Below are 97,524 nucleotides of genomic sequence, written 5' to 3'. Positions count from 1 at the left end.
GCAGTAACGGGGTAGAACCCCTGACCCGGTCAAACTCGCCAGCCATGGGATCAGTCATCAACAAGTACGCAAGGCGATAGAACAAGCTAACCAGGAAACCGGGGGAGCAGTGCTGACGCTGGGCGAAGCGGAGTTCATGGTGCGCTCCAGTGGCTACCTTCAGTCACTCGAGGATTTCCGAAAAATCCCACTAAAACTGGTTGATGGAGTGCCAGTACAGCTTGGAGATGTGGCGCAGATTCGCCTTGGTCCGGAGATGCGGCGTGGTATTGCCGAGCTGGACGGTGAAGGGGAAGTCGTCGGCGGGGTCGTCATTCTGCGTTCAGGCAAGAACGCCCGCGCCGTGCTATCTGCCGTGCATGAGCGACTTGAGACACTGCGGGAAAGCTTGCCGGAAGGGGTTGAGATCGTCACCACCTATGATCGAAGTGAGCTGATTGATCGAGCGGTAACAAACCTCAGTTACAAATTGATTGAAGAGTTCATTGTAGTTGCACTGGTGTGCGTATTGTTTCTTGGCCATTTGCGTTCGTCACTGGTGGCCATCATTTCCCTACCGCTGGGAATCCTTGCTGCCTTTATTGTGATGCGTTACCAGGGTATCAATGCCAATATCATGTCGCTTGGCGGCATTGCTATCGCTATCGGCGCTATGGTGGATGCAGCAGTGGTGTTAATCGAAAACGCTCACAAGAAAATTGAGATTTGGCATCGGGATAACCCAGGGCAATCTCTGACTGGTAATGCGCATTGGCGAGTCATAGAGCAAGCAGCTGTCGAAGTGGGGCCAGCGCTGTTCTTCTCGTTGCTAATTATTACCTTGTCGTTTATTCCTGTCTTTACCTTGGAAGCACAGGAAGGGCGGCTATTTGGCCCACTGGCATTTACCAAAACCTGGGCTATGGCGGCGGCAGCCGGCCTATCGGTGACATTGGTTCCACTGTTAATGGGGTACTGGATTCGGGGAAAGATACCTTCCGAGGAAAGTAATCCAATCAGTCGCTTTTTGATTAGTTGTTATCAACCCGTACTAGAGCGAGTCTTGGCGTGGCCGAAAACCACCTTGCTGGTTGCCGGTTTAGTTTTTGTTACCGCCTTTTGGCCGCTAAGTCAGCTTGGTGGTGAATTTTTGCCACCGCTGGATGAGGGCGATTTGCTGTATATGCCAAGTGCCTTACCAGGCTTGTCAGCACAAAAAGCTACCGAGCTTCTACAGCAGACCGATCGGTTGATCAAAACGGTGCCTGAGGTGGAGCAGGTATTCGGCAAGGCGGGGCGTGCGCGGACAGCGACTGACCCTGCACCATTGACGATGTTTGAAACCACCATCCGTTTCAAACCCAAGGACCAATGGCGTGAAGGCATGACAACGGAGAAGCTTGTCGAAGAGCTGGACCGTATTGTACGCGTGCCTGGACTGGCAAATATCTGGATTCCTCCGATACGCAATCGTATCGACATGCTTGCCACTGGCATCAAGAGCCCAATTGGCATCAAAGTAGCGGGTAATGACCTAGAGATCATTGACCAGGTGAGCCGTCAAATCGAACAGGTAGCCAAACAAGTACCCGGTGTCTCCTCAGCATTGGCTGAACGGTTGACTGGTGGTCGTTATGTGGATATCGATATTCGGCGTGGCATTGCGGCTCAGTATGGCCTCAACATCGCGGATATTCAGTCGGTGGTCAGTGGTTTGATTGGTGGTGAAAACATCGGTGAGACAGTGGAAGGGCTGGAGCGTTACCCGATCAGCCTTCGATATCCTCGCGAGTGGCGCGACACGGTGCATCGCTTACGCGATTTGCCCATAGTCACTCCCGAAGGAAAACAAATTACCCTCGGAACCGTGGCGGATATCAAGATTACCGATGGGCCGCCGATGTTAAAAAGTGAGAATGGCCGACTGTCTGGGTGGGTGTATATCGATGTTCGGGGGCGTGACCTGGCCTCGGTAGTGGATGATCTACGTGCCTCAGTGAATGATGGAGTCAGGTTGCCAGAGGGGGTCAGCTTGTCCTTTGCCGGTCAGTTCGAGTTCCTGGAGCGGGCCAATGCGAGGCTAAAAGTGGTGGTACCGGCGACCTTACTGATTATTTTCGTACTGTTATTCCTGACCTTTCGCCGTGTCGGTGAAGCCTTGCTGATTATGGCGACGCTACCGTTCGCGGTGACCGGTGGTATCTGGTTCTTGTATCTGCTGGACTACAACCTGTCAGTGGCTACTGGTGTCGGCTTCATCGCCCTGGCGGGTGTCGCTGCGGAGTTTGGCGTGATCATGTTGCTGTACCTAAAGCAGGCGTGGCAGGAGAGACAGGAGCAGGGTCAAAAGGGTGAAGCTGCCTTGATGGGTGCTATCCGTGATGGCGCGGTATTACGTGTTCGACCTAAGGCGATGACTGTAGCTGTTATTATTGCCGGCCTTCTTCCGATTTTCTGGGGGGGAGGCACAGGTAGCGAGATCATGAGCCGCATTGCTGCACCCATGGTAGGAGGGATGGTAACAGCACCTTTGTTATCACTTTTCGTGCTGCCCGCAGCCTATCTGCTGATGCAACGACGTGATAGGAATCCGGATTGACCAAGCGTAAAGCTTGGGTGGTAATCTCCTAGTCTTGGCGCTGGATCAGCTGCTGATCCGGCACTGATAATTGGGGGGGGGGCTGCGATACCCCCCCGAAACGAATAGTCATGTCCAGATGCCCTATGGATGGCTGGTTGTGGTAGAGAGTCACAGGGGCAATAACTTATTTCTCTATAGAACAATAGGTTACGATGTTTTTGGGGGATTTTGCACGTTTGTCTGCCAACCCTCAAGATGGCACCATTTACCTCCGGGCTGAACGGCGGACCAAAACTAAACAGGTATGTCGTAGTATTTGCAGCTAAAAAAACACTGCATGCTTAGCCCTCAAGAACTGTGCTGCATCATGGCTGATTTTACACATCACAAACGGTGAGGATCCATTTAAGATATAAAGATACGCCTTGGTGCACTAAGCCAAGCGGCGGCCTGATTCTTATCGCCATCAAATCCTCTAAAGCCGAAATAAGGGCGAGTAATCGCGGCCGCCAAACTCCAACTCGGCCGGGCTAAATCCATTAACGTGCACCAGACATTATTTACTTGCCCGTATTTGAGCGGGTGAAGCTGAGAACCAACGATTACAGGCCCGAGTAAGTGAAGAGTGCTCTGAAAATCCTAGCAAACTAGCTATTTGCTTCAGTGGGAGATCGGAATCACGCAAAAAACGCAAAGCAGCAGCTTTGTAAACATCCTCTCGAATAATCTCGAAATTTTCACCTTCACCGTGGAGGTGGCGCTGGAGTGTCCGAGGATGCATTTTTAGAATGCTTGCAATCTCTGCTTTAGTGCCTTTGCCTGTTCCCATTGTCAGTAGCAGTGTCTGGCGAACACGTTCACTCAGCCCCGATGCGACTGGTGCGATATTTTTATCGATGTAATCGAGGGCTAGACGGTGAATGACTGAGTTACTGGATTTGAGTTCAGCTTGAAGTTCGCTGTGTTCGGCATGAATGCCAGCAAACGCTTGAGAAAAATAGACAGGGACACCGAAATACCGACGGTAGACTCTTTTCTCGGAAATGGGAGCATGCGGAAAAGAAACTCCGCGAATTCGTATATTTCGGTTGGCAAAAGCCTGAGCCATCCGAAATATACGCCCGATACTTTGTTCTAATCCCTGCGCTTGGGGGATATTCAATGGTAGATGCATGTCAAAGCGAAGCGATGAACTGCCCGGCAGCAATCACATCCTGCCTTACCAGTGGTAGGACCCGACCGATTCACTCTTTGGGTTTTCAGCCAGACTTGAGCTGCCATGCATTAGAACAGAGGGCAGGAGAAGAAGCCCCAGAGCAGTGTGACGACTTTAGGGCTTTACGTGGATGTTACGACGACTTTAGGCCTTCAGTTGTAAGTTTAGCCCTTGTCTTGAAATAGTTTAGATCTTTAGTTGGTCGGCCAAGAGTCTTGAGACGCTGATGTAGCGACAAAGATTTAATTTAACATAATATACATTATGCGCAGTCATTGGGATTCCACCACAAGACAAGGTACACACCTGCATATTCATATTGCACATTCCCTCCGCTTCAACCGACTTACCGGCAAAGCCTGTAAACATTAACGATTCGGGTTTGCATCTATTGCCCATGACCCGTTTAATCGCTGCTACTACGGGGTTTTTACTTTCTGCATGAATTGCTGACGGAGTTCTGATGTTGCTGCGTGCCTTGCGCTCGACCTGGCTGGTGACAGGCTTGTTGCCTTGTTTTGTTTTGGCGGCTGATCCTGTGCCGGTATCCGTGGCTCCAGTCGAAATGCAGCAGCCGGTGCGCGAATTGCTCATCAACGGTACGCTGGCTGCTGATCAGGCGTCTCGACTTTCTCCCTCTGTATCCGGCCTCGTGAGTCGTCTTCATGTGGATATTGGCTCCCGTGTGGAATCCGGCGACGTGCTACTGGAGCTGGATCCGGAACTGAATCGTCTGGCGCTGCAACAGGCACGAGCGACCTTCAAACAGCAGCAGACAACGCTGGCAGATCTGGAACGTCAGCTTGCTGAGGCCAGCAGCCTGATTGCCAAGCGCAGTATTGCTGCCAGTGAGGTGCGTAGTCTGGAAGCCCAGGTTGAGGCCGGCAAGGCGGCTCTGGCGGCCAGCCAGGCGGACGTGGGCCGGCAACAGGCATTATTGGCACGCCACACGCTGAAAGCGCCTTTTTCCGGGGTGATCAGCGGAAAACTCACTGAAGTTGGCGAATGGGTCACCCCCGGCACTCCGGTACTCGATCTGGTCGGCACCGGCCAGTTACACGCGGATTTTGCGGTTCCACAGCGCTATTACAGCCAGATTTCTTCTAAAACCGCCCTCACCGTTCGCCAGGAAAACGCCCTCTCCGGCCTCTCGGATGACGCGGATGGGATTGTGGCCAGCATTGCAGCCATTGTGCCGGTAAGTGACCCGTCTGCGCGTACCTTTACCTTGCGCGCCAGTGTAGACGCCGAGGGGCTGACGCCAGGGATGGCGGTGTTCGGCACTCTGGCGATTCAATCGCAACAGGCAGAACCTGTGGTACCGCGTGATGCCCTGCTTCGTGATGTACAGGGCAATGTGTCCGTATGGTTGGCGGTTGAGGATGAGGAGCACGGTTTGGTCGCGCAGCGCCGGGCCATCAAGGTGAGGCCGGGCCAATCCGATCCGGTGATCGTGACCGACGGCTTGCGCCAGGGGGATCAGGTGGTGATACGCGGCAATGAAAGCTTGCGCGAAGGCGATGCCGTGCTGGTGGCCCAATAATGTTCGAGAAAATTGTACGCAATGGCACCCTGATGACGGTGATCGTATTGATCATCACCCTGCTCGGCGTGCTTGCCGCCCTGCGCATTCCCGTGCAGATGATTCCTGATCTTGAGGTGCGAACGATTTCGGTGCTGACGCGCTGGTCTGGCGCCACGCCCCAGGATGTGGAAAAGGAAATTCTGATTGAGCAGGAAGAATACCTTCGTAACCTGCCCAACTTGCGCCGCCTCACCGCTACGGCCTACAGCGGCGAAGCCGAGATCGAGCTGGAATTCCCTTTCGGGGTGGATATTACTGATGCACTGATCCGCGTAAATAATGCGTTAAGCCAGGTGCCAGCCTACCCGGATACCGTCGATCAGCCCCGCATTCTGTCGTCATCATTCTCCAGCAATTCGTTCATGTATTTCAGCGTCTATCCCCGGCCTGGCAATCCCCGTGGTCTGGATATGGATATGATGCGCGACTTTATTGATGACGAAGTACGCGCCCGCATGGAAAGCGTTCAGGGTGTGTCCATGGTGGAAATGCGCGGTGGCGCGGAGCGGCAGATTCAGGTGCTGCTTGATGCCCAGGCGCTGGCCCAGTTCGGCCTCACGGTGGTCAACGTGCGTGACGCCTTGCGCACCCGCAACCGGGATGTATCCGGTGGCGAAGTAGACAGCGGCAAGCGCCGCTATCTGCTGCGCACCGTGGGGCGCTTTGATTCACTGGAAGATCTGAACAATCTGATCCTGCAACGCCAGGGCGATTCCGTGGTTCGACTGGACGATGTGGCGACCGTGGTGATGGACCACTACCCGGTGCGCCAGATATCCCGTTTCAACGGTAACGCCGTGATCATGTTGGCGGTGCGACGGGAAACCGGCTCCAACGTGATTGATATCAAGCAGGACATGCTTGAGGAAGTCGCACTGATTCGCCAGGAAGTGCTGGAGCCCGCTGGCATGGACATGACACTGATGTCCGATGACGTGCGCTACGTGGAAGCCTCGGTGGCCAATGTGTGGACCAATCTGGGCATCGGCGCGGTCTTTGCGACCCTGGTGATGTTCCTGTTCCTGCGCTCGGTACGCATCACCGCGGTGGGCGTGATCGGGATTCCCATCTGTACTATTGCGGCTTTTCTTGGCCTGCTGTTGGCTGGCCGTACCATTAATGTGATTTCCATGGCGGGTATTGCCTTTGCCATTGGGATGACACTGGACAATTCCATCGTGGTGCTGGAGAGCATCGAGATGGAACGACGCCGGGGGCTGGACCGGTTCAAGGCAGCCGTAAGCGGCATCCAGAAAGTCTGGCCAGCGGTGTTCGCATCGACCATGACCACGGTGTTGGTGTTCCTGCCGGTGGTCTTTATTCAGGAAGAAGCAGGCCAGCTGTACTCGGATATCGCCATTGCCGTCTCGGCCTCGATTCTGGTCTCCATGCTGGTGGCGATGACCGTCATCCCCACCCTGTCTGCCCGGCTCGACTTTTCTGCCGTGATGAACCATGACGGCCAGCACAGCCGCTGGATGCGAACCATCCAGGGCTGGGCAGCAGCACTGTCTGCCACCCGTCCGCGGCAACTGGCCACGGTGGGCGTGACGATTCTGGCGGCAACGGCCATCGTGGTGTTGCTGACACCGCCGGCGGAGTATCTGCCGGAGGGAGAAGAACCCAAGACCTTCGCGGCCATGAGCGCCCCACCCGGCTATAACCTGGACACCATGATTGCCATCGCTGATGAAGTGGAGGCACAAATTCTGCCCATGGTGGGGGCAGATCCGGCCGATTTTGATAACGGCACCCTGCCCATGCCGCCGCTGAAGTACATGAATATGGGGGTCGCCGCCGACGGCCTGCGTATCATCGCCGAGCCCATGGATCCCGCCCACATGGAGCCCATGATGGATGCGATTACCCGGGTGTATCGTCAATACCCGGGTATGCGTGCCTTTGCCGCACGCGGGTCGATCATCTCCAGTAACGATGGCGGTACCCGCAGCGTGACGCTGGATGTGGCCGGTGCGGATCTGGCGGAAATCTATGAGGTGGCACGCACCCTTTATCGCGAGGCGGAAACCGTTTTCGAGAACCCGCGCATCCAGTCACAACCCGCCAGCCTGTCACTGGCCCAGCCGCTTATCGAGGTGCGTCCCAACTGGTCGCGGGCAGCCGAAGTCCGGTTTACCACCCAGGATCTGGGCTATACCGTGGCGGCGCTCACCGATGGGGCCTTTCTGGACGAGTTCTTCCTCGGCGATGACAAGATTGATATTTATGCCTACAGCCAGCGCACCGGTACCACTCCCTCGCTGACCACCCTGCCCGGCCTGCCGGTGCACACCCCGATTGGCGCCACCGTGCCCCTGTCGTCGCTAGCCGACCTGCAGGAAACCGTGGACACCAGCGTGGTGCGGCGTGTGAATGGCCGCCGGACGGTGACACTCAACATCATTCCGCCACGCAGTGTGCCGCTGGAAACCGGCGTGGACGAAGTCCGCGCCATGGTGCAGCGCCTGCGAGACGACGGCATCATTCCGGATACGATCAGCATCAGCCTGTCAGGGGCAAGCGATCAGCTGCAGGCCACCCAGGAGTCACTCAGCGGTAACTATGTGGTCGCTCTGCTGCTGGTGTATTTGTTGTTGGTGGCAATCTTCAAGCACTGGGGTTACCCGCTGCTGATCATGACGACCATTCCACTGGGGATCGCCAGCGGCTTGCTGGGGCTTGCACTGATGAATGCGGCGGGAATCAGCCAGCCCTTCGACATGATCACCATGCTGGGTTTCCTGATTCTCATGGGGACGGTGGTGAACAACCCGATCCTGATCGTCCATGAAGCCACGGTCAATTTACGCAATGGACTGTCTGCTGCCCAGTCCGTGAGTGATGCCGTGGCCACCCGACTGCGGCCGATCGCCATGACCACGATCACCACTGTCTGCGGTCTGGCACCGCTGGTACTGATACCGGGCGAAGGCACGGAATTGTACCGGGGGGTCGGGGCCATCGTGCTGTTCGGGCTGTTAGGTAGCGCGATAGTTACCGTCTCTTTCCTGGCAGCGCTGACAGCGCTGATACTGGCCATCAGATCCCCAAAAAAACCACCCGGATAACTCCCTGGCCACTTCTCTGCCCCTGCCATGCGGGGGCGTCTTCACGTCCAGCCATCCGCTTTAAGGCTGCGTGCCTGTTGTTCCGTCACAACTTTGCGACTGGGTCGCATTGCCGGGTTGACCTTTGTTTATAAATTGACCACAAAGAGTGTGCGGCCAAGTTCCGTGACGGGCAAAGATCAATGGGTGGCATGGACAATTTGTCCACACAGATGCCGCCGAGTGGGCCTCGCCTTAACGCTTAGAACCAAATAGTATAGCTATATGCCCGGATGACTTGTAAGGGTACTGCTCTGCCCGGATCAAATAGTTCAAAGCCTGAGCAGTCGTCACCGCGGCTTGATCTACATCAAAAAGGGACGCGTTCACGCCTGCTAGATTTGCCAGCGCACAAACCGGAAGGAAACGCACATGGAAAACGCCGTTGCTTCGCCGCCCTACAACTATAAAGTTGTACAGCAATTCACCATCATGTCAGTCGTTTGGGGCATTGTGGGCATGCTGGTGGGGGTCATCATCGCCGCGCAGCTTGCCTGGCCGGCACTCAACTTCAACATCCCCTGGCTGAGTTTTGGCCGTCTTCGCCCATTGCACACCAACGCCGTGATTTTTGCCTTTGGGGGCTCAGCCCTGATTGGCACCTCATACTATGTGGTACAGCGGACCTGTAACGCTGTGTTGGCCTTCCCCAAACTTGCCGCCTTTACCTTCTGGGGCTGGCAGGTAGTGATTGTCGCCGCCGCAATCACCCTGCCGCTGGGTTACACCAGTGCGAAGGAGTATGCCGAACTGGAATGGCCTATCGATATCCTGATTACGCTGGTCTGGGTGTCCTATGCCATTGTCTTCTTCGGCACTATTGCGAAACGCAAGCAGGCTCATATCTACGTAGCCAACTGGTTCTATGGCGCCTTTATCATTGCGATCGCCCTGTTACACGTGGTCAACAACCTTGAGATCCCGGTCTCCGCCTGGAAATCCTATTCGGTCTACGCGGGCACCATCGATGCCATGGTGCAGTGGTGGTATGGCCACAATGCGGTGGGCTTTTTCCTGACTGCAGGCTTCCTGGGCATGATGTACTACTACATTCCAGTGCAGGCACAGCGTCCCGTTTATTCCTATCGCCTCTCCATCGTCCACTTTTGGGCCCTGATTGCGGTGTACATGTGGGCAGGGCCTCATCATCTGCACTACTCTTCACTACCCGATTGGGCGCAGTCTGTGGGCATGGTGTTTTCCATCGTGCTGCTGGCGCCCAGCTGGGGGGGCATGATCAACGGCATGATGACCCTCTCTGGTGCCTGGCACAAACTGCGTACCGACCCGATCATCCGCTTCATGATTGTCGCGCTGTCGTTCTACGGCATGAGCACTTTTGAAGGGCCAATGATGTCCATCAAAACGGTCAATGCACTCAGCCATAACACCGACTGGACCATTGGTCACGTGCATTCCGGCGCACTGGGATGGGTTGCCATGATCACCATTGGAGCAACCTACGTGATGGTGCCCCGGCTCTTTGGTCGTAAGCAGATGTATTCGATTGCCTGGATTAATGCCCATTTCTGGTTAAGCACCATTGGTACTGTGCTTTACATCGCGTCGATGTGGGTCTCCGGGATTATGCAGGGACTGATGTGGCGAGCGGTGAACACCGACGGCACCCTGACGTTCAACTTTGTTCAAGAGCTGGTAGAGCGTCAGCCTTTCTACGTGATTCGCCTTCTTGGCGGTGTCATCTTCCTGGCGGGCATGATCCTGATGGCCGTCAACGTCTACAAAACCCTGCGCGGCGAACGTGACACCCACGGCGCCGACAATGTCTTGCAGACCGCCTGAGGAGAGCCGTCATGTCCAATGCACATGAAGTAGTAGAAAAGAATGTTGGCCTGATGATCGTGCTCACCCTGATTGCCGTGAGTTTCGGTGGGCTGGCAGAAATTGTTCCTCTGTTTTGGCAGAAAGCAACGACTGAGCCGTTGGAAACGCTGGAGCCCTACACCGCACTGGAAATGGAAGGTCGTGATATTTATATCCGTGAAGGTTGCCACGTATGCCATACCCAGATGGTACGGCCGTTGCGGGCTGAAACTGAGCGATTTGGACCCTACTCCGTGGCCGGGGAAGACGTTTGGGAGCACCCCTTCCTGTGGGGTTCCAAGCGCACCGGGCCCGATCTTGCCCGGGTCGGCATCCGGCCGATTACAGAGCAGTGGCATCGTGAGCATTTGCGCGATCCTCGGCAGGTCGTCCCGGAATCCAATATGCCGGCCTACCCCTGGCTGGAAACCACTCCCGTGGACTGGCGCCATACTGAGCGCAAGTTGCGGCTGTTCAAAGATACCTTTGGGGTTCCCTATACCGATGAAGGTATTGCAGAGCAGGTAGAAAAGTTCCAGAACGGCGAATGGTCCGAGGCAAGTGAGGAAGATGCGCTTGTGGCCTATTTGCTCTCCCTTGGTCGCGAGCGCAAGGAGATCAATCCATGAGCTATCACGCCTTGTTTACGCTGGTCTTCTTTGTGGCCTTCATGGCAATGACCTTCTGGGTCTATCGCCCCAGCCGCAAACAGGATTACGAAAAGCTCGCTCATATTGCGCTCGATGCAGAGCGTCAACGGAAGGGGGATGACCAATGAGCAATTTTTGGAGCTGGTTCATTATTGTCATTGTTGCCATCAACCTGCTGGGGTGTGCGGGGTTGTTGCTCTGGAACAACTCGATTTCTGCAGAAGAAGCGGCAAAGGAAACCACCGGGCATTCCTTTGATGGCATTGTAGAGCGGAACTCCCCCCTGCCACGCTGGTGGCTGGGACTGTTCATCGGCACGCTGATCTTTGCGTGTGTGTACCTTGCCCTGTACCCGGGGCTGGGTAAGTTTGAAGGGATGCTGGGTTGGACCAGTGCCAGCCAGTACGATAGCGAAGTGGCATTGGTTGAACGCCAGACTGGCCCCTTGTTCGAACAGTACGCGCAGGTTCCGATTGAAGAACTGATCAACTACCCCGAGGCACTTGCTGTGGGGGGGCGTCTGTTTGCCAACAATTGTGCCATCTGTCATGGATCGGATGCTCGGGGCGCCAAAGGTTACCCGAACCTGGCAGACGATGTGTGGCTTTATGGTGGCTCAGCAGAGCAGATTGTTACCACAATTACGGCTGGACGTCAGGGCATGATGCCACCGATGGCCGCCGCCATCGGCAATACCGATGACGCAGTTCGAGACATGGCAATCTATGTTCAGAGCCTTAGTCGACCCGATGTCGCAAACAAGGGTAGCAACGCTGCCGCTATTGAACGGGCAAAGCCGAAGTTCGTGATGTGTGCAGCCTGCCACGGCCCGGATGGCTCCGGCAACCAGATGCTGGGTGCGCCCAACCTGACCGATGCCAGCTGGCTTTATGGACCTCGCCTCGAAGATATTGAGTACACAATCAGGAATGGCCGTAGCGGGAATATGCCAGCTCATGAAAACCTGCTGACCAAAGAGCGCATTCATGTGATCAGTGCCTACGTTTATAGCCTTTCTCATAAGCCGGACACGAAAGGCCTCCCCTCGCCGTGATGTAAGGCCCTTGGGTCTCTACTTGGACAATCTGTCGCAGTGCCAGCGTCGCTGGGCTGCGTCAGAATGGAATTCACACAGCCACATCTCCATGGGTGGAGGTCAGCCATGTCCGATCCGCAACGTATTCCGATTCACGACGCCAATAGTGACGGGGCTGTGAGCCTGTACAGCAAACGCGAGCGTATTCAGGTAAAAGCCACCAAGGGACGTTTCCAGGCTATTCGCAATGCCACTATTCTTGGCACCATGGGCCTGTATCTGTTCCTGCCCTGGGTGCGCTGGGATGGCCAGCAAGCAGTGTTGTTTGATCTGCCGGGGCGCCAGTTCAGGATTTTTGGCTGGACGTTCTGGCCACAGGATTTTCTGTTCCTTTCGTGGACGTTGATTATTGCCGCATTTGCCCTGTTCTTTTTTACCGTCCTGGCGGGCCGGGTGTATTGCGGTTACGTGTGTCCACAAACGACCTGGACCCGGTTTTTCCAATGGATCGAACACTGGTGTGAAGGCGACCGGCATAGCCGGATAAAAATGGACCATGCCCCGTGGACGATCAGCAAGATCGTCCGTCGAACAAGCAAGCATATTCTTTGGCTGATTCTGGCATTCCTGACCGGCTTGACGTTTGTAGGGTACTTTTCGCCGATCACAGACCTTTCCCTGCGCATTCTTTCTCTGGGATGGGGGGGCTGGGAGCTGTTCTGGGTGGCGTTCTTCACGGTAGCGACCTATGGCAATGCTGGCTTCATGCGTGAGCAGGTGTGTCTCTACATGTGTCCCTATGCGCGCTTCCAGAGTGTGATGTTCGACGACGACACATTGATCGTTTCTTACGATGAGGGGAGAGGCGAGCCTCGAGGACGCGGGGCCAAAAAGAAGCAATCGGAGAATCCCGATGCTCCCGGTGATTGCATTGATTGCGGAATGTGTGTGCAGGTCTGCCCCACTGGAATCGACATTCGTGACGGTCTGCAATATGAGTGCATTACATGTGCGGCCTGCATTGATGCCTGCGACGATGTGATGGACCACATTCGCAAGCCTCGTGGTCTCATCCGGTACACCACAGATAATGCCCTTAATGGCAAGCCCTCTCATATTCTGCGCCCTCGCCTGCTGGCATACGGGGCTGCCCTGCTGGTGATGTCGACGTTGTTTATGGTCAGTCTTTACAACCGGGTCCCCTTGCAAGTCGATGTGTTACGCGACCGTAATCAACTTTATCGAACCACCAGCTCAGGGATGATCGAGAATATTTACCGCATGGAAATTCTCAACAAGAGCCAGACCCCCCAGCGTTATGAACTGGAGCTTGAAGGTCCAGCGGGTTTAAGCATGGAGAATCGTACTGAATTTACCCTGCAGGGCGGCCAGACTCTGACCCTCCCGGTGACCGTCAGCTATGATCCCTATGAAGTTGAAATGACCTCTTCCACGATCTGGTTCACCGTCAGATCGCTGGATGACCCGGATGTGGAGAACCGTCATGAGTCACGATTCATTGCCCCACGGCGATGAGAAGCCCTGGTACCGCCATCCCTATCTTTGGCTTGCCATGTTGTTGCCGGCCTCTGCGGTGGTGGCGGGTCTGGTAACTCTTTATATCGCCATTGTGAATGCCGACTCCCCGGTAGTGGACGAATGGTACAAGGAAGGTAGAGGTATCAATCGCTCGATGGAGCAGGAACAACTTGCTGCCCGCCTTGGTATTGGCCTGGAGCTATCCCAGGTGGGAGCAGGCATTCAGGCGCGCCTTCTCAGCCGCACAGCGATCCCCTTGCCCGAAACCATTACCGTAACCCTGCGCCATCCGACTCTCGCAGAAAGGGACGTGACCATAGAGCTGTTCCAGCTTGACAGTCACCATTACCGTGCGGATGGAACCTTGCCGGTGGATGGCCGACGCAAAGTGACTGTCACCGCAGCGGGAGGTCACTGGCGGCTTTACCAAACCGTGATGACTGGTGATGGGGATCTACAGCTGGGGCACGTGCCCGCTACATGAGCAACACGACTTGTTGGCACTGCAGCAACCCTGCAGTCGGTACCGTGACGGCGCGAACGCCGGAGGGCCCCCGACCGGTTTGCTGCCCTGGCTGCGCCGCTGCCGTTGAAACCATTTACGGCCTGGGGCTAGAGGATTACTACAACGTCCGGGAAAGTGCTGCTCCGATTCCTGATGACAGTCGTATGGCACTTAACCTCGCGCTGTTTTCTGTCCCCGAGCTGGTGGCCCCCCATCTCAGAAGTACCCCGACTGGACAGCAAATACGGTTGCAATTGTCGGGCCTGACTTGTGCGGCCTGTAGCTGGTTGATTGAAAAAACACTGGGTGATCAAACGGGGGTTCACAATGCCAGCGTTAATCTGGCAGGTATGACCCTGAGTGTGGACTATGAGGGAGAAGCCCGGGTTGAGGACACAGCCAGACGAATAATGAGGTTGGGCTATGGGGTGTCGTTGTTGAACGCCCCCCATGAAAAAGCCGCGCAGCAGCAGGAGCAACGAAAACTTGTCGGACGACTGGCTCTGGCGGGACTGGGAGCCATGCAAGCCATGATGTATTCGACTGCACTTTATATTGGTGTATTCGATGGCAGTGATGCGATCTACGAAATCCTTTTTCGTATCGCCAGCCTGATCGTGGCCACACCCGTGGTTTTTTATGCCGGATGGCCATTCTTCCAAGGGGCGATTTCCGGGCTGCGTGACGGACGTCTGACAATGGATGTTCCCATTGCCCTCGCCCTTCTGCTTGCGTGGGCAGGCAGTCTTGTCGTCATGGCCATGGGGGGAAGCCATGTCTATTTCGACTCAGCGGCCATGTTTGTTTTCTTCCTGCTTGCCAGTCGCTGGTTGGAGCTGCGACAACGACAGGCTGTTCACCGTGCATGGCACACATTGGAGGAAACCCTGCCCCTTGCTGTCAGGCAATACGATGAGGGGAACGATAACCCCTGGATCAGTACTCGACAGATTGTCGCCGGCATGTCGTTGGTGCTTTATCAGGGCGAGACCGTTCCCTGCGATGGAGTGATAAAACAGGGCCATGGTGCTTTTGATGAAGCCGCCATTACTGGTGAGTCTCTGCCCCGAGACGGAGTTGCAGGTGATACCGTCCGAGCCGCCAGCAGGCTGGTAGAAGGAAATGTGGTTCTGGAAGCGCTCGGGCCTCCCGCTTCCAGCCTGGTAGCCAAAATCGGTGATCAGGTAGAACGGGCACAACTGGAACGTCTCAGTGTGGTCCGGGACTGGCAACGAGTCGCACCGCTTTTCACCTTGTCTGTGCTCTGTCTGTCGCTCTTTACGTTTATCTGGCACTGGTCCTCCGGACCAGCACAGGCATTCGAATATACACTGGCAGTGCTTGTGGTAACTTGCCCATGTGCCCTTGCTCTGGCGGTTCCGTTGACCGTAACGGCCACTTTGGGCAGTGCCTTGCAGCAAGGTGTCCTGATCGCATCGCCACGTCAGTTTCTCTCTCTGCCAGAGATTGGCGGGGTTATTTTCGACAAAACCGGCACCTTAACCGCCGGGGAATTCCAGTTCATTTCCAGCAAATGTGTTACGGATGACTTCAGCGAGCCGCAACTCATGGCGATTGCTTCTGCCCTGGAGTGGCAAAACCCTCACCCCCTGGCTGCGCCGTTTCAACAACGCTATCGAGACCCTGAGGTTATCGAGATTGAGGCGGATCAATGCGGTGTCACTGGCTTCCGGGGAGAGAGTCGGTGGCGAATCACCGGCTTGCCTGAACAGGCAAGGGATGGCGCCACTTGTCTCGGACTTTACCAGGACGATGAGCTGCGCATGGTGCTATCTCTGGCTGATAACCTGCGCAGCGAGGCCGAAGGCGTCCTTCAGGATCTTGTAGCGCAAGGTATGGTGGTGCGAATGGCGACCGGCGATAACGCCGTTGCCGCAGGAAAGGTTGCCGCCCACCTTCCGTTACAGGAATGGCGTGCAGATCAAACCCCGCAGAGCAAACAGGAATGGATAGCCTTGTTGGAGCAAAACCAGCGCCAATTAATGGTGGGTGATGGTATCAATGATGCCGGAGCCATGCTGGCTGCGAGCGTGTCTGTGGCAACCGGAAATGCCACCAGCCTGGCTCAGCGGGCTGCTGGTATTTTTCTGCTGAACGATTCATTGCGAGCACTTCCCCGCCTTGCACCACTTGCATCGGCCTGCCGGCATCGGATTTGGCAAAACCTGGGCTGGGCTTTTCTTTATAACTTGCTTGCGGTTCCCTTTGCTGTAGCAGGCTGGATTCCACCGTGGGCGGCAGCGATTGGTATGTCTGCCAGCTCGCTGCTGGTGACGTTGAATGCAACAAGGATGGCACGATGGAAATTGTGATTTTGCTGATTCCCCTCGCCCTGCTTTTCCTGGCGGGCGCTATTGCGGCCTTGTTCTGGGCGCTTCGCAAGGATCAATTTGAGGATCTGGATAACGCTTCCTGGCGCGTGGTGTTCGACGATCGTGCCCAGCGTAAAACTTCCCGCCACGATCGCGGAAAGGAATCGAACGCCAATGATCAATGAAACCTTACCCGGACTCATCCTCGCGTCAATATTGATTGGTGCAGGAGGCGCTGGCCACTGTGTGGGCATGTGCGGGGGAATCAGTGGCGCGCTGACCTTTGCGGTGCCAGAACAACGTCGTACCGGGCTAAGGCTTTGGGGTTGGCAGTTGCTGTTCGGCCTTGGGCGACTCGCGACCTATGTTTTATTAGGCGCGACCGCAGGAGCACTGGGTGGCGAATTGCTGGACGCGTTACCGGCTCCGGCCATGACGGTGGGATTGGCGCTGGCCGGTGTATTGATGCTGTTTCTTGCCTTGCATCTTGCGGGCAAGGGAGGGTTGCTGATGGGGCTGGAGCAAGCGGGGAAGTCTCTTTGGCGCCGCATTCAGCCTGTGACAAGGATCTTTATGCCCATCGACCGGATTCACAAGGCCTGGCTGTTGGGGATGGTGTGGGGTTTGTTACCTTGCGGGCTTGTTTACGCCGCATTAGCACTGGCCGCCACCTCTGGAACCGCCACCAGCGGGGGGCTGGTGATGGCGGCATTTGGCTCTGTCACTGTTGTTCCCGTGGCGGCAACTGGCATTGTGGCATCCCGGTTGACCCTGTTGAGAGGGCCCCGTGCGCGGAAAGTGTCGATAGCAATGGCGCTATTGCTCTCTGGCTCCTTCTTCCTGATGGCATGGTGGATGAGTTCCAGCGGGCATGATCATGCACATCACCACTTGGATTCTCCTCATCACGGGCATGTCGCCCCCTCCTCGTTACCAGACACTCATCGACATTGACCCAGATCAAGATTGGCTGGCCCCTGTCCCGGGATAATAGGGACAGATTTCAGGGAGTCAGCCGATATGCAAGATTGGAACGAAGCGTTAATAGGTCGCTACGGAGGGCCCGGGCCGCGCTATACGTCGTACCCTACGGCTCCCCTGTTTCATGAGGATCTTCCTGTTGATGCCTTTGTTGAGGCCATGGAGGAAGGCAACAAGGCACGCCGCCCTCTATCGCTCTATGCCCATGTCCCGTTTTGCCACCACGTATGCTACTACTGTGCCTGCAACCGCATAATTACTGCGGATCGCAGCCTCGCCGAGCGTTACCTGCAACACCTCAAGAAGGAAATTGTCAGGGTCGCGCAGCATGTAGATTCCCGCCGTCAGGTAACACAGCTGCATTGGGGCGGAGGCACCCCTACCTATCTGACAGATGCACAGATCACTGAGCTGGTGTATCACCTGGCCCGGCATTTCAACCTGCGTGAAGATGACCGTGGTGACTATGCGATCGAAATCGACCCTCGTACTGTGAATAGAGCCCGTCTGGGGCTGTTGAGAGGTCTTGGATTCAATCGCCTTAGCATTGGGGTCCAAGACCTGAATCCCTTGGTGCAACAGGCGGTCAACCGCATACAGTCCTATGAAATGATTAGCGATACCTTGGGCTGGGCGCGGGACTTTGGTTTCAAATCGATTAACGTTGACCTGATTTCCGGCCTTCCGTGGCAAACCGAAATGACTATGGCCCGTACCCTTGAGCAATTGATCAATCTCAAGCCGGAGCGTATCTCGTTATATGGTTATGCGCATTTGCCCGATCGATTCAAGATTCAGCGTCAGATAGACGACGCGGCTCTCCCCTCTCCTACCGAAAAGATACGCATGAACGTACGCGCAGGTCGAATGCTGCAGCAATCCGGATATCGCTTCATCGGGATGGATCACTTTGCACTGGAATCCGACGAAATGGCAGTGGCTCAGCGCAATGGGCTGCTACACCGCAATTTCCAGGGTTACACCCTGCATGGCGACGCAGACTTGCTCGGAATGGGGGTCAGTGCGATCAGCCAGGTGGGCAATTTGTACGTTCAGAATCACAAAGTGTTGAGTGACTGGCAGGCAGCGATTGGCCAGGATCAGTTGCCTCACCATAAGGGCTACCTGCTGGACAAGGCTGATCTCATCCGGCGGGACATCATTATGAAGCTACTGTGTGATTTGCGCCTTGATATCCCGGCGTTTGAGCAGCAATGGGAGATTTGTTTCCGGACGCACTTTGCTGATGCCATGGTCCAGTGGCGGGATTTTGCCGAGCAGGGGCTGGTGGTATTCAATGACGATACACTGATCATAACCGAGCAGGGCCGTTTGGTTAGCCGGGCCCTGGTGCAGCCGTTCGATGCGTACCTGGGAAACAGGCAAACCAAAGGGTTTAGTCGTATAATCTGAACCAGAGTCAGCCATGTATTGCGCGCTGAAACGCGCATGAATTCGTCTGTCGCAAAACCAAGGATGTGACCGTGTCCCAACACGTTTCCTGTAATGATTGTAGCTTGAGCCCTGTTTGCCTGCCGCTGGCTGTCGCGCCCGCGCAAATGGACCAACTCGACAATATTATTCGCCGTGGCCGTCCGCTCAAACGTGGGGAGCACCTGTACCGTGCATCCGATAATTTCGAATCGGTATTTGCTGTTCGATCCGGGGCGATCAAGACCTACGTGGTTAGCCCGGACGGCGAAGAACAGGTGACCGGTTTCTATATGCCCGGCGAGGTATTGGGAATGGATGGAATCAGTACCGCTCACCATGTTTCCAATGCCAAGGCACTGGAAACTGCAACCGTGTGCGAGATTCCTTTCAGCCAACTTGAGAACCTGTCACAGCAGATCCCCACCCTTCAGCACCATTTTTTCAGCCTGATGAGTGATGAAATACGCGCGGATCGTGAGCTGCATATGCTTCTCAGCAAGAAGAGCGCGGATGACCGGGTCGCCTCACTGCTGCTTTCCATGTCGGCAAGACACCAGCGCCGAGGCCTGAGCAGCCACAGTTTCCGCCTGCCCATGTCTCGTTATGACATCGCCAACTACCTGGGGCTGGCAGTAGAAACTGTGAGCCGCATTTTTACCCGTTTCCAGCAAAAGGGGTGGCTGGAGGTGTCCGGTCGTGACATTGAGATTCTTGATCGCGCCAGTTTGTGCGGCAATGCACCGGATACCGGCACCGTGGAGATACAGCTGTGAGCCAAAACCTACTGATTGTTCTGGACCCTGATCTTAAAGCGCCGCAGCCCGCGCTTTCCAAGGCTCTGTTGCTGGCCAGAGAAGAAGACCTGGAGATTACCGTTTTTGTTAACGCCTATTCCGGCCCCATGGTGCGTGCGGTAGGACTGGATGAAGAGCGTTTCAATGCAGCAAAAAAACAGATAACCCATGCCTGGGAGCAGAGAATTTACTCCCTGGCGGGCGCGCACCCTGTTTCGCTGGCCCTCGTATGGGCGAGGCGCGAAATGGATGCGCTTCGCACCGAGATTCTGCGCCTATTGCCTGATCTGCTGGTAGTACATACCAGCCGGGAACAAGGGCTAAGGCGACATCTTTTCACCCCACGTGACTGGCAATTAATTCGTAAAGCCCCTTGCCCTGTGCTGTGTGTACACAGCGAATCATGGGAGCAACCTCCTCGATGGCTGGTAGCACTGGATCCTGGTGAACAGGATGATGATGCTGCGCCTCTGGCGAACACATTGCTCAGTCATGCCCGCACCCTCACCCAATCATTGAATGGCAAACTGCAAGCGTGCCATGTGATGGATGGTGTGGATGACAGCCTGGTGATGTTAGTAGCTGAGGGGGTGCCTGACTACGCAGCAACCCTTGAGTCCCTTAAGGCACACCATAAGCAACAATTTCTGGAATATGCCCGTTCTCAGGGGCTCGACAGCGAGTCTGTTGATCTGTTGGAGGGCCCTGTGGCCGATGCCCTTGCCCGACACTGTGAAGAGAATCAGATCGATGTATTGGTGGTGGGGACGGTGCGCCGCAATCTGGCCGAGCGAATGCTACTGGGGTCAACGGCAGAAACCGTGATCACCCGAGCCAGAAGCGATGTGCTGGTCATCAAACCTGACCGGTTCGAATCCCCCTGGGTGGAATAACCGGTGCCATGCAGGCATGCCACCGGGGACAGGGACTACTGTTCTGCCCTGCGGAATACCGGTTTGTCTGCGGTTGAGTCTGCCTCGCTGTAGCGATAGCCTGCCACATCGAAATTGACCAGCTTGCCCGGGTCCTTGATGCCCTTCTTGAGGATCCAGGCGGCCATCATGCCGCGCGCTTTTTTCGCGTAAAAGCTGATGACCTTGTATTTTCCGTTCTTCTCATCCTGAAAGACCGGCTCCACGATTCGCCCGTTCAACGCTTTCTTGTTGACCGATTTGAAGTACTCGTTGGATGCCAGGTTGACCAGCACATCAGTTTTCTGGGCTTTCATGTCACGGTTTAGCTGATCGGTAATAATATCGCCCCAGAATGCGTAGAGATCTTTGCCGCGGGCGTTGTCCAGACGTGTTCCCATCTCCAGACGATAGGGCTGCATCAGATCCAGGGGGCGAAGCACGCCGTAGAGACCAGACAGCATCCGAAACGAATCCTGGGCGCGTTCCAGCTGCTTGTCGGTAAAGGTTTCAATCTCAAGCCCCGTGTAGACATCGCCCTTGAAGGCAAATGCCGCCGGGCGGGCATTCTTCTTGTTGAACGGACGTTGCCATTGGGCGAAGCGCTCCACATTGAGATGAGCGATTTTGTCACTGACCTTCATCAGGCTTCCCACATCCGCCGGAGAAAGCGCTCTGGCGCGTTCAATCAGCACTTCACTGTCGTCCAGCAAGCGCGGCTGGGTCGTCTTGAGTGCCGGCAACGGACTTTCGTAATCCAGGGTTTTTGCCGGGGAAACCACAATCAGCATGACCTTCTCCTTTACATGTCGCTGTGGGAATTATATGAATCACAGGAACTCAGGTCTGCATTCTGGAGGATAAATGCGCCTATTACTGCTATTTGCCGTGGTTATCGCTGTGATTGTACTGCTTTGGGGCAGCTGGCAATGGGGCCGGCGAGCCTTCTTGATCACTGTGGTAGCAGTGGTTACCGGTTTGAGTGCCCTGCTTTACGGCATGTTCCAGGAAAGCGCCAACGACCAGGTGCTGCTGGCCCCGGAGGGGCTTGAGTTGGCAGTCAGTGATATTCGTGAGTCCGAATCTGGCGTACGACTGAGTGGTAGCTTGACCAACGCCGGTGAACTGGACCTCGCGGCCGTGGATGTGCAGATACAGGCCCTGGCTTGTCCGACCGCGGGTGAGTGCCGGGTGGTGTATCAGGAACAGCAACGTCTGCAGATGTACGTTCCTGCAGGTCGGCAGTACCCGTTTGCAGTGGTCAGCCGGCATCCACCTGACCAGGAAACCGTTGATCGCTGGCAGTTACGGCCAGTTGCACGGCTGGTTTATCCGTCTTCGCGCTGAGCAATACTGGCAAGATGGTGTGAGAATCGTCACAATTCGCGTTCCTGACACCCTGGAGTCTGTATGGCCTCTCTGATCCCGGGCAATCCCACCCCTCTCGGTGAACATACCTGGCGCGTATTGGGCCGTAACCCCGGCATGATGACCGGGCCCGGCACCAACAGCTACCTGTATGGGCGTGATGCGCTCACGGTGATTGATCCCGGCCCCGTGGATCAGGAACACCTGAAGGCCTTGCTGGCAGCGGCCCGTGAATTGGGCAAACCCATCAACCAGGTCATCGTGACCCATACCCACCGGGATCATTCCCCCGGTGCCCTCGCCATCGTCGCCGCCACCGGGGCGCGTTGCCTTGGCCCTTTTGTCCCCGATGACGGGCTGCAAGACGAGACCTGGCAAGCTGATCAGGTTTTACGCGAAGGGGATGTGGTCGATTGCGGCGGTGTGGGTTTATCGGTGATAGAGACCCCGGGACACGTGAACAACCATCTGTGCTATCTCACCGATGAAGGGCTATTGTTCACTGGTGATCACCTGATTCAGGGGTCCACCGTGGTCATCGCCCCGCCTTCCGGCTCCATGCAGGCGTATTTTGCGTCTTTGAAAAAACTCATGGGCCGGGGCATCACCCTGATGGCTCCAGGGCACGGCGATGTTATCGCCAACCCGGATGAGTCTTTGGCACAGACCCTGGCTCATCGCCAGAAGCGCGAAGACAAAGTGTACGACAAGCTCCCCCCCGCCCCGTCTCCACTGGCAGAACTGGTCAAAGCCGTCTACGACGACGTACCGGTCTTTCTCCACGGCGTCGCCCAATTCTCCCTCCACGCCCACCTGATCAAACTGGCCGAAGACGGCAAGGCCCGTGAAACAGAATCCGGCTGGCAAAGAAGCGAGTAACGAGGAAAGAGAGACAAAGCCCCCACAGACATGAGGAGTTCTCGCATTGAGTCGAAGTCAGTAACGATTCAATCAGCCGACAGGCCGCCAGCTCATGGCCCACAAGGGTGGCTCCCCTACCGTAAAACACCCCCCTGCCGCAGCTGAAACCTTCCATCCCGACCCGCGACGCAATGTTTCCCGCTATTCACTGTTCACTGTTAACTATTCACTGCTCTTCACAGCCACCCCTTCCGCTTGAAATACCAATAAGGCGCCATCCCCGAGAGAATCATCAGCCCGATCGCCATGGGATAACCGAAATCGAGCGCGAGCTCGGGCATCACCTGGAAATTCATGCCGTAGATGCTGGCAATCATCGTCGGCGGCAGAAACACCACTGCGGCAATGGAAAAGATCTTGATGATCTGGTTCTGCTGAATGTTGATAAAGCCCTGGGCGGCATCCATCAGGAAGTTGATCTTGTCGAACAGGAAGGTGGTGTGCGACATCAGGGTATCGAGATCATGCTGGATCTCGGCGCAGGTGCGTCGACTCTGCTTGTCGGCACGGACATAACGTTGGATGAATGAAATCGAACGTTGGGTATCCATCAGGCACAAACGGATTTTCCCGTTGGTATCCTCCAGCCGTGCCAGTCGCTCGATATCCTGATCCAGCTCGCCGTTTTCTTCCTCCAGCACACTGTAGCCAACCTGTTCCAGATCCCGGTGCACGTCTTCAATGGCATCGGCAAGGTTCTCCACCTTTTGGTCGAGGATGCTCAGCAGGATATCCATCGGCTGTTTGACCTTGACCCAGCCCCGGCGAATGCGCAGCCGCAGCAGCCGAAAATCTGCCAGCTTGGTATCCCGAAACGAAAGCAGACGTTCAGCCTGAACGACGAAGGCGACGGTGGAAGTGCGCACCCTCCCCTCGGACTGGAAAAGAAACAGCGAGTGGACATGCAGACCCTGCTCGTCACTGAAATAGCGTGCCGATGACTCGATTTCTTCCATGTCGTCAGAGTCTGGCATTTCATCCTTGAAGAACTGCTGAACCTGGTCCCGCTCGGCCTCATCAGGCTCTTCAAGGTCAATCCAGCTGGCTTCTTCGGCCAGCACGGGCAGCATGTCGTCGGTGGCTTTCTCGCGCAGCACACCGTTCTCAATGCGATAAATTTGCAGCATGATGTCTCCCTGATCATCATCACTGGCAAGACGCCAGCAGCGATATCTAAGATACCATGCGCACCCCTGTCAACGATGCCGATATCAACGTCGAGCCCTATCATCTGGACGAACACGCCCCCTTGTGGCTGTGGCGTGATGCCCTTCAACCCGGGCTCCTCGACGGATTGCTCGAACGGCTGTGTGAACAACTGCCCTGGCGACAACCCACGGTGACGGTTTACGGCAAACGTCACCTGACGCCCAGACTGACAAGCTGGCAGGGCGCTGCCGGAATCCGGTATCGGTATTCGGGGGTTGAAGAAGAAGCCCAGGGCTGGCCGGATTGCCTGGAACCCGTCCTGCGGCAGGTGGAACACCTGACCCGGCATGACTACAACAGTGTGTTATGTAACTGGTACCGTGACGGACAAGACACCATGGGCTATCACAGTGATGACGAACCCGAGCTGGGGCCTGAGCCCTGGATTGCGTCACTGAGTCTCGGCGAGCCCCGAGACTTTGTGTTTCGGCCAAAACCCGCCGGCCGCCAGTGCCTGTCGCTGACTCTGCCCCACAATTCCCTATTGCTGATGAGCCCGGCGGTGCAACACCGTTATCACCACGCCCTGCCTCGCCGCGCACACGCCAACGGCTCGCGGATTAACCTGACATTCAGGTGGATTACCCCCAGAACGCATAGCTGATAAGGATAGCGGCCAGCAGGCCTGCTGCATCGGCAAACAACCCACACCAGAGTGCGTAACGGAAATCCCGGATTCCCACGCTGCCGAAATACACGGCAAGGACATAAAACGTGGTTTCGGTGGAGCCCTGCATCACCGCCGCCATTCTGCCCGCCAGAGAATCAACGCCGTGGGTTTGCATGACATCAATCATGGCCGCTCTGGCACCGGAGCCACTCAACGGCTTCAACAAGGCCACGGGCAAGGCATCCACAAAGCGGGTATCCAGTCCGAGTGCGCCCACCCCGAAACGGATGCCATTGAACAGCAGTTCAAGCACACCACCGGCACGCAGCATGGCAATAGCGGCCAACATGGCCACCAGGTAGGGAATCAGTCGGACCGCCGTGGTGAAGCCATCTTTCGCCCCTTCCACAAACACATCGTAGCTATCCACACGGGTACGCCAGGCGGCGACAAAAAAGCCCAGCAGCACCAACAGTAATATGCCGTTACCCAGCAGGCTTGATAATGTATTGGCCAGTTCCGGCGGAGACTGCCAGACCACCAGACCAAGCAAGGCCAACAGGCCGATCCAGACGCCTGCAACCCCGAGTAATACCGGATCTCTCAGCGGAATGCGCTGAAGTCTTGCAGTCAGCCAGACACCGGCAAAGGTGGAAATGGTGGTCGCCATTAGCAAGGGAAGGTACACCGCAGCAGGGTCCGCTGCCCCTTGCTGCGCCCTGAACAGCAGCACCGTCACCGGTACCAGCGTGACCGAAGAGGTGTTCAGTACCAGGAACATGATCATGCTGTCACTGGCCACCGCAGGTTGCAGATTGGTCTTTTGGAGTTGCTCCATGGCCTTCAGGCCAAGAGGTGTCGCGGCGTTATCCAGGCCCAGCATGTTAGCGGCGAGATTCATGGAGACCGGTGCGGACGCGGCAGGGTTATGCTCAATCTCTGGCATGAGACGGCGAAATACCGGACTGATTCGGCTGGAAATGTGATCAGCCATTCGGCTCGCCTCCGCCAGACGAAACAAGCCACTCCACAGGGCCAGCACCCCGATCAAACCGAGTGACACATCCACGGCCAGATCTGCCGCCTGCCACAGGGCATTGACAAGGCGCCCCGGCGCCTCCATATCTCCTGAAATGAGCTGAATCACCGCCCCGGCGATACCCGTTAGGAAAAACAGGCTAAAGAGTCTGTGCAAACCTTCCCCCGTGCGCTAGGGTCTGTGTATAAATGTATGAAAATTAGTGTGTTGGCGACTTTTTATACATCGAAGTCTGGTATCGTCAAGGTCCGGCTCCGCAGTACAGCAACGGTCTGTTGCGGAAAAGTCATCAAACCACGGATTCACCGTTGAGAAAACGCATGGTTCAATTCCGCAAGCTGTTCCCCCTCGCACTGGCCGTTTTGTTACTGGGTGGTGCGCTTCAATCGGTAGGCGCTCTACGCAACGACCCCGCACCGGTCGAGGGTAAGTTGAAGCCCACCGATGAGCAGATTGATGCTGCCGAAGAAATCGCCGACAAACTCAAATACCATTACCGGCGTCTCGACTTCAATGATGCCCTATCCAGCAAGGTATTTGATCAATATCTAAAGGATCTCGACCCGAATCGGCTGTACTTGATTCAATCGGATATCGACGAATTCGAGAAATACCGAAGTGACCTCGACGATCAGCTTCGTAAAGGCGAACTGGAAGCCGGGTATACCATTTTCAACCGCTTTCAGAGTCGCCTCGAATCCCGCCTTGAAGGGATGTTGGCGATGGTCGACAACGACCTTGATGGTCTGGATTTTGACGGCAAGGACGAAGTGCGGGTAAGCCGTGAAGATGCACCTTGGGCCAAAGATATGGCAGCCCTGGATGATATCTGGCTGCGACAGTTCAAGAATGCCGTGCTTTCCATGCGCCTTAACGAAGCAGAAGACGAGGACATCAAGACTCGCCTGACCCGTCGCTATGAAAGCCAGCTCAAGCGTATTCGTCAGAACACGCCGGAAGATGTCTTCCAGGTCTACATGAATGCACTGACCCAGACCTTTGATCCCCATACTACGTATTTCACCCCGCATAACTCAGAGAACTTCGATATCAGCATGAGCCGCTCCCTCGAGGGCATTGGTGCCGTGCTGCAATACGAAGATGGCTATACCAAGGTGGTTCGTCTGGTGCCGGCCGGCCCTGCCGCCAAGAGTGGCCAGCTCAAGCCTGCCGACCGCATTGTGGGTGTGGGCCAGGAAGACGAAGAGCCCACCCCCGTGATTGGCCTGCGCCTGGATGAAGTGGTCGATCAGATTCGTGGTCCCAAGGGCACCAAGGTCAATCTGGAAATTATCCCGGCGGGCAGTGCCAGCGAGCACGATACCCGCGTCATCAGCATTGTCCGCAACAAGGTGGTGTTGGAAGAGCAAGCAGCCAAGAAGGACATCATCACCATTGAACGTGATGGCGAAGCGCACAAACTCGGTGTGATCGAAATACCGGCGTTCTACCTGGATTTTGCGGCCTTCCACCGTGGTGACCCGGATTACACCAGTACCACCAGTGACGTGGCCAAACTGCTGGTCGAGCTGCGCAAGGAAAACATCGATGGACTGGTGATCGACCTGCGCAACAACGGTGGCGGCTCGCTGCTGGAAGTCAACAAACTGGTAAGCTTGTTCATCAACCGTGGACCGACCGTGCAGGTGCGTGAATCCAGTGGTCGTGTCAGCGTCGAAGCCGATAAATTCCCGGGGGTATTGTACGCCGGCCCCATGGCGGTCATGGTCAATCGCTACAGTGCCTCAGCCTCGGAAATTTTCGCTGGTGCCATGCAGGATTACGGTCGTGCCCTGATTGTCGGTGATCAGACCTATGGCAAGGGCACGGTACAAACGCTGCTGGACCTGAATCACGGCAAGCTCAAGATGACCAATGCCAAGTTCTACCGGGTGTCCGGTTCCAGCAACCAGAACCTGGGCATCGTGCCGGATGTGGATATGCCGTCGCTGGTCGACAAGAAAGAGGTCGGCGAGAGCTCCCTGCCAAATGCCCTGCCCTGGGATGAAATCAGCTCTGCCAAATACCAGCGTGTCAGTGACATGGTGCCCTACCTGCCGATGTTGCGTGAGCGTCATGTCGAGCGTACCGAACAGGATCCCGAGTTCGTTTATGTGTTGTCCCTGCGGGCATTGCTGGACAAGAACCGCAACCGCGAGACCCTGTCACTGAACATGGAACAGCGGACCAGCCAGCAACACGCCTTTGACGCTGAGCGACTGGCCATCGAAAACCGTCGCAGGGATTCCCGTGGCGAAGATCCGCTGGATAGCATCAAGGCCCTGCGTGACCTCGAAGAACAGCGAGCACTGGACCCGGAGAGCCACGATGAAGCCATCGATGATGACCCCTACGTCCGTGAAACCGGTGAAATTCTTGTCGACTTGATGGACTTGATTCGTGACAAACAGGTCGCTCGCAAAGGGTGACTCAGGCGCTTGCCGACCACCTGTAGCAATAAAAAAAGCGGCTTATAGCCGCTTTTTTTATTGCTGTTTCAACCCATCAACTCAAGCAAGCGCCTTAAAGCCCCAACGAGCGGGATTGCCACCCAGTCCTGCCTGCAGGGTACGACGGCCCAGGGTGTGATTAAAGCCTTCCACTGCCCGTTTTGCCGGGTCTGGCAGCATGCGCATACCAAAACTGGCTGCCCGAATCGCCGTTTTCACCACACGTACCGCTGTGCCTGCGGAAACCGAGCTGTAAATGTTCAGGTCATCGGCGACCTTGTCTCCAATCAGGTAACGACTGAATGCCAGCAACACATCATAGGACAGATTGAACGGTGCCTTGTTGGACATGTCTTTCAGCAAGGCCTTAGCCAGTGATTCACTATCCGGTGTCGGATCGTAAAGGTGAGAGGTCAGCTGCAGCGCCATGATCTCTTGCTCCTCCAGCGTAGTAGTGAGCAAGGACTCATCGACACCAAGCAAATAACCGGCGTAGCGCCAGAAGTAATGCATGGATTCATGCTCGCGACGGCTGATATTGACACCCAGTCGCTTCAGGCCCCGAACCACCATGAAATCGAACTCAAGGATGGTGCCCGCCATGTCTTCCTGGTTGATGGGCATGTCGTACTTTTCCACATCCCAACGGGGGTTATTGCGGAGAAACTGCCGAACCGCCGCGTGCAGCAGACGCACTTCCATCAGGGTCCGGTGCCCCAGTCCACCGGGGCGCAGCCCGTCATCCCCGACAATATTGTGCAGCATCTGGCCCGTCTCATAGATGCGACGCGATACGTCTTTCTGCAGTCGTCCGGTTGCAACCAGGACTTGAGAGGGTTTGTTATGCGCATAGCCTTCTACCAGGCTTGAACACATCAGTACCAGTCCCTGGAGCGCGCCGTTGCGGCGGTACATGCGCCGACCGAGCTCCATCTCCTCGAAATCTACCCAGTGGGGCACCGCATGGCAGTGGTCCAGAAACGCCTGAAAATCGCCCCCTTCGCTGGCAGCACGCCGCTCCACTTCCTCCAGAAGCCCGGAGGGCCGGGTAAACTTGATCTGGGCGGCACAACGATCCGCTAAAGGATCCTGTATCTGACGCCAGCGATCCAGATTCTTGTGGGAATACCGGTCCCACCACACACGTTCCTGGGGATTCTGCGGGCCGCGCTGGAAGCGGGCCAATTCCTGAGGCGTAGCCATGGATACCTCTCGTCTTTATTGTTTTGAGAACTCATGAGTTCTGACTCTACGGTAAAATGGCTAGCCCAGACGGTCAATACACTAATTGCGCGTTTCTGTTACCCCAGCCAGAAGCGTATTGATCAACCATTGTGGCGCATCAAGAGGCAAATCGTGACCGGCTTGAGGGTGAGCACGCAGGGGTAACTGCCAGGCCTCCGCCATCCGCCGAGAACAGCTCGGGTGCACCAGCCTGTCACCTTCCCCGCTTATCAGGATGACTGGGACAGTGTCTGGCAAGGCAGCGGGTGCCTGAAAACGCATAGCGGCCAGTAACTGGCGTAAGCTGTTACGCAATGAGACAGGCTGCAGCCTCGCATACTCCGCCCAACGCTCCGCCAGCTGGTGTAACCATGCCGTGTCTCTAAGGTTTGAGGTGATTTCCAAAATAGCCTTTTCTTTTCGCACCCGGTTTCGGCTGATGATGCCTTCACGGATCAGTCGGGCGTAATTTCCCGGACGCAGACGTCGCCAAAAGGGACTGAAACGGCTGGAAGAGGTATTAATCAAGGCCGCAAAAGCCACTTCGTGGGGTGCCTGACTTAGCCATTGGACGGCGGTCATCGCCCCCAGCGACAGTGCGACCAGGTAGAAAGGGCCGCTTTCACCCTGGTTCGCCAGCTGCTCTCGTGCATGGGCAACCATGGCAGCAATTCTTGTCGGGCTATCTTCACGATAGAACACGCCGTTACCGGGCAAATCCACACAAATCACCCGGTCACTCGGCACTGCTGCCTGAAATTGGGCCGGAAAATCCTCCCAATGCCTTTGCTCCCTGACTAATCCCCTCAGCAAAACCCAGGTTCTCGCCATAATGCTGCTTTCCTTACACTCAATGTTTTGCACCGGTATCCGCTGTCATGTGCCCTACCCGCGCGGAGGTTACTCAATGGAACCATTTCCTTTTCCGGATCAACGGTTTGGACAATGACCCGTGTCAGATTACCCGCTAGAATGCCACCGGCAAGCAGGATGGCAAATGGAGTTTCCCAGTCGATGACACGTAAAACAGTAAAACGGGTAAAAACAGGCTCTGTAGAGCGGCGCTTTTCCATGGCAAAGGCCGGCTTCATGGCGGGTGCCAAATATGCAACGGCCAGTGCCGGCACCTTTTTTACCAGCAAGGACAAGCGTGAAGAACGTCGCAAGGAGATTCTGTCTGCCCGTGCCCAGGAACTGGTAGAGGAATTGGGGAAGCTCAAGGGGTCAGTGGTCAAGATTGGGCAAATGATGGCCCTGTTCGGCGAGCACTTTCTCCCTGAAGAAGTCACCACCGCCCTGCACACGCTTGAAAACCAGACCACGGCGCTGGAATGGTCGGCCATTGAAAAGCACCTCCAGCGACAGCTCGGGGAGGTCAAGCTGGCAGAACTGGAGGTCGACACCACCCCGCTTGGTGCCGCCTCCCTAGCCCAGGTACACAAGGCTATCCGAAAGTCTGACGGCAAGGAGCTGGTCCTCAAGATCCAGTATCCCGGTGTTGCCGATGCCATTGATTCCGACATGCGTGCGTTGGTCCGTCTGCTGAAAATGAGCCGACTTGTTCCTATCACGGAACAGTTCAACATGTGGCTCAATGAGGTAAAGGAAATGCTGCGCCGTGAGGTCGACTACGATCTTGAGGCCCACACCACCCGCCATTTCCGCCAGGCCCTTGCCGATGATACCCGTTTTGTGGTTCCGGAAATTGTCCCGGAATATTCCAGCCACAACATCATGTGCATGACCTTCGAGCACGGTATCGGCGTGAATGATCCTGCAGTACTGGAGTTATCCCAGACACGGCGAAACTTTATCGGCCGGGCCATCATGGAGCTGTGCTGCCGGGAGGTGTTCGAATGGAACAAAATGCAAACGGACCCGAATTTCGGCAACTATTTACTACGGATCGGTGAGGCCCCGGAAAAAGACCAGATTGTACTTCTGGATTTCGGTGCCATCCGGGATTTCGATAATGACGTCCTTGGTCCAGGTCGTGAGATGATCCGTGCCTCCTACTACCACGATACCGAAAGGCTTATCCGTGCGCTGAGTGCGCTGGATTTTCTTGCCAGAGGTACGCCACGCCGCATTCTCGACGATTTCGCGGCCATGTGTTTCGAGGCCATTGAAGTACTTCAGGACCCGGAAAAATTCCCTCCGCCTGCGGATCTACTCAACGAGAATCTCGAGTACCGCTGGGGGGAAAGCAACTTGCCCGGGCGCATAATGAACAAGGCCGGACGTAACGCCCTATCCGTCCATTTTGATGTTCCACCCAAAGAATTCATCTTTCTTTTCAGAAAGTTACTAGGTGCCTACACCTTTTTGCATGTCATCAATGCTGAAGTCCGCGGCAACACCATCCTTGAGCCTTTCATTCATATGCAGGAAGACAGCGACCTGCTCCTGGTTGATCAAAAAACCATCACTCCAGGAGATTGAGAAGCGAATGTTGTTGCCCCGGGGGATGGCCCGCGGTAACTAACCCTTTCAATCACTTATTGGTGCGATAACCATTTGTCATTTGCCAAGCTGGTAGACGCACAATAAGGTTAGCACCCTGCTGAGGGCCTGTGTCCGGCGCGAGTACCCTGTGCTCGAACCCGCCAGCCCTCATTTTACGCGGCTTTCAGGGGATTGGGTTGCCACCTTCTCTATCCTGATTTGCCGATTATTTGCGAACCACAGACGGGGGTAACGCAGGTGATTATCGGTGTTCCCAAAGAAATCTGCCCTGGCGAGCAGCGCGTAGCCATTACGCCTGCCAATGTCAGCGCTTTGCTGAAGAAACAAGGTGTCGAGATCATCATTGAGCGCGGCGCCGGCGAACTCGCCGGCTATCCGGATAGTGCTTTTGAAACTGCCGGAGCCAAACTGGTTGATCGCGACGAGGTATTCAGTGCTTCCCAGGTTGTTCTGCAAGTGCAGACACCTGGTAGCAACACTCAGAACGGTGCAGAAGACCTCAATAAGTTGAAGGAAGGCCAGACCCTGATCGGGATGACTGATCCGCTGGCTAACCCGCAATTCGCGCAGTCTCTGGCCGAGAAAAAAATCTCAGGCCTGGCGCTGGAGCTGGTACCGCGGATTACCCGCGCCCAGGCCATGGACGTACTCTCCTCCATGGCCATGGTTGCCGGCTACAAGTGTGTACTGCTGGCTGCCACCGAATCCCAGCGTATGTTCCCCATGAACATGACCGCGGCAGGCACGCTTAACGCCTCGCGCGTGTTTGTGATGGGTGCCGGGGTTGCGGGCCTGCAAGCCTGTGCGACGGCAAAGCGTCTTGGCGCCATTGTGGAAGCCTACGACGTTCGCCCCGCTGCCCGTGAGCAGATTCTCTCCGTTGGCGCCAAGCCGGTGGAGCTTGATCTCGATACCGGCGAAGCAGAAGGGACCGGCGGCTACGCCAAAGCCCAGGGTGAAGACTTCCTCAAGCGTCAGCGTGAGCTGATGACTGAAGTCATCAAGGAAATGGACGTGGTGATCACCACTGCCGCGGTACCTGGCGCCAAGAGCCCGATCCTGGTGACCGAGGACATGGTGAAGGCCATGAAGCCGGGCGCCATCATCGTCGATCTGGCTGCCGAGCGTGGTGGTAACTGTGAAGTGACCGAGTCTGGCAAGACCGTGGTTAAACACGGTGTGACCATTGTCGGCCCTGAAAATGTGCCCTCCTCTGTGGCTTTCCATGCCAGCCAGATGTTTGGCAAGAACATGGAAAACCTCCTCAACCTGCTGCTCGACGACAATGGCGACCTGCAGCTGGACTTCGAAGACGAGATCGTTGTCGAAACCGTGATCAGTCACGATGGCGACGTGCCCCAGGCCCGTCTGCGTGACCTGCTCGGCCTGCCTTCGCTGGCCAAGCCGGAAGCCCCGGCTGAAGAAGCCGCCGCAGACAGCAAGGAGGAAAAATAATGGATTTCGTAGCTCAACTGACTCTGTTCGTGCTGGCGATCTTCCTCGGTGTGGAGCTGATCACCAAGGTTCCGCCTACCCTGCACACTCCGCTGATGTCTGGCTCCAACGCCATTTCCGGCATCACTGTGGTGGGTGCATTGATCGCTGCTGGTTCTGATGCCGGCATGCTCATCAATGTACTGGGGTTTGCTGCGGTGGTACTGGCTACCATCAACGTGATTGGCGGCTTTATGGTCACCAATCGAATGCTGGCGATGTTCAAGAGGAAGTAATTCATGCACGTTTCCCAGAACTGGATTGATATCGCCTACTTGATCGCCGCCTGCCTGTTTGTGGTGGGTATCAAGGGGCTGACCAAGCCGAAAACTGCCGTGCGTGGCAACCTGCTGGCTGCAGCCGGCATGGGTGTTGCTGCCGTGGTTACCCTGCTCAATGAGCACATTGTTACTTACGAAATCATCATTGCCGGTGTCGTTGTTGGTGGCCTGATTGGTGCCGTTATGGCCAAGAAAGTACAGATGACGTCCATGCCGCAGATGATCGCCCTGCTTAACGGCTTTGGTGGCGGCGCGTCTTTCGCGGTGGCGTCTGCGGAGTTCTTCCGTGGCTCTGCGGATAGCACGGTCTCTATCATCGCCACGGGTGCCGCTGTACTGATCGGTGCCGTGACACTGACCGGTTCTCTGGTGGCATTTGCCAAGCTTCAGGAACTGATCGATGGCAAGCCCATGGGCTTCCCGGGCATGAAACTGGTCAATGGCCTGCTGTTTATCGGCTCTGTTGTGGCCGTAGGCTACCTGGTCGTCAACCCGGGCAACGAGGCTGTTTTCTGGGGTCTTGTGGCTGCCGCTGCGGTGCTTGGTCTGTTCCTGGTGCTGCCGATCGGTGGTGCTGACATGCCCGTGGTTATCGCGCTGCTGAACTCCTACTCCGGTGTTGCTGCCTCTGCGGCCGGTTTCGTAATGGGCAACAGCGCCCTGATCATTACCGGTTCCCTGGTTGGCGCCTCCGGCCTGATTCTGACCAGCATCATGTGTAAAGCCATGAACCGCTCCCTCACCAACGTTCTGTTCGGTGTGATGGCGGAAGCTGGCGAAGCCATGGATGAAGACGAAGTCTATGCTGGCAAGGTGAAGTCCACCTCTTCTGAAGAAGTTGCCATGCTGCTCGAGACAGCCCAGCGCGTCGTTATCGTACCGGGCTTCGGTCTGGCTATGGCTCAGGCGCAGCACGCCGTGCGTGATATGGCCGACACCCTGGAAGCCATGGGTTGCGAAGTGGAATACGCAATCCACCCGGTAGCGGGTCGTATGCCGGGTCACATGAACGTACTGCTGGCCGAAGCGGAAGTGTCCTATGACAAGCTCAAGGACATGGATGCCATTAACCCGACCTTCGAACAGACCGATGTCGCCATCGTGCTGGGTGCCAACGACGTAACCAACCCGCTGGCCCGTGAAGACAAGGGTAGCCCGATCTACGGTATGCCTATCCTGAACGTGGACAAGGCCAAGACCGTGGTTGTGGTGAAACGCTCCCTGAGCGCCGGTTTTGCCGGCCTGCCCAACCCGCTGTTTGCCAAGGACAACACGCTGATGTTGTTCGGCGACGGCAAGGGTGCGGTGCTGGATATCACCACCGCCCTGAAAGAAGGCTGATTGTCAGTCTCACGAAAAAGGGAGCCTGTGGGCTCCCTTTTTTGTGCCTGCCTTAAATGTCCAGGTCGCAGGTCCTGACTCAAGCCCCCTGCTCTTCCACAAATATAACGTCAGATTCTCACCCTCTTTGCCATCTACCGTGCCTGAACACTCCCGGTCACTGCTGCCGTGTAAAGCTGATTGTGGGCTGTCACGGACACTCCAACGCGAGTCCACGCCATGGGCAGATGATCTTTACCCACTAGGCACCGGAAATGGCGATTGCCATCTCTTCTCCAGCGCTTATACATTCAAATGGTATTTTAACGGCGGGTCCGCCGGCGAAATGGGAATCGTGATGACGTGCCATAAAAAAGCCCTGACTCACTGCCGCGAGTCAGGGCTTTTTCACGCCTGAAGGATCACTTCAGGGTGTAAACCACACCAACAGAGAAGGTGTGGTCGGTTTCCTTGGTGCCATCAGGCGCATCGGAATCGTGCTCGAGCAAGTGGCGTAACCGCAGAGAAAACTTGGAGTTAATCGCGGTGGTCAGCGAGGTTTCCGCACGGGTGTCCGCACCATCCTCACCCACTTCGGTGGAGAAATCTTCACGGAAAACGGTATTGTCGCTTACCTTCAGATCATACTTGATACCAATACGGGCAATAGCATCCTCTTCCGAGTCCGCACAGCTGAAATAGGTGTCCTGAGGGTCCAGGCACTTGACCCGGTAACCCGGACCGAATTCAGCATCCAGCGTCTGGCGGTCGCTATCGATCCAGCGGCGACCAAGACCAATCGCGTAGCTTGCTTCGTAGTGGTAGCCCGAAAAATTGTCTTTCTTGTACGTGAGGACGTTGAACAGGTAGTTCCTGGATTCTTCACCCAACTTGCGGTCAAGCTTGTAGGATGCAAAGTAGTTTTCATCCGTGCGGGTGTATTCTTCCGTATCAGGATCTTCTTCCTGTTCGTTGTTGGCGTCGGCCTTGAACGTATGACGCCACTTGGCGCTGTCGCGGGACATATTGGCATTCGCGTTCGTCGAGTCGGAGTTGGTATTCCCCCGCTTGAACAACAAACCAATACCAATATCACCGCTCCACTTGGTTGCACCGTCTTCTGCTGCCTCTTCAGCAGCAAGGCTTGCCACCGGAAGCCCGGTGGCAATCAGCATGGCAGCCAAATACTTACTGCGCATTGAAATCTCCTTTACTCACTCTTGTCCAGGTGGACATCCATTTGCGGGAACGGGATGCCAATACCTGCCTCGTCAAAGCGACGCTTGACGGTTTCTGTCGTATCCCACTTCACACCCCAGAAATCCGCGCTTTTAACCCACGGACGGCAGAGGAAATTCACTGAGCTGTCTGCCAGTTCACCAACGGCAATCACCGGTGCCGGGTCTTTCAGAACCCGATCGTCGGCAGCCAGAATCTCTTCGAGAGTCTTCTTGACCAGTGAAAGGTCTGCATCGTAGGCCACTCCGAACACCATATCCACTCGACGGGTAGGCATTTCTGAGTAATTGGTGATGTTGCCGGACATGATCGAACCATTGGGTACAGTGATAACCTTGTTATCCGGAGACATCATGATGGTGGCAAAGATCTTGATTTCCTTGACGGTACCGGCAGTGCCGCCAGCCTCTACGTAATGGCCAACGCGGAACGGCTTGAACAAAATCAGCATGACGCCGGCAGCAAAATTACCCAGAGAATCTTTCAACGCCAGGCCTACAGCCAGACCGGCGGCACCAACGATAGCCACCAACGAGGTGGTTTCGACACCCAGCTGATCCAGGGAGGCGATGACCACGAAGACAAACAAGATGATGTGGACGATGTTGCCAATGAACTTGGCGACAGTGGCGTCGACCCGCTTGTCCATCATCCGGTTTACCCAGCCGGCCAAACGGCCAACAATCCACTTACCGACAATGAAAATGACCAGCGCAGCGACGATATTCCACGCATACGGCATCAGGTTTTCATTGGCAAAGGTTTGCAGTTGCGAAAGATATTGCTCCATTGATCATTCTCCTCATCCAGTGAGCGCGGATTATGCCTTATAACCTTGACGAGCAAGCCTCAGGTTCCGCAACACAGCGGCGATTTTACAAAGTTTCACCCGCTCACCATGGCGCGGGTACGTAATTTCACCGGCCTATGATGAAAGGCTGAACCAGATTTCGCCACCCCTCACGGCCTATTCCATCTGTACGGCTAACATAATTGGGTCGAATGCCCTCAATCCGCTATAATAACGGCCCTTTTTTCCCGGCCTCACGGAGCCTTTCATGACCTCAAACCTGCGCGCCCAGCTCACTGCCCAGCTGCAACAACGCATCCTGATCCTGGATGGCGGCATGGGCACCATGATCCAGCGCTGCAAGTTTTCCGAGGAGGATTACCGGGGCACTCAGTACGCTGATTGGCCCAGCGACCTGAAAGGCAACAATGACCTGCTGTGCATCACCCAGCGGGATCGCATCAAGGCGCTGCATAAAGGCTATCTGGACGCTGGCGCCGACATCATCGAGACCAACTCCTTCAACGCCACCTCCATCGCCATGGCCGACTACGACATGCAGGATCTGGCCCGGGAGATCAATGTGGCCGCAGCCAGCGTGGCCCGGGAAGCTGCTGACGAGGCCTCCACGCCCGACAAACCCCGCTACGTGGCCGGTGTTCTTGGCCCAACCAACCGCACAGCCAGCATTAGCCCGGATGTGAACGACCCGGGTTTCCGTAACGTGACCTTCGACGCGCTGGTAGACGCCTATCTGGAAGCCCTTGATGGGCTCGTGGAAGGCGGTATTGATCTGGTGCTGATCGAAACCATCTTTGACACCCTGAACGCCAAGGCGGCGGTTTTTGCGGTGGACCAGTACTGCTACGAGAACAAACTGTCCCTGCCGGTGATGATCTCCGGCACCATCACTGATGCCTCCGGTCGTACTCTCACCGGGCAGACCACCGAAGCCTTCTATAACTCCCTGCGCCATGCCCAGCCGATCAGCTTCGGCCTGAACTGTGCCCTTGGCCCCATGGAACTGCGCCCCTACATCGAAGAATTATCGCGGATTTCCGAAACCTTCGTCTCCGCCCACCCCAATGCAGGGCTGCCCAACGAAATGGGCGAGTACGACCTGGATCCGCCCACCATGGCCCGCGAGATCAAGGGGTGGGCCGAGAAAGGCTTCCTGAACATTATTGGTGGCTGCTGTGGCACCACGCCTGAGCATATCGCCGCCATGGCGGGTGCGGTCGAGGGACTGGCTCCCCGTCCCCTGCCCGACATCGAAGTGGCCTGCCGCCTGTCTGGCCTGGAACCCTGCACCATCACCAAGGATTCACTGTTTGTGAATGTGGGTGAACGCACCAACGTGACGGGTTCCAAGCGTTTCCTGCGACTGATCAAGGAAGGCGACTACGATGCTGCCCTGGATGTGGCGCGGGACCAGGTAGAAAACGGTGCCCAGATCATCGATATCAACATGGATGAGGGCATGCTGGAATCCACCGACTGCATGGTGCGATTCCTCAACCTGGTCGCCTCCGAGCCGGAAATCGCCAAAGTCCCGATCATGATCGATTCGTCCAAGTGGGAAGTGATCGAGGCCGGGCTCAAGTGCATTCAGGGCAAGGGGGTGGTGAACTCCATCTCCATGAAGGAAGGGGAAGAAAGCTTCCTCCATCAGGCTCGCCTGCTGCGCCGCTACGGTGCTGCTGTGATCGTGATGGCCTTCGATGAAGTGGGCCAGGCGGAAACCCGTGAACGCAAGCTGGAAATCTGCACCCGTGCCTACAAGCTGCTGACAGAAGAAGTAGGCTTCCCGCCGGAAGACATCATTTTTGACCCGAATATCTTCGCCATTGCGACGGGTATTGAGGAACATAACAACTACGCCGTGGATTTCATCGAGGCGGTGGGCGACATCAAACGCACCCTGCCCCACGCCATGATCTCCGGTGGTGTCTCCAATGTGAGCTTCTCATTCCGCGGTAATGACACCGTCCGTGAAGCCATTCATGCCGTGTTCCTCTACTACGCCATCAAGAACGGTATGGATATGGGTATCGTCAACCCCACCATGCTGGCGGTGTACTCCGACATTCCCGAAGAGCTGCGCAACGCTGTAGAAGACGTGGTGCTCAACCGGCATGAAGACAGCACCGAGGTGCTGCTGGACCTGGCCGAGAAGTACCGGGGATCCGGTGCTGAAAAGACCAAGAAGGAAGATCTTGCCTGGCGCGAATGGACCGTGGAAAAGCGCCTCGAGCATGCCCTGGTCAAGGGTATTGCCGATTACGTGGAAGAAGACACCGAGCTTGCCCGCCAGAACGCTGCGCGCCCCCTGCACGTGATCGAAGGCCCGCTCATGGACGGCATGAACGTGGTGGGCGACCTGTTCGGCGAGGGCAAGATGTTCCTGCCTCAGGTGGTGAAATCGGCCCGTGTAATGAAGAAAGCCGTGGCCTACCTGATGCCCTTCATGGAAAAAGAAAAAGAAGAGCTCGGAACCCAGGATGAATCCAACGGCAAGATCCTCATGGCCACGGTAAAAGGCGACGTCCACGACATCGGCAAGAACATCGTCGGCGTGGTCCTGCAGTGTAATGGCTACGAGGTCATCGATCTGGGCGTCATGGTGCCCTGTGAACAGATTCTCGACACCGCGAAGAAAGAAAAGGTGGACATCATTGGCCTGTCCGGCCTGATCACCCCGTCTCTGGATGAAATGGTCCATGTGGCCAGCGAAATGCAGCGTCTGGACATGGACCTGCCGCTGATGATCGGTGGCGCCACCACCAGTCGCATCCATACCGCCGTAAAGATTGACCCGGCCTACCAGCATGCGGTAGTGCATGTGGCCGACGCCTCCCGTGCCGTGGGCGTGGCCTCCAAGCTGCTCTCCAAGGAAGCCAAGCCAGAGTATGTCAGTGAGCTCAAGGACACCTATGAAGGGCTGCGTGAAAGACGCAAACAGCAACAGGTCGACCGCTCGCTGATTTCCATCGAGCAAGCCCGCGAGCACCGCTTCCAGCCGGACTGGAGCGGCTATACGCCACCCGAGCCTGCCGTCAAAGGTCTCAAGGTCTTCGAGGATTACCCGCTGGAAGACCTGGTGCAACGTATCGACTGGACCCCTTTCTTCCGTTCCTGGGAGCTGGCCGGTAAGTTCCCCAACATTCTGGAAGACGAGGTAGTGGGCAAGGAAGCCACCCGCCTGTACCGAGATGCCCAGGCAATGCTTGAGAAAATCGTTAAAGAAAAGTGGCTAAGTGCCCGTGCTGTAATCGGTTTTTGGCCAGCCAATTCCGACATGGATGACATCGAGCTGTACCACAAGCCCGGTGACAAGGAGGCCTTCATGACCCTCCATCATCTGCGCCAACAGCTGGACAGAAGCAAGAATGACAAGCCGGATTACTGCCTCAGCGACTTTATTGCCCCCAAGGAAACCGGCCTGACCGACTGGCTGGGCGGCTTTGCCGTCACTGCCGGCATCGGTATCGATGAGCACGTGGCCCGTTTTGAAGCCGACCACGACGACTACTCTGCCATCATGCTCAAGGCCCTGGCGGACCGGCTGGCCGAAGCCTTCGCCGAGCGTATGCACGAGAAGGTCCGCAAGGAATACTGGGGCTACGCCAACGATGAAGCACTGAGCAATCAGGACATGATCAGTGAAAAGTACCGCGGCATTCGCCCTGCCCCGGGCTACCCCGCCTGCCCTGACCACACGGAAAAGGCCCTGCTGTGGGAATTGTTGGACCCGGAAAGCAATGCGGGCATGACCCTGACCGAGAGCTACGCCATGTTGCCCGCCGCTGCCGTTTCCGGCTGGTACTTCTCTCACCCTGATGCCAAGTACTTCGGCACCGGCAAGCTGGCTAAAGATCAGATGGACGATTATGCCGCCCGCAAAGGCATGTCCCGCAAGGAGATCGAGCGGATGGTGCCGCATCTGTTGGGCTACATTGAAGAGCAGTGAACAGTTAACAGTGAACAGCGCGCGGGAGCGCACTGTGTTACGCCAACGAAAGAGGCCGCGTCCAGACGATGGGCGCGGCCTCCTTGCTTTCAAATTCCCCATGCGCTGAACGCGCGCTGTTCACTGTAAACCATTCACTATTCACTGCTCTCCGGTGGTAGCTCGAATCGCGCATCCCACTCCGTCGCATCAATCGACTCCCGATACCCGTGCCAGGTGGCGTAGCCCAGCACCGGCAGCAATACTGCCAGCCCGAGATAGGCGGTTAGCAGGCCGACCAGCAGGCACAGCCCGATTAGGCAGGCCCAGATGAATAGCGGGAGTTTGTTACGCAGAACCGCATTGGCACTGGTAATGACACCGGTCACCATGTCCGTTTTGCGATCCATGATCATGGGGAGCGAGAAGGCACTGGCGGTAAAAACGATGGCGCAGAACATGGCACCGACGCTGGAGCCGACACCAAAGAACAACAGCACGTTTTCCAGGTGCCATTCGTTCACCGGGTAAAAGATATAGATCAGGTTGGCCGCACGGGCCCAAACAAGAAAGACGACGATCATGATCACCGTAAAGGTCAGCATATCGCCTATGCAGGAACGCACCTGCCGAAAGCTTTTACCCAGCGTGGGCGTTTGATTCTGTTGTCGCTGGATACTGATGCCGTACAGATTCAGCGCCAGGATCGGCCCGAGGAACACGAAACCCGAGATCAGCGCCAGGTACAACCCCATATTGCCGAACCACCAGGTCGCGGCAGTGATGGCATAACTCATTGCAACCATCACCAGCCCATACACCAGGCTCGGCACCGGAGCAGCGCGAAAATCCCGCCACCCTTTTTTCAGCCAGCGAAGCGGCGCCAGTGGCTCGATGTGTCGGCACGGCGCCACGAAAGGACGGGTATCCTCCGGCAGGCCATTTGGCCGAATCCTGGGTTCCTGCTCATCCATATTCGCTTCTCCCCAATAACGGGATTACACATGCCTAGTCGCTCTCGCTCAGCACCTCAGCCACGTCCAGCTGGCCGTCATCCGCATCAAGCATACCTGCCATTTCGTCGCGCACACTATGCATTACATCACTGGCCGCCCAAATGGCAGGAATACCAAAGTGACGAGCAAGGCTTGCAGCGGCATTGCCGGGATCTTTTCCCGCCAGAACAATCCCTCCTGCCTGCAGGAGCCAGGGGGTCCAGGATGGATCCACCTGATCCATGACGAGAATATCGCCGGGCTGAATCCGGTTAAGGCTCCAGGCACTGCACAGCCGCCGAATTGGTCCCTGTACCTGACCCGGCACTAATGGCAACCCCTTGAGTAGCGGGCTGGTCTGAAAGCCACCACCGAAACCATAGCCAATCTGGTCCATTTTCCAGTCAGGCGCCCCCTGGAGGCCGTCATCCAGGTACCGTAACTTTCGCTGAGCGAGGGTCTGATGGCTTGCACTGGCAGGAAGCCCTTCCCCCATCCATAGCTGCCATAACTCGTCAAAGTACAGAAAATGGATGTCGTCAGGGTGCTGTAACAGCTGTTGATTGACTACCAGCGCCCCCATGGCGCTGAGCACTTCCCTAAAGCGATTACCCAACATGAACTTTAACACCCTGACCTGGCTGGATAACTCGAACAGGACAGCCTCACGTGCGGACGGCATCGGCACGGCAGCAGCAGTGCGTGGCACAGCCCTGACACTTTTGGACTGGGCAGGCCCTTCATTCAAGGCCGCATGGACAGGATCAGCCCCCGGTCGCAATGCAGACTCCTCGACGCCTTCTACATCACCTTCAGCCAGCGCTTGAATCAACGCCAATTCCTGACCACTGAGGAGCAGCGATAACGGTAATGGGGTATCGACCTCGGCCAATCTGTCTGGAACATGCAGATAGGCAAGTGCGCCTTCAAGGCCACTGAGTCGCTCACCGTAGGTGTCCAATTGCATGAAAGCCCGCCACAGCGTATCCCGAGTGATCTCGGGCATTCGCCACTGACTAATGCTGCGGTGAAGATTGAAAGCCGCAATTCGCTTTAATAAGAGCGACGGAGACGCTGGTGCTGCAGGGGGCTGCAGAGCCTTCCATGCCGGGGGCACCCTATCACAGGCTCCCGGGTGATCATTCTGAAGAGAACGGAAATAGGCACAATTGGTGTAAATGTGGCTATGCTGGCGGCGATAGGGTTCAACCTTCTTCAGGTGATCCCAGCCCTTTTTCTCCACGAGAGGCTCCCAGAAGCCTGTTTTCAGCCAGCGCCCTGCCAAGGTGTACCATAACGGTGTTTCGGCCTGGTGGAACAGTGCGTGACCAGCGCGTCGGGTCCACGCTTCCCGCGGTTCGGGCAATGAGCCAACCGGCAGCGTTTGCAGCAGCCAGATTTTCTCACCATCAAAGACCCACTCTGCTGCTTGCGGGCGATCGAAGCTGCCCTTCAATGCAATATACAGGGAGTGAAAGTTAGCTTCTCCGACGACCTTGTGAAGTGCAGCATCGTCGTGACTGGCATGGACCAGCCGCCCCTGCTCATCAAAAATTGCTCGCTGTCTGTCCACGTTTCCGTTCGACACTCCCTCCACCACTACGTGATGCAAGTCTTGTCGCAGAGGGTGACGCGTGAAAAGTACTCCCGCAGCTTGCTGTCTGGGTAATGCCTGAATGACCACCTGTTCCGGGGACTGTTCCCGGGCAAAGATGGACACCAGGGCCGCCGCAAGCGCTTCATCCGAGTCGAGATTCAGCAGGCTTTCACGGCGTGAGTCGGGATTCATCGGCCCCTGTTGAAGTACCCAGTAACGCTCTGCACCAAACATGCGGGGCAACGCTTTCAGCGTGTTTACCAGCGTCTCGGAAGCAATACCTGTTATGGCAGCGCGAGGTACCCGCCAGCTAGGCGGTACAGGCAATCCCCGAGAGGCCCATTGTTGAAGGTTTTCCTCACCCTCCGGGTCTGCTGTCAGTACTTCAATGCTCATGACAGGTGTGGTTTCCTGTTTCTTGTGGGCGTCAAACGGCTCGCAAGCCCCCAGCCGGCAAAATAAAAAGCCGGTAACAGCAGCAGAGCCCCTAAAGCAATGGCCAAGGCAATCCCGCCAAACAGTGCCGGGGCCTTCATCAGTGTGCTCATCAGGGAATCCTGCCAGTAAAAAAACCATTGGTGGTCAGCCGGAAACAACCAGACATGAAACTGATAAAAGACCTCGGTTGGGCCTGCGACAGCCAGCCAAGCTAGCACACCAACTACACCGATGACAGTAATCAGCAAGCGCTCACGCCAGCCGGGCAATCCCAGCGACAGACAACACCAGGCTAACGGCAACCAGAGAAGCACCAGTACGACAAATAGCAGCCGACCTGCATCGATCAAATTCGCCACATCTTCAAGGTGAACCACTTCGGCACGGTGCAACAGCAGCACTTTTTGGCCAGAGGGCAGAGAGTACTGAAGGTTCGAAAGCCCCTCCCCATGCTCGTGCACCGCGTTCCTGATTTGCTCAAACGCCTCAATGTGTTGTTCGGGCGGCAATTGCTCGAAACCTTGCTTGAAGCGATTCTGTGGGCCGTAATGGTCAATATGCTGCTGGATATCCAGTTGCTTGTACCAGAAGGCATAGCCATAGTTAACTTGGCTGTACAAGGCCCAGCTGGTCAGAATCGCGAGCAATACGGTCGTGACAGCATAGAAGAACCACACTAAAGTGGCTGCCTTAAGGCTATAGCCTGCCGTATTTCCCATTGGCACCCCCGCAATAAAAACAGAATAATAAACAGAGGATGTAGCAGCATGCGACCGCTATTCCCGTCTTTCGCCTTGCTTCTCGCCATGCTGGCCATGGCTGGCTGCAGCACGACACAGCTCCCCAAAACCCATGCCCAACTGACACAATCCGCCCTCGAAGCGGATTACTTTCAGGTCCGCATCCCAACGCGCGATGGAAAGAAACTGGCTGCCACAGTGTACCAGCCAGAGTTACAGGCGGGTCAGAGCGCACCATTGATTATCGCCACCCACGGTTTTGGTGGCTTCCGGGCCAAACGCCCCCTGTCCATTTACGGCAAGGCTGTCTTGACCGGGGAGGCAGCGATCGCCGCCTGGAAAGCAGGATATTGGGTTGTCTTCTACGATCAACGTGGATGGGGACAATCCGGCGGCCGGGTACACATGATGGATCCAGGATTTGAGGTTGCTGATCTGAGCCAGGTGATCGACTGGTCTTTGGATCACCTCCCGGGAGTAAGCCGCCTTCCCGATAATAGCCCCGCTATTGGTATGATTGGGGAATCCTACGGCGCGGGCTTACAGACACTTGCGACCTTTACCGAACCCCGCTTGAAGGCCCTGGTACCATTAACCGGCTGGCATGACATGAACAGCCTGGCACCTAACGGGGAATTTCGGACTGGTTGGGGGGCCATTTTATTGAGCGCCGGCGCCATTAACAGTGGTTTCGATGTCGGCGAGATGTTTGCCAAACCGTGGAATAGTGCCTTTGACGGTACCGTAAGCCAGGACATGCAAACGCTTCTGTACGAACGGAGCCCGGCGAGTTTTTGTGACAAAGGCATGGCCCCTCATGCAGACGCCCTCTTTATCCAGGGTTTCCATGACACCATTTTCGCTTTCCAGGAAGCGGTAAAAAATGCTGATTGCTGGAAGGATCAGGGAAAGGATGCTCGAGTAATCGGCCTGCAAGGCGGGCATGTGATGCCCTGGCCAATACAGCAATGGCGTGGGTGGCTGCCGATCTATCAAACTGAGGATACTGTCTATTGTGGTGACTACGAAGCGTCGACCACAGACGTGATCCTCAGCTGGTGGGATGAAAAACTCAAGGGACAAGAAAGCGTCGTTCCACAGTATTGTGTCAATGTGACCGAAGAACGAGGACTGGCAATAGAGGAAGACCTGCCGCCAGCCAATCGTTTTAACCTGCCAAAATCCAAGGTCACTATACCTCTGGCTGGCGCCTTCGAGTGGCTGATGATTCCTTTCGATACGGGCTCTGATCTGTTCCGCGCCATGTGGCCAGGTGCCGACCTCCGTGATCTCAAGCCAAATGGAGGCTTCGGCCGACCGAAGTTTATTCCTCTTTATGTCGTAAGAGGCGATGACGAAGTCATGCTCGGAACGCCAAAGATTGACCTTAGAATTGCCGGCACTTCGAGCTCCAACAGCATGCCAATGTTCGTCGGAGTGGGTGTTCAGCATGCCAATCGCCGCCGGGTTCGTGTAGCCAGTGAACAGTTAACCCCCCTGCCCGAGAAAGGCATCTACGAAATGGAATTACCTGCTGTCAGCCAACCTCTGAAAGCAGGTGATCGCGTGGGATTGGTTGTCTACGGTTTCACCACCCAGTTCCCGATTAATTCCGCTTTTCTGGCACGATCAGCGACTATCAAGGGAGACGTTTGGTTGCCAATCACACGTGAAGAAGCGATCTCTCTCGCTCCGGAACGTCCTTTTTAGGTTGTGATCCGGCGATGTCCCGGGTTAACGAGCTCGGGACATCATAGTGGATGACTTTGTCAGGGGGGGAACAACCAGGCATTCCCGATTAAGGGACAGAGACCTTGACGTCTTCGGTGGCTGAGCGTTGCCGGGCATAGTCGGCAGCCTCAAAACCGTGCATACCACTGTCAAAATAAAGGCTGACAGTGAAGCGCAATTCTTCTGGCTCTGGCCAGCCCTTCAGCAGATAGCCAAGGTTGGGTAACTGGCCCGTAAACTGCTCCGGCTCAACCCGCAGGTTCGCATCATCCTGATAAATAAGTGCAAGAGGGGTCTGCATCAATTCTGCAGGCACGGTAAGTTCAGTCAGCAGCGCGAACTGCTTGCCGCTGTCAAAGAGTATCCAGTTTTCTTCCATGGTCAGAGGCTGATTCACGAATTCCGGTTCATTTACCTGGCCGTCGACCACGATCGGTTTATCATGAAAGGCTGCGGTGTATACGTGTGCACCCAGCTGGTTGTTACCGTCAACCGTGACAGAAACCTCTGGATCCTTGAGCGTTGCGCGATAGAGATCGGGTATCTTCGCATAGGTATGAGCTTCGTAATGCGCTGCGTAACGCATAGCCTGTACCTGCAGTGTCATGACAGGGATGCCCGCAAGCACCACCTTTGTCCTTAGATGCATGACAGAGCGAATCGGGCCGGTTGTGCTCCCCACAAGACGTGGACGAAGATTGTAATTATCCAGTGTCATACGGGTAAATCGCGACAGCACTCCCGCACTCATTCGCATCTTCAGGGTATCGATAATCGATCCATCCCCCTGATAACCCTGATAACTCAGGTAGCGCCAATTCAGCTCGTTGTCAGGTTCCGCATCAAGGCGATACAACGCGGTTCGGGTGCGGCCGGCTTCGATGTCATGGGAGACATAAAAGTTTTCACTGCGCTCTGGATTATTCCTGATCAGGTAAAAATGGCAGTCCTGGGCTACCTGCAAGTCTGCCAGAAGCTCGCCCTCAGGCAGGGAAACAGATGGCACAGAAGCAGGCCCGGCATCTGTCAGCATCATCATTAATTCGTCGCTGGCATCAAACAGTCCCGCCTGACCCTGAAGGTCGAAACCCGACTGTTCGAACCAGACCATGCCCTTGGCAGCCATTTCATCAATCTGAAAAGCAACAGGGACAAATCCACCCTGTTCGACCCGCATTACAGAGAGTTCTTCCAGTGGGATACCTGATGCAGCGGGAAGTTGAGAGGCAGAGAGTTTCACCACCCGACCTTGGTCCAGTGGATCAAACAAACATTCACCCTGAACAGGGACGGCACTTGCCATTAGCAAGACCGCAGCGAGAGAGCGCAGCTTCATGTTATTGCTGCAACGTCGCCCTGACCGTGGCGGTACCGGAAGAATTTCCCGGGGTCATTTCAAGATTGCTCAATTGAACACCCTTTTCTTGTAGTGATTGCAGCCAGAGAATGGTCTGGCCAGCGGGTTGTTCTTCAAGCTGAATCCTTACAGCACGGGTTCCATCCGGGGAAAAGCCTTTCAAAGTAAGACCATAATCATTGGCGCTGCGGCTCACTTCGCTCACCCAGTTTGCCGGAAGACGCTGACGACTGCCTCCCGTTGCAGCGGCCCGCACAGCGGAAGCATTTGCGGTAATCCAGTTATGGGTTTGCATGTTAGTGACGTATTGGCTTCGAGCAGCATTACGACCATTCACAGCCGGTGCCCAGACGAGCCAATACAACATCACCAGCACCCATACTACCCCAAGGACCTGCAACACCTTTTGTTCTCTGGGCTCACGACTCTGGTACCAATGGACAATCGGTTTCCAGCGCTGGCGAAGCTGATCCTTCCAATCTGCGCTGCTCATCCCGGTTGCTCCACCATAATTCGTGCATTCACACCTTTAGCACCATTGCGGTAATTGGCGATGGACGCTTTAGCGCCCTGCTCATTGATCGCATTCTGAAGACTTTCCAGTTGGCTGTAGTCCTTGGCACCCACATCCAGTAGCAAGGTGTTCTGACGCTGGTCATACTGAAGACGCTTGGGTTCGACCTTGATCTGTTTGAGCACCCGGGCTACCGGCACCAGCAATGGGAAAAAGTCCTGGCCCCCTTCGGCAGAGCCACCGGCTGCCAGCCGGTTCAGACGACCCTGAAACTGCCGATTGAGAGCCGATGACGCCTTGTCGCCGGGAAACAGTTGCTCATAGCGCTGCTTGGCCTGCACCAACGCCGCATCCGCTGCGCTCTGATAACGCCATTGTTGAACCCGAAGCCCCGCCACCGTCAGGATAAAGATCGCTGCCGCCAGGTAAGCCAGGGGTTTCCAGGGCGTCAGGAACCCCGGTGCCCTAGATGCCTTACGGGGAGCCAGCGCTCCGGTGAGCAATTCCTGTCCGCGATGGTCACGTAACTGGTCGAATAACGCCGCATTGCCTGCCAGCACGGTGGCATCCTGTAATTGCTCCCCGAACAGCGATTGCATGGCTTCACGCTGATCGTCAGCTACCTGCAAGGCATTTTCACGGTTCGCGGCCAGCAAGGCCTGGCCATCATCAAACTCAAAAACAGCAGGCAGCAATGCCCCAAGCCGTTCTACATCCACCTGCAGGGATACCAGATCCGCCCCAGCGTCCCGGGCGAGAGATACCAGCTCTTCGACCAGCAACCGATCGGTTACCGTAACAAGGTACTCATCCTGATCGCCCTTGCGAGAGGCGAACCACAAGTTGTCCGGGGCATCGAGCAGCTGCTCTTCCAACAGGAATGGCAGCACACGCTGCAAATGGCGTGCCTGCTTACGACTAATGGAAACGTGAGTGAGGTTGGCAAAAGCGGCACCCAACACCAGATGCAGCACCGCACCGTCCGCGCGGGCAAAGGCTTGCTCAAGCCCCAGCCCCTCGACTGGCTCCCCGGGCGCAGACTGGAACAGCACGGTGCGCTCTGGTAGCGGCTCGCTACCGGGAACTCCGTGGAGATAAATCAATGCTGTCTGGCTCACGCAGTCAATCCTTGTCGTTATTGTGCTGTCTGGCTTGTGTAACGGCGACTCATGCCGCAAAGCCCCAGTCATAGGTATTGATGAATCGGGTCTTTGTCATCAATCCGCATTGTAAAAGGGATTGCAGGCCGGTTCGAGTGCTGTGAGCAATGGACTGACCTGCCGACTGAACACATCCGTAGTCTCCCCTTGGCCACTGCGACGTCGCAGACGGGTGACCAGGCGACTTAGCTGATCATCAATTTCCACATCCACCATCACCTGAAAATACTCACTGCTGACACCCAGACGACTACTGATATGCTGCTTCACGTCAGCCGCAATGTCATTAAAGGCGGGCAGCGCCATCAATGTGCCTATGTCACTAACAGGTTCATCCTTACGGGCTTCCAGCACGGCCTCGACTGCCGCTTGTCCCGCCAGGTCACCCAGCACGGCATCCAGCACCTGTGGCGACGCGGTGTTCACGTTAAGGGTGGTCCCCACAGGCAAGGCGGTCAACAGCCCCCAGACCATGGCATCCCTTGGCTGATGGATTACCTCGAAACCCAGCAAGGCGCGCAGTTCTGACTCATGGGCAGCTGGCATGTTCGGGGTGCGACTGAGCCGGTATTCTGCATCTTCGGCCCCTTCGGGATCATCAACAATATTGTTACTGTCAAGCCAATCCGCCATCTCCGAGGCCAGGCGAGAACCATTGGCTTCCTGAGGAAAACTCTGGTTAATCAAGCGGGCAAGCTGTCGAATCCCCTCGGGATTACGCTCAAACCCCTGATTCTGAGCGGTAACCAGCCAGTTAAGATTAAAACGCCCCTGGAGATCCTGGACACTGGCACTGAGCATGGCATCGTCATACGGCGTGGGGGGCAGCTGCACCGCCCATTGCTCTTCTACGCAGTCGTCTACCAGTGCGTTGTTGTTCTGGTCATCCTGAAGATCATCAATCAGCCCTTGTTGGGCCACGACTTCCGCTGCCATGGCGTACTGATAGCGTTTATCCCATTGCATCAGGTTATCGGCACGGGTCAGAAACCGGTCCTGGCGAAACAGCACCTCAAGCATCAGGGTCGAAATAATGGCGAACAGCATCAGCACGATAATGAGTGCCATGCCCCGCTGCCCCCGCTTCAAATCCATGGATTCACCACTGTGCGGTAAAAGCGGTGAATGATGTCACCGTCTTCCAGTTCGATTTCGACTTCAATGCTCTTGGGCAACCGCTGTTGCCAGACAGGCTGACTGAGCATGGCCACATCGGGCCACAGTTCAAGCCACTGCCATTCTCCCTGTGGGGTCAGATCCAGGTAGCGTACGGTAAAAGTTTCCACATTTTCGAGCAGCACATCTTCCTGCAGCTCGGTGGCAACATTGGCGTCGAGTACCGGCCAGTAACGGCGATACAACGTGCCCTCCTCCAATGAATACATTACCCGCTGCATCTCACTGCGCTTACGCAAACCAAAGGGGTTCGACCACCCAAGGCGGGTAAATTCCACGTAATTGTCTCGCCCCATAATGGCCGGTTGCGGATCGCCATAGGGATCGCGTACCGGACGGCTGACCAGCTGTTCAAAATCCAGGGTCAGGAAGGTCATGGCCCGCTGGTTGCGTTCCATGATGTCGGCACTTGCGGTGAGTTGATCACGCCCCTGCAGGGCACTGCCAAGGAACGACGCCGCCCACACATAGATAAAGGCAAAAATGGCGATGGTGATCACCATTTCCAGCAGCGTGAACCCTCGTGCTATACGTGCCTGCAACGGCTTCATGAGGCAGGCTTACCGATCAGACTGGCCAGATGGTAGGCCATACCGGCCTTGTCGCCGCCTTCCATCGGCCCCACCTCGATGTCCACCCGTCGGGTATCGGGGTACGGCCCTTCTGACACCTTGGTCAGAATCCACCAATCTTTACCATTACGGGTGACTTCACTGTCAGATTCACCGGTAGACGGCCACTGCTGGTAAACCTGCATTTCCACCAACTTGTCGGAGGCAACCAGATACCCCAGGTGGGTTTCGTTGATGTTGGTATAGGCCCGGGCAGACGCCCCAAGGGTTTGCCCCAGCGTGACCATGACCAGGGCCAATATCGAAACGGCAATCAGCACTTCAATCAGGGTAAAGCCCTGCTGGCGGTGCCCGGACAAGGCGTTGAGGTGAATCATTCTTCGTCCTCCTCCCTGTCACGATAGCGAGGACGGTCTTCTTCATCCCTCGGGGGCGCATCCGGATCCAGCAGTCGACCCAGTGCCGTGACCTGCAGCCGCTGCTCCTGATCAAGGTCCTCAATCACCCGTACTGACAGGGTTACAGGGGTTACCTCGCCACTGGGAAAGAAAAAGACCTGAGGAAAACCGTCTTCGTCGTCACCCTGTTCTGCGCTTTGCTCCGCTCCGCGATCCTCTTCCCTCTCTTCATCTTCGTCGGCAAGTGTGGAGGTATCCATCATGCGCTCTTCTTCCACCAGAGAGCGGGCCACCTGTTTCAGGGAAACCTGATCGTCTTCAAGGGTATCGAGCTGCCATTCCATCTCCAGCGACGGCGGCAAACTGCGAGGCGCAAGCGAGGTATCGTCCACAGGCAGGAATCTCGCTTCGAGCCGGTCGTAGACCAGCGGCTCCCACCCTGTTCCTTTGAGTCGTAACGCCATCAGCTGCCCGGAGAACAGGCTGCGTTCATTCAGCAGCGCAATGGTGTCCTGTAGCCGGGCACTTTCCTGGTCGAGATAGCTGTCGTTACTGGTCCAATTGCCCTGCGTCGCAATCACGGCAGTCAACAGGCCAACAAGCATCACCACCACCAGAATCTCCAGCAGGGTAAAACCGGCCTGTCTCACTGCCAAAGGCATCTTACTGAACGTCGCGCCAGTTGATGTCGGCATCCGAGCCTTCACCGCCCTCTGCACCATCCGCACCCAGCGACAACAGATCAAACGGACCTTCTACCCCGGGGCTGATGTACTCATAGGGGTTGTTCCAGGCATCTTCGGGGACCTTGGGCAGGTAACCGCCATCAGGCCATTTCCGGGCTGAGGCCGGGCGTTCCACCAGCGCATTGAGACCCTCTTCGCTGGTCGGGTAGCTGCCATTGTTGAACTTGTAAAGGTCGAGCTGCTGGACGATCTTGCCCATATTGGCTTTTGTCAGATCCACTTTGGCAGCCTCACCCTGACCGATCACATTCGGCACAATCACCGCTGCCAGCAAACCGATAATGGCAACAACTACCATGATCTCCAGCAGGGTAAAACCCGCCTGGGGTGCCTTGAATCCACGTAATTTCATTCCTTGTCACCTTATCCGGCTATGAGATTGTTCATTTGCATGATCGGTAGCATCACCGACAGCACGATGAGGACCACGACGGAAGCCATCACCAGCAGCATGATCGGACCGAGCAAGCCCACCATCGTGTTCACCGTACTGGTAAGCTCACGTTCCTGGTAATCCGCGGCACGGGTCAGCATGTGATCCAGCTCACCACTGGCCTCGCCACTGGCAATCATCTGCACCAGCATGGGCGGGAAATAGCCACTGGCATCCAGTGCCCGGCTCAGGTTCCCCCCCTCGCGAACCTTGACCGCTGCATGTTTCACCGCATCCCGAATGGCGAGATTGCCTACCACCTGGGCCGCAATAAACAAGGCGTCAACCAGAGGGACGCCTGAGCGCCCGAGGATGCCGAGGGTGCTGGCCAATCTGGCACTGTCCGCCGCTCGCAGCATGGTGCCAACCATGGGCATACTGGCGAGCTTGCGGTGCACACGCAACCGGAAACCCGGCTCTCGCATGGCTCGGCTAAAGACGAACACACCCACAACGATCAACAACACCAGCATCCAGCCCCAGCTGCGAGCGAAATCACTCAGCGTCATGACAATGATCGTCAGCATGGGGAGCGCTTGATCACGGCCTTCAAAGACCGCGACCAGCTTGGGCACAACGAAGGTCATCATCAGCATGATCACGATGCTGGCAAACACCATGATGAAGGCCGGGTAAATCATCGCCTGGGCTACCGACCGTCCCGTGTCGTGGCGGGTTTCAAGGTAGTCGGCAAGTTGCTCCAGCACTTGCTCCAGGTGCCCGCTCTGCTCCCCCGCGGCCACTGTCGCCCGGTACATTTCGGGGAAAGCACGGGGAAAGGATTCGAAACTGCGGGCCAGACTAAAGCCTTCGCGAACCTTGGCCCGCACAGCCAACATGATGCGTTCGATGCGATCGTTGGCGGCCTGTTTGGCCACCGCAGACAGGGCCTGCTCCACCGGCAGACCGGATTTCAGCAGGGTTGCCAACTGGCGAGTCACCAGCGCCTGCTCTGCGCCACTGAGTTTGCCAGAGGAAGAAAAACGGCCAAGCCCGGCTTTGGGAGCCGAGTCCTGGGCTTCGTCGACTTCAATAGGAACCCAACCCTTGTCACGCAGCTGCTGACGCACCTGGCGGGCACTGTCGGCCTCAAGGGTTCCTTTTCTGATTTTGCCCCTGTGATCCAGGGATCGAAATTCAAATGCAGGCATCTGCCGCCCCGTTAGTCTTCCCGGGTGACCCGGAGTACCTCTTCAACGCTGGTCTGCCCGGCCAGTACTTTCCGCCAGCCATCCTCGCGGATACTGGGGGTGAGACTGCGGGCATGGCGTGTGAGTTCCAGTTCGCCTGCCTGGTCATGGATAAGCTGGCGCATGTTCTCGTCAATCAGCACCAGCTCATAAATACCGGTTCGGCCGCGGTAACCGAGGTGATTACAGTGCTCACAACTGCCGGGATGATACAGGGTAACCGTGTCATTCTCTGGCAGCCCCATCATGGCAAGCTCACTGGCAGAGGCTTCGTAGGGCTGTTTGCACTCATCACAGAGCACCCGTACCAAGCGTTGTGCCAGAGCCCCAAGCAAGGAGCTCGAGAGCAGGAAGGGTTCGATGCCCATATCCTGCAACCGTGTCACGGCACCCACCGCCGTATTGGTATGCAGTGTCGACAATACCAGGTGGCCTGTCAGAGAGGCCTGAACCGCAATCTCGGCCGTTTCCAGATCACGGATCTCCCCTACCATGACCACATCAGGATCTTGACGCAGAATTGCCCGCAACCCTCGGGCAAAGGTCATATCGACCTTGGTGTTGACCTGGGTCTGGCCAATCCCTTCCAGCTGGTATTCGATCGGATCTTCCACCGTGAGGATATTGCGTGAGCTGTCGTTGAGTTCGGTAAGCGAGGCATACAGTGTAGTAGTTTTACCGCTACCAGTAGGGCCGGTGACCAGGATAATCCCGTGAGGCTTGTGGATCAGCTCCCGCATCAGACTATCACAGGCTTCGCCCATCCCCAGATGGGAGACCTGCAGACGTCCGGCCTGCTTGTCCAGCAAGCGCAAAACAACCCGTTCACCGTTACTGGAGGGCATGGTAGAAACCCGCACATCCACGTCACGACCACCGATTCTCAATGAAATTCGGCCATCCTGTGGAATCCGTTTTTCAGCGATATCCAGACGGGCCATAACCTTGATGCGCGATACCAACAAGGGCGCCAGCTCACGTTTGGGCGTCAGGACTTCCCGGAGTACACCGTCAACCCGCAGCCGCACGACCAGACGTCGCTCAAACGTCTCAATATGAATATCAGAAGCATCTTCCCGGATTGCCTCTTGCAGCAAGGCATTGATCAGCCGGATGATCGGGGCATCATCCTCCTGTTCAAGCAAGTCGGAGGTTTCGGGTAGTGCATCAGCAAGGCTGGCCAGGTCCAGCCCCTCAAGATCATCCGCAGCCTCTGCCGCAGCACCTCGCTGCTGTTCGTAGGTCAGCGCCATGGCAGCGTTGAATTCAGCCTCAGTGAGGCGAACCAGGGTCGGCAAGCTGCCAATCTTACGTTGGATTTCGGACAGCGCAGTCACCGGCATGTCGTCACGGCAACACAGCTCTCTCTTGCCGTCCCGCTCCCGCAACAGCACCCCGAACCGTTTGGCATAACCATAGGGCAGCAAGTACGGTGCCTGTGGCTCGCTCACCGCGGGTTCATTCTGCAGGGATTCTGCTGCGTCCGACATCAGTATTTGTCCATTAGATTCACGATGACTTCCCGTGTCTGGGGGCTCAGATCAACGAACTGGAAGCCTACCTGATATTCCCCCGGGGCATCCAGATTCTCTGCCCAGACGGGCCGGGCGTCAAAACTCACCGTATTGACGCCCGCAATCTGATCCGGCAATACCATACCCAGCTGAAGGTTCTCACCGGCAGGCAAGTCCCGGCGGGTAAACAGCTTGAAACCGTCCACGCTCAGGTTCATCAGACGGCCCACATTGCCCCCGGTGCTCCGATCAAAGACCACCATCTCGCGGAACAATTTCTTGCGCGGATTACGGCGGTGGTCTTTTCGGGTATCACGCACTTCGTTCTCATCATCCGATTTGCGGATAACCAGAACCAGTCCGGTGAAATTGCCATAATCATCGTTGATAGCATTGCCTCGCAGAGTAAGCGCTACCAGGCCATCACGGTCATGGGCATAGAGGCTATGCTCATTTTTCCAGCTTTCGCCCTTTTCGCAGGCAAGCCTTACAGGGGAATCCTTCCATTCCCAACGGGGCTTGCCGGTATCGTCATTGAACAGGGTCGCCGCGAGATCTTCACCCACAAGGTCATCCCTCTGACGACTCAACAGCGCACACGCGGCTTCATTGCAGAAGGTAATGCGCCCACGGGCATCCGCACCGACCAACGCCTCACCGAGGGCATGTAACAAACGCTCGTTTTCGTCCTTGAGGCGTTTCATCTGAACCACAGCCTGCTGCAGCTTCTTGCGCTGTCGATCCAGTTCAAGAAATACATTTACCTTGGCTTCCAGGATTTTCTGATCAATAGGCTTGAACAGGTAATCCACAGCACCGCATTCATATCCTTTAAATACGTACTTCTGTTCTTTGGAAATCGCCGTAACAAAGATGATCGGCAGATTGCGCGTTTTCTTGTTCTTGCGCATTAATTCCGCCACTTCGAAGCCGTCCATTTCCGGCATCTGTACATCAAGCAGCACCAGAGCAAAATCATGCTTAAGTGCTAGCGAAAGCGCCTCATTACCTGACTGCGCCATTATGAGATTTCTGCCATCCCCATCCAGAATGGCCTCCAGGGCAATCAGGTTTTCCCTGTGATCATCCACAACCAAAATGTTCTGTTTCATTGGTTTACTACCCTGCAACCTTTTCAGCCAAAAATGGGCCAATTGCTTCGAGATCAAGCACCCTTGAAACCGCACCTGTTTTTACTGCCGATTCGGGCATTGTCGGTGCTTCAGCACTTACTGACGACTGGGCTATGGTATAGCCACCGCGCCGATGTATATATTCAATCCCGGCAGCGCCATCTTCATTAGCCCCGGTCAGGATGACTGCTGCAAGATGCCGACCGTATACCGCCCCCGCGGAAAAAAACAGTTCATCAACAGCAGGCCGTGAAAAGTGTACGGGCCGACCAACAGAAAAGGCCAGCGTTTCGTCCTCATTCACGAGCATATGATACCCCGGGGGAGCGACATAAACGTGGCCCGGGAGAATAACCTCCTTGTCTTCAGGCGCAATTACCGGCAGCGCACAATAGCGGGCCAACAACCAGGGCAGACGGTTCTCCGCACTCGCATGCTGGTGCTGTACCAGTAAAATGGCAGCGGGAAACCGGGACGGCAAGGCGGACAGAATCTGGGTATAGGCATTCAATCCTCCCCATGAAGCGCCCATCACGATTGCCTTTACTGGCCCCATCTGCTCTATCACGATGTGGTGTCATCGCCTCCACTGCGCGGAGTCTTGCCAGCCTCATAGGCTGCCCGGTGTGCCTGCGCCTGCTTCAATTTTTCCTGCAACTCCTTACGTTGACGGTCCAGACCAAGAAAAAAATCAACCTTGCTCTTGAGGATAAGGGGGTCAAGTGGCTTAAACAGATAGTCCACAGCACCGGCCTGATAGCCCTTGAAAACATATTTCTTTTCCTTGCTGATGGCAGTCACAAAGATAATCGGTATCGTCTGGGTGTCTTTTCGCTGACGCATAAGCTCCGCCACCTCAAATCCATCCATACCCGGCATCTGTACATCCAGCAAAACAAGTGAAATATCTTCCTTGAGCAGAATCTTGAGTGCTTCCTGGCCTGAGTGGGCCTTTATCAGCGTACGGCCTTCCCCTTCCAGAATCGCTTCCAGCGATACCAGATTGGCAGGTTGGTCATCCACTAATAGCAGTTTCTGCTCGATCATTACCTTTCTCTAATCATTGCAAATGTTGGAGTTGACGCTTGCGGAAAATCCGCAAGGATGTGTTTATCACATCGAATGCCTCTTCTTCCCCGGTAAACCGCAAGCTTTCCTTGGTGCCGAGACACAGGTAGCCGCCCAGATCGAGGCTTTCGCTGAACAATCGTATTACCCTGCCCTGCAAGGCACGGTCAAAATAGATCAAGACATTGCGACACAGAATGACGTGCATTTCGCCAAACACTTGGTCCGTAGCGAGATCATGGTCCGCGAAGACGATGTTGCGTTTCAGGCGCTGGTCCATAATCACGCTGTCATAGCGAGCGGTGAAGTAGTCCGATAATGAATGCCGGCCACCAGCGCGCCGGTAATTATCACCGTACTGTTTTACTGCTTCGATTGAATAAATTCCCTTCTTGGCAGCGGCCAGTACATTCTTGTCAATGTCCGTCGCGTATATCATGGCCCTGTCATACAGCCCTTCTTCTTCAAGAAGGATAGCCATGGAATAGATTTCTTCGCCTGTCGAGCAGCCCGCATGCCAGATTTTGATGAACGGAAACGTTTTCAGCACCGGCACAACGTCTTCCCGAAAGGCACGGTAAAACTCCGGATCACGGTACATTTCCGTGACATTAACAGTCAGGTCGTTGAGGAGCGTCACAAAGAATGGCCGGTCCCTTAATACCTTGTCGGTCATTTCCATGATCGATGAGAGTCCGGACATGGTAAGCCGGTGCAGGACGCGTCGACGCAGAGACGCTTTGCTGTATGAGCGGAAGTCATAGCCGTACATCTGGAAGATCGCTTCCAGCAGCAGGCGGATTTCGATGTCTTCAACATCGATATCCTCGTCCGTAATGGGCAGATGCTCCGCCATTGTCTACTCCCGCAAGCTACTTATGCAGCCAGACACGCAGCAAAGAAGTCAATTTCGTCATATCAATGGGTTTGGAGCAGTAATCATTCGCTCCCGCATCAATACATTTAGCACGATCGTCCTTCATTGCCTTGGCCGTAAGGGCCAGAATTGGCAATTTCTTGAATCTCGCCTGATCACGAATATGACCCATGGCCTCATAGCCGTCCATCTCGGGCATCATGATATCCATCAGCACGATATCGATATCAGGATTGGCATCCAGCGCCTCCAGGGATTCTCGCCCATTATTGGCGATGGTGATGTCAAAGCCCAGTTCCTCTAGCTGAGCGGAAAGCGCATAAATATTGCGCATGTCATCATCCACCAGCAGCAGTTGCTTACCTTCGAAAATATCATCCCGGTGATCGATACTCTCAGCGGCCGGTCGCCTGGCAGACGGTAGGGTCGACTCCAGCCAGTGCAAGAATAGAGATGCTTCATTAAGCAGGCGCTCATGGGAGCGCTCCGTCTTAAGAATGATGCGATCAGCATGCTTGCGCAGCCGTGCTTCTTCCTCACGTGTAAGGTCCTTGCCTGTATAGATAACCACAGGGACGCTATCGTATTCGTCGCTGCCATTCACGGTTTCAAGCAGTTCAAAACCACTCATGTCAGGCAAGGTAAGATCGAGGATCATGCAGTCAAAAACTGTCTCGCGCAGCGCTTCCAGCGCCTCCTGACCACTGGTGGCGGCAGTAATTTCCACCCCTTTCTGATCAAACAGTTCGCGGATGCTCTCATGCTGGATTTCACTGTCTTCAACCACCAGTAAACGACGCACATTTTTTTCAATCGCGCCTTCAATTTTGGCGAACGCGGCGAGAATATCATTCTGGTTAACTGGCTTGGTCAGCAAATCGAGCGCACCAAGATCAAGCGCTTTTTTGCGCTCGTCACGACCGGACAGGAAGTGCACCGGAATATCCTGAGTGCGGGGATCCGCCTTCAATGCCTCCATGACCTCCCAGCCATCAATGCCAGGCAGGCCAATATCGAGGATAATGGCACTGGGGCGGTAATGGCTGGCGTAATCCAGACCGGCCTCTCCGTCATGGCACACATGAGCCTCCAACCCGTAGTCAGCAGCAAGGTCCACCAGAACACTGGAGAATTCGATATCGTCTTCGACAATCAGGACCGTTTTCTCACGCACTACAAAGTCATCATCTGCCTCACCCATCGGCACCATAGACGCGGTGTGGGCCTCGGCATTGTCGCCGATGTCCGCGTCATCGCCATTTTCGGTAGTGACCAAGGACTCCGCCGAGCCTTCAGGGATGAAAAGCATGAAGGTTGAACCGGTACCCTCTCCTTCACTGTACAAGCTGATTTCTCCCCCCAGCAGGCGCGCAAGCTCACGGGATATAGTCAGGCCAAGGCCTGTGCCACCGTACTTACGGCTGGTGGTACCATCTGCTTGCTGGAATGCTTCGAAGATAAGCTTCTGCTTGTCCTCAGGGATACCCGCCCCCGTATCTGTTACCGCAAACCTGAGAGTTTCGGCCGGATTCAGGCTTCTTGAAGGCAGGGTGTCGCCCTCAACGGGACGGGTAATACTGAAGGTTACCGAACCATGCTCAGTGAACTTGAGGGCGTTGGAGAGCAGATTCTTGATGATCTGTTCCAACCGTTGTCGGTCAGTATAAAAATGGCTGGGGAGATTTTCCCCAAGTTCCACATGGAAATCCAACCCGCGACTTTCAGCCACATGGGCGAAATGGCGGCGGAAATGTTCGCCGATTTCGGTGGGTGACAAGTCATCAATCACCACGTCCATCTTGCCTTCTTCGATCTTGGAAATATCGAGGATGTCGTTGATCAGGCTGAGCAGGTCGGCGCCCGCAGAGTGAATTACCTGAGCATGCTCAATTTGCTTCTCTTCCAGATTCCCTTTCTTGTTCTGGCTCAGTGCATTGGAAAGAATCAGGATCGAGTTGAGCGGCGTACGCAGCTCATGGCTCATGGTAGAAAGGAATTCAGATTTGTACTTGGAGGACAGCTCCAGCTCTCTGATCTTGTCTTCCAGTTCATGGCGCAGCAGCTCCAGCTCATCATTTTTCTGCGCCATTTCTGTCTTTTGCTCTGTCAACAATCTCGCCTGGGCTTCCAGTTCTTCATTGGTGACACGAAGTTCTTCCTGTTGGGCTTGCAAGCTCTCTTCAGAGGCACGAAGTGCCTGGGTTTGGGACTCGAGCTCTTCGTTTATCGCCTTCAGCTCCTCCTGTTGTTGCTGCAAGCGCGATTCTGATGCGGCCAGTTCCATGGCCTGCTCTTCCAGATCGGTATTGACCTGCGCCATTTCCTCTTTCTGTTTCTCGAGGGCCTCAGCTTGTTCACGTGTCTGCTCGAGCATTTCACCGAGTTTCACTCGGCTCAACACGCTGCTTACAGAAATTGCGATCACCTCGGAGCACTGTTCAAGAAAGGCAAGATCATCATTGCTGAAGGTGCGGAAAGCACCGATTTCGAGCACACCTTTCAATTCTTCTTCGTGCACGACAGGCATGACAATCACATTGCTGGCCTGCCCTTTGCCGGTTCCAGAAGCGATACTGATATAATCATCAGGAACGGATTCCAGCAGAATTGTCTTACGCTCTAGCCCCGCCTGGCCAACCAGAGATTCGCCAAGCCGAAACTGGTTAGCCAGATGTTTACGGCGTTGCATTGCATAGGAGCTACTCAGGCTTAACTGCTGAGCATCGGGATCGAAACTGTAAAAGGCGCCGACTTGAGCCTCCAGTACAGGCACTAAAAAGCTGAGCATGTTGTTGCCCAGCTGCTGGTAACTCATCTCACCGCGCATACGGTTGTTGAGCTCCGCCAGATGGTTCTTGATGGTTTCCTGGCGTCGGTCTTCCTGGTTGCGTATAACCAGTGCATCGCGCATTTTTCGGATGGCGTTGAGTAGCAAACCGGTCTCATCACGGCCACCCTCTCTGATCTCGGTATCCCATTTGCCATCGGCAATGTGGTCTGCGGCAATCACCGCCCCCTCTAGCGGGCGGGTAATGGATCGGGTAACGCGCAAGGCAATCAACGCAAGCATGACAAAAGAAATTGCACCGAGAAGAAGACCAATTTTCTGGGTGCCAAGATTGTCCGCCCGACTGGTATTCAGGGTCTCACGGAAAGCGGAATAGCGTTGCCCCTCAAAAGCTTTTTGTTCCGCCTCGTAATCATCCTGTAATTGCCGAACCTGAGTAATGCGCTGGTAGAGATCATCACCGGCGCCATCCCCTTCAATGAGGGCTTTTGCCAATTCCCCTGCCTCATCAATGTATGACTTGAAGCTACGCTGAAGGCGGTCAACGCTACCGGCAAGTTCGGAATCAGTCGCCCGGATGGCATCAAGCCGGCGCAGGAATTCGCTGGCCCGACTCCGTGCTTCCTGTAATAAATCCGGGTCTGCCTGGCTGATGGCAGCGATAAAGGACTCACTGATGGCAATGAAGTCCACGTTATTGGCATTCACCAGCTCGAGGACAGGGAAATCCTGTTTTTCTATGCGTTTGAGGTTATTGATATTCGTTTCAGCGATATAAAAGCTGTAAACGGCATAGACCAGAAATAACGCAATACCCAGTCCGGCTACAGACAAAATCTTCAGCCGCACGGACAGGTTCTGGAACCAGTTCATCAGAGAGCCCTCTTGCCTTTCCGGCTTTTTGTTTTCAGTGCCCTGCAAAAGGGCTAAGACAAAAGAATGAGGCTAACAGAAACCGGACCAATGCGGCAATAAAGCCCATTAACAAGAAGGCCCATCTGCTTGATTTCACAGGATTAACGGTTGGGAGGATAACGGGAGTTGGTGCCCGGGGCGGGACTTGAACCCGCACGACCAAAGGTCAACGGATTTTAAGTCCGTTGCGTCTACCAATTTCGCCACCCGGGCGGTGACCGTGCAGGTCGATGATTGGAGGCGCGGGTCGGAATCGAACCGGCGTACACGGAGTTGCAGTCCGCTGCATAACCACTCTGCCACCGCGCCTTAAACTGTCTACCAAGAAAAAACCTCGGCAACGCCGAGGTTCTCTGGAATCTGGAGCGGGAAACGAGATTCGAACTCGCGACCCCGACCTTGGCAAGGTCGTGCTCTACCAACTGAGCTATTCCCGCATTGTGCGACAAGACTGACGTAACACTGTGCCTCGTTGCGGTGAAGAATTCTACCCATCCGCCTTATAGTGTCAACCCGCGAAATGGCATTTTTTCTGGTTTTTCAGGACTTTGACTGACTTTTGAGCAATTCTGGTGCTGCAGCACGCAGATACGCAAGCATGGACCACAGGGTCAATGCCGTAGCAAGATAAAGCAGGCCGTAGCTCAACCACAACCAGGGGGTCATCACAATATCTCCCGCCAGATCGAAACCCGGTTTCTGTGCCAGCAGCAAGGTAATGGCTGTCATTTGTGTCACCGTCTTGATCTTTCCAAGCTGGCTGACCGCAACCCGGGAACGCTTCCCAAGCTCTGCCATCCACTCACGCAGCGCAGAGACAGTAATTTCGCGTGACACAATCACCATCGCCGGCACGGCCAGCCATGCAGTGGCATGCACCTGTACCAGCATGACCAGCGCAACTGCAACGATGAGCTTGTCAGCTACAGGATCCAGGAAGGCGCCAAACGGGCTGGTCTGGTTCAGTTTGCGCGCGAGATAGCCATCCAGCCAGTCGGTGATGCCCGCGGCCAGAAACAGTAACGCCGCACAAAGGTCACTCCACTTGAACGGAAGGTAGAACACCAGCACCAGGACGGGAATTGCCACCACACGAATCAGGGTAAGGATATTGGGCAAATTCAGGACCGGGTTCTTCTGCTGCATGTGACCTACCGCTTGTGGACTAAGCGAACAGTATAACGAAAAGCAGCACGTCCCTCATGGGAGATTTTTTGTTGCCAAAGATATCCGGGCTCAAACAAGGCGCTATTCATGTAACCAGTCATAAATCTGTTGCGCCAGCTGGGTATTCACCCCCGGCACCCTGGCAAGCTCCGTCGCCGAGGCGTTCCTTAGCTGCTTTAGTCCGCCAAAGTGGGTTAGCAAGGCCTTGCGTCGCTTCGGTCCGATACCAGGAATTTCATCAAGAGAGGATTGCTTGCGGGCCTTGCCGCGGCGGGCCCGGTGCCCGGTGAGTGCGAAGCGGTGAGCCTCATCCCTTACCTGCTGGAGCAAATGCAGCGCAGAATGCGAAGGCCCCGGGGTGAACTCGCGACCATCAGGTAGGTACAAGACCTCAAACCCCGGCCGGCGGCTGGGACCTTTGCCAATTCCCATCACCCGGATTCTCCCTTGCAGACCCAGCTCTCCCATCACGTCCCATGCTCGCTGCATCTGTCCTTTGCCACCATCAATGAGCAGCAGGTCAGGTAGCCTGCCCTCCTCTTTCAGCCTACGTTGGTAGCGCCGGCGCACCGCTTCCTCGATGGCAGCATAATCGTCCCCGGCCTGATCCGGGCTGACATTGAAGTGGCGATAATCCGTTTTCCTGGCCCCTTGCTGATCAAACACGACACAGGAGGCCACCGCTTTTTCACCCTGGGTATGGCTGATGTCAAAACACTCAATACGGCGCACAGGCTCTTGCGCCTCCAGAAGGCTTTCCAGCGCCAGAAAGCGAGACTCCATATGCTCCCGGGCAGCCAGCTCTGTAGCGAGCGACTGCTGGGCGTTGGTGGTAGCCATCTGCAACCATGCCGCCCGCTCACCGCGCACCTTCCAGGCCAGCCGCACCTTGCGCCCCCACTGTTCGGTCAGCGCCTCCTGCAGCACTGGCGCCCCCTCAACAGGCAGCGTCAACAGGATTTCCTGCGGTTTGACCGGGTCTTCGCGATCCCCCAGATAGTACTGGGACAGAAAGGCTTCGAGGATTTCAGGCAGCGCTTCCTCTCCGCGGGTATCTGGCCGGAAATTACGGTGCCCCAGTATCCGCCCGCCCCGAATCATCAACACATCCAGCACCGCCAGTCCGTGCCGACCCTCGATGGCTACCACATCCAGATCACCCTGCCCGGTCTCCGCCACCTGCTTTTGCTGTACCGCCTGAATGGCCGCCAGTTTGTCTCGCAACAGCGCGGCTTTCTCAAAGGCCAGCCCGGCGGCGGCGGCTTCCATTTGCGCACTGAGCGTGTCAACGACTTCGCGACTCCGGCCATCCAGAAAATCCCGCGCCATACGCACCTGTCCGGCATAGTCCTCTGGCGAGACCAGCCCCACACAGGGAGCAGTGCAACGGTTGATCTGGTGCTGAAGGCACGGGCGGGTACGATTGCGGAAATAACTGTCAGAGCAATTGCGGACCTGGAAGACCTTTTCTACCAGTGAAAGTGCCTCGCGCACCGCTCCGCCACTGGGGTAAGGGCCAAAGTAATCGCTTCCCTTGCGGCGCGTTCCTCGATGGAAGGTAATGCGCGGGTACGTATCCGCACTGGTAATGCGGATGTACGGGTAGCTCTTATCGTCCCGTAGCAGAATGTTATAGGGGGGGCGGATCGACTTGATCAAAGACTGTTCCAGCAACAGGGCTTCTGCCTCGCTACGGGTAACTGTGGTCTGCACATCAGCGATACGGGCGACCATGGCGCGTGTTTTGACGCTGCTGACGTTCTTCTGGAAATAACTGCTCAGGCGAGCCTGCAGGTTTCTCGCCTTTCCCACATAGAGCACCTGCTCCTCAGCGTCCAGCATGCGATACACACCCGGCTTGCGGGCGCAATGCTGAAGAAAGTGTTTGGAATCAAAGTCTGGCAATGGAGCTGTCCCTGTGATCAAGACGAGCAATTGTAACAGTGACAGCCCCGAGTCGCTTTAGCTCGCTTGCGTTTCTACCGCATCAAGCATTCCATGGCGGACAGCAAGAAGGGCCATTTCCACATCACTGGAGACACCCAGTTTGTCGAAAATGCGATAACGGTAGGTGTTTACGGTCTTGGGCGAGAGGCATAGCTTGTCTGCCACATCCTGCACCTTATGGCAGTTCACGATCATCATCATGATCTGCAATTCTCTCTCGGACAGCATGTCGAGCAGCGTGGCCTCCTCTCCCACATAGGGTTTGAGTGCCATCGCCTGGGCAATTTCCGGGCTGATATAGCGCTGCCCGCTAATTACGACCTTGATTGCCCTGACCATTTCCTCAAGATCAGCCCCCTTTGTCATGTAGCCAGCAGCGCCCGCTTTCATGAGCCGCGAAGGGAATGGCTCCTCTTCACACATGGTGACAGCAATAACACGAACCCCATCATCAATACGCAATAACTTGCGCGTGGCTTCCAGGCCACCGATCCCCGGCATCTTGATGTCCATCAGTACAACATCCGGACAGGCATCCCGGGTTAACTGTAGGGCTTCTTCACCGGAGCACGCTTCACCCACAACTTTGATACCCTCTACTTCGTCCAGCATTCTTGCGATGCCGGTACGAACGAGATCATGGTCATCCACTACCAATACTTTGATCATTCTATCTTCCCCAGGGCAATTCCTTTGCCCACTCAATCTCGTGACAGGTAACGCCCGAGCATAGCGATGATTGCCAGCAGAGAACAGGAAACCGTTAACACTGCATTATCCGTGTCAATTGCCCATGCTGCTGTATATTAGCCTTTGGTCGCGTTGACCGAAGAGATCAAAAACACAACCATGGATAGGCTGCGACAACCGCCACACCGCTAACAAGGAAAAGGCACTCATGAGCGCTATCGTTCTTCTCCTGCTGGGGCTGGGAGGTATGGCCGCCGGCTACCTATTCTACTCCCGCTTTATTGCCGACCGCATCTACCGGCTAGACCCCAATTACCGCACTCCAGCCCATGAATACGAAGATGGCGTGGATTTTGTGCCGACCAATCGCTATGTGCTTTGGGGCCACCACTTCACCTCGGTTGCCGGTGCTGCCCCCATCGTCGGCCCAGCCATTGCCGTTATATGGGGCTGGCTCCCTGCGTTCATCTGGGTCGTCTTTGGTACCATTTTCTTTGCAGGCGTCCATGACAGTGGCGCCTTGTGGGCCAGTGTCCGAAACCGGGCCAAATCCGTTGGTGCTCTCACTGGCGAAGTGGTCGGTCGCCGGGCCCGTACCGTGTTCATGATCGTGATCTTCCTGGTACTGCTGATGGTCAATGCCGTGTTCGGCGTGGTCATCGCCAAACTGTTGATCAACAACCCCGGAGCGGTCGTTCCCGTCTGGGGAGCCATCGCGGTGGCATTGGTCATTGGTCAGCTCATCTATCGGCGGATCATCGGTCTTGGGGTCGTATCGGTAGTCGGGGTCATCGCCCTTTACAGCCTGATTTATGTGGGCCCGAAAGTCCCCATCGCCCTGCCAGAACAGGTCATGGGGCTGTCTGCCAGCGCCAGCTGGATCCTGCTGCTGTTTGCGTATGCAGCCATTGCTTCGCTGCTGCCTGTGTGGATGCTGCTGCAGCCCCGTGACTACATCAATGGGCTGCAACTGTTTGTCGGCCTGATCCTGCTGTATGGCGCGGTACTGATCGGTAACCCCACTGTTGTCGCCCCCATGATCAATGACAATGTGCCCGCCGGCACGCCGTCACTACTGCCATTACTCTTCGTCACTATTGCCTGCGGCGCGATTTCCGGCTTCCACGGGCTGGTTGCCTCCGGAACCAGCTCCAAGCAGCTGAACAAGGAAACCGATGCCCGTTTCGTGGGGTATTTTGGCGCCGTGGGGGAAGGCTCTCTTGCTCTCGCCGCCATCATTGCTGCCACGGCCGGTTTTGCCACCCTGGCGGACTGGGAAGCCGTTTACACGGCGTTCGGGAAAGGCAGCCTGACCGCCTTTGTTGATGGTGGTGCCACGATCCTTGCGGGTGGCACCGGCATGGATGTGGGCGTTGCTGCCACCTTGCTTACCGTGATGGCGGCCCTGTTTGCTGGCACCACCATGGATACCGGCTTGCGTCTGCAACGCTATATTTTCCAGGAATGGGGTGAAATCTATCACCAGAAATGGCTGACACGCCCGTTACCCGCCACCCTGCTGGCCGTGGCGAGCTGCCTGCTGCTGGCCTTTGGTGCGGGCGGTGCCGACGGTAGTGGCGGCCTGCTCATCTGGCCCCTGTTTGGCACCACCAACCAGTTACTCGCCGGCCTGACGCTGTTGGTGATTACCATCATGCTGGTCCGCCGGGGGCGACCTGCCATTTATACCCTCGCCCCGCTGGTGTTCCTGCTGGTGATGACCCTGTTCGCCCTGCTTATTCAGCTCAAAAGCTTCTACGATAAACAGGATTGGTTCCTGCTGGGGTTGGACGTGGTGGTACTGGTTGCGGCACTGCTGGTTACACTGGAGTGCGCTGCCGCACTTAAAAAAGCCTTTCGTGAACCGGTGGAACAAGCCTGATGGGTAACCGCATTCTGGGCGCACTACGCCGACTCAGTGAGCTCGGCACCCTGTATTACAATGCGCCCTATCGCGCCGCCATTGCCCGCGCCAAACGGGATGAGGAAGACCTGTTCATGCTGCTGGTCTTTTCCGAAATGATGGGTATTCCCAATCCCGCAGCGTGGAGCACCCTTGAGCTGCAGCCACTGCTGATGGACCGCTTTCATCAGTGGCACACCCGCATGGGTATGGAGCGTTCCCCGCTTGACCACTTTCGATGTTGTTGATGCCTGACATGCTGGACATTGATGCCCTGCTCAACCACAAGCGCCTGTTGATGGTTGGTGGCAAAGGCGGGGTCGGCAAAACCACCACGGCTGCGGCACTGGCCTGTCGGGCGGCCAGTGCCGGGCGCAAGGTGCTGTTGGTTTCCACCGATCCGGCCCACAGCCTCGGCGATGCTTTCGATCGGGAGATCGGCAATCAGACCCGTTGTCTTGCCGCCAATCTGTATGCCCTTGAGCTTGACCCCGACGAAGAGGTCGACCGTTACCTGGAGAAGGTCAGCGCCCAAATGCGACGGTTTGCTGGTCCGGACCAGTTCAGGGAACTGGAGCGTCAGCTGCGCTTGAGTCGACAGTCGCCGGGAGCCCAGGAAGCGGCCCTGCTTGAGCGGCTGTCACAAATCATTGATGACGCCCCCAACGAATATGATCTAGTCATCTTTGATACTGCGCCCACAGGCCATACCCTGCGTCTGTTGAGCCTGCCAGAAGTCATGGCTGCCTGGACCAGCGGCCTGCTCAAGCACAATCACAAGGCGCGAGAGTTGGGCAAGGTGCTGGATCATCTCGGCCCCGGCAAAGATCTGGATAGCCCCATGCAGGAACCACTGGAACATGGCCGGCAGGATCTGGATCCGCGCAGCCAGGAAGTCGCCGACACACTGATGGTGCGCCAGCGCCTGTTTCACCGCGCCCGCCGTCGCCTGTCCGATGCACAAACCACAGCCTTCCTGTTCGTACTGACGCCGGAAAAATTACCGATTCTTGAGACCTGCCGGGCAGTCAGAAGCCTGACGGATGCGGGTATCCCGGTTGCCGGGGCGGTGATCAACCGGGTGCTGCCAGAACAGGCAGAGGGCAGTTTCTTTGCTGCGCGACTGACCCGGCAACGCCGTCACCTTGACGACATCGCCCGGCAGCTTGCCACGTTACCCACTATGTCAGTCCCTCTGCAGGAAGACGACGTTCAAGGGGTTGAAGCGCTCACCGCGTTCGCATCACTGATCCGCTGACAACGGACGCAGCAAACTCAAGAAAAACACAGACAAACAAAAAGGGCTCGCAATCAATGCGAGCCCTTTTTGTTATAGCGATATGGCGGAGGGGGTGGGATTTGAACCCACGGACGGTCTCCCGTCGCCGGTTTTCAAGACCGGTGCATTCGGCCACTCTGCCACCCCTCCGAACTGGCCAGCAATAATACATGAGCGCGTTAGCCAGTCAACGACCACGGGCTGCCGCGCAAGGCGTTTGCTGGAATGTTGATCAATTCCCGAGCCTGATACCCGATCAGTACTGTCTGAAGATGCGTTGCTTGGCAGACCGGTACTGGCTCTCATCGATAGCACCAGCCATGTGCAACCGGCGATGCTCCGCCATTTCTGCAGCCAATCGCACCTTACCCTGGGGCAATTGCTGCCAGGCGTGCTCACAACGACGGCTCAGGGCTTTGACCATTTTCAGCAAGGCTTCACGCTCACGGCGATATACGGTGACACGAAACACCGGTACCTCGCCATGGCGGGTTTCGAACTGCCATTCGTCACGCCATTTCTTCACCACAGCCGCAAACAGTCCAGCCGTGACACCGGCTGTTACCAATGCGACCAGCCCCCAGCCGGCCATCGTGGCAACTGCAGTGATGGCCGCGCCCATAACAGCACCCAGCAACCAACCCACCGGACGATGACGGCACTGACGCGGCACGGGGTTGATAAATGCCAGATTAAAGTCATGGCAGGTCTCATGGCGCCCTCTTAGCTGCCGCGCTTCGAGAAAACGCTCATTGAAGAGAGAAAGGCTGTGCCCGCCCCCGGCAACCCCTTTGCGGCTGAAAAGCGGGCGGTACTGGCGCTCGCGAGGCCCGGGCACCGCAATGAGTACGCCATGCTCATCGCTGCGACGCACATCCTTTAGCGCTATTTCCTGTTCTGTGGGCTCAAGGCTGAGTGATTGCACGATAATCCCCCTATGTCACTACCCTTAACGCCCCAGATGGTAGTCAAAACCCGCACCGCTCCTTGCGATGGGAGTCACAAAGCCGTCATGGCCCATTGATTACGCACCAAAAGGGTGAACTACGCATAAAAACAATGAGTTACCGTTCACGGAAACCCTTGATTTTGGCCCCCGTGGCCTTATCATCACAGGGACAATTACCAAGGATGAGATCCCTTATGAACAATCAGCCCAATCCCTATTCCGCTCCCCACCAGCAGGGCATGGCCGTCACCGGCGAGCGTGCGGCCCAGGTTCTGAAAAACACCTACATGCTGCTGGGTTTGTCCCTGGTTGTCGCTACTGGCGCGTCCTGGTTTGCCATGGCCAGCAACATCGGTTTTGTGAATGTGTGGCTTACCATCGGTGTGTATTTCGCACTGCTGTTTGCCACCAACATGTTGCGTAACAGCGCCTGGGGCATCCTGGCCGTATTCGGCCTGACCGGCTGGCTCGGTTTCACCACCGGCCCGATCATCAACATGTACGCCCAGGTTCCCGGCGGCATGGAGATCGTGACCACGGCACTGGGCGGTACCGCCTTTATCTTTGTCGCCATGTCCGCGATTGCGCTGTTCACCCGCAAGGACTTCAGCTTCCTGACCAACTTCATCATGATTGGTATTCTGGTGGCCTTCGCAGCGAGCATTGCCAATATCTTCTTTGCCATTCCGGCCCTCAGCCTGGCGGTGTCAGCCGCGTTCGTGCTGCTATCTTCCCTGCTGATCATGTGGCAGACCAGCGCCATCATTCACGGTGGTGAAACCAACTACATCCTCGCTACCGTGACCCTGTTCGTGTCCATCTACAACCTGTTCATGTCCCTGCTGCAGATCCTCACGGCCCTTAGCGGCGACGATTGATGCAGTTTGCCATCCTGGTCAATGCGGCGGCGGATTCCCCCGCCGCCTTGACCGCCCTGCTCTCCTGCAAAGCGCTTCACGCCCACCCGGATCACCAGCTTTACCGTCTGTTTTTCTATTCCGATGGCATTCATCTTTGCCACCGCCATGCCTGGCGGGGTGATGGCGACAATGCCAATGCGGCACAGCAATGGCAGCAATGGGTCCAGGAAAGCGGTATCCATGCCGAAGTTTGCGTCGGTGCAGCCCAGCGCCGCGGCATTGTGGCCGATGACACAGGGCACACTTTGGCCGACGGCTTCAGTCTGGTCGGGCTGGGGCAATGGGCCGATGCGATGATCAATGCACAGCGGGTACTTCAGTTTGGCTAGCCACCTCTACATTGCTACGGCAAATGCGCCGCTCAGTGACCGCTTTCAGGAAATGCTGGACATGCTGATGACCGGCGCCGCCTTTGGCTTGCCCACAGCGCTGTGGCTCACCAATGACTGCGTGAGCGTGCTTAACGCCCTGCCAGCCAACGACAGTCTGCTCCAGCTGGTCGATTTTGGGGTCCGCTGTGTGGTGTCAGACAGCGCTACCACCGGGGCACTCCAGGCAGAGGCGCTCAATTGCGATGAACTGCGGGAGCTGCGCACCGGCTGCCAGCAGGTTCTGGTGTTCTGACATGTTGCATCTGATCGGACTCAAACCCGGCGATCAGGCCGGTATTGATAGCTTCCTTGCGCTATATCAGCCTGATGATATTTGCGTCTTCACCGACGCGGGACTGCTGCTTGCCTCTGCCCTGCCACTGGAAGGCCAGGCTTACCTGCTCGCGCACCCGCAGATGAGCGCCCCAGGAAGCCATCTCGAGCGCATTGACCACACCACACTGCTGGATCTGGTGGCGACACACGGCCCCTGTACCAGCTGGTACTGATTTGTAGATATCACGCCCCTGGCAAGCCCGCGTACCACCGTGCTGCGAGCGGCGTGTTGCGAGGTTTGAATGACAGAACATGCCTTCGCGGAATATGTCCGCACTCTGGGGCGCGGAAAGCGTGCCCGCCGAAGCCTGACCCGGGAAGAAGCCCGCAATGCCATGCAGATGATTCTGGATGGCAAGGTCGAAGACGTGCAGCTTGGCGCCTTTCTGATGCTGTTACGGGTCAAGGAAGAAACCCCGGATGAACTGGCGGGATTTCTGGATGCCTGCCGGGGCGTGTGTGATGAGACACTGAAGGACTTTCCTGCCGTTCAGCTGGACTGGCCCAGTTACGCGGGCAAGAAGAAGCACCATCCGTGGTATCTGCTCGCCACCGTATTGTTGGCAGATCAGGGTATTCGCACGCTGCTGCACGGTGGCCCGGCGCACACCCCCAATCGAGTCTATACCGACGAGTTGCTGCCGGCTCTGGGGCTTAAGGTGGCGACCACCGTGAGCGAGGCCAGTGATCATCTGGCCCGGCAGGGCCTGGCGTATCTGCCCATAGAACAGTTCTGCGCCCCACTCTCTCATCTGCTTACCCTGCGTTTCTATCTTGGCCTGCGTTCGCCCATCAACACCCTGGCACGCAGTCTCAACCCGGCACGGGCCCCGCTATCCATGCAGAGCGTCTTCCATCCTGCATACATCGCGCTGCATCAGGGCGCGGCAGAGCTCTGTGGCGATCGTGATCTGCTGCTTTTCAAGGGCGAAGGCGGTGAACTAGAGGTCCGCCCGGATGCCCGCACCGCCATCACCGGCATCCGCCACGGCAAGCCGCTGGACGACGCCATACTGGACAATGTCCTCCCCCGCACCACTCCGCCCGGCACCCCCGATGCAGACATGCTCAAGAAAGTCTGGCGTGGCGAAGCACAGGATGAATACGGCGAAAATGCAGTCATCCAAACGGTCGCCGTGGCCCTCTGGGGCCTGGATAAAGCCGAAAACCTGGAAGAAGCACAGCAGCAAGCCCGGGCGTTATGGCAAAACCGGGACACCCGGAGAGCAATGAAGAGTTAATAACTCGCGGTTAGATTTTTCTGTTCTTCAACGCAATAGGCCGCGCCCAAGTCACGGGCGCGGCCTATTGCGTTTACTGCAATAACGTCGTTGCTCGCGCAACTATTAACTATTCACTGCTCTTTTTGAACCACCCAAACTTCGGATGCAAACTCACCACACTGCCAACAATGATCAACGTGGGCGCATGAATCTCCCGGCCCTCGATATCATCAGGCAGGGTCTCCAGGGAACCGGTGATCACTTCCTGCAGATTGGTGGTGCCCCGGGAGACAAGCGCAATCGGGGTGTCGCCTTTGCGGCCATGGGCCATCAACTGATCACAGATCTGCCGTAACCCGACCAGCCCCATATAGAACACCACGGTTTCCGTTTCACTGACCAGGTGCTCCCAATCCAGGGTGACGGTACCGTCTTTGCGGTGGCCGGTAACAAACCTGACAGACTGGGCATGATCACGATGGGTCAGTGGAATACCGCCGTAGGCGGCACAGCCGCTGGCGGCGGTGATACCCGGGACCACTTGAAAATCGATGCCCTCCTGGACAATCAGATCGATTTCTTCCCCGCCACGGCCAAAGATAAACGGGTCACCACCCTTGAGACGACAGACCTTCTTGCCCTGTTTGGCGTAGTGCACCAACAACTCGTTGATGTTGTCCTGCGGCAAGGCGTGTTTGTCGCGGGCCTTACCCACATAGACCATTTCCGCATCCCGGCGGGCAAGGTCCACAATACCCTTGCCTACCAAGCGGTCGTATAGCACCACATCCGCCTTCTGTAGCAAACGTAGCGCCCGGAAGGTCAGCAGGTCCGGATCTCCCGGCCCCGCGCCCACCAGATAGACTTCCCCCCGGCTCAGCCTTTCAGGATCGGCCTCGGCAATCGCCTCACTGAGCATGGCCTCCGCTTCGGAGTCTTTGCCGGCCAGGACCTTTTCCACAATCGGGCTGTCCAGTGCCTGCTCCCAGAACAGACGGCGGGCGCCCACGCTATTGAGTTTGTCCTTCAAGGGCTGCCGGAACCGTGCCATCAGGTCGGCCAGTCGGCCCCAGCGGGCCGGCAGACTGGATTCAATCTGGCTGCGCAGCTTGCGCGCCAGTACCGGGGACGCACCGGAAGAGCTGATACTGATCAGCACCGGTGAACGGTCGACAATAGCCGGGAAGATAAAATCGCCCAGGGAGGGATCGTCCACCACGTTAACAGGCAGCCCCTTGTCCCCCGCCAGCCGAGCCACCTCGGCATTGATGGCCTTGTTGTCGGTGGCGCAGATCACCAACGACACAGACTGAAGATCGCTTTCCTCGAAGGCTCGCTCACGCAGCGAGCCCTGGCTTTCTGCCACAATCTGGCGCAGCTCGGCGCACACATCAGGAGCAACGACATCAACAAGAGCACCAGAACGGTGCAAAAGGCGACCTTTACGCAAGGCCACTTCACCGCCACCGACCAACAGGGCACGCTTGCCCTGCAGTCGCCAGCTAATGGGTAGGAATTCCATGATTGCTCCCTGGGGGTTCAAACAGGCGGGAGCGTATTACTGCAGCCGCTCCAGCCCTCTCATATAGGGGCGCAATGCCTCCGGCACCGTGACCGATCCATCCGCATTCTGGTAGTTCTCAAGAATGGCTACCAGTGTACGCCCTACTGCCAGACCCGACCCATTCAAAGTATGTACCAGTTCTGGCTTGCCGGTTTCCGGATTCCGCCAGCGGGCCTGCATGCGACGCGCCTGGTAGTCGCGGAAGTTGGAGCAGGACGAGATCTCGCGGTATTTCTGCTGGCTGGGCAGCCACACTTCCAGGTCATAGGTTTTGGTGGAGGAAAAGCCCAGATCCCCGCCACACAAGATCACCACGCGGTAAGGCAGCCCCAGTTTCTGGAGAATCGCTTCTGCGTGGCCGGTCAACTGCTCCAACGCCGCATCGGACTCTTCTGGCCGAACCATTTGTACCAGCTCCACTTTTTCGAACTGGTGCTGGCGAATCAGGCCACGTGTATCCTTGCCGTGACTGCCTGCCTCGGAACGAAAACAGGGGGTATGGCAGGTATACCGGCGCGGCAGGCTGTCGGCTTCAAGAATCTCGTCTGCCACCAGATTGGTGACCGGCACCTCGGCGGTGGGAATCAGATACAACTCTCGCTCGCCTTCCATCTTGAACAGGTCTTCGGCAAATTTCGGTAATTGGCCCGTTCCCCGCAGGGCTTCAGGGCCCACCAGATAAGGTACATAGACCTCTTCATAGCCGTGTTCGCTGCTATGAATGTCCAGCATGAAATCCACCAGCGCACGATGCAGGCGGGCCACCGCACCGCTCATCACCGCAAAACGGGCGCCAGAGAGTTTACTGGCACTATCGAAATCCAGCGCTCCGCTGGTCAGACCCTCGCCAATATCCACGTGGTCACGGGCTTCAAAGTCCAGCACTCTGGGTTCGCCCCAAGTGCGCACTTCCACGTTGTCCTCTTCGTCGTTACCTTCCGGCACCGCTTCCTGGGGCACATTGGGCACCCCCATCAGGAATTCACTGATCTCGTCGTGAATCGACTTGGCATTGGCCACTTCCTGGTCCAGTTCTGCATCCAGGGTCTTGAGGGTTTCTGCCACCTTGGCCTTGGCTTCATCCACATTCATGCCGGACTGGATCAGCTGCCCAATTTGCTTGGAGGCTTTCTTGCGTTCGGCCTGCAGATCCTGGGAACGTACGTCTGCCTGTTTACGGCGCGCATCCAGTTCGGCAAACGCTGCCAGGTCCAGGCTGTAGCCACGCTTGGCCAGTGCAGCCTTGATCGCTTCGCCGTCCTGCCGCAGGGCACGAATATCCAGCATGTGTTTCTACTCCAGTTTCAAATCATTCAAATAGACAACAGTGTGTCGCACAGAGACGACGCGTCTCGGTAAACCGTTATTCCCAGATCATGCGACCAAGCATCAAGCCGGTCACACCCAGCGCCAGGCAAATGCTTACGGAGGCAAACGCATAGCCCGCCGCCAGCCCCCAGGCCTTGATTTCGAGCATTCGCACCAACTCGAAAGAAAAGGTCGAAAAGGTAGTCAGCGCGCCCAGCATGCCGGTCATGATCGCCAAACGCAGCGCTTCACTGCTGGTCAGGCTGGCCAAGGCTACGGTCAGCAGCCCGAACAGGAAACTGCCAACCAGGTTCACACTGAATGTGGCCCATGGCCACGCGGGCATGGCGGGGACACCCATCCACAGGGTTGTCGCAAACCGCAGACACGCACCCGTTGCCCCCCCTGCTGCCACGGCCAACCATGGCACTGCGCCCACATCAGTCATCCAGCTCTCCGTAGCGTTGCCAATCGCTGTCAGCATTGCGCTGGCGCAGTCGCTGCAGCTTGTCTGCCACCTTGATCTCCAGGCCGCGATTGACCGGCTGGTAGAGCCGGGTATGACGCAAGCTGGAGGGGAAATAATTTTCGCCGTCCACGAACGCATCGGGGAAATCGTGGGCGTAATGATACTCTGCCCCGAAGCCTTCGTCCTTCATCAACTGGGTCGGTGCGTTGCGCAAATGCAGCGGTACCTCATCTGTGGGCTTTTCCCGTACCAGTGCGCGAGCCTGATTGTAGGCGTTATAGACGGCGTTGCTTTTCGGGGCCACGGCCAGATAGGCCACAGCCTGGGCAATCGCCAACTCCCCTTCCGGGCTGCCCAGCCGCTCCTGCACATCCCAGGCTTGCAGGCACAGGGTCAGTGCTCGCGGGTCAGCATTGCCAATGTCTTCACTGGCCATACGCACCACCCGGCGGGCAATGTACAAGGGGTCACAACCGCCGTCCAGCATACGGGCGAACCAGTAAAGTGCTGCGTCGGGATCAGAGCCTCGCACAGATTTATGCAAGGCGCTGATCTGATCGTAGAAAAGGTCTCCACCCTTGTCGAAGCGGCGCACGGCATCGCTCAGCACTTCGCTCATCAGGTCAGCATCGATACGCGGGGCGTCACCATCAGCCAGATCCGCCGCCACTTCCAGCATGTTCAACAAGCGTCGGGCATCACCATCGGCGTAATTGAGGAGCAGCTCGGCGGCGTCCGCGTCGACGGTCATGCCATTGAGACGCGGTTCATCAAGCGCGCGCTGCAACAGGCCTCGCAGATCCTCCGCCGCAAGTGACCGCAACCGGTATACCCGTGCCCGGGACAGCAAGGCATTATTCAGCTCAAACGACGGGTTCTCGGTGGTCGCACCAATAAAGGTAATCGTGCCCTCCTCGACATGGGGAAGGAACGCATCCTGCTGCGCCTTGTTAAACCGGTGCACCTCGTCCACAAACAGGACGGTACGTCGCCCCTGGGCCAGTCGTATCTGGGCTTGCTCGACGGCGGCCCGGATATCTTTGACGCCAGAGAGTACGGCAGAGAGCGTGATAAACGCCGCGTCCACGGCCTGGGAAAGAATCAGCGCCAGAGTGGTTTTGCCCGTGCCAGGCGGGCCCCACAGGATCATGGAGTGAAGCTGGCCGCGCTCCAGTGCCTGGCGCAGGGGTTTGCCGGGGCCGACAAGGTGCTGCTGCCCTACATAGTCATCCAGACTGTTGGGGCGCAAGCGAGCCGCCAAAGGCTGCGCCTGCTGGGCATTGTCGGCGGCAAACAGATCGTTCATTGCTGCTGGATGACGTCAGTACCTTCCGGTGGCGTGAAGTGGAACAGTGAAGCATCAATGCCACTGTTTACCTTCAGATCACGGAAGTCGATGACGGTTTGCTGGCCAAGCGCATCCTGAAGCCGCATGGACATGGGCTGTTCGCCACGGAAGGTCACGTCAAGCTGGTCGAAAAGCGGGTCATCCCCTTTGGGAGTCAGGCGGTATGTCACTTGCGCGCCATTTCGGTCACGCTCGCTGATGCTGAACGCCTCGGCCACCTGGCTTGGCTGTCCGCCAAACAGCAGGGCCGGGGTCTGCCCGAGATCCTGGCTCAGGGGGCGCACCACGACCTGTTCCAAGTCTTCATCGTAGACCCACACGGTCTTGCCATCCGATACCGCCAGCTGGGAAAACGGGCTCGTGGTGGACCAGTAAAACTGATTGCCCCGCGCCACCTGGAAACGCCCTTCTGCCTGCTGCATGTGGGTGCCGCCCTTGTCGAGCACGGTTTGCTCAAAATCGCCCTTTAACGACTGCAGTTTCTGCAAGCGGGACAGTAATTCGTCGGTGGCGCCAGCCCAGGCCAAAGCCGGAAACAGCAGTGCGACCATCAGTAGTGTACGCATCAAGACTCCTTAGTCGGGACAGATCACGGTTAAACCGGCGGCGGCGCGATCACCTCACGCTGGCCGTTATGCCCCGCTTCGCTGACTACCCCGGCCATCTCCATGGCTTCCACCAAACGGGCGGCACGGTTGTAGCCAATTTTCAGTTTTCGCTGCACAGAGGAAATCGATGCCCGGCGTGACTGCGTCACGTAGGCAACCGCTTCGTCGTACAACGGATCATTTTCATCATCACCGTCACCGCCGGCGCCTTCCATGCCGGGCATCGGTGCATTGAGATCCGAGCCACCATCGAGAATTTCTTCCAGGTAGTTAGGCTCGCCGCGCTTGCGCCAATCGTCACAAACCCGGTGGACCTCTTCATCTGAGACAAAGGCACCGTGAACACGTTCCGGAACACTCTTGCCCCCCGGCAAATAAAGCATGTCACCATGACCCAGCAGCTGTTCTGCCCCGCCCTGATCCAGCACGGTTCGGGAATCAATCTTGGACGACACCTGGAAGCCGATACGTGAGGGCACGTTTGCCTTGATCAAACCGGTGATCACATCCACCGAGGGACGCTGGGTTGCAAGAATCAGATGAATCCCGGCAGCCCGCGCTTTCTGGGCAATCCGCGCGATCAGCTCTTCCACCTTTTTGCCCACAATCATCATCATGTCGGCAAATTCATCGATGACGATAACGATATAGGGCAGGTGCTCGGCAAGGGGCGCTTCTTCCTCAAGATTCATCGGGTCTTCAGGCTTCCACAGCGGGTCCTTGATCGGTTCACCCTTCTTCTTCGCCTCATCGACCTTGCGGTTATAGCCGGAGATGTTACGCACCCCCATGGCGGCCATCAGCCGGTAGCGACGCTCCATTTCACCGACACCCCAGCGCAAGGCGCCGGCGGCTTCTTTCATATCGGTTACAACCGGGGTCAACAAATGGGGAATGCCGTCGTAGACCGCCAGTTCCAGCATCTTGGGGTCGATGAGAATCATGCGAACATCGTCTGGGCCGGATTTGAACAGCATGGACAGCAGCATGGCGTTCACACCCACGGATTTACCGGAACCGGTGGTCCCCGCCACCAGAAGGTGTGGCATCTTGGCCAGATCCCCCATGACCGGGTTGCCCGCAATATCCTTGCCGAGCGCCATGGTCAGCGGCGATGAGGACTGGTCGAACATCTGGGTGCCCACCACTTCGGTGAAGCGGATCATTTCCCGTTGTTCGTTGGGAATCTCGATCCCCACCGTGGTCTTGCCCGGGATGACTTCCACAACCCGAACACTGATCACCGCCAATGAGCGCGCCAGATCCTTGGCCAGATTGGTAATTTTGGAAACCTTGATTCCTGCTGCTGGCTGAATTTCAAAACGGGTGATCACAGGGCCCGGCTGAACCGCCACCACCTCGGCCTCAATGTTGAAATCCTTGAGCTTGATCTCCAGCAGGCGGGACATGCCTTCGAGGGCTTCCTCAGAATACCCGCCCTTGGACTCTTCCACCGGATCCAGCAGTTCCAGCGGCGGAATTTCGCCACTGACCTCAGTGGTGAACAGTTTCTGCTGTTTTTCCTTCTGTACCCGCTCACTCTTTTGCACCGGAGCCGCGGGCTTGGCAATTTTGGGGGGCGTACGGGTTTCGGCTTTTTTCTTAGCCTCGCTGATCACTTTAGCCCGTTTTTCATGGGCCACTTTCTTCTGCCGCTGCTCCTCCTGTTTGCGCTTGCGCGCCTGCCACCAGGCAGGGACTTTCTCAACCGCTCCCAACACCAGCGCTCCCAGCCCTTCTGCCAGGGCGATCCAGGACAGATCGGTAAAGATGGTCACCCCGATCAGGAACAATGCGACCATGATCAGCGTACCGCCAAGGGGATTGAAGCCATCCAGGGCGGCCGCACCCACTTCATGGCCAAGGATGCCGCCAGAACCTTCCGGCAAGCTGTCGCCCATGCTGAAGTGCATGTAAGACAGAGCGGTACCGGCCAGCATGGTCAAAATAAAGCCCACCAGACGGAGGCTGAACAGCGGCCAGCTACCGGGCAGCCCGGCATGACGTTCACGCAGCACCTTGGCAGCCCAGAATCCCACCAATACCGGGAACAGGTAGGCCATGTAGCCAAACAAGCCAAGCAGCAGGTCGGCACTGAACGCACCAGCACGGCCCGCCGCATTACGCACGGCATCCACATGCCCCACATACGACCAGCCCGGATCGCGGCTGTCGAAGCTGATCAACGCCAGCAGCAGGTACATGGACAGAGCGATCAATGCGATCACCATGCCCTCGACCAGCCCGCGCTTGAGATGACGGGAAAACCCGGACTCTCCTTGCCCGGCAGCGGTTTTGCTCACGCCTTACCCCTTAACAAAATCCATGACATTGAACAGATAAAAATCCGTATTAAAAAATGCCGATAACAAATTGAAATTATTGCGATTGTAGTCAATCCACCGTGGGGCGGCCAGCATTGCTGTGTGCCTGCCGGGCCAGCCTGCGGGATTATTGCACAAAACCGCACCCTAACCCGGTTCATTGATCCTTTCTATCACAGCGACAGGCTTCACGCGTGCCCTGTTTTACGGTAGTTTTCACGCCTTGATTATGCAGGCTGAAGGCCCCATGAAAGGTCTCTCGTCCTGCTTACCCCCTATTACTGGAGTTTTCGATGAGCGACGTGCAGCACCATCGCCTGATTATCCTTGGTTCCGGCCCTGCGGGTTACACCGCCGCCGTTTACGCCGCCCGTGCCAATCTCAAGCCGGTGGTGATTACCGGGATTCAGCCTGGCGGCCAGCTCACTACCACCACCGAAGTGGACAACTGGCCTGGTGACGTTGAAGGTCTCCAGGGGCCTGACCTGATGGTGCGCATGCAGCAGCATGCTGAGCGCTTTGACACCGAGATGGTGTACGACCACATCAACGAAGTGGAGTTGCAGAGCCGTCCCTTCACGCTCAAGGGCGACAGCGGCACCTACACCTGTGATGCCCTGATTATCGCCACCGGTGCCTCCGCCATGTATCTGGGTCTGGCGTCAGAGGAAGCGTTCATGGGCAAGGGCGTCTCCGCCTGCGCCACCTGTGACGGTTTCTTCTACAAGGGCCAGCGTGTCGCCGTTATCGGTGGCGGCAATACCGCTGTGGAAGAAGCACTGTATCTCTCGCATATCGCAGAGCATGTCACCCTGGTGCACCGTCGTGACAGCCTGCGCGCCGAGAAGATCCTGCAAGACAAGCTGCTGGCAAAAGACAATATCTCTGTAGAGTGGGATCACACACTCGAAGAGGTGCTGGGCGATGACAGCGGTGTCACCGGCATGCGCATCAAGTCCACCAAAGGTGAAGGCAGCAAGGACATCGAACTGCAGGGTGTATTCATTGCCATTGGTCACAAGCCGAACACTGATATCTTTGAAGGCCAGCTGAACATGAAAGACGGCTACCTGAAGATTCAGAGCGGCACCGAAGGCAATGCCACCCAGACCAGCATTGAAGGCGTGTTTGCCGCTGGCGATGTGGCCGACCACATCTACCGTCAGGCCGTCACCTCTGCCGGCTCTGGCTGTATGGCCGCGCTGGATGCGGAACGCTATCTGGACAACCTGAAGGGCTGAAACGCCCTTCAGGTGATCGGTTAGCCTGTCATGGTGCCATGGCTGGAGCCGGGAAGTCCTTTCCCGGATACCCGTGACGCCCTCACCGACCCCGACGGCCTGCTGGCCGCCGGGGCGGATCTGAGCTCCTCCACACTCATTCGTGCCTACTCCCGGGGTATCTTCCCCTGGTACGATGCCGATCATCAGCCCATTCTGTGGTGGTCCCCTGCCCCGCGCTGCATTTTCTTTCCTGACGACATCCACATCAGTCGCAGCCTGCAACGTCATCTGCGCAACAGCGAGTTTTCGGTGACTCTCGATCGCGCCTTTGAACGCGTCATGTGGCTGTGTGCCCAACCCAGATCAGATGGTCATGGCACCTGGATCAGTGATGACATGATCGAGGCGTATGTGGGGCTGCACCGTCAGGGCTATGCCCACAGCCTGGAGATCTGGCAGGACGGCGACATTGCCGGCGCCATCTACGGCATCAAGCTGGGACAGGTGTTTTTTGGCGAATCCATGGTCTCTCCTCGCCGTAACGGCTCCAAGATGGCCTTGGCCGCCCTCAAAAAGCTCTCTCCAGCGCTGGATATCACCCTGATCGACGCCCAAGTGGAGAATCCCCACTTGCTGAGCATGGGGGCAAGGCTGCTGGAAAGACCGCAATTTGAAGCCCTCTTGTCAGAGCGAATCACAGCCACACCGGGCCCGGAACAGTGGCCAGCAACAGAATGGGCAGGCTTACCCGCACAGCCTTAAGCCCGACCAGTGGCACTCTGTGGACCCCCAGCTCAGCGACGCTATCTAGCCTGGCCCCCTCGTTTCTCGCTACACTGACCCCATGACAGACCTTTCCACCCTGCGCTTCTTCCGGACGCCGGCACATTCATGCAGCTACCTGGAAGATCGACAGGCCTCGACCCTGTTTGTGGACCCCCAGGCCACACTGTCACCGGAACTCTACAGCGAACTGAGCCTTCTGGGGTTCCGCCGTAGCGGGGATTACCTGTACCGTCCCCATTGCGATCAGTGCAGTGCCTGCATTCCGGCTCGGGTGCGGGTATCGGATTTTCAGCCCAAACGCCGCCACCGTCGGATTCGCAAGGTCAATGATGACCTGGTCGTCAACCGTGAGCCTGCCCGGTTTACCCGTGAGCTCTATTCCCTCTACGCGGACTACATCAACCAGCGTCATGGCGATGGCGACATGTACCCCCCGTCCGAGGAACAGTTCACCAACTTTCTGACCTGCGACTGGGCGGATACCCAGTTTTACTGTTTCCGCCAGGCCGGCAAACTCCGGGCCGTAGCGGTAACCGACCAGCTGGAAGACGGTCTCTCTGCCGTCTATACCTTCTTTGATCCCCATCTGCCAGAACGTAGCCTTGGCGTCATGGCTCTGCTGTGGCAAATCGAACAATGCCGGCGGCTACAACTCCCATACCTGTATCTCGGTTACTGGATTCACCAGTGCCAGAAGATGAGTTACAAGAGCCAGTACCAGCCGCTGGAGATACTGCGAAGCGGCGCCTGGAAGGACCTTCCGGACAAAGATTGATCAGCTTTCCGATCCATTCGCCCTTACCGTTAATCCGGTTTTGCAGCCGGCCCGCTTTTGCGGCACAATTGCGCCCTCGCTCAATAGCCGGTAACCCAAGGTATTCGTTGGATGGCGAAAGAAGAACAGATTGAACTCGAAGGTGTAATCGTTGAAACCCTGCCCAACACGATGTTTCGTGTGAAGCTGGACAACGGTCATGTGATCACTGCCCATATCTCCGGGAAGATGCGCAAATTCTATATCCGCATCCTCACCGGCGACCGCGTCAAGGTGGAAATGTCCCCCTACGACCTGACCAAGGGTCGTATCACCTTCCGCATGAAATAAAACGGGCAGCTGCACGCAACAAGCCTCACGCTGCACGCAGAAACCCAAAAAATACCCCCGCCTCCTACGAGCCGGGGGTATTTTTGTTTCTGCCTTAGCTGTCAACTATCAACCGTTAACTGTCAACTGAGCTACGCGGGCTCCGCCTCCGCCGCTTTCACCGTGAGAGCAAGCTTGCCGTCCTGTTCAGTGACGTCCACCTGCCCGCCCTGCTCGGCCAGCTCGCCAAACAGCAGTTTCTCGGCCAATGGTTTCTTGAGCTGCTCCTGGATCAGGCGAGCCATGGGGCGAGCCCCCATATCCTTGTCGTAGCCCTTGTCGGCCAGCCAGCTGCGGGCGGCGGCATCCACATTGAGCACCACGCCTTTTTCATCCAGCTGAGCCTGGAGTTCGACCAGGAACTTGTCGACCACCCCCAGAATGACCTCCGTCGTCAGCGACGCAAACTGCACGATGCCATCCAGACGGTTACGGAATTCCGGGGTGAACGCCTTCTTCAGCACCTCCATGCCATCGGTGCTCTGATCCTGCTCGGTGAACCCGATGGAGCGCTTGTTCAACACCTCGGCACCCGCATTGGTGGTCATGATCAGAATCACGTTACGGAAATCCGCCTTGCGGCCGTTGTTATCCGTCAGGGTGGCGTTATCCATCACCTGCAGCAGAATGTTGAAAACCTCGGGGTGCGCCTTTTCGATTTCATCGAGCAACAGCACGCAATGGGGAGTCTTGGTGATCGCCTCGGTGAGCAAACCACCCTGGTCGTAGCCTACATAGCCCGGGGGCGCCCCGATCAAACGGCTGACCGTGTGACGCTCCATGTACTCGGACATATCAAAGCGTACCAGCTCAACCCCCAGGGCCCGTGCCAGCTGACGGCTGACTTCGGTTTTGCCCACCCCGGTGGGCCCGGCAAACATGAAGCTGCCGATGGGTTTATTCTCGCCTTTAAGCCCCGCCCGGGACAGTTTGATGGCCGCAGAAATAGTATCGATGGCTTCATCCTGCCCGAACACCGTCATCTTAAGGTCGCGCTCGAGATTGCGGAGCAACTCCTTGTCTGAAGACGATACCTGTTTGGGCGGAATGCGGGCGATCTTGGCAACCATGTCTTCCACATCGATTTCATCGATGGTGCTCTTGCGCTGATCCTCAGGGCGAAGACGCTGCCAGGCACCGACCTCATCAATCACGTCAATAGCCTTGTCAGGCAGGTAGCGGTCATTGATATAGCGGGCGCTCAGCTCCGCTGCGGCTTTGAGTGAGGCATCGCTGTAGGTCACATCATGGTGCTTCTCAAACCGTGACTTCAGTCCCTTGAGAATACCGATAGTGTCTTCCACCGACGGCTCAACCACATCAATTTTCTGGAAACGGCGAGACAAGGCCCGGTCCTTCTCGAACACACCACGGTATTCCTGGAATGTGGTAGAGCCCATGCACTTCAGCTCACCATTGGCCAGCAATGGCTTGAGCAGGTTCGAGGCGTCCATCACTCCGCCGGACGCCGCACCGGCGCCAATAATCGTGTGAATTTCGTCAATAAAGAGAATGGAATTGGGCTCTTTTTTCAGCTCGGCCAACAGGGATTTCAGGCGCTTCTCGAAATCACCGCGGTACTTGGTTCCCGCCAGCAGAGCACCAAGATCCAGAGAATAGACAGTGGCATCGAGCAACGGCTCCGGTACCTGCTCCTCCACGATCATCCGCGCCAAGCCTTCAGCGATCGCGGTCTTGCCGACCCCGGGCTCACCCACCAGCAGCGGGTTGTTCTTGCGGCGACGGCAGAGAATCTGCGCTGCACGCTCAATCTCGAATGCACGGCCCACCAGCGGGTCAATACGGTCCTCACGAGCCAGTACATTCAGGTTGGTCGCATAGTTCTCCAGCGCGCTGGCCTGTGACGGCTCTTCCGCCGTGTCGTTTTCCTGGGCCGCTTCGATAGAGGGATCAGCGTCCTCGACCTGGGAAATGCCGTGGGCAATGAAGTTAACTACGTCCAGACGGTGAATATCCTGACAGTTGAGGAAGTAAACGGCCTGGCTTTCCTGCTCGTTGAAAATGGCGACCAGTACATTGGCGCCAGTGACTTCCTTCTTGCCGGAAGACTGGACACTGAACACCGCCCGCTGCAGTACACGCTGAAAGCCCAGCGTCGGCTGGGTATCACGATCCGGATCACCTTCCGGCAACAAGGGGGTGGAATCTTCAATAAACTGGCTTAACGCATCACGCAATTCATCCAGGTCCGCGCCACAGGCGCGCAGCACCTCAACGGCGGCCTCGTTATCCAGCAGTGCCAGCAGCAGGTGTTCTACCGTCATGAACTCATGACGATGACTGCGCGCATGGCGAAACGCCTCGTTTAGCGTCATTTCCAGTTCTTTGCTGAGCATAAGGCTACCTCACTACCGGGCTCGCGTTGTCAGGCCTTTTCCACCTGGCACATCAGCGGATGCTGATTTTCGCGGGCGTATTCAACCACCTGGGTGGCTTTGGTTTCGGCGATATCCTGCGGGTACAACCCGCACACCGCCTTCCCTTCCGTATGCACCGTTAACATGACCCGGGTGGCCTGTTCACGGTTCATACTGAAGAAGTCCTCAAGTACTTCGACCACAAAATCCATGGGGGTGTAGTCATCATTAAGCATCAACACCTTGTACATGGACGGCGGCTTGAGTTTCGGTCTGGCCTCTTCAACGGCCAGATCCCCATGGCGATCAGGATCTGCCGGATTGTCTGCGGGGCCTGCGGAGATCCCCACCTGACCCTCTGGATTCTCCCTCTGCCACCACTGCTGCAAAATCATAAGCCTCTTAACCGTTGTAACCCTGCTGGCACCAACAGGCAATATTGAAATGATGGGCGGTCATGCTTTTTTCAATCCCCAGAGCCATCACATGACCACAAAAAGTTCATGGGGTTGACACCCTGCGACACATGTTTAAAAGTTGCACAATGCTGCAGCCCTGATGTAACGGGGATCAGCGCCGCCAAGATAGCGACGTGCTAAAGAACGCCGGGGCACCGCACAACATGCAGTGTACCGTGCTGTCAGCGGCTAATAAAAAGAAACGTTAGAGCATACAAAAGCTCTTGGCCATTGGAGAGGTAGAGGGAAGGACCATGGCAACGGGAAGGGTTAAGTGGTTTAACAATGCAAAAGGGTACGGCTTCGTTCGTCCGGATGAAGGCGGAGAAGATCTGTTTGTTCACTATTCCTATATCCAGATGGAGGGCTACAAGAGCCTGAAGGCTGGCCAACCAGTTGAATACGAAGTACAACCCGCAAACAAGGGCTTTCATGCTGTCAATCTTCGCGCCAGTGGTGATGCGATTAATGACGCCTCAAATGAGGGGGAAGACACAGAGTAAGCCAGGGTGCAGCATCCTCATCGGCTACAGCCAGACAATGACAAACAAAAATGCCGGCTTTCGCCGGCATTTTGGTTCCTCGCCAAGCTCTTACAGCTTGTCCAGAATGTCATTGAACGTGGCACTCGGACGCATGGCAGCTGACGCCTTGCCGAAATCAGGGTTGTAGTAACCCCCGATATCCGTCGGGGACCCCTGCACCGCCACCATTTCCTTGACGATAATTTCCTCGTTCTCGGTAAGCAGCGCCGCGATGGTGCTGAACTTGTCTTTCAGCTCAGCATCGTCGTCCTGGGCCGCCAGGGCCTGGGCCCAGTACATGGCGACATAGAAGTGGCTCACCCGATTATCCGGTTCACCAACCTTGCGGGACGGCGCCTTGTTCTGCTCCAGGTACTGCTCGTTGGCCTTGTCGAGGGCTTGGGCAATCACCTTCGCCTTCTTGTTGCCATACTTCTCGCCCAGCTCCTCGATGGAAACGGCCAGCGCCAGAAACTCGCCCAGCGAATCCCACCGCAAGTGGTTCTCTTCAAGGAACTGCTGTACATGCTTGGGTGCAGAGCCACCGGCACCCGTTTCGTAGAGTCCGCCACCGGCCATCAGCGGCACAATGGACAGCATCTTGGCGCTGGTGCCCAGCTCCAGGATCGGGAACAGGTCGGTCAGATAGTCACGCAGCACGTTACCGGTAACTGAGATGGTGTCCTTGCCACGGATCATGCGCTCCATGGTGTAACGGATCGCCTGAACCGGGGACATGATGCGGATATCGAGCCCGTCGGTGTCGTGATCCTTCAGGTATTCAGTGACTTTCTGAATCAGCTGGGCGTCATGGGCGCGCTCTTTGTCCAGCCAGAAGATAGCCGGGGTATTGCTCTGGCGGGCTCGGGTCACCGCCAGCTTGACCCAGTCACGGATGGGCAGATCCTTGGCCTGACACATGCGCCAGATATCGCCCTCTTCCACGTCGTGGGTGAGCAACACCTCACCGTCTTCACGGACAACACGCATGGTGCCGCCTTCTTTCATTTCGAAGGTCTTGTCGTGAGAACCATATTCCTCTGCCTTCTGGGCCATCAAACCCACATTCGGCACAGAACCACAGGTCACCGGATCAAAGGCGCCGTGGGTCTTGCAGAAGTTCACCACTTCCTGGTAGATGGTCGCGTAGGTGCTTTCCGGAATCACCGCCTTGGTGTCCTTGAGCTTGCCATCGGCGCCGTACATCTTGCCGCCCTGGCGAATCATGGCCGGCATGGAGGCATCGACGATGACGTCGGACGGCACATGGAGGTTGGAGATGCCGCGGTCAGAGTCCACCATCGCCAGCTCCGGACGATGCAGGTAACAGGCACGAATAGTGGATTCGATCTCCAGACGCTGGGAAATCGGCAGCTCTTCGATTTTCTGGTAGATATTGCTCAAGCCGTTGTTGGGGTTGGCACCGATTTGTTCCAGTACCTCACCGTGCTTTTCAAACAGCTCTTTGTAGAAGCGACGCACCGCATGACCGAATACAATCGGGTGCGACACCTTCATCATGGTGGCCTTCACATGCAGCGAAAACAGAATGCCAGTGTTCTTGGCATCGTCGATCTGCTCATCGAAGAAGTCGCAGAGCGCCTTCTTGCTCATGAACATGGCATCAATGACTTCCCCGTCCAGCAAGCCAAATTCCGGCTTCATCACAGAGATGTTGCCCTGAGAGTCCACAAACTCGATGCGGACCTTGCAGGCCTTATCAATGGTGGTAGAGGTCTCGTGGGAATAGAAATCTCCCCCCCGCATATGGGCCACGTGGGTACGGGAAGCAGGGCTCCAGTAACCCATGCTGTGCGGGTTCTTGCGGGCATAGTTCTTGACAGCAAGCGGAGCACGACGATCTGAATTTCCTTCACGAAGCACCGGGTTCACCGCAGACCCGAGCACCTTGGCATAACGGGACAGAATTTCTTTTTCATCATCATTACGCGGCTCGTCTGGGTACTCAGGCACGTTATAGCCATGTTCCCGGAGCTCTGCGATTGCTTCACGAAGCTGCGGGATGGACGCGCTGATGTTGGGAAGCTTGATGATGTTGGCTTCCGGATCCTGGGTCAGATCGCCCAGGGCGGTGAGGGTATCGGTGACTTTTTGGTCGTCTGACAGATGTTCGGGGAAGTTGGCGAGGATCCGTGCGGCAAGCGAAATATCGCTACTTTCAACTTCAATCCCGGCGATGGAGGTAAATTTCTCAATAATGGGCAAAAACGAGTAGGTCGCCAGCGCGGGCGCCTCATCTGTCATGGTGTAAATAATTTTTGGGGTGGTCATAGAATTATAAGTCCCAATTGTATTGGCAGTGTTTCCCACCTGATGTGAGTCGGCTTTTGACCGTCAGATCAGCGGGTCTTAACAGGACTACTCTGTCTTTATCAAACCGTAACCGGCGTGTGCTGGCGAGTATAGCACTGACCGTTTAGCCTTGTTAGCGTAGCCGGCCGGTAATACGACGCATTATATCAATCAAACCTATCAGGATTGTCAGGCCCCATGGCGCAATTGATCTTGCTCAACAAACCCTTTCAGGTGTTGTCCCAGTTTCGCGACGATCAGGGTCGCCGAACGTTGAGCGAATTCATCCCCCAACCGGACGTGTATCCGGCAGGACGACTGGACTGGGATTCTGAAGGCCTGCTGTTGCTGACTGATGACGGCAGCCTGCAGGCGCGCATCAGCAGTCCGCGGTTCCACCTTCCCAAAACCTATCTGGTTCTGGTGGAGGGTGAGCCCGGGGGCTCTGATCTGCAAAAATTGCGCCAGGGCATCACTCTGAAAGACGGCCCTACCCGGCCCGCCCAGGTCGAGCGCATTGATGCCCCGCCACTGTGGGATCGGCATCCTCCAGTTCGGTCACGCAAAACGGTAACCGACAGCTGGTTGAAACTCACCATAGACGAAGGTCGAAACCGTCAGGTACGACGCATGACCGCCGCCATCGGATTCCCCACCCTGAGGCTGGTTCGCTGGCAGATTGGGGACTGGTCAGTGGAAGGCCTGGCGCCGGGGGAATGGCGCGCTAGCGAGGTGCACGCCCCGTCGCGTCCTGTAGCCAGGACGCGGCGGCCTGGTCATCGCTCTCGCGGGCCTCGACCCAAATCCAGCACCCGTCGATAAGCTCTTTCTTCCAGAACGGCGCCCGGGTCTTCAGCAGATCCATGATAAAGGCGCAGGCCTCGAAAGCAGCCTGACGGTGGGCCGAGCTGACCGCCACCTGGACAATGTCCTCACCCGCCTGAATGGTGCCAACCCTGTGCGCGACCCAGGCACCATTGAGGTGCCAGCGACTGCAGGCCTGCTCAACAATGGTGCCCAGCACTGATTCCGTCATGCCCGGGTAATGTTCCAGATGCAGGGCCTCTACCTTGCCTTGCTCATCGCGGACCTGGCCACTGAACATCACCACCGCACCACTGCGCCCCTGATCCCGCAGCCACAAATCCGGCTCGCTGGCGCTCAAACCACCCTCACGAACCTCGATATGGGCCTTCATCCGCCGGTCACCGGTGGAAACAGGGCCACCACGTCTCCCGCTTCCACAACACTATCTTCATTGCCCAGCACTTCATTGATGGCCACCATCCGTCGCGGTGTCGCCTCCAAAGCCTGGGCCAGAGCCACATCGGTTTCCGCCAGCCAGTCAACCAGCTGCGCAACTGTGCTCACCCCTTCCGGTAAGTCGATCTGGATAGCATCACGGCCTGCCCGTTCCCGCAGAGCAGCAAAAAAGCGTACCTGGACCATCATTTTTCTTCCTGTTCGTTAACGCGTTGGTAATGGCCGCTACGCCCACCCTGTTTTTCCAGCAGGCAGACGCTTTCAATCACCATGCCACGATCGACCGCCTTGCACATGTCATACAGGGTCAGCGCCGCCACCGAAGCCGCGGTCAGGGCCTCCATCTCGACCCCGGTTGTGCCGCTGAGCTTGCACAGGGTCTCGATCCGCAGGGCGTCATCCCCTTCTGGCTCGATATTCACGGTCACCTTGGTCAGCATCAGGGGGTGGCACAGAGGGATCAGGTCCCAAGTCTTTTTGGCCGCCTGAATACCTGCAATGCGGGCGGTTGCCAACACGTCGCCTTTGGGATGGCGCTGATCCTGAATCATGGCCAGCGTGGCAGGCTGCATGCGTACCCGGGCCTGGGCCACAGCGACCCGTTGAGTCACTGCCTTGTCAGTGACATCAACCATCTGTGCCTGTCCACTGCTGTCCAGGTGGGTAAACTGATCGTCTGACATCCTCGCTCCTGGCCTGTTGTCTCGGCGGCGGCTGCGCTACCATTCCCGCCTTTCATCGTATCGTATTGTGTCCGGCTCCGCCGGGCGCCCTGTTGGCAGATCTGCTATGAACAGCTTCGAGCCGCACATTACTGTGGCCTGCGTGGTGGAACAAGACGGCAAGTTCCTGTTTGTCCGCGAATTGAGCAAGGGCCGTGAGGTCCTCAACCAGCCAGCCGGCCACGTGGAGTTCGGCGAAACCCTGGAACAAGCGGCCTGGCGTGAAACACTGGAAGAAACGGCTTGGCAGGTGGAAATCACCGACCTGTTGGGCTGGTACATCTTTCAGCCGCAGAAAGGCGGCGGGGTGTACTATCGGACCTGCTTTGTGGCCCGACCGGTGAGCCACGACCCACGTCAGAAACTGGATACCGGCATCCTTGACGCCGAGTGGCTGACACCAGAGGCCTTCCGCGCCCGTCGTGACCAGCACCGCAGCCCCCTTGTGGAACGCTGCCTGGATGACTATCTCTCTGGTAGACGATTGCCCCTGGACACCATTTACCAGCACCCTTGGCCTCTCCAGCGGGGCTGACAGGAATACTGTGACCATGCACAAAGCGCCTCAAGATACCCGCGTTATCGTTGGCATGTCCGGCGGTGTGGATTCCTCCGTCGCGGCCGCCCGACTGATCGACGCTGGCTACCAGGTCGAAGGCCTGTTCATGAAGAACTGGAACGAGGACGACGGCACCGAGTATTGCACCGCCCGCGAAGACCTGCTGGACGCCATGCAGGTGGCCGGTGTTCTTGGCATCGAATTGCACACCGCCAACTTTGCCTCGGAATACTGGGACCGGGTATTTGAACATTTCCTTGCCGAATACCGGGCAGGCCGGACCCCCAACCCGGATATCCTCTGCAACAAGGAAATCAAGTTCCAGGCCTTCCTTGACCATGCACTGACCCTGGGCGCGGACTACATTGCCACCGGCCACTACGCGCAGGTCGATCACACCGGAGCCGCGAAGCTGGTTCGCGCTGTCGATACCAACAAGGACCAGACCTACTTCCTGCACGCGGTAGATCACCACAAGTTCGATCGTACCCTGTTCCCGCTGGGGGATCTGGAAAAGCCCGAAGTGCGCCGGATCGCCGAAGACAAGGGCTTCGCCAACCACAAGAAAAAGGACTCCACCGGCATCTGCTTTATTGGTGAGCGCCGCTTCAAGGATTTTCTCGAGCAGTATCTGCCTGCCCAACCCGGCAAGATTGAAGACGACCACGGCAACGTGATTGGCGACCATGATGGCCTGATGTACTACACCCTCGGCCAGCGTCAGGGGCTGGGTATTGGCGGCCGCGCCGATAGTAACGATGCCCCCTGGTATGTGGCGGGCAAGGATCTGGACCGCAATGTCCTGATTGCCGTGCAAGGCACCGAACATCCACTGCTGTATAGCCGCGAACTGACCAGCGCTCCGGTCATGTGGGTGGCCCTGCAGCCTCCGGCCCTGCCAGCCAGACTCACGGCAAAGACCCGCTATCGCCAACCCGATCAGGCCTGTACGGTTTCCGATGCCGGTGAAGGGCGCGTTCATGTGGTCTTTGATGAGCCACAACGGGCAGTGACCCCCGGTCAGTCCGTGGTCTTCTACGATGGCCCGGTCTGCCTCGGTGGCGCGCCCATTGAAGCAACCCGGTAACGACCCAACGCCAAGGACAGACACCCCATGAGCGAACGTTTCTCTCGCGAACAGCAGCGAACACTGGCGCTGGCTGCTGTGTTCCAGGCGGCCCAGCTGGCAGACGACATTGCCCTGCGTGGTGATTGCGACCCACGGGCCTTTGAAGCGCTCATCGAGGGCGTAATGGCACTGGATGCGGAGACGTTTGATGCCATCTATCCCAGGCCCGGCCTGCTACGCGATGGCATGAGCTTGCTCAACCGCAGTCTCAACAAGGATTCCGCCGGAGGCTCCCTGCGCCCGCTCAACTACGGCCTGGCCCTTCTCCATCTGGCAGGCAAACTCCGCAAGAACGACGACACCACCAGCATTCTGCGCCATCGGCTCATGGCCCTGAGTGGCCAGCAAGCCCATTTCAGCAGCCTCACCGATGATGCGTTCTGTCACCGGCTGGCCGGGATCTACGTGGACACCCTGGGGACCTTCCGCTTTCGCATACAGGTGAAGGGCGAGCCCTCTCATCTTCAGGACGAAAACAAGGCCGCCAGGATTCGCGCTCTGTTCCTTGCCGGCGTCCGCGCCGCCTTCCTGTGGCACCAGTTCGGCGGGCGCCGCTGGCATCTTCTGTTCCAGAGAAAACCTATCCTTTCACAAATAGAGTCGATAGATATCAATAATTTATAGGCGTTTGTTAATCTTTTTCCTCAAAAGGGATCACGGGCTGTGACAGCGGAATCTGAGCCACCAGAACCGCCCATATATGACAGTCCTCCCCCGCTACTCCCTCTTTAATCCCTGCGCTCTCAATGGGGGCAACCCCTTTTCCCGTACGCCACCAGCCACGCTCCAGACACCAGCGCAACAGAAGCACGCAGCCCCGTCTTTTTTGCTGTATCATTGCGCCGCTTTGGAACCTTACTTGGACGACTTCGGGAGCCTGACACATGTCCAGCCTGAATACCCTCACCGCCATTTCACCGGTCGATGGCCGCTATGCCGGCAAAGTTGATGCCCTGCGTAACACTACCAGTGAATACGGTCTGATCCGCTTCCGCGTCCACGTGGAAGTGAGCTGGCTGGAACAGCTCGCCCACGACAAGAATATCCCCGAAGTCCCGCTGATGAGCGGTCAGGCGGCCTGGCACCTGCGCGGCATTACCCGCGACTTCGAAGCCAAACATGCCGAGCGCATCAAGGAAATCGAAGCCACCACCAACCACGACGTGAAAGCGGTGGAATACTTCATCAAGGAACAGATGGCCGAGCACGGCGAACTGGCTGGCATGAGTGAATTTGTCCACTTCGCCTGCACCAGTGAGGACATCAACAACCTCTCCTACTCCCTGATGCTCAAGGAAGCCCGCGAGATCCTGCTGCCCAAGATGGACCAGGTGATCAATGCCATCCGCCGTCAGGCCCATAGCCTGGCCGACCAGCCGATGCTGTCACGGACCCACGGCCAGTCGGCCTCCCCCACCACCGTTGGCAAAGAAATGGCCAATGTGGTGGCCCGCCTGCAGCGCCAGCGCGATCAGTTCGCCGCTGTGGAACTGCTCGGCAAGATCAATGGCGCGGTGGGCAACTACAACGCTCACCTGTCGGCCTACCCGGAAGTGGACTGGGAAACCTTTGCCCGCCGTTTCGTTGAAAGCCTGGGACTGACCTTCAACCCCTTCACCACCCAGATCGAACCCCACGATTGCGTGGCGGAGTACTTCCACGCACTGATGCGTTTCAACACCATCCTGCTGGATTTCGACCGTGACGTGTGGGGCTACATCTCGCTGGGTTATTTCAAGCAGAAAACCGTGGAAGGCGAAGTGGGTTCCTCCACCATGCCCCACAAGGTCAATCCCATCGACTTCGAAAACTCCGAAGGTAACCTGGGTCTGGCCAATGCGATCATGGATCATCTGGCTGCCAAGCTGCCCATTTCCCGCTGGCAGCGTGATCTGACCGATTCCACCGTACTGCGTAATGTCGGTGTCGGTCTGGCCCACAGCCTGATCGCTTTCGAGGCTAGCCTGAAAGGTATCGGCAAGCTGGAAGTGAATGCCGCCCGTCTTAATGCAGACCTGGATGCCGCCTGGGAAGTCCTGGCCGAGCCGATCCAGACAGTCATGCGTCGCTACGGGATCGAAAAACCCTACGAGAAGCTCAAGGCTCTGACCCGCGGCAAGGACGGCATTAATCAGGAGACCCTCACCGCCTTCATCAATGATCTGGCGATCCCGGATGAAGCCAAGGAAATCCTGCTTGCCATGACCCCGGCCAGCTACATCGGCAACGCCCCGCAACAGGCACGTAACCTCTGAAGCGTGAGGCTGTGCCAGCTATCGCTGGCACAGCCTTGCTGCCGGACTTGCCCATGAGCGCCACACTCCCACACTTCACCTTGCCGCTGGCTCCTGAAGCCTTTCTGCGTGATTACTGGCAGAAAAAGCCGCTGTTCATGCCCGCAGCCGCCACGGGCCTTGACAGTCCGGACGCTGACACCCTGGCCGGGCTGGCTCTGGAAGACGGCGTAGAAGCCCGAATTATTCAGGGAGCGGGCAAGGGCCCGTGGCAGCTGCAACAGGGCCCGCTGGACGAGGAGATCTTTTCCACTCTCGGGGAACGGGACTGGACCCTGCTGGTGCAGTCAGTTGATCATTTCCTCACCGAAACCTCTCTGCTGCTGGACGGTTTTGCGTTCCTGCCGGGCTGGCGCGTGGAAGACATCATGATGAGTTACGCGGTGACGGGCGGCAGTGTCGGCCCGCACTTTGACCGTTATGACGTCTTCCTGATTCAGGCGCACGGTTCCCGTCGCTGGCAAATTGGAGAGGTCTGTGACGAACACAGCCCACGCCTGCCCCACCCGGACCTGAAATTGCTCGATGGCATGGCAGTCCGGGAAGAATATATCGCCATGCCCGGCGACGTACTCTACCTGCCGCCCGGGGTCGCACACCACGGTGTGGCCGAGGATGATGACTGCCTGACCTGGTCCGTCGGCTTCCGTGCACCGGATTACCAGATGCTGATGGCCGAAATCGCCGGTGAGTGCCTGGCAGATGCTGACAGCCACCTGTTCACGGACCCCCAGCGTACCGTCCCCGACAACCCAGCCATCCTGACCGATCAGGATCGCCAGGCCCTGGTGCGTGGGGCGCTCGATCTGCTTAAGCCAGAAGGCATTGAACGGGCAGTTTATCGCTGGCTATCGACCCCCCGACAGGATGGCCTTGAATTTGCCATCGACGACCACCATATTCGCGAGCGCGATCCGCACACCGCCCTGGTTCGCCATGGCAGCGTGCGCCTGCTGATGCAGGGCAACCGGGTATGGCTCAACGGTGAGCCGCACACCCTTACAGAACAACAACGCCCGTTGGTTCAGCTATTGGCCAGCAAGCGACGCTACACGGAAAGCGAGCTGGAAGCCGTAATGACTTCCACCGCCAGGGAATTGCTCCATGAATGGATTGAACAGGGCTTCTTTGCCCCACTGTAACGAGACCCCTATGGCTATCAGCATTATCGAAACCCGTTGGGATGAAAGCGAAACCGCCCTGCGCAACCTCCGCCAGCAGGTGTTCATTGATGAACAGCACGTGCCGGAGGAGCTGGAATGGGATGGGGAAGATGACCAGGCCGTCCATTTTATGGCCCTGGACGCGAACCAACAGCCGGTCGGCTGTATCCGCTTGTTGCCCACCGGGCAGATCAGCCGCCTGTGCGTATTGTCAGAGCAACGTAACAACGGCGTAGGGAGCTCCCTGCTGGTGGCAGCCGAAGATGCCGCCCGTGGCCTGGGAATGGAAGAAATCTTCCTGCATGCCCAGACCCACGCCACCAGTTTCTATGAGGCTGCAGGGTTTTCTGTGTCCGGCGGGATCTTCATGGACGCCAACATTCCACACCGACAGATGTTCAAACCGCTGGTCTGATGTCATTTGTCATCGGCGACGACGACACCCTGATCACCCTCACCCGGAGCCAGGCCAGCGAAGGGCTGGCTCGCCTGGCCCACGCCTGCAAGCGCCGTCTGTGGCTTCGCGTGCCCACCCTCGATGCACTTACCGCTGACGATCAGGTGGTCGATGCCATCAAGGCTCTGGCCATCGCCAGTGAACGCTCCGACGTGCGAGTGCTGTTTGATGATCAGCAAGAGGCGGTGCGCAATGGCCATCGGCTGATTCACCTCGCGCGCAGACTGCCCTCACGCATTCAACTTCGCCAGACCCAGCAGGACGACTGCGACCCGCAGGCCTGCCATGCGCTCGGGGATGATACCGGCCTTTTCGAAGCCATCGGCTGGCCACGGCCCAGCCGCATTCACCTGTGCGCACACCGCCTGCCGCGAGCGCCACGCCTTGCCAGGGATTTTCAAACGCTTTGGGAACGGGCCGGCACCAGCCCGGAACTCCGGGAGCTGCGACTGTAACGCTAAGGAACCTCTGAATAACTCCTTGCATGCTCAGTCTTTCAGGCTGGTTCGCCCCCTCTATGGGTCAAAA

Annotated in this window: 87 protein-coding genes, 4 tRNA genes and 1 pseudogene; 46 read left to right on the top strand and 46 right to left on the bottom strand. The window is 56.7% G+C overall.

The genetic code is table 11. From position 1 onward, the window contains the following. Positions 1-28: 28 nt before the first annotated feature. Positions 29-2,578, top strand: a pseudogene (locus Q672_RS19745) (efflux RND transporter permease subunit); the annotation flags it as partial. 538 nt (positions 2,579-3,116) lie between these two features. Here the strand turns inward: Q672_RS19745 and Q672_RS33915 are convergent. Next, positions 3,117-3,767: an AraC family transcriptional regulator gene (locus tag Q672_RS33915; protein WP_081703581.1), complete on the bottom strand. Its 651-nt coding sequence runs from the start codon at positions 3,765-3,767 to the stop codon at positions 3,117-3,119. A gap of 472 nt (positions 3,768-4,239) precedes the next feature. Here Q672_RS33915 and Q672_RS19740 point away from each other — a divergent pair, with 472 nt between their 5' ends. The 14 genes from Q672_RS19740 (at position 4,240) to Q672_RS19675 (ending at position 20,457) form a co-directional block, all read left to right on the top strand. Continuing rightward, the gene (locus Q672_RS19740) at positions 4,240-5,319 is read left to right on the top strand and encodes an efflux RND transporter periplasmic adaptor subunit (protein ID WP_022984134.1); all 1,080 of its coding nucleotides are present in this window, start codon (positions 4,240-4,242) and stop codon (positions 5,317-5,319) included. After that, positions 5,319-8,429 (top strand): efflux RND transporter permease subunit, encoded by a 3,111-nt coding sequence (locus Q672_RS19735; RefSeq protein WP_022984133.1) that lies wholly within the window; start codon positions 5,319-5,321, stop codon positions 8,427-8,429. Before Q672_RS19740 ends, Q672_RS19735 begins: the two co-directional genes overlap by 1 nt. 411 nt (positions 8,430-8,840) lie before the next feature. Next, entirely contained in the window at positions 8,841-10,271 is a 1,431-nt protein-coding gene (ccoN, locus tag Q672_RS19730; RefSeq protein ID WP_022984132.1) for a cytochrome-c oxidase, cbb3-type subunit I, read from the top strand. 11 nt (positions 10,272-10,282) lie between these two features. After that, positions 10,283-10,921 (top strand): cytochrome-c oxidase, cbb3-type subunit II, encoded by a 639-nt coding sequence (gene ccoO / locus Q672_RS19725; RefSeq protein ID WP_022984131.1) that lies wholly within the window; start codon positions 10,283-10,285, stop codon positions 10,919-10,921. Then, a complete protein-coding gene (locus tag Q672_RS19720; protein WP_022984130.1) occupies positions 10,918-11,070 on the top strand; it encodes a cbb3-type cytochrome oxidase subunit 3 in 153 nt (50 codons plus the stop codon). Before ccoO ends, Q672_RS19720 begins: the two co-directional genes overlap by 4 nt. After that, positions 11,067-11,996, top strand: a complete 930-nt coding sequence (ccoP, locus tag Q672_RS19715) for a cytochrome-c oxidase, cbb3-type subunit III (protein ID WP_022984129.1) — start codon at positions 11,067-11,069, stop codon at positions 11,994-11,996. The genes Q672_RS19720 and ccoP overlap by 4 nt, the downstream gene beginning before the upstream one ends. 108 nt (positions 11,997-12,104) lie before the next feature. Beyond that, on the top strand, positions 12,105-13,514 hold the full coding sequence (gene ccoG / locus Q672_RS19710) for a cytochrome c oxidase accessory protein CcoG (RefSeq protein ID WP_022984128.1): 1,410 nt from the start codon (positions 12,105-12,107) through the stop codon (positions 13,512-13,514). Further along, entirely contained in the window at positions 13,483-14,001 is a 519-nt protein-coding gene (locus tag Q672_RS19705; RefSeq protein ID WP_022984127.1) for a FixH family protein, read from the top strand. Before ccoG ends, Q672_RS19705 begins: the two co-directional genes overlap by 32 nt. Continuing rightward, a complete protein-coding gene (locus Q672_RS19700) occupies positions 13,998-16,355 on the top strand; it encodes a heavy metal translocating P-type ATPase (protein ID WP_031225898.1) in 2,358 nt (785 codons plus the stop codon). Before Q672_RS19705 ends, Q672_RS19700 begins: the two co-directional genes overlap by 4 nt. Further along, positions 16,343-16,540 (top strand): cbb3-type cytochrome oxidase assembly protein CcoS, encoded by a 198-nt coding sequence (ccoS, locus tag Q672_RS19695; protein WP_022984125.1) that lies wholly within the window; start codon positions 16,343-16,345, stop codon positions 16,538-16,540. The genes Q672_RS19700 and ccoS overlap by 13 nt, the downstream gene beginning before the upstream one ends. Next, positions 16,530-17,309 (top strand): sulfite exporter TauE/SafE family protein, encoded by a 780-nt coding sequence (locus Q672_RS19690; protein ID WP_022984124.1) that lies wholly within the window; start codon positions 16,530-16,532, stop codon positions 17,307-17,309. Before ccoS ends, Q672_RS19690 begins: the two co-directional genes overlap by 11 nt. Before the next feature lie 66 nt (positions 17,310-17,375). Beyond that, positions 17,376-18,749 (top strand): oxygen-independent coproporphyrinogen III oxidase, encoded by a 1,374-nt coding sequence (hemN, locus tag Q672_RS19685; protein WP_031225897.1) that lies wholly within the window; start codon positions 17,376-17,378, stop codon positions 18,747-18,749. A 71-nt stretch (positions 18,750-18,820) separates the two neighbouring features. Next, positions 18,821-19,543 carry a fumarate/nitrate reduction transcriptional regulator Fnr gene (fnr, locus tag Q672_RS19680; protein ID WP_031225895.1) on the top strand — a complete coding sequence of 241 codons (723 nt, stop codon included), beginning with the start codon at positions 18,821-18,823 and terminating at the stop codon, positions 19,541-19,543. Next, complete coding sequence (locus Q672_RS19675; protein ID WP_022984121.1) at positions 19,540-20,457, top strand: universal stress protein; 918 nt, start codon at positions 19,540-19,542, stop codon at positions 20,455-20,457. The genes fnr and Q672_RS19675 overlap by 4 nt, the downstream gene beginning before the upstream one ends. Positions 20,458-20,492: 35 nt before the next feature. Here the strand turns inward: Q672_RS19675 and yaaA are convergent, their stop codons facing one another. Beyond that, positions 20,493-21,266, bottom strand: a complete 774-nt coding sequence (gene yaaA, locus Q672_RS19670; protein ID WP_022984120.1) for a peroxide stress protein YaaA — start codon at positions 21,264-21,266, stop codon at positions 20,493-20,495. A gap of 73 nt (positions 21,267-21,339) precedes the next feature. Here yaaA and Q672_RS19665 point away from each other — a divergent pair, with 73 nt between their 5' ends. Further along, a complete protein-coding gene (locus Q672_RS19665) occupies positions 21,340-21,822 on the top strand; it encodes a hypothetical protein (protein WP_022984119.1) in 483 nt (160 codons plus the stop codon). 63 nt (positions 21,823-21,885) lie between these two features. Continuing rightward, the gene (locus tag Q672_RS19660; protein WP_022984118.1) at positions 21,886-22,722 is read left to right on the top strand and encodes an MBL fold metallo-hydrolase; all 837 of its coding nucleotides are present in this window, start codon (positions 21,886-21,888) and stop codon (positions 22,720-22,722) included. Between the two features lie 218 nt (positions 22,723-22,940). Here the strand turns inward: Q672_RS19660 and corA are convergent, their stop codons facing one another. Continuing rightward, positions 22,941-23,891, bottom strand: a complete 951-nt coding sequence (corA, locus tag Q672_RS19655) for a magnesium/cobalt transporter CorA (RefSeq protein ID WP_022984117.1) — start codon at positions 23,889-23,891, stop codon at positions 22,941-22,943. Between the two features lie 56 nt (positions 23,892-23,947). On the opposite strand from corA, the gene Q672_RS19650 reads away from it, so the two are divergent. After that, on the top strand, positions 23,948-24,577 hold the full coding sequence (locus tag Q672_RS19650) for an alpha-ketoglutarate-dependent dioxygenase AlkB family protein (RefSeq protein WP_022984116.1): 630 nt from the start codon (positions 23,948-23,950) through the stop codon (positions 24,575-24,577). Here Q672_RS19650 and Q672_RS19645 read toward each other — a convergent pair. Continuing rightward, positions 24,555-25,778: a nucleoside recognition domain-containing protein gene (locus Q672_RS19645; protein ID WP_031225890.1), complete on the bottom strand. Its 1,224-nt coding sequence runs from the start codon at positions 25,776-25,778 to the stop codon at positions 24,555-24,557. The two genes, Q672_RS19650 and Q672_RS19645, sit on opposite strands and share 23 nt — an antisense overlap. 152 nt (positions 25,779-25,930) lie before the next feature. Between Q672_RS19645 and Q672_RS19640 the strand changes: the two genes are divergently transcribed. Next, positions 25,931-28,051 carry a carboxy terminal-processing peptidase gene (locus Q672_RS19640; RefSeq protein ID WP_326929253.1) on the top strand — a complete coding sequence of 707 codons (2,121 nt, stop codon included), beginning with the start codon at positions 25,931-25,933 and terminating at the stop codon, positions 28,049-28,051. 81 nt (positions 28,052-28,132) lie between these two features. Here Q672_RS19640 and Q672_RS19635 read toward each other — a convergent pair whose 3' ends face one another. Both Q672_RS19635 and Q672_RS19630 read right to left on the bottom strand, forming a co-directional pair. Beyond that, a complete protein-coding gene (locus Q672_RS19635) occupies positions 28,133-29,275 on the bottom strand; it encodes an oxygenase MpaB family protein (protein ID WP_022984113.1) in 1,143 nt (380 codons plus the stop codon). A gap of 81 nt (positions 29,276-29,356) precedes the next feature. Further along, entirely contained in the window at positions 29,357-30,127 is a 771-nt protein-coding gene (locus tag Q672_RS19630; RefSeq protein WP_022984112.1) for an alpha/beta fold hydrolase, read from the bottom strand. Positions 30,128-30,310: 183 nt separating this feature from the next. On the opposite strand from Q672_RS19630, the gene Q672_RS19625 reads away from it, so the two are divergent. The 4 genes from Q672_RS19625 (at position 30,311) to Q672_RS19610 (ending at position 34,878) form a co-directional block, all read left to right on the top strand. Then, positions 30,311-31,738, top strand: coding sequence for an ABC1 kinase family protein (locus tag Q672_RS19625; protein ID WP_035481630.1), 1,428 nt, complete (start codon positions 30,311-30,313; stop codon positions 31,736-31,738). Between the two features lie 261 nt (positions 31,739-31,999). After that, positions 32,000-33,217 carry a Re/Si-specific NAD(P)(+) transhydrogenase subunit alpha gene (locus tag Q672_RS19620; protein ID WP_022984110.1) on the top strand — a complete coding sequence of 406 codons (1,218 nt, stop codon included), beginning with the start codon at positions 32,000-32,002 and terminating at the stop codon, positions 33,215-33,217. After that, positions 33,217-33,492, top strand: a complete 276-nt coding sequence (locus tag Q672_RS19615) for an NAD(P) transhydrogenase subunit alpha (RefSeq protein WP_022984109.1) — start codon at positions 33,217-33,219, stop codon at positions 33,490-33,492. The genes Q672_RS19620 and Q672_RS19615 overlap by 1 nt, the downstream gene beginning before the upstream one ends. A 3-nt stretch (positions 33,493-33,495) precedes the next feature. After that, a complete protein-coding gene (locus tag Q672_RS19610) occupies positions 33,496-34,878 on the top strand; it encodes an NAD(P)(+) transhydrogenase (Re/Si-specific) subunit beta (RefSeq protein ID WP_022984108.1) in 1,383 nt (460 codons plus the stop codon). Between the two features lie 401 nt (positions 34,879-35,279). Here the strand turns inward: Q672_RS19610 and Q672_RS19605 are convergent, their stop codons facing one another. Together Q672_RS19605 and Q672_RS19600 are read right to left on the bottom strand one after the other, a co-directional pair. Beyond that, positions 35,280-36,056 carry a DUF481 domain-containing protein gene (locus Q672_RS19605; RefSeq protein WP_022984107.1) on the bottom strand — a complete coding sequence of 259 codons (777 nt, stop codon included), beginning with the start codon at positions 36,054-36,056 and terminating at the stop codon, positions 35,280-35,282. An 11-nt stretch (positions 36,057-36,067) separates the two neighbouring features. Continuing rightward, the gene (locus Q672_RS19600) at positions 36,068-36,886 is read right to left on the bottom strand and encodes a mechanosensitive ion channel family protein (RefSeq protein ID WP_022984106.1); all 819 of its coding nucleotides are present in this window, start codon (positions 36,884-36,886) and stop codon (positions 36,068-36,070) included. Between the two features lie 268 nt (positions 36,887-37,154). Here Q672_RS19600 and metH point away from each other — a divergent pair, with 268 nt between their 5' ends. After that, positions 37,155-40,856: a methionine synthase gene (metH, locus tag Q672_RS19595; RefSeq protein WP_022984105.1), complete on the top strand. Its 3,702-nt coding sequence runs from the start codon at positions 37,155-37,157 to the stop codon at positions 40,854-40,856. Between the two features lie 137 nt (positions 40,857-40,993). Here metH and Q672_RS19590 read toward each other — a convergent pair whose 3' ends face one another. Genes Q672_RS19590 through Q672_RS19580 form a run of 3 tightly spaced genes read right to left on the bottom strand, consistent with a single transcriptional unit; the run spans position 40,994 to position 44,584 of the window. Beyond that, complete coding sequence (locus Q672_RS19590) at positions 40,994-41,809, bottom strand: DUF2189 domain-containing protein (protein ID WP_022984104.1); 816 nt, start codon at positions 41,807-41,809, stop codon at positions 40,994-40,996. Between the two features lie 34 nt (positions 41,810-41,843). Then, positions 41,844-43,823: a PEP-utilizing enzyme gene (locus Q672_RS19585; protein ID WP_022984103.1), complete on the bottom strand. Its 1,980-nt coding sequence runs from the start codon at positions 43,821-43,823 to the stop codon at positions 41,844-41,846. Then, complete coding sequence (locus Q672_RS19580) at positions 43,820-44,584, bottom strand: lipoprotein intramolecular transacylase Lit (RefSeq protein ID WP_031225885.1); 765 nt, start codon at positions 44,582-44,584, stop codon at positions 43,820-43,822. The genes Q672_RS19585 and Q672_RS19580 overlap by 4 nt, the downstream gene beginning before the upstream one ends. Before the next feature lie 48 nt (positions 44,585-44,632). On the opposite strand from Q672_RS19580, the gene Q672_RS19575 reads away from it, so the two are divergent. Then, positions 44,633-46,315 (top strand): CocE/NonD family hydrolase, encoded by a 1,683-nt coding sequence (locus Q672_RS19575; protein WP_022984101.1) that lies wholly within the window; start codon positions 44,633-44,635, stop codon positions 46,313-46,315. 88 nt (positions 46,316-46,403) lie between these two features. Here the strand turns inward: Q672_RS19575 and Q672_RS19570 are convergent, their stop codons facing one another. The 21 genes from Q672_RS19570 to uvrY all read right to left on the bottom strand — a co-directional run bounded on the left by Q672_RS19570 (position 46,404) and on the right by uvrY (position 65,960). Continuing rightward, on the bottom strand, positions 46,404-47,672 hold the full coding sequence (locus Q672_RS19570) for a hypothetical protein (RefSeq protein ID WP_147393878.1): 1,269 nt from the start codon (positions 47,670-47,672) through the stop codon (positions 46,404-46,406). 1 nt (position 47,673) lies between these two features. After that, positions 47,674-48,186 carry a type II secretion system protein GspM gene (gene gspM / locus Q672_RS19565; protein WP_022984099.1) on the bottom strand — a complete coding sequence of 171 codons (513 nt, stop codon included), beginning with the start codon at positions 48,184-48,186 and terminating at the stop codon, positions 47,674-47,676. Continuing rightward, positions 48,183-49,325 (bottom strand): type II secretion system protein GspL, encoded by a 1,143-nt coding sequence (gene gspL / locus Q672_RS19560; protein WP_031225881.1) that lies wholly within the window; start codon positions 49,323-49,325, stop codon positions 48,183-48,185. Before gspL ends, gspM begins: the two co-directional genes overlap by 4 nt. 99 nt (positions 49,326-49,424) lie before the next feature. After that, positions 49,425-50,462 (bottom strand): type II secretion system minor pseudopilin GspK, encoded by a 1,038-nt coding sequence (gspK, locus tag Q672_RS19555; RefSeq protein ID WP_022984097.1) that lies wholly within the window; start codon positions 50,460-50,462, stop codon positions 49,425-49,427. Beyond that, on the bottom strand, positions 50,453-51,094 hold the full coding sequence (gene gspJ, locus Q672_RS19550; RefSeq protein WP_022984096.1) for a type II secretion system minor pseudopilin GspJ: 642 nt from the start codon (positions 51,092-51,094) through the stop codon (positions 50,453-50,455). Before gspJ ends, gspK begins: the two co-directional genes overlap by 10 nt. Continuing rightward, entirely contained in the window at positions 51,091-51,492 is a 402-nt protein-coding gene (gspI, locus tag Q672_RS19545) for a type II secretion system minor pseudopilin GspI (RefSeq protein ID WP_022984095.1), read from the bottom strand. The genes gspJ and gspI overlap by 4 nt, the downstream gene beginning before the upstream one ends. Then, positions 51,489-52,208 (bottom strand): type II secretion system minor pseudopilin GspH, encoded by a 720-nt coding sequence (gene gspH / locus Q672_RS19540; RefSeq protein WP_160169797.1) that lies wholly within the window; start codon positions 52,206-52,208, stop codon positions 51,489-51,491. The genes gspI and gspH overlap by 4 nt, the downstream gene beginning before the upstream one ends. Further along, positions 52,177-52,611, bottom strand: a complete 435-nt coding sequence (gene gspG, locus Q672_RS19535; protein WP_022984093.1) for a type II secretion system major pseudopilin GspG — start codon at positions 52,609-52,611, stop codon at positions 52,177-52,179. The genes gspH and gspG overlap by 32 nt, the downstream gene beginning before the upstream one ends. Positions 52,612-52,622: 11 nt before the next feature. After that, on the bottom strand, positions 52,623-53,843 hold the full coding sequence (gene gspF / locus Q672_RS19530) for a type II secretion system inner membrane protein GspF (protein WP_022984092.1): 1,221 nt from the start codon (positions 53,841-53,843) through the stop codon (positions 52,623-52,625). An 11-nt stretch (positions 53,844-53,854) separates the two neighbouring features. Then, positions 53,855-55,372, bottom strand: a complete 1,518-nt coding sequence (gene gspE, locus Q672_RS19525) for a type II secretion system ATPase GspE (protein ID WP_022984091.1) — start codon at positions 55,370-55,372, stop codon at positions 53,855-53,857. After that, on the bottom strand, positions 55,372-56,508 hold the full coding sequence (locus Q672_RS19520; RefSeq protein ID WP_022984090.1) for a response regulator: 1,137 nt from the start codon (positions 56,506-56,508) through the stop codon (positions 55,372-55,374). The genes gspE and Q672_RS19520 overlap by 1 nt, the downstream gene beginning before the upstream one ends. Positions 56,509-56,515: 7 nt before the next feature. Then, positions 56,516-57,097: a chemotaxis protein CheB gene (locus Q672_RS19515; protein WP_233552397.1), complete on the bottom strand. Its 582-nt coding sequence runs from the start codon at positions 57,095-57,097 to the stop codon at positions 56,516-56,518. Further along, positions 57,094-57,576 (bottom strand): response regulator, encoded by a 483-nt coding sequence (locus tag Q672_RS19510; protein ID WP_022984088.1) that lies wholly within the window; start codon positions 57,574-57,576, stop codon positions 57,094-57,096. The genes Q672_RS19515 and Q672_RS19510 overlap by 4 nt, the downstream gene beginning before the upstream one ends. A gap of 13 nt (positions 57,577-57,589) precedes the next feature. Beyond that, positions 57,590-58,453, bottom strand: coding sequence for a CheR family methyltransferase (locus Q672_RS19505; protein WP_022984087.1), 864 nt, complete (start codon positions 58,451-58,453; stop codon positions 57,590-57,592). A gap of 16 nt (positions 58,454-58,469) precedes the next feature. Then, on the bottom strand, positions 58,470-62,135 hold the full coding sequence (locus Q672_RS19500; RefSeq protein WP_022984086.1) for a response regulator: 3,666 nt from the start codon (positions 62,133-62,135) through the stop codon (positions 58,470-58,472). 169 nt (positions 62,136-62,304) lie between these two features. After that, positions 62,305-62,390, bottom strand: a tRNA-Leu gene (locus tag Q672_RS19495). A 22-nt stretch (positions 62,391-62,412) separates the two neighbouring features. After that, positions 62,413-62,486, bottom strand: a tRNA-Cys gene (locus Q672_RS19490). Between the two features lie 52 nt (positions 62,487-62,538). After that, a tRNA-Gly gene (locus Q672_RS19485) sits at positions 62,539-62,614 on the bottom strand. A 103-nt stretch (positions 62,615-62,717) separates the two neighbouring features. Beyond that, positions 62,718-63,323, bottom strand: a complete 606-nt coding sequence (gene pgsA, locus Q672_RS19480; RefSeq protein WP_022984085.1) for a CDP-diacylglycerol--glycerol-3-phosphate 3-phosphatidyltransferase — start codon at positions 63,321-63,323, stop codon at positions 62,718-62,720. Between the two features lie 102 nt (positions 63,324-63,425). Further along, positions 63,426-65,249 carry an excinuclease ABC subunit UvrC gene (gene uvrC, locus Q672_RS19475; protein ID WP_022984084.1) on the bottom strand — a complete coding sequence of 608 codons (1,824 nt, stop codon included), beginning with the start codon at positions 65,247-65,249 and terminating at the stop codon, positions 63,426-63,428. 57 nt (positions 65,250-65,306) lie between these two features. Next, the gene (gene uvrY / locus Q672_RS19470) at positions 65,307-65,960 is read right to left on the bottom strand and encodes a UvrY/SirA/GacA family response regulator transcription factor (RefSeq protein WP_022984083.1); all 654 of its coding nucleotides are present in this window, start codon (positions 65,958-65,960) and stop codon (positions 65,307-65,309) included. A gap of 229 nt (positions 65,961-66,189) precedes the next feature. Between uvrY and Q672_RS19465 the strand changes: the two genes are divergently transcribed. The 3 genes from Q672_RS19465 to Q672_RS19455 are packed head-to-tail and all read left to right on the top strand — an operon-like array spanning position 66,190 to position 69,142. Continuing rightward, positions 66,190-67,863, top strand: coding sequence for a carbon starvation CstA family protein (locus tag Q672_RS19465; protein WP_022984082.1), 1,674 nt, complete (start codon positions 66,190-66,192; stop codon positions 67,861-67,863). After that, positions 67,863-68,132: a cory-CC-star protein gene (locus tag Q672_RS19460; protein ID WP_022984081.1), complete on the top strand. Its 270-nt coding sequence runs from the start codon at positions 67,863-67,865 to the stop codon at positions 68,130-68,132. The genes Q672_RS19465 and Q672_RS19460 overlap by 1 nt, the downstream gene beginning before the upstream one ends. Next, positions 68,132-69,142, top strand: a complete 1,011-nt coding sequence (locus tag Q672_RS19455) for an ArsA family ATPase (protein ID WP_022984080.1) — start codon at positions 68,132-68,134, stop codon at positions 69,140-69,142. Before Q672_RS19460 ends, Q672_RS19455 begins: the two co-directional genes overlap by 1 nt. A gap of 83 nt (positions 69,143-69,225) precedes the next feature. Here the strand turns inward: Q672_RS19455 and Q672_RS19450 are convergent. Both Q672_RS19450 and Q672_RS19445 read right to left on the bottom strand, forming a co-directional pair. Continuing rightward, positions 69,226-69,313, bottom strand: a tRNA-Ser gene (locus tag Q672_RS19450). 106 nt (positions 69,314-69,419) lie between these two features. Then, positions 69,420-70,088: a hypothetical protein gene (locus Q672_RS19445; protein WP_147393877.1), complete on the bottom strand. Its 669-nt coding sequence runs from the start codon at positions 70,086-70,088 to the stop codon at positions 69,420-69,422. Positions 70,089-70,306: 218 nt separating this feature from the next. Here Q672_RS19445 and Q672_RS19440 point away from each other — a divergent pair, with 218 nt between their 5' ends. The 5 genes from Q672_RS19440 to Q672_RS19420 all read left to right on the top strand — a co-directional run bounded on the left by Q672_RS19440 (position 70,307) and on the right by Q672_RS19420 (position 72,980). Continuing rightward, entirely contained in the window at positions 70,307-70,990 is a 684-nt protein-coding gene (locus Q672_RS19440) for a Bax inhibitor-1/YccA family protein (RefSeq protein ID WP_022984078.1), read from the top strand. Continuing rightward, positions 70,990-71,361, top strand: coding sequence for a sulfurtransferase complex subunit TusD (gene tusD, locus Q672_RS19435; RefSeq protein WP_022984077.1), 372 nt, complete (start codon positions 70,990-70,992; stop codon positions 71,359-71,361). The genes Q672_RS19440 and tusD overlap by 1 nt, the downstream gene beginning before the upstream one ends. Beyond that, positions 71,354-71,656, top strand: a complete 303-nt coding sequence (locus Q672_RS19430) for a hypothetical protein (RefSeq protein ID WP_152521810.1) — start codon at positions 71,354-71,356, stop codon at positions 71,654-71,656. Before tusD ends, Q672_RS19430 begins: the two co-directional genes overlap by 8 nt. 1 nt (position 71,657) lies before the next feature. Further along, positions 71,658-71,912, top strand: a complete 255-nt coding sequence (locus tag Q672_RS19425) for a hypothetical protein (RefSeq protein WP_022984075.1) — start codon at positions 71,658-71,660, stop codon at positions 71,910-71,912. Positions 71,913-71,981: 69 nt separating this feature from the next. Further along, on the top strand, positions 71,982-72,980 hold the full coding sequence (locus Q672_RS19420) for a glycosyl transferase family protein (RefSeq protein WP_022984074.1): 999 nt from the start codon (positions 71,982-71,984) through the stop codon (positions 72,978-72,980). 109 nt (positions 72,981-73,089) lie between these two features. Here the strand turns inward: Q672_RS19420 and cysG are convergent, their stop codons facing one another. The 6 genes from cysG to Q672_RS19390 all read right to left on the bottom strand — a co-directional run bounded on the left by cysG (position 73,090) and on the right by Q672_RS19390 (position 80,562). Next, positions 73,090-74,484 (bottom strand): siroheme synthase CysG, encoded by a 1,395-nt coding sequence (cysG, locus tag Q672_RS19415; protein ID WP_022984073.1) that lies wholly within the window; start codon positions 74,482-74,484, stop codon positions 73,090-73,092. 36 nt (positions 74,485-74,520) lie between these two features. Beyond that, complete coding sequence (serS, locus tag Q672_RS19410) at positions 74,521-75,813, bottom strand: serine--tRNA ligase (protein WP_022984072.1); 1,293 nt, start codon at positions 75,811-75,813, stop codon at positions 74,521-74,523. Positions 75,814-75,889: 76 nt separating this feature from the next. Next, positions 75,890-76,282 (bottom strand): fluoride efflux transporter FluC, encoded by a 393-nt coding sequence (locus tag Q672_RS19405; protein WP_022984071.1) that lies wholly within the window; start codon positions 76,280-76,282, stop codon positions 75,890-75,892. After that, on the bottom strand, positions 76,275-77,609 hold the full coding sequence (locus Q672_RS19400; RefSeq protein WP_022984070.1) for a replication-associated recombination protein A: 1,335 nt from the start codon (positions 77,607-77,609) through the stop codon (positions 76,275-76,277). Before Q672_RS19400 ends, Q672_RS19405 begins: the two co-directional genes overlap by 8 nt. Beyond that, entirely contained in the window at positions 77,606-78,217 is a 612-nt protein-coding gene (gene lolA / locus Q672_RS19395) for an outer membrane lipoprotein chaperone LolA (protein ID WP_022984069.1), read from the bottom strand. Before lolA ends, Q672_RS19400 begins: the two co-directional genes overlap by 4 nt. 29 nt (positions 78,218-78,246) lie before the next feature. Further along, positions 78,247-80,562, bottom strand: a complete 2,316-nt coding sequence (locus Q672_RS19390) for a DNA translocase FtsK (protein WP_022984068.1) — start codon at positions 80,560-80,562, stop codon at positions 78,247-78,249. A gap of 314 nt (positions 80,563-80,876) precedes the next feature. Here Q672_RS19390 and trxB point away from each other — a divergent pair, with 314 nt between their 5' ends. The 4 genes from trxB to infA all read left to right on the top strand — a co-directional run bounded on the left by trxB (position 80,877) and on the right by infA (position 83,697). After that, positions 80,877-81,824, top strand: a complete 948-nt coding sequence (gene trxB / locus Q672_RS19385) for a thioredoxin-disulfide reductase (RefSeq protein WP_022984066.1) — start codon at positions 80,877-80,879, stop codon at positions 81,822-81,824. A gap of 30 nt (positions 81,825-81,854) precedes the next feature. Further along, complete coding sequence (gene aat / locus Q672_RS19380) at positions 81,855-82,568, top strand: leucyl/phenylalanyl-tRNA--protein transferase (protein WP_022984065.1); 714 nt, start codon at positions 81,855-81,857, stop codon at positions 82,566-82,568. 82 nt (positions 82,569-82,650) lie between these two features. After that, positions 82,651-83,367, top strand: a complete 717-nt coding sequence (locus tag Q672_RS19375; protein WP_022984064.1) for an arginyltransferase — start codon at positions 82,651-82,653, stop codon at positions 83,365-83,367. Positions 83,368-83,478: 111 nt separating this feature from the next. Then, the gene (infA, locus tag Q672_RS19370; protein WP_022984063.1) at positions 83,479-83,697 is read left to right on the top strand and encodes a translation initiation factor IF-1; all 219 of its coding nucleotides are present in this window, start codon (positions 83,479-83,481) and stop codon (positions 83,695-83,697) included. Positions 83,698-83,828: 131 nt separating this feature from the next. Here infA and clpA read toward each other — a convergent pair whose 3' ends face one another. Both clpA and clpS read right to left on the bottom strand, forming a co-directional pair. Continuing rightward, complete coding sequence (gene clpA, locus Q672_RS19365) at positions 83,829-86,093, bottom strand: ATP-dependent Clp protease ATP-binding subunit ClpA (protein WP_022984062.1); 2,265 nt, start codon at positions 86,091-86,093, stop codon at positions 83,829-83,831. Between the two features lie 29 nt (positions 86,094-86,122). Beyond that, positions 86,123-86,509, bottom strand: a complete 387-nt coding sequence (gene clpS, locus Q672_RS19360; protein ID WP_022984061.1) for an ATP-dependent Clp protease adapter ClpS — start codon at positions 86,507-86,509, stop codon at positions 86,123-86,125. A 317-nt stretch (positions 86,510-86,826) separates the two neighbouring features. On the opposite strand from clpS, the gene Q672_RS19355 reads away from it, so the two are divergent. Continuing rightward, complete coding sequence (locus tag Q672_RS19355; RefSeq protein ID WP_022984060.1) at positions 86,827-87,075, top strand: cold-shock protein; 249 nt, start codon at positions 86,827-86,829, stop codon at positions 87,073-87,075. Between the two features lie 90 nt (positions 87,076-87,165). Here the strand turns inward: Q672_RS19355 and Q672_RS19350 are convergent, their stop codons facing one another. Further along, complete coding sequence (locus Q672_RS19350) at positions 87,166-89,388, bottom strand: NADP-dependent isocitrate dehydrogenase (RefSeq protein ID WP_022984059.1); 2,223 nt, start codon at positions 89,386-89,388, stop codon at positions 87,166-87,168. 219 nt (positions 89,389-89,607) lie between these two features. Here Q672_RS19350 and Q672_RS33910 point away from each other — a divergent pair, with 219 nt between their 5' ends. Further along, a complete protein-coding gene (locus tag Q672_RS33910) occupies positions 89,608-90,231 on the top strand; it encodes a pseudouridine synthase (RefSeq protein WP_081703580.1) in 624 nt (207 codons plus the stop codon). Here the strand turns inward: Q672_RS33910 and Q672_RS19340 are convergent. The 3 genes from Q672_RS19340 to moaC are packed head-to-tail and all read right to left on the bottom strand — an operon-like array spanning position 90,134 to position 91,355. Next, positions 90,134-90,607, bottom strand: a complete 474-nt coding sequence (locus Q672_RS19340) for a molybdenum cofactor biosynthesis protein MoaE (RefSeq protein WP_022984057.1) — start codon at positions 90,605-90,607, stop codon at positions 90,134-90,136. The two genes, Q672_RS33910 and Q672_RS19340, sit on opposite strands and share 98 nt — an antisense overlap. Next, positions 90,604-90,861 (bottom strand): molybdopterin converting factor subunit 1, encoded by a 258-nt coding sequence (gene moaD, locus Q672_RS19335; RefSeq protein WP_022984056.1) that lies wholly within the window; start codon positions 90,859-90,861, stop codon positions 90,604-90,606. Before moaD ends, Q672_RS19340 begins: the two co-directional genes overlap by 4 nt. Next, the gene (gene moaC, locus Q672_RS19330; protein WP_022984055.1) at positions 90,858-91,355 is read right to left on the bottom strand and encodes a cyclic pyranopterin monophosphate synthase MoaC; all 498 of its coding nucleotides are present in this window, start codon (positions 91,353-91,355) and stop codon (positions 90,858-90,860) included. Before moaC ends, moaD begins: the two co-directional genes overlap by 4 nt. Positions 91,356-91,461: 106 nt before the next feature. On the opposite strand from moaC, the gene Q672_RS19325 reads away from it, so the two are divergent. The 7 genes from Q672_RS19325 to Q672_RS19290 all read left to right on the top strand — a co-directional run bounded on the left by Q672_RS19325 (position 91,462) and on the right by Q672_RS19290 (position 97,451). Then, positions 91,462-91,929: an NUDIX hydrolase gene (locus Q672_RS19325; RefSeq protein WP_022984054.1), complete on the top strand. Its 468-nt coding sequence runs from the start codon at positions 91,462-91,464 to the stop codon at positions 91,927-91,929. Between the two features lie 16 nt (positions 91,930-91,945). After that, positions 91,946-93,040 (top strand): tRNA 2-thiouridine(34) synthase MnmA, encoded by a 1,095-nt coding sequence (gene mnmA, locus Q672_RS19320; RefSeq protein WP_022984053.1) that lies wholly within the window; start codon positions 91,946-91,948, stop codon positions 93,038-93,040. Between the two features lie 27 nt (positions 93,041-93,067). Next, complete coding sequence (gene hflD, locus Q672_RS19315; protein ID WP_022984052.1) at positions 93,068-93,706, top strand: high frequency lysogenization protein HflD; 639 nt, start codon at positions 93,068-93,070, stop codon at positions 93,704-93,706. A gap of 260 nt (positions 93,707-93,966) precedes the next feature. Continuing rightward, entirely contained in the window at positions 93,967-95,337 is a 1,371-nt protein-coding gene (gene purB / locus Q672_RS19305) for an adenylosuccinate lyase (RefSeq protein WP_022984050.1), read from the top strand. Positions 95,338-95,390: 53 nt separating this feature from the next. After that, positions 95,391-96,518, top strand: a complete 1,128-nt coding sequence (locus Q672_RS19300) for a JmjC domain-containing protein (protein WP_022984049.1) — start codon at positions 95,391-95,393, stop codon at positions 96,516-96,518. Positions 96,519-96,528: 10 nt separating this feature from the next. Beyond that, positions 96,529-96,954, top strand: coding sequence for a GNAT family N-acetyltransferase (locus tag Q672_RS19295; RefSeq protein ID WP_022984048.1), 426 nt, complete (start codon positions 96,529-96,531; stop codon positions 96,952-96,954). Further along, positions 96,954-97,451 (top strand): DUF7931 domain-containing protein, encoded by a 498-nt coding sequence (locus Q672_RS19290; protein ID WP_022984047.1) that lies wholly within the window; start codon positions 96,954-96,956, stop codon positions 97,449-97,451. Before Q672_RS19295 ends, Q672_RS19290 begins: the two co-directional genes overlap by 1 nt. The last annotated feature ends 73 nt before the right edge of the window (positions 97,452-97,524 follow it).

Origin of the sequence: Alcanivorax sp. P2S70, assembly GCF_000475295.1 — a bacterium.
Lineage (GTDB): Bacteria > Pseudomonadota > Gammaproteobacteria > Pseudomonadales > Alcanivoracaceae > Alcanivorax > Alcanivorax profundi.
The sequence above is the reverse complement of the archived record's forward strand: the minus strand, read 5'-3'. Positions and strand labels throughout refer to the sequence as shown.

Coding starts and splice junctions, on each gene's coding strand:
- Q672_RS19740 (WP_022984134.1), top strand. CDS start 4,240: ATGTTGCTGCGTGCCTTGCGCTCGACCTGGCTGGTGACAGGCTTGTTG.
- Q672_RS19735 (WP_022984133.1), top strand. CDS start 5,319: ATGTTCGAGAAAATTGTACGCAATGGCACCCTGATGACGGTGATCGTA.
- ccoN (WP_022984132.1), top strand. CDS start 8,841: ATGGAAAACGCCGTTGCTTCGCCGCCCTACAACTATAAAGTTGTACAG.
- ccoO (WP_022984131.1), top strand. CDS start 10,283: ATGTCCAATGCACATGAAGTAGTAGAAAAGAATGTTGGCCTGATGATC.
- Q672_RS19720 (WP_022984130.1), top strand. CDS start 10,918: ATGAGCTATCACGCCTTGTTTACGCTGGTCTTCTTTGTGGCCTTCATG.
- ccoP (WP_022984129.1), top strand. CDS start 11,067: ATGAGCAATTTTTGGAGCTGGTTCATTATTGTCATTGTTGCCATCAAC.
- ccoG (WP_022984128.1), top strand. CDS start 12,105: ATGTCCGATCCGCAACGTATTCCGATTCACGACGCCAATAGTGACGGG.
- Q672_RS19705 (WP_022984127.1), top strand. CDS start 13,483: ATGAGTCACGATTCATTGCCCCACGGCGATGAGAAGCCCTGGTACCGC.
- Q672_RS19700 (WP_031225898.1), top strand. CDS start 13,998: ATGAGCAACACGACTTGTTGGCACTGCAGCAACCCTGCAGTCGGTACC.
- ccoS (WP_022984125.1), top strand. CDS start 16,343: ATGGAAATTGTGATTTTGCTGATTCCCCTCGCCCTGCTTTTCCTGGCG.
- Q672_RS19690 (WP_022984124.1), top strand. CDS start 16,530: ATGATCAATGAAACCTTACCCGGACTCATCCTCGCGTCAATATTGATT.
- hemN (WP_031225897.1), top strand. CDS start 17,376: ATGCAAGATTGGAACGAAGCGTTAATAGGTCGCTACGGAGGGCCCGGG.
- yaaA (WP_022984120.1), bottom strand. CDS start 21,266: ATGCTGATTGTGGTTTCCCCGGCAAAAACCCTGGATTACGAAAGTCCG.
- Q672_RS19665 (WP_022984119.1), top strand. CDS start 21,340: ATGCGCCTATTACTGCTATTTGCCGTGGTTATCGCTGTGATTGTACTG.
- Q672_RS19660 (WP_022984118.1), top strand. CDS start 21,886: ATGGCCTCTCTGATCCCGGGCAATCCCACCCCTCTCGGTGAACATACC.
- corA (WP_022984117.1), bottom strand. CDS start 23,891: ATGCTGCAAATTTATCGCATTGAGAACGGTGTGCTGCGCGAGAAAGCC.
- Q672_RS19650 (WP_022984116.1), top strand. CDS start 23,948: ATGCGCACCCCTGTCAACGATGCCGATATCAACGTCGAGCCCTATCAT.
- Q672_RS19635 (WP_022984113.1), bottom strand. CDS start 29,275: ATGGCTACGCCTCAGGAATTGGCCCGCTTCCAGCGCGGCCCGCAGAAT.
- Q672_RS19630 (WP_022984112.1), bottom strand. CDS start 30,127: ATGGCGAGAACCTGGGTTTTGCTGAGGGGATTAGTCAGGGAGCAAAGG.
- Q672_RS19625 (WP_035481630.1), top strand. CDS start 30,311: ATGACACGTAAAACAGTAAAACGGGTAAAAACAGGCTCTGTAGAGCGG.
- Q672_RS19615 (WP_022984109.1), top strand. CDS start 33,217: ATGGATTTCGTAGCTCAACTGACTCTGTTCGTGCTGGCGATCTTCCTC.
- Q672_RS19610 (WP_022984108.1), top strand. CDS start 33,496: ATGCACGTTTCCCAGAACTGGATTGATATCGCCTACTTGATCGCCGCC.
- Q672_RS19605 (WP_022984107.1), bottom strand. CDS start 36,056: ATGCGCAGTAAGTATTTGGCTGCCATGCTGATTGCCACCGGGCTTCCG.
- Q672_RS19600 (WP_022984106.1), bottom strand. CDS start 36,886: ATGGAGCAATATCTTTCGCAACTGCAAACCTTTGCCAATGAAAACCTG.
- metH (WP_022984105.1), top strand. CDS start 37,155: ATGACCTCAAACCTGCGCGCCCAGCTCACTGCCCAGCTGCAACAACGC.
- Q672_RS19590 (WP_022984104.1), bottom strand. CDS start 41,809: ATGGATGAGCAGGAACCCAGGATTCGGCCAAATGGCCTGCCGGAGGAT.
- Q672_RS19585 (WP_022984103.1), bottom strand. CDS start 43,823: ATGAGCATTGAAGTACTGACAGCAGACCCGGAGGGTGAGGAAAACCTT.
- Q672_RS19580 (WP_031225885.1), bottom strand. CDS start 44,584: ATGGGAAATACGGCAGGCTATAGCCTTAAGGCAGCCACTTTAGTGTGG.
- Q672_RS19575 (WP_022984101.1), top strand. CDS start 44,633: ATGCGACCGCTATTCCCGTCTTTCGCCTTGCTTCTCGCCATGCTGGCC.
- Q672_RS19570 (WP_147393878.1), bottom strand. CDS start 47,672: ATGAAGCTGCGCTCTCTCGCTGCGGTCTTGCTAATGGCAAGTGCCGTC.
- gspM (WP_022984099.1), bottom strand. CDS start 48,186: ATGAGCAGCGCAGATTGGAAGGATCAGCTTCGCCAGCGCTGGAAACCG.
- gspK (WP_022984097.1), bottom strand. CDS start 50,462: ATGGATTTGAAGCGGGGGCAGCGGGGCATGGCACTCATTATCGTGCTG.
- gspJ (WP_022984096.1), bottom strand. CDS start 51,094: ATGAAGCCGTTGCAGGCACGTATAGCACGAGGGTTCACGCTGCTGGAA.
- gspI (WP_022984095.1), bottom strand. CDS start 51,492: ATGATTCACCTCAACGCCTTGTCCGGGCACCGCCAGCAGGGCTTTACC.
- gspH (WP_160169797.1), bottom strand. CDS start 52,208: ATGCCGACATCAACTGGCGCGACGTTCAGTAAGATGCCTTTGGCAGTG.
- gspG (WP_022984093.1), bottom strand. CDS start 52,611: ATGAAATTACGTGGATTCAAGGCACCCCAGGCGGGTTTTACCCTGCTG.
- gspF (WP_022984092.1), bottom strand. CDS start 53,843: ATGCCTGCATTTGAATTTCGATCCCTGGATCACAGGGGCAAAATCAGA.
- gspE (WP_022984091.1), bottom strand. CDS start 55,372: ATGTCGGACGCAGCAGAATCCCTGCAGAATGAACCCGCGGTGAGCGAG.
- Q672_RS19520 (WP_022984090.1), bottom strand. CDS start 56,508: ATGAAACAGAACATTTTGGTTGTGGATGATCACAGGGAAAACCTGATT.
- Q672_RS19510 (WP_022984088.1), bottom strand. CDS start 57,576: ATGATCGAGCAGAAACTGCTATTAGTGGATGACCAACCTGCCAATCTG.
- Q672_RS19505 (WP_022984087.1), bottom strand. CDS start 58,453: ATGGCGGAGCATCTGCCCATTACGGACGAGGATATCGATGTTGAAGAC.
- Q672_RS19500 (WP_022984086.1), bottom strand. CDS start 62,135: ATGAACTGGTTCCAGAACCTGTCCGTGCGGCTGAAGATTTTGTCTGTA.
- pgsA (WP_022984085.1), bottom strand. CDS start 63,323: ATGCAGCAGAAGAACCCGGTCCTGAATTTGCCCAATATCCTTACCCTG.
- uvrY (WP_022984083.1), bottom strand. CDS start 65,960: ATGATCAAAGTATTGGTAGTGGATGACCATGATCTCGTTCGTACCGGC.
- Q672_RS19465 (WP_022984082.1), top strand. CDS start 66,190: ATGAGCGCTATCGTTCTTCTCCTGCTGGGGCTGGGAGGTATGGCCGCC.
- Q672_RS19460 (WP_022984081.1), top strand. CDS start 67,863: ATGGGTAACCGCATTCTGGGCGCACTACGCCGACTCAGTGAGCTCGGC.
- Q672_RS19455 (WP_022984080.1), top strand. CDS start 68,132: ATGCCTGACATGCTGGACATTGATGCCCTGCTCAACCACAAGCGCCTG.
- Q672_RS19440 (WP_022984078.1), top strand. CDS start 70,307: ATGAACAATCAGCCCAATCCCTATTCCGCTCCCCACCAGCAGGGCATG.
- tusD (WP_022984077.1), top strand. CDS start 70,990: ATGCAGTTTGCCATCCTGGTCAATGCGGCGGCGGATTCCCCCGCCGCC.
- Q672_RS19425 (WP_022984075.1), top strand. CDS start 71,658: ATGTTGCATCTGATCGGACTCAAACCCGGCGATCAGGCCGGTATTGAT.
- Q672_RS19420 (WP_022984074.1), top strand. CDS start 71,982: ATGACAGAACATGCCTTCGCGGAATATGTCCGCACTCTGGGGCGCGGA.
- cysG (WP_022984073.1), bottom strand. CDS start 74,484: ATGGAATTCCTACCCATTAGCTGGCGACTGCAGGGCAAGCGTGCCCTG.
- serS (WP_022984072.1), bottom strand. CDS start 75,813: ATGCTGGATATTCGTGCCCTGCGGCAGGACGGCGAAGCGATCAAGGCT.
- Q672_RS19405 (WP_022984071.1), bottom strand. CDS start 76,282: ATGACTGATGTGGGCGCAGTGCCATGGTTGGCCGTGGCAGCAGGGGGG.
- Q672_RS19400 (WP_022984070.1), bottom strand. CDS start 77,609: ATGAACGATCTGTTTGCCGCCGACAATGCCCAGCAGGCGCAGCCTTTG.
- lolA (WP_022984069.1), bottom strand. CDS start 78,217: ATGCGTACACTACTGATGGTCGCACTGCTGTTTCCGGCTTTGGCCTGG.
- trxB (WP_022984066.1), top strand. CDS start 80,877: ATGAGCGACGTGCAGCACCATCGCCTGATTATCCTTGGTTCCGGCCCT.
- aat (WP_022984065.1), top strand. CDS start 81,855: ATGGTGCCATGGCTGGAGCCGGGAAGTCCTTTCCCGGATACCCGTGAC.
- Q672_RS19375 (WP_022984064.1), top strand. CDS start 82,651: ATGACAGACCTTTCCACCCTGCGCTTCTTCCGGACGCCGGCACATTCA.
- infA (WP_022984063.1), top strand. CDS start 83,479: ATGGCGAAAGAAGAACAGATTGAACTCGAAGGTGTAATCGTTGAAACC.
- clpA (WP_022984062.1), bottom strand. CDS start 86,093: ATGCTCAGCAAAGAACTGGAAATGACGCTAAACGAGGCGTTTCGCCAT.
- clpS (WP_022984061.1), bottom strand. CDS start 86,509: ATGATTTTGCAGCAGTGGTGGCAGAGGGAGAATCCAGAGGGTCAGGTG.
- Q672_RS19355 (WP_022984060.1), top strand. CDS start 86,827: ATGGCAACGGGAAGGGTTAAGTGGTTTAACAATGCAAAAGGGTACGGC.
- Q672_RS19350 (WP_022984059.1), bottom strand. CDS start 89,388: ATGACCACCCCAAAAATTATTTACACCATGACAGATGAGGCGCCCGCG.
- Q672_RS33910 (WP_081703580.1), top strand. CDS start 89,608: ATGGCGCAATTGATCTTGCTCAACAAACCCTTTCAGGTGTTGTCCCAG.
- Q672_RS19340 (WP_022984057.1), bottom strand. CDS start 90,607: ATGAAGGCCCATATCGAGGTTCGTGAGGGTGGTTTGAGCGCCAGCGAG.
- moaD (WP_022984056.1), bottom strand. CDS start 90,861: ATGATGGTCCAGGTACGCTTTTTTGCTGCTCTGCGGGAACGGGCAGGC.
- moaC (WP_022984055.1), bottom strand. CDS start 91,355: ATGTCAGACGATCAGTTTACCCACCTGGACAGCAGTGGACAGGCACAG.
- Q672_RS19325 (WP_022984054.1), top strand. CDS start 91,462: ATGAACAGCTTCGAGCCGCACATTACTGTGGCCTGCGTGGTGGAACAA.
- mnmA (WP_022984053.1), top strand. CDS start 91,946: ATGCACAAAGCGCCTCAAGATACCCGCGTTATCGTTGGCATGTCCGGC.
- hflD (WP_022984052.1), top strand. CDS start 93,068: ATGAGCGAACGTTTCTCTCGCGAACAGCAGCGAACACTGGCGCTGGCT.
- purB (WP_022984050.1), top strand. CDS start 93,967: ATGTCCAGCCTGAATACCCTCACCGCCATTTCACCGGTCGATGGCCGC.
- Q672_RS19300 (WP_022984049.1), top strand. CDS start 95,391: ATGAGCGCCACACTCCCACACTTCACCTTGCCGCTGGCTCCTGAAGCC.
- Q672_RS19295 (WP_022984048.1), top strand. CDS start 96,529: ATGGCTATCAGCATTATCGAAACCCGTTGGGATGAAAGCGAAACCGCC.
- Q672_RS19290 (WP_022984047.1), top strand. CDS start 96,954: ATGTCATTTGTCATCGGCGACGACGACACCCTGATCACCCTCACCCGG.